Annotated in this window: 105 protein-coding genes, 2 tRNA genes and 1 pseudogene (1 of these 108 cut by a window edge); 63 read left to right on the top strand and 45 right to left on the bottom strand. The window is 60.3% G+C overall.

Annotated elements, in window-relative coordinates; translation table 11 throughout:
- The 5 genes from QC815_RS06375 to leuS all read right to left on the bottom strand — a co-directional run.
- Positions 1-890, bottom strand: the 5' portion of a protein-coding gene (locus QC815_RS06375) for a PA2778 family cysteine peptidase (protein ID WP_309767553.1). It extends 43 nt beyond the left edge of the window; only the first 890 of its 933 coding nucleotides appear in the window; the start codon lies at positions 888-890; its stop codon lies beyond the left edge, outside the window.
- 3 nt (positions 891-893) lie between these two features.
- A complete protein-coding gene (locus QC815_RS06370; RefSeq protein ID WP_230448012.1) occupies positions 894-1292 on the bottom strand; it encodes a PA2779 family protein in 399 nt (132 codons plus the stop codon).
- A 167-nt stretch (positions 1293-1459) separates the two neighbouring features.
- A complete protein-coding gene (gene holA, locus QC815_RS06365; protein WP_309767548.1) occupies positions 1460-2527 on the bottom strand; it encodes a DNA polymerase III subunit delta in 1068 nt (355 codons plus the stop codon).
- Complete coding sequence (locus QC815_RS06360) at positions 2524-3009, bottom strand: LPS-assembly lipoprotein LptE (RefSeq protein ID WP_309767546.1); 486 nt, start codon at positions 3007-3009, stop codon at positions 2524-2526. The genes holA and QC815_RS06360 overlap by 4 nt, the downstream gene beginning before the upstream one ends.
- The gene (gene leuS, locus QC815_RS06355; protein WP_309767543.1) at positions 3006-5591 is read right to left on the bottom strand and encodes a leucine--tRNA ligase; all 2586 of its coding nucleotides are present in this window, start codon (positions 5589-5591) and stop codon (positions 3006-3008) included. The genes QC815_RS06360 and leuS overlap by 4 nt, the downstream gene beginning before the upstream one ends.
- Positions 5592-5752: 161 nt before the next feature.
- Between leuS and QC815_RS06350 the strand changes: the two genes are divergently transcribed.
- Positions 5753-6274 (top strand): zinc ribbon-containing protein, encoded by a 522-nt coding sequence (locus QC815_RS06350; RefSeq protein WP_309767541.1) that lies wholly within the window; start codon positions 5753-5755, stop codon positions 6272-6274.
- Between the two features lie 7 nt (positions 6275-6281).
- On the opposite strand, the gene QC815_RS06345 is transcribed toward QC815_RS06350, so the two are convergent.
- Positions 6282-7595 carry a hypothetical protein gene (locus tag QC815_RS06345; protein ID WP_309767539.1) on the bottom strand — a complete coding sequence of 438 codons (1314 nt, stop codon included), beginning with the start codon at positions 7593-7595 and terminating at the stop codon, positions 6282-6284.
- 1084 nt (positions 7596-8679) lie between these two features.
- Here QC815_RS06345 and QC815_RS06340 point away from each other — a divergent pair.
- The 7 genes and pseudogenes from QC815_RS06340 to QC815_RS17355 form a co-directional block, all read left to right on the top strand.
- Positions 8680-9222, top strand: coding sequence for a macro domain-containing protein (locus QC815_RS06340; protein ID WP_230448018.1), 543 nt, complete (start codon positions 8680-8682; stop codon positions 9220-9222).
- Between the two features lie 76 nt (positions 9223-9298).
- Positions 9299-9718: a GFA family protein gene (locus tag QC815_RS06335; protein WP_309767537.1), complete on the top strand. Its 420-nt coding sequence runs from the start codon at positions 9299-9301 to the stop codon at positions 9716-9718.
- A gap of 67 nt (positions 9719-9785) precedes the next feature.
- Entirely contained in the window at positions 9786-10262 is a 477-nt protein-coding gene (locus QC815_RS06330) for an OsmC family protein (RefSeq protein WP_309767535.1), read from the top strand.
- A 55-nt stretch (positions 10263-10317) separates the two neighbouring features.
- Entirely contained in the window at positions 10318-10944 is a 627-nt protein-coding gene (locus QC815_RS06325) for an HD domain-containing protein (protein ID WP_309767533.1), read from the top strand.
- A gap of 126 nt (positions 10945-11070) precedes the next feature.
- A complete protein-coding gene (cysE, locus tag QC815_RS06320; protein ID WP_309767531.1) occupies positions 11071-11865 on the top strand; it encodes a serine O-acetyltransferase in 795 nt (264 codons plus the stop codon).
- A 77-nt stretch (positions 11866-11942) separates the two neighbouring features.
- On the top strand, positions 11943-12443 hold the full coding sequence (locus tag QC815_RS06315) for a hypothetical protein (RefSeq protein ID WP_230448023.1): 501 nt from the start codon (positions 11943-11945) through the stop codon (positions 12441-12443).
- Between the two features lie 172 nt (positions 12444-12615).
- Positions 12616-13028, top strand: a pseudogene (locus QC815_RS17355) (IS30 family transposase); the annotation flags it as partial.
- 28 nt (positions 13029-13056) lie between these two features.
- On the opposite strand, the gene QC815_RS06305 reads toward QC815_RS17355, so the two are convergent.
- From QC815_RS06305 to QC815_RS06265, 9 genes are all read right to left on the bottom strand, one after another.
- A complete protein-coding gene (locus tag QC815_RS06305; RefSeq protein WP_309767527.1) occupies positions 13057-14070 on the bottom strand; it encodes a GlxA family transcriptional regulator in 1014 nt (337 codons plus the stop codon).
- A 9-nt stretch (positions 14071-14079) separates the two neighbouring features.
- Positions 14080-14814: a class II aldolase/adducin family protein gene (locus tag QC815_RS06300; protein ID WP_309767525.1), complete on the bottom strand. Its 735-nt coding sequence runs from the start codon at positions 14812-14814 to the stop codon at positions 14080-14082.
- A gap of 15 nt (positions 14815-14829) precedes the next feature.
- Positions 14830-16314: an aldehyde dehydrogenase family protein gene (locus QC815_RS06295; protein WP_309767524.1), complete on the bottom strand. Its 1485-nt coding sequence runs from the start codon at positions 16312-16314 to the stop codon at positions 14830-14832.
- Positions 16315-16340: 26 nt separating this feature from the next.
- A complete protein-coding gene (locus QC815_RS06290; protein ID WP_309767522.1) occupies positions 16341-17291 on the bottom strand; it encodes a PDR/VanB family oxidoreductase in 951 nt (316 codons plus the stop codon).
- 10 nt (positions 17292-17301) lie between these two features.
- A complete protein-coding gene (locus QC815_RS06285; RefSeq protein WP_309767520.1) occupies positions 17302-18966 on the bottom strand; it encodes a choline dehydrogenase in 1665 nt (554 codons plus the stop codon).
- Positions 18963-19880 carry an ABC transporter substrate-binding protein gene (locus tag QC815_RS06280; protein WP_309767518.1) on the bottom strand — a complete coding sequence of 306 codons (918 nt, stop codon included), beginning with the start codon at positions 19878-19880 and terminating at the stop codon, positions 18963-18965. The genes QC815_RS06285 and QC815_RS06280 overlap by 4 nt, the downstream gene beginning before the upstream one ends.
- Positions 19881-19913: 33 nt before the next feature.
- Positions 19914-20681: an SDR family NAD(P)-dependent oxidoreductase gene (locus QC815_RS06275; protein ID WP_309767516.1), complete on the bottom strand. Its 768-nt coding sequence runs from the start codon at positions 20679-20681 to the stop codon at positions 19914-19916.
- Positions 20678-21835 (bottom strand): aromatic ring-hydroxylating oxygenase subunit alpha, encoded by a 1158-nt coding sequence (locus QC815_RS06270; RefSeq protein ID WP_309767514.1) that lies wholly within the window; start codon positions 21833-21835, stop codon positions 20678-20680. The genes QC815_RS06275 and QC815_RS06270 overlap by 4 nt, the downstream gene beginning before the upstream one ends.
- 182 nt (positions 21836-22017) lie before the next feature.
- The gene (locus QC815_RS06265; RefSeq protein WP_309767512.1) at positions 22018-22926 is read right to left on the bottom strand and encodes a LysR family transcriptional regulator; all 909 of its coding nucleotides are present in this window, start codon (positions 22924-22926) and stop codon (positions 22018-22020) included.
- Between the two features lie 187 nt (positions 22927-23113).
- On the opposite strand from QC815_RS06265, the gene leuC reads away from it, so the two are divergent.
- The 20 genes from leuC to QC815_RS06165 all read left to right on the top strand — a co-directional run bounded on the left by leuC (position 23114) and on the right by QC815_RS06165 (position 44809).
- Positions 23114-24565: a 3-isopropylmalate dehydratase large subunit gene (leuC, locus tag QC815_RS06260; protein ID WP_092828795.1), complete on the top strand. Its 1452-nt coding sequence runs from the start codon at positions 23114-23116 to the stop codon at positions 24563-24565.
- Between the two features lie 3 nt (positions 24566-24568).
- Positions 24569-25216: a 3-isopropylmalate dehydratase small subunit gene (gene leuD / locus QC815_RS06255; RefSeq protein WP_092828797.1), complete on the top strand. Its 648-nt coding sequence runs from the start codon at positions 24569-24571 to the stop codon at positions 25214-25216.
- A 32-nt stretch (positions 25217-25248) separates the two neighbouring features.
- On the top strand, positions 25249-26328 hold the full coding sequence (gene leuB, locus QC815_RS06250; RefSeq protein ID WP_309767508.1) for a 3-isopropylmalate dehydrogenase: 1080 nt from the start codon (positions 25249-25251) through the stop codon (positions 26326-26328).
- A gap of 213 nt (positions 26329-26541) precedes the next feature.
- Positions 26542-27654: an aspartate-semialdehyde dehydrogenase gene (asd, locus tag QC815_RS06245; protein ID WP_230448027.1), complete on the top strand. Its 1113-nt coding sequence runs from the start codon at positions 26542-26544 to the stop codon at positions 27652-27654.
- Positions 27655-27902: 248 nt separating this feature from the next.
- Positions 27903-29069, top strand: coding sequence for an ATP-binding protein (locus tag QC815_RS06240; RefSeq protein ID WP_230448028.1), 1167 nt, complete (start codon positions 27903-27905; stop codon positions 29067-29069).
- Complete coding sequence (locus QC815_RS06235) at positions 29066-29509, top strand: hypothetical protein (protein WP_309767505.1); 444 nt, start codon at positions 29066-29068, stop codon at positions 29507-29509. The genes QC815_RS06240 and QC815_RS06235 overlap by 4 nt, the downstream gene beginning before the upstream one ends.
- Positions 29510-29775: 266 nt before the next feature.
- Positions 29776-31734, top strand: coding sequence for a FimV/HubP family polar landmark protein (locus QC815_RS06230; RefSeq protein ID WP_309767503.1), 1959 nt, complete (start codon positions 29776-29778; stop codon positions 31732-31734).
- Positions 31731-32687, top strand: a complete 957-nt coding sequence (gene truA, locus QC815_RS06225; RefSeq protein ID WP_230448031.1) for a tRNA pseudouridine(38-40) synthase TruA — start codon at positions 31731-31733, stop codon at positions 32685-32687. The genes QC815_RS06230 and truA overlap by 4 nt, the downstream gene beginning before the upstream one ends.
- Positions 32687-33325 carry a phosphoribosylanthranilate isomerase gene (locus QC815_RS06220; protein WP_230448032.1) on the top strand — a complete coding sequence of 213 codons (639 nt, stop codon included), beginning with the start codon at positions 32687-32689 and terminating at the stop codon, positions 33323-33325. Before truA ends, QC815_RS06220 begins: the two co-directional genes overlap by 1 nt.
- Positions 33326-33411: 86 nt before the next feature.
- Positions 33412-34671 carry a tryptophan synthase subunit beta gene (trpB, locus tag QC815_RS06215; protein WP_422828597.1) on the top strand — a complete coding sequence of 420 codons (1260 nt, stop codon included), beginning with the start codon at positions 33412-33414 and terminating at the stop codon, positions 34669-34671.
- A 26-nt stretch (positions 34672-34697) separates the two neighbouring features.
- Positions 34698-35501, top strand: coding sequence for a tryptophan synthase subunit alpha (gene trpA / locus QC815_RS06210; RefSeq protein WP_230448034.1), 804 nt, complete (start codon positions 34698-34700; stop codon positions 35499-35501).
- Between the two features lie 97 nt (positions 35502-35598).
- Positions 35599-36624: an acetyl-CoA carboxylase, carboxyltransferase subunit beta gene (gene accD / locus QC815_RS06205; RefSeq protein ID WP_230448035.1), complete on the top strand. Its 1026-nt coding sequence runs from the start codon at positions 35599-35601 to the stop codon at positions 36622-36624.
- Positions 36617-37882, top strand: coding sequence for a bifunctional tetrahydrofolate synthase/dihydrofolate synthase (gene folC / locus QC815_RS06200; RefSeq protein ID WP_309767499.1), 1266 nt, complete (start codon positions 36617-36619; stop codon positions 37880-37882). Before accD ends, folC begins: the two co-directional genes overlap by 8 nt.
- Before the next feature lie 21 nt (positions 37883-37903).
- On the top strand, positions 37904-38593 hold the full coding sequence (locus tag QC815_RS06195; protein ID WP_230448037.1) for an SPOR domain-containing protein: 690 nt from the start codon (positions 37904-37906) through the stop codon (positions 38591-38593).
- Between the two features lie 2 nt (positions 38594-38595).
- A complete protein-coding gene (locus tag QC815_RS06190; protein ID WP_309767496.1) occupies positions 38596-39144 on the top strand; it encodes a CvpA family protein in 549 nt (182 codons plus the stop codon).
- Between the two features lie 73 nt (positions 39145-39217).
- A complete protein-coding gene (gene purF, locus QC815_RS06185) occupies positions 39218-40738 on the top strand; it encodes an amidophosphoribosyltransferase (protein ID WP_230448406.1) in 1521 nt (506 codons plus the stop codon).
- 38 nt (positions 40739-40776) lie between these two features.
- On the top strand, positions 40777-41976 hold the full coding sequence (locus QC815_RS06180; protein WP_309767494.1) for an O-succinylhomoserine sulfhydrylase: 1200 nt from the start codon (positions 40777-40779) through the stop codon (positions 41974-41976).
- 191 nt (positions 41977-42167) lie between these two features.
- Positions 42168-42713: a cytochrome b gene (locus QC815_RS06175; protein WP_309767492.1), complete on the top strand. Its 546-nt coding sequence runs from the start codon at positions 42168-42170 to the stop codon at positions 42711-42713.
- A gap of 83 nt (positions 42714-42796) precedes the next feature.
- Positions 42797-43381 carry a YceI family protein gene (locus QC815_RS06170; RefSeq protein ID WP_230448409.1) on the top strand — a complete coding sequence of 195 codons (585 nt, stop codon included), beginning with the start codon at positions 42797-42799 and terminating at the stop codon, positions 43379-43381.
- A gap of 138 nt (positions 43382-43519) precedes the next feature.
- Entirely contained in the window at positions 43520-44809 is a 1290-nt protein-coding gene (locus tag QC815_RS06165) for an MATE family efflux transporter (protein ID WP_230448470.1), read from the top strand.
- Here the strand turns inward: QC815_RS06165 and QC815_RS06160 are convergent.
- The 4 genes from QC815_RS06160 to QC815_RS06145 form a co-directional block, all read right to left on the bottom strand.
- Entirely contained in the window at positions 44796-46283 is a 1488-nt protein-coding gene (locus QC815_RS06160; RefSeq protein ID WP_230448410.1) for an NCS2 family permease, read from the bottom strand. The genes QC815_RS06165 and QC815_RS06160 overlap by 14 nt on opposite strands.
- A gap of 214 nt (positions 46284-46497) precedes the next feature.
- Positions 46498-47688, bottom strand: a complete 1191-nt coding sequence (locus QC815_RS06155; protein ID WP_230448411.1) for an amino acid aminotransferase — start codon at positions 47686-47688, stop codon at positions 46498-46500.
- On the bottom strand, positions 47689-48027 hold the full coding sequence (locus QC815_RS06150) for a 4a-hydroxytetrahydrobiopterin dehydratase (RefSeq protein ID WP_230448412.1): 339 nt from the start codon (positions 48025-48027) through the stop codon (positions 47689-47691).
- A 41-nt stretch (positions 48028-48068) separates the two neighbouring features.
- Positions 48069-48965 (bottom strand): GGDEF domain-containing protein, encoded by an 897-nt coding sequence (locus QC815_RS06145; RefSeq protein WP_309767489.1) that lies wholly within the window; start codon positions 48963-48965, stop codon positions 48069-48071.
- Between the two features lie 258 nt (positions 48966-49223).
- Between QC815_RS06145 and cobA the strand changes: the two genes are divergently transcribed.
- The 4 genes from cobA (at position 49224) to dcd (ending at position 52870) form a co-directional block, all read left to right on the top strand.
- A complete protein-coding gene (cobA, locus tag QC815_RS06140; protein ID WP_230448414.1) occupies positions 49224-50072 on the top strand; it encodes a uroporphyrinogen-III C-methyltransferase in 849 nt (282 codons plus the stop codon).
- 154 nt (positions 50073-50226) lie between these two features.
- The gene (locus QC815_RS06135) at positions 50227-51345 is read left to right on the top strand and encodes a coiled-coil domain-containing protein (protein WP_309767487.1); all 1119 of its coding nucleotides are present in this window, start codon (positions 50227-50229) and stop codon (positions 51343-51345) included.
- A gap of 146 nt (positions 51346-51491) precedes the next feature.
- Positions 51492-52292, top strand: a complete 801-nt coding sequence (gene apbC, locus QC815_RS06130) for an iron-sulfur cluster carrier protein ApbC (protein ID WP_230448416.1) — start codon at positions 51492-51494, stop codon at positions 52290-52292.
- Positions 52293-52303: 11 nt separating this feature from the next.
- Positions 52304-52870: a dCTP deaminase gene (dcd, locus tag QC815_RS06125; protein WP_230448417.1), complete on the top strand. Its 567-nt coding sequence runs from the start codon at positions 52304-52306 to the stop codon at positions 52868-52870.
- A gap of 73 nt (positions 52871-52943) precedes the next feature.
- Here dcd and purN read toward each other — a convergent pair whose 3' ends face one another.
- Both purN and purM read right to left on the bottom strand, forming a co-directional pair.
- The gene (gene purN / locus QC815_RS06120) at positions 52944-53681 is read right to left on the bottom strand and encodes a phosphoribosylglycinamide formyltransferase (RefSeq protein WP_309767483.1); all 738 of its coding nucleotides are present in this window, start codon (positions 53679-53681) and stop codon (positions 52944-52946) included.
- Positions 53678-54751, bottom strand: a complete 1074-nt coding sequence (gene purM, locus QC815_RS06115; protein WP_230448419.1) for a phosphoribosylformylglycinamidine cyclo-ligase — start codon at positions 54749-54751, stop codon at positions 53678-53680. The genes purN and purM overlap by 4 nt, the downstream gene beginning before the upstream one ends.
- A 194-nt stretch (positions 54752-54945) precedes the next feature.
- Between purM and QC815_RS06110 the strand changes: the two genes are divergently transcribed.
- Together QC815_RS06110 and hda are read left to right on the top strand one after the other, a co-directional pair.
- Positions 54946-56052 carry an AI-2E family transporter gene (locus QC815_RS06110; protein WP_309767480.1) on the top strand — a complete coding sequence of 369 codons (1107 nt, stop codon included), beginning with the start codon at positions 54946-54948 and terminating at the stop codon, positions 56050-56052.
- A complete protein-coding gene (gene hda / locus QC815_RS06105) occupies positions 56049-56753 on the top strand; it encodes a DnaA regulatory inactivator Hda (protein WP_230448421.1) in 705 nt (234 codons plus the stop codon). Before QC815_RS06110 ends, hda begins: the two co-directional genes overlap by 4 nt.
- Before the next feature lie 76 nt (positions 56754-56829).
- Here hda and QC815_RS06100 read toward each other — a convergent pair whose 3' ends face one another.
- Entirely contained in the window at positions 56830-57204 is a 375-nt protein-coding gene (locus QC815_RS06100; RefSeq protein WP_230448422.1) for a phasin family protein, read from the bottom strand.
- Positions 57205-57516: 312 nt separating this feature from the next.
- On the opposite strand from QC815_RS06100, the gene QC815_RS06095 reads away from it, so the two are divergent.
- Positions 57517-58899 carry a class II fumarate hydratase gene (locus tag QC815_RS06095; RefSeq protein ID WP_309767477.1) on the top strand — a complete coding sequence of 461 codons (1383 nt, stop codon included), beginning with the start codon at positions 57517-57519 and terminating at the stop codon, positions 58897-58899.
- On the opposite strand, the gene QC815_RS06090 is transcribed toward QC815_RS06095, so the two are convergent.
- A complete protein-coding gene (locus QC815_RS06090; RefSeq protein ID WP_309767476.1) occupies positions 58896-59963 on the bottom strand; it encodes an endonuclease/exonuclease/phosphatase family protein in 1068 nt (355 codons plus the stop codon). The two genes, QC815_RS06095 and QC815_RS06090, sit on opposite strands and share 4 nt — an antisense overlap.
- A gap of 186 nt (positions 59964-60149) precedes the next feature.
- On the opposite strand from QC815_RS06090, the gene QC815_RS06085 reads away from it, so the two are divergent.
- Both QC815_RS06085 and QC815_RS06080 read left to right on the top strand, forming a co-directional pair.
- Positions 60150-60226, top strand: a tRNA-Val gene (locus tag QC815_RS06085).
- A 41-nt stretch (positions 60227-60267) separates the two neighbouring features.
- Positions 60268-60344: transfer RNA gene (locus QC815_RS06080), tRNA-Val, on the top strand.
- A gap of 71 nt (positions 60345-60415) precedes the next feature.
- Here the strand turns inward: QC815_RS06080 and QC815_RS06075 are convergent.
- The 4 genes from QC815_RS06075 to QC815_RS06060 all read right to left on the bottom strand — a co-directional run bounded on the left by QC815_RS06075 (position 60416) and on the right by QC815_RS06060 (position 63541).
- A complete protein-coding gene (locus QC815_RS06075; protein WP_230448425.1) occupies positions 60416-60895 on the bottom strand; it encodes a GAF domain-containing protein in 480 nt (159 codons plus the stop codon).
- Positions 60896-60984: 89 nt separating this feature from the next.
- Entirely contained in the window at positions 60985-61770 is a 786-nt protein-coding gene (locus tag QC815_RS06070; RefSeq protein WP_309767473.1) for a MetQ/NlpA family ABC transporter substrate-binding protein, read from the bottom strand.
- Between the two features lie 93 nt (positions 61771-61863).
- A complete protein-coding gene (locus QC815_RS06065) occupies positions 61864-62517 on the bottom strand; it encodes a methionine ABC transporter permease (protein WP_309767471.1) in 654 nt (217 codons plus the stop codon).
- Positions 62498-63541, bottom strand: a complete 1044-nt coding sequence (locus QC815_RS06060; RefSeq protein ID WP_309767469.1) for a methionine ABC transporter ATP-binding protein — start codon at positions 63539-63541, stop codon at positions 62498-62500. The genes QC815_RS06065 and QC815_RS06060 overlap by 20 nt, the downstream gene beginning before the upstream one ends.
- A 435-nt stretch (positions 63542-63976) precedes the next feature.
- Here QC815_RS06060 and QC815_RS06055 point away from each other — a divergent pair, with 435 nt between their 5' ends.
- From QC815_RS06055 to moaE, 10 genes are all read left to right on the top strand, one after another.
- Positions 63977-64606: a riboflavin synthase subunit alpha gene (locus QC815_RS06055; RefSeq protein ID WP_230448427.1), complete on the top strand. Its 630-nt coding sequence runs from the start codon at positions 63977-63979 to the stop codon at positions 64604-64606.
- Positions 64607-64823: 217 nt separating this feature from the next.
- Positions 64824-66122 carry an NCS2 family permease gene (locus QC815_RS06050; RefSeq protein WP_309767467.1) on the top strand — a complete coding sequence of 433 codons (1299 nt, stop codon included), beginning with the start codon at positions 64824-64826 and terminating at the stop codon, positions 66120-66122.
- Between the two features lie 30 nt (positions 66123-66152).
- A complete protein-coding gene (locus QC815_RS06045) occupies positions 66153-66698 on the top strand; it encodes an adenine phosphoribosyltransferase (protein WP_230448429.1) in 546 nt (181 codons plus the stop codon).
- A gap of 7 nt (positions 66699-66705) precedes the next feature.
- Positions 66706-67185, top strand: coding sequence for a xanthine phosphoribosyltransferase (gpt, locus tag QC815_RS06040; RefSeq protein ID WP_230448430.1), 480 nt, complete (start codon positions 66706-66708; stop codon positions 67183-67185).
- 2 nt (positions 67186-67187) lie between these two features.
- Entirely contained in the window at positions 67188-67871 is a 684-nt protein-coding gene (gene ung, locus QC815_RS06035; RefSeq protein WP_230448431.1) for a uracil-DNA glycosylase, read from the top strand.
- A 91-nt stretch (positions 67872-67962) separates the two neighbouring features.
- A complete protein-coding gene (gene upp, locus QC815_RS06030) occupies positions 67963-68592 on the top strand; it encodes a uracil phosphoribosyltransferase (protein WP_230448432.1) in 630 nt (209 codons plus the stop codon).
- Between the two features lie 91 nt (positions 68593-68683).
- Positions 68684-69931: a uracil-xanthine permease family protein gene (locus QC815_RS06025; protein WP_309767464.1), complete on the top strand. Its 1248-nt coding sequence runs from the start codon at positions 68684-68686 to the stop codon at positions 69929-69931.
- Positions 69932-69958: 27 nt separating this feature from the next.
- Positions 69959-70522: a molybdopterin-guanine dinucleotide biosynthesis protein B gene (gene mobB, locus QC815_RS06020; protein ID WP_230448434.1), complete on the top strand. Its 564-nt coding sequence runs from the start codon at positions 69959-69961 to the stop codon at positions 70520-70522.
- Positions 70523-70526: 4 nt separating this feature from the next.
- Positions 70527-71333: a cyclic pyranopterin monophosphate synthase MoaC gene (moaC, locus tag QC815_RS06015; RefSeq protein WP_309767461.1), complete on the top strand. Its 807-nt coding sequence runs from the start codon at positions 70527-70529 to the stop codon at positions 71331-71333.
- Between the two features lies 1 nt (position 71334).
- Positions 71335-71787: a molybdopterin synthase catalytic subunit MoaE gene (moaE, locus tag QC815_RS06010; RefSeq protein ID WP_230448436.1), complete on the top strand. Its 453-nt coding sequence runs from the start codon at positions 71335-71337 to the stop codon at positions 71785-71787.
- A gap of 31 nt (positions 71788-71818) precedes the next feature.
- Here moaE and QC815_RS06005 read toward each other — a convergent pair whose 3' ends face one another.
- Positions 71819-73414 (bottom strand): ribonuclease J, encoded by a 1596-nt coding sequence (locus QC815_RS06005; protein ID WP_230448437.1) that lies wholly within the window; start codon positions 73412-73414, stop codon positions 71819-71821.
- A 260-nt stretch (positions 73415-73674) separates the two neighbouring features.
- Between QC815_RS06005 and purU the strand changes: the two genes are divergently transcribed.
- Positions 73675-74529 carry a formyltetrahydrofolate deformylase gene (purU, locus tag QC815_RS06000; RefSeq protein ID WP_230448438.1) on the top strand — a complete coding sequence of 285 codons (855 nt, stop codon included), beginning with the start codon at positions 73675-73677 and terminating at the stop codon, positions 74527-74529.
- Here purU and lexA read toward each other — a convergent pair.
- Positions 74526-75188 carry a transcriptional repressor LexA gene (gene lexA, locus QC815_RS05995; protein ID WP_230448439.1) on the bottom strand — a complete coding sequence of 221 codons (663 nt, stop codon included), beginning with the start codon at positions 75186-75188 and terminating at the stop codon, positions 74526-74528. The genes purU and lexA overlap by 4 nt on opposite strands.
- Positions 75189-75431: 243 nt before the next feature.
- Here lexA and QC815_RS05990 point away from each other — a divergent pair, with 243 nt between their 5' ends.
- Genes QC815_RS05990 through QC815_RS05975 form a run of 4 tightly spaced genes read left to right on the top strand, consistent with a single transcriptional unit; the run spans position 75432 to position 78306 of the window.
- Positions 75432-76109 carry a TetR/AcrR family transcriptional regulator gene (locus QC815_RS05990; protein WP_230448440.1) on the top strand — a complete coding sequence of 226 codons (678 nt, stop codon included), beginning with the start codon at positions 75432-75434 and terminating at the stop codon, positions 76107-76109.
- A complete protein-coding gene (locus tag QC815_RS05985) occupies positions 76087-76611 on the top strand; it encodes a L,D-transpeptidase (protein WP_230448441.1) in 525 nt (174 codons plus the stop codon). Before QC815_RS05990 ends, QC815_RS05985 begins: the two co-directional genes overlap by 23 nt.
- Before the next feature lie 58 nt (positions 76612-76669).
- Positions 76670-77695: a beta-N-acetylhexosaminidase gene (gene nagZ, locus QC815_RS05980; protein ID WP_230448442.1), complete on the top strand. Its 1026-nt coding sequence runs from the start codon at positions 76670-76672 to the stop codon at positions 77693-77695.
- 32 nt (positions 77696-77727) lie between these two features.
- Positions 77728-78306, top strand: coding sequence for a hypoxanthine-guanine phosphoribosyltransferase (locus QC815_RS05975; protein ID WP_230448443.1), 579 nt, complete (start codon positions 77728-77730; stop codon positions 78304-78306).
- A 16-nt stretch (positions 78307-78322) separates the two neighbouring features.
- Here QC815_RS05975 and ppsR read toward each other — a convergent pair whose 3' ends face one another.
- Complete coding sequence (gene ppsR / locus QC815_RS05970) at positions 78323-79156, bottom strand: posphoenolpyruvate synthetase regulatory kinase/phosphorylase PpsR (RefSeq protein ID WP_230448444.1); 834 nt, start codon at positions 79154-79156, stop codon at positions 78323-78325.
- 228 nt (positions 79157-79384) lie between these two features.
- Between ppsR and ppsA the strand changes: the two genes are divergently transcribed.
- Both ppsA and ggt read left to right on the top strand, forming a co-directional pair.
- Entirely contained in the window at positions 79385-81757 is a 2373-nt protein-coding gene (gene ppsA / locus QC815_RS05965) for a phosphoenolpyruvate synthase (RefSeq protein ID WP_230448445.1), read from the top strand.
- Positions 81758-81868: 111 nt separating this feature from the next.
- Positions 81869-83659: a gamma-glutamyltransferase gene (gene ggt, locus QC815_RS05960; protein WP_309767456.1), complete on the top strand. Its 1791-nt coding sequence runs from the start codon at positions 81869-81871 to the stop codon at positions 83657-83659.
- Here ggt and QC815_RS05955 read toward each other — a convergent pair.
- The 3 genes from QC815_RS05955 to acnB all read right to left on the bottom strand — a co-directional run bounded on the left by QC815_RS05955 (position 83656) and on the right by acnB (position 88847).
- Entirely contained in the window at positions 83656-85539 is a 1884-nt protein-coding gene (locus QC815_RS05955) for a glycerophosphodiester phosphodiesterase family protein (RefSeq protein WP_309767454.1), read from the bottom strand. The two genes, ggt and QC815_RS05955, sit on opposite strands and share 4 nt — an antisense overlap.
- A 69-nt stretch (positions 85540-85608) precedes the next feature.
- Positions 85609-86100 (bottom strand): ribonuclease E activity regulator RraA, encoded by a 492-nt coding sequence (gene rraA / locus QC815_RS05950; RefSeq protein ID WP_309767451.1) that lies wholly within the window; start codon positions 86098-86100, stop codon positions 85609-85611.
- 143 nt (positions 86101-86243) lie between these two features.
- A complete protein-coding gene (gene acnB, locus QC815_RS05945; RefSeq protein ID WP_230448449.1) occupies positions 86244-88847 on the bottom strand; it encodes a bifunctional aconitate hydratase 2/2-methylisocitrate dehydratase in 2604 nt (867 codons plus the stop codon).
- Between the two features lie 373 nt (positions 88848-89220).
- Between acnB and QC815_RS05940 the strand changes: the two genes are divergently transcribed.
- The gene (locus QC815_RS05940) at positions 89221-89877 is read left to right on the top strand and encodes a MiaE family protein (protein ID WP_230448450.1); all 657 of its coding nucleotides are present in this window, start codon (positions 89221-89223) and stop codon (positions 89875-89877) included.
- A 30-nt stretch (positions 89878-89907) separates the two neighbouring features.
- Entirely contained in the window at positions 89908-93804 is a 3897-nt protein-coding gene (locus QC815_RS05935; protein WP_230448451.1) for an ATP-binding protein, read from the top strand.
- A 9-nt stretch (positions 93805-93813) separates the two neighbouring features.
- Here the strand turns inward: QC815_RS05935 and QC815_RS05930 are convergent, their stop codons facing one another.
- Genes QC815_RS05930 through queC form a run of 4 tightly spaced genes read right to left on the bottom strand, consistent with a single transcriptional unit; the run spans position 93814 to position 96239 of the window.
- Positions 93814-94068: a YkgJ family cysteine cluster protein gene (locus QC815_RS05930; protein ID WP_230448452.1), complete on the bottom strand. Its 255-nt coding sequence runs from the start codon at positions 94066-94068 to the stop codon at positions 93814-93816.
- Positions 94058-94897 (bottom strand): 6-pyruvoyl trahydropterin synthase family protein, encoded by an 840-nt coding sequence (locus QC815_RS05925; RefSeq protein ID WP_230448453.1) that lies wholly within the window; start codon positions 94895-94897, stop codon positions 94058-94060. Before QC815_RS05925 ends, QC815_RS05930 begins: the two co-directional genes overlap by 11 nt.
- Entirely contained in the window at positions 94897-95541 is a 645-nt protein-coding gene (queE, locus tag QC815_RS05920) for a 7-carboxy-7-deazaguanine synthase (RefSeq protein ID WP_230448454.1), read from the bottom strand. Before queE ends, QC815_RS05925 begins: the two co-directional genes overlap by 1 nt.
- On the bottom strand, positions 95529-96239 hold the full coding sequence (queC, locus tag QC815_RS05915) for a 7-cyano-7-deazaguanine synthase QueC (protein WP_230448455.1): 711 nt from the start codon (positions 96237-96239) through the stop codon (positions 95529-95531). The genes queE and queC overlap by 13 nt, the downstream gene beginning before the upstream one ends.
- A 173-nt stretch (positions 96240-96412) precedes the next feature.
- Here queC and QC815_RS05910 point away from each other — a divergent pair, with 173 nt between their 5' ends.
- Positions 96413-96829 carry an SRPBCC family protein gene (locus tag QC815_RS05910; RefSeq protein ID WP_230448456.1) on the top strand — a complete coding sequence of 139 codons (417 nt, stop codon included), beginning with the start codon at positions 96413-96415 and terminating at the stop codon, positions 96827-96829.
- A gap of 71 nt (positions 96830-96900) precedes the next feature.
- Here the strand turns inward: QC815_RS05910 and QC815_RS05905 are convergent, their stop codons facing one another.
- The 8 genes from QC815_RS05905 to QC815_RS05870 all read right to left on the bottom strand — a co-directional run bounded on the left by QC815_RS05905 (position 96901) and on the right by QC815_RS05870 (position 105344).
- Positions 96901-97140, bottom strand: a complete 240-nt coding sequence (locus QC815_RS05905; protein ID WP_230448457.1) for a DUF2789 domain-containing protein — start codon at positions 97138-97140, stop codon at positions 96901-96903.
- A 98-nt stretch (positions 97141-97238) separates the two neighbouring features.
- Positions 97239-98312, bottom strand: a complete 1074-nt coding sequence (locus tag QC815_RS05900; protein WP_309767443.1) for an asparaginase — start codon at positions 98310-98312, stop codon at positions 97239-97241.
- Complete coding sequence (locus QC815_RS05895) at positions 98309-99538, bottom strand: MFS transporter (protein ID WP_230448458.1); 1230 nt, start codon at positions 99536-99538, stop codon at positions 98309-98311. The genes QC815_RS05900 and QC815_RS05895 overlap by 4 nt, the downstream gene beginning before the upstream one ends.
- A gap of 9 nt (positions 99539-99547) precedes the next feature.
- On the bottom strand, positions 99548-100051 hold the full coding sequence (locus tag QC815_RS05890; RefSeq protein ID WP_230448459.1) for a hypothetical protein: 504 nt from the start codon (positions 100049-100051) through the stop codon (positions 99548-99550).
- A gap of 75 nt (positions 100052-100126) precedes the next feature.
- Positions 100127-101380, bottom strand: coding sequence for a DEAD/DEAH box helicase (locus QC815_RS05885; protein ID WP_230448460.1), 1254 nt, complete (start codon positions 101378-101380; stop codon positions 100127-100129).
- Between the two features lie 334 nt (positions 101381-101714).
- Complete coding sequence (locus QC815_RS05880) at positions 101715-102296, bottom strand: PqiC family protein (RefSeq protein ID WP_230448461.1); 582 nt, start codon at positions 102294-102296, stop codon at positions 101715-101717.
- Positions 102297-102305: 9 nt separating this feature from the next.
- A complete protein-coding gene (gene pqiB, locus QC815_RS05875; RefSeq protein ID WP_230448462.1) occupies positions 102306-103991 on the bottom strand; it encodes an intermembrane transport protein PqiB in 1686 nt (561 codons plus the stop codon).
- A 3-nt stretch (positions 103992-103994) separates the two neighbouring features.
- A complete protein-coding gene (locus QC815_RS05870) occupies positions 103995-105344 on the bottom strand; it encodes a paraquat-inducible protein A (protein WP_309767436.1) in 1350 nt (449 codons plus the stop codon).
- Positions 105345-105563: 219 nt separating this feature from the next.
- Between QC815_RS05870 and QC815_RS05865 the strand changes: the two genes are divergently transcribed.
- From QC815_RS05865 to QC815_RS05840, 6 genes are all read left to right on the top strand, one after another.
- Positions 105564-106538: a calcium/sodium antiporter gene (locus QC815_RS05865; protein WP_230448464.1), complete on the top strand. Its 975-nt coding sequence runs from the start codon at positions 105564-105566 to the stop codon at positions 106536-106538.
- A gap of 235 nt (positions 106539-106773) precedes the next feature.
- Positions 106774-108183: a cytochrome ubiquinol oxidase subunit I gene (locus QC815_RS05860; RefSeq protein ID WP_230448465.1), complete on the top strand. Its 1410-nt coding sequence runs from the start codon at positions 106774-106776 to the stop codon at positions 108181-108183.
- On the top strand, positions 108180-109181 hold the full coding sequence (cydB, locus tag QC815_RS05855; protein WP_230448466.1) for a cytochrome d ubiquinol oxidase subunit II: 1002 nt from the start codon (positions 108180-108182) through the stop codon (positions 109179-109181). The genes QC815_RS05860 and cydB overlap by 4 nt, the downstream gene beginning before the upstream one ends.
- 4 nt (positions 109182-109185) lie before the next feature.
- The gene (cydD, locus tag QC815_RS05850) at positions 109186-110862 is read left to right on the top strand and encodes a thiol reductant ABC exporter subunit CydD (protein WP_230448467.1); all 1677 of its coding nucleotides are present in this window, start codon (positions 109186-109188) and stop codon (positions 110860-110862) included.
- Positions 110859-112571, top strand: coding sequence for a thiol reductant ABC exporter subunit CydC (cydC, locus tag QC815_RS05845; RefSeq protein ID WP_309767433.1), 1713 nt, complete (start codon positions 110859-110861; stop codon positions 112569-112571). Before cydD ends, cydC begins: the two co-directional genes overlap by 4 nt.
- Before the next feature lie 45 nt (positions 112572-112616).
- Positions 112617-113606, top strand: coding sequence for an adenosine deaminase (locus QC815_RS05840; protein WP_230448469.1), 990 nt, complete (start codon positions 112617-112619; stop codon positions 113604-113606).
- Positions 113607-113872: the final 266 nt, after the last annotated feature.

Raw genomic sequence — 113872 nt, 5'->3', positions numbered from 1 at the left:
CCTTCAATGGCGGCGGCTTTGCTCAGCGCCTCGCGGGCTGCGGCGGTGTGTCCCTGCTGACGTTGTATAAGCCCCAAGTTCATCCAGGCTGCTCCCATGTTCGGATCAATCCGGGTAGCCGCCTTGAAGGCATCCAGCGCCTTGTCGGGCTGACCGTCGGCGTAGTAGCCATTGCCCAGGGCAAAGCGGGCAAACGCATGCTCGGGGTAACGCGCGACCAACGCCTGCCAACTGCTCAGCGCCGCCTCGGGGCCGTGTGACTCTTCATAAGCGCTGATGGCATTGACGGCGTGGCGTGCGGTAATGCCTTCTGGCAGGGTGCCCGGTTTGGCGACCACAACCCCCCACCGATCGGTTCGTGCCCAGGTAGCATCAAAGCGACTGAAGGACATGCTGTGCCGCTTGATTTCACCGCTGCGCAGGGTCAGGATGTCTTCGTCCAGGTCGTAGCCAATTGCCACCGCGTAATGCCACATGGGAAACGCTGGAAGCGATAGGTTTTGCATAACGAGCACCGGGTCGCCTGCCGCCAGATGCTGGAGGAGCGCGTCGAAGGTGGCGCGAATGGGGAACGCCAGCCGTTCGTGGCGACGCACGGTTGCCAGCATTTCCGGCTGGACGCTGCCTTCGCGGTCGGGGATGAATACCTGGGGGATCAGCGTCTCGACGTCGGTCTCCACGCCCTGGTGGGTGAGCACCATGGCAAGCGCCGCCGGGCCGCACTGATATTTGGTCTGGGCGTAGAAAGGCACCTCGCTGAGCTCGCTTTGGCGGGGGAGCCGTTGTTCGGTGCTATCGCGCAGTTGCGGCGCGCTGGCGCAGGCGGAAAGCAGACTGAGTAACAGTAAAACGCCCGCGAGGCGGGCGTTTTGAAGCCGATAACGTTTCATGGCTTAGCGCGTGAACGGATAGACGTCGGTAAGGCCGAGGATGTCGGTGACCAGCAGAATCACGAACACCGCAAACAGGGCGCCAACAACGCCGGCACCGGCCGGCAGTTCTTCCAACTGGTTGGCCATCTGCTGCGCTTCGGCATCGCTCAGTGCGGCGACGCGTGCGTCTACATCGTCCAGGTCAACGCCCTGATCGACGAGGGCTTCCTGGATATCGGCGCGGTTGAGCAGCTGGTGGATGCGTTCGCGGTCGGCCTGGCCGCTATCGTTGGCCAACACGGATTGGGTGCTGACCAGGTCCGTCGAGGGTGAAGCCGCCGGTGCGGCCGCCACGGGAAGGCTGGTAATGACCAGGGCGGCAATCAGCAGCGTCGAGAGGTAGGCACGTATCGTTTTCATCGTCTTGATCCTTAGACTTTTATAGGGATATAGGCAAGCACTGTAGGCTTGTCAAAAGAGTATAGGAATAATTCAGTACTTTATTAAGCGAGGTGTACGCTTTGGCACTGATAATTCACGGTTCGTGCTTATTTCGAGTGAATGATGATGGCGTCCGGCGTCAGGGCTTAGACGTTGGGGGCAACGCGATACGTCCAGGCGGATTCCGCGAGCAGGCCGCGTCCGCCCGCCATGGTCATCGCCAGGTCGTGCAAACCAGGCCACAACGGCACCGGGGATGCACCTTTAACCGCCAGGTCGAGGCGCTGGGCCATCAATAACAGCTTATGCAAACGCTTCATGGGCAGTCGCTGCACGGCCTTCTGGTAGCCGGGGCGGCGCTTGTCGAAGATCATTGGCTTCTGCGCCTTGCAGGCATGCTCAAAGCTTTGCCCCTGATCCAGATGCTGGTGAAGCGACAGCAAGGTACGCAACTCGCGGGTCAGGGCCCAAAGCACGATGGGCGCTTCCACGCCTTCACCGCGCAGCCCGGTGATTATCCGCGAGACACGGCTAGGCTCGCCTTTCAGGCAGGCATCGGCCAGGGTGAAGACATCAAAGCGCGTGCTGTCCTCCACGCCCTGAGCGATGCTATGCGCATCCAGCCGTGTGCCCTGGGGGTGAATCAGCGCCAGTTTCTGCATGGCTTGATCGGCGGCCAGCAGGTTGCCCTCGGTACGCTCACCGAGCAGGCGGGCGGCGTCCAGATCGATCTGCAGGCCATGGAGTGAAGCGCGATCGCGCAGCCAGTACCCCAGCCGCGATACATCTACCGGCCAAACCGGGACGAAAAGTCCATGCTTGTCCAGCGCCTTGAACCAAGCGCTTTTTTGCTGCTTCGCATCCAGTTTGCCCATGCTGATCAACAGCAGGTCATCGTTGTTGCCCAGGTGCTGGGCATATTCCGCAAGCGCTTTGCTGCCTTCCTGACCAAGCTTGTGGTTGCCGAGGCGAAGTTCTAGCAGCTTATTGGTAGCAAATAGCGACAGGTTGCTGGCCACTTCCAGCAGCCGGCCCCAGGCAAAATTGGGCTCGACATCCAGCACTTCGCGCTCTTCGATACCGGCCTTGCGGGCGGCGGCTCTCACCGCGTCGCAGGCGTCGCGGTGCTGCAAGGGTTCGTCGCCGGCCACGATCACCACCTTGGGCAGTGATTTGGCAAGCGCGGCGGGTAATTGATCGGCGAAGACTTTCACGAAGCGTTATTCAACGAGCTGAGGCGTTCGATAATGCGCTCTGCCAACTCACGGTTCAGCGTCTGTTCGGCTTCGCTGAACAGGCTTTCCCGGTTGAGCAGGTCATCGTCGCTGACGCGGATGCGCGTACTGACCGACACTGTCTCGCTATTGAGCAGATAGGCGTTATCATCCCGGCGCTGTACCGAGATAGTGCTGCTCAACGTCAGGTCATGGTCACGGCTGCCATAGCCGATGCCGCCCAGACGCCGCTCGTCCAGGGTCGGCGAGCCAAGCGTGACACGCCAATCGACGCTGTCGCCCGAGGAACTACGTTGCTCGAGACGGGCGGCCAGTTGGCGGGCCATGTCGTTGTTGGTATCGCCCTCGAGGGTCAGCGGCGGCAGGCTGGGCATAGGGCCGCGTAGTCGAAAACCGCACGCGCTGAGGAGCACGGCCGCTGAGGCGGCCATGCTGGTGGCTAAAAAAGACCGACGGTTCATCCGCTCACCACTATGTTGACCAGCTTGCCCGGCACCACGATGACCTTGCGCACCGTTTTGTCTTCCAGGTGACGCTGGACGTTTTCGTTTTCCATTGCCAACTGCTCGATGGCGGATTTGTCGGCGCTCGCCGGCGCTTCCAGGCGGGCGCGCAGCTTGCCGTTGACCTGCACCACCAGTTCGATGGAGTCGCGGGTCAGTGCCGCTTCATCGACGGATGGCCATGGGGTCTCGATCGCCGGGGTCGCGTGGCCGAGCTGCTGCCACAGGCGATGGCAAAGGTGCGGCGTGATCGGTGCCAGCAGCAATACGCAGGCTTCCAGTGCCTCACGGCTCACCGCAAGCCCCTGGGCCGAGTCGTCCTCGAAGCGGGCCAGGGCGTTGGACAGCTCCATCACCGCTGCAATGGCGGTATTGAAGGTCGTCCGGCGGCCAATGTCGTCGCTGGCTTTCTTGATGGTTTCATGGGTTTTGCGGCGCAGTGCCTTCTGGTCGTCATCGAGCGCGGCCACGTCCAGCTTGCCCGGCGAACCGGCTTCAAGGTGCTCGTGAACCTGACGCCACATGCGCTTCAGGAAGCGGTGGGCACCTTCCACGCCGGAATCCGACCACTCCAGCGACTGCTCGGGGGGCGCGGCGAACATCATGAACAAGCGAACGGTGTCGGCGCCGAACTTGTCGATCATCGACTGCGGGTCAACGCCGTTGTTCTTCGACTTGGACATCTTCTCGATGCCGCCCATTTCCACCGGCTGGCCGTCGCTCATCAGGATCGCACTCAGCGGGCGGCCCTTCTCGTCGCGCTTGACTTCCACGTCGGCGGGGTTGAACCACTCCTTGCCGCCGTTATCGGTGGGGCGGTAGTAGGTTTCGGCGATCACCATGCCCTGGGTCAGCAGCTGCTGGAACGGCTCGTCGGAATCGACCAAGCCGAAATCGCGCATCAGCTTGTGGAAGAAGCGGGCGTAGAGCAGGTGCAGGATGGCGTGCTCGATCCCGCCGATATACAGATCCACCGGCAGCCAGTAGTTGGCGCGCTCATCAAGCATCGCCTCGTGGTTGTCCGCGCAGCAGAAGCGCGCGAAGTACCACGAAGACTCCATGAAGGTGTCGAAGGTGTCGGTCTCCCGGGTCCAGCCGTCGCCCAGGTCGGAAAACTCGGGCATCTTCTTGAGCGGCGACCCGGAGGCATCGACGGTGACTTCCATCGGCAGCTCAACGGGCAGTTCGTCGTCGGTGAGCGGCACGGTCTGGCCTTCGGGGCCGTATTTGACCGGAATTGGCGCGCCCCAGTAGCGCTGGCGGGCCACGCCCCAGTCGCGCAGGCGGTAGTTGGTTTTCACCTCGCCGCAGTTCATCTCGACCAGTCGGGCGGCGATGGCGTCGAACGCGGCCTCAAAGCCCAGGCCGTCAAATTCGCCGGAGTTGATCAGCGTGCCGTGCTCGACGTAGGCGCCCAGGGAAAGATCCGGGGTATTGCCGTGTTCATCGGCGATGACCGGCTTGATCTCGATGCCGTACTTGGTGGCAAACTCCCAGTCGCGCTGGTCGTGAGCGGGCACGGCCATCACCGCCCCGGTGCCGAACTCCATCAGCACGAAGTTGGCCACAAAGACGGGCACTTCGTTGCCGGTGAGCGGATGAATGGCCTTGAAGCCCGTGGGCAGACCCTTTTTCTCCTTGGTGGCCATTTCGGCTTCCGAGGTGCCGCCCCGGGCGCACTCCTCGCGGAAGGCCTGCAGCTCGGCATTGCCTTCAGCGGCCTGTTTGGCCAGCGGATGATCGGCGGCCACGGCCATGTAGGTAACGCCGAACAGCGTATCCGGGCGCGTGGTGTAGACCGAAAGTGGCTCGCCGCTCGAGCCGTCGGGGGCCTTGATGTCGAAAGACAACTCGACGCCCTGGGACTTGCCGATCCAGTTGCGCTGCATGGTCTTGACCTGCTCGGGCCACTCGACGTTGTCGAGATCCGCCAGCAGCTCATCGGCGTAGTCGGTGATCTTCAAAAACCACAGCGGGATTTCCTTGCGCTCGACCAAGGCGCCGGAACGCCAGCCGCGGCCCTCGATGACCTGCTCGTTGGCCAATACGGTCTGGTCGACCGGGTCCCAGTTGACCGTCGACATCTTCTTGTACACCAGGCCCTTTTCCACCAGCTTGGTGAAGAACCACTGCTCCCAGCGGTAATAACTGGTATCGCAGGTGGCGAACTCACGGTTCCAGTCGTAGGCAAAGCCAAGGGCTTTCAACTGGTTGCGCATGTAATCGATGTTCTGGTACGTCCACTTGGCGGGCGGCACCTGGTTTTGAATCGCGGCGTTTTCCGCCGGCATGCCGAACGCATCCCAACCCATGGGCTGCATGACATTCTTGCCCTGCATGCGCTGGAAGCGGGACACCACGTCGCCGATAGTGTAGTTACGCACGTGGCCCATGTGCAGCTTGCCGCTGGGGTAGGGGAACATCGAAAGGCAGTAAAACTTTTCGCGGTTCGCGTCCTCTACTGCTTTAAAGCATTGATGTTTATCCCAATATTGTTGGGCGTCGCGTTCAATTTCACGAGGGCTGTAGTGTGCGTCCATCGGTTTATTTAATGCCTTGGCGTATCGCCCAAGTTGGGCGCAAAGTGAATGTTAGATGACGACTGTCAGATTAGTGGCGTCGATTGTATCCTATGCAGGTGTATCCTTGAACGGCTAGGCCATGATAGGTCACACCGCGCGTCGACAAAAGGAGAGGGACCATGAGTGAACAACACAACGACCATCGCCTACGCGAAGGCTACGAGCGTTTGCTGGAGCGGATGCAGGACGGCGCTGACGAGCTGACCTGGGAAAATCTGCAAAAGGACCTGGACGACGCCGTTGAATTTGAAGCGGAGCTGGAAGAGTACACCAAGGACGAGCTGGCCCTGCTGCGGGCCTGGGTGGAGCGTGACTTGAAAGACATGCGCCACTACATGTCGGATACCGGCAAGCAGGTAGCCCACTGGCTGGGCATCGATATAGACCACCTTACCCGCCGTGTGGCGGAATCGCTGCTTTCGATTGCCGACCGCAGCATCGTCGACCGCGAGCGCTTTGACGACGACCTGGAAGCCGCCCGCGCCGATTATTGCGAAGGCGAGATGGCCGCTCCCGGCCTGATGGCCTGCGTGCACTGCGATGCCCAGGTGATGCTGGAAAATGTTGCGCGTCTGGAACCCTGCCACCAGTGCGGCCATCGCTACTTCTACCGTTTCCCCGGTAAAATCGTCGAAACCTGATACGCCGCTAGCCGACGACCAAACTGACGCCTGCGATCGCCCCCAGCGAGAGCAGGCTCAGGACAGCCGCGTACAGCAGGTTGTTGGTCATCATCCGGTAGCCGCTCACCCCGTAGCGGCCCTGAAGGGACAGGTTGATGCCCGACAGCGGCCCCACGCTGGTACCCACCGCCCACGAGCTCAACGCCACAAAGGCAAACAGCGTTTGCTCGCCGCCCTCCAGGTTGAGTATCGAGGCCAATACCGACACGCCGATAATCGGGTGCAACCCGGCCAGTGCGCTCAGTGAGATGGCGGCGAAGCTGATCATCGCCTGGGGCGTGCCAAAGTCCGTAAACAGGGTCCAGTCGCTACCCGCCGCGGCCGATACCAGGGTAGAAAGCCCCAGGGTCAATAACCCCGCCGCCAGGAACAGCGACACCTCGCCGCGCATGGCAGGCAAGCGGGTGAGGGAATGCTGGCGGATGCGCCGCAGGGTAAAACGCGGCCCCTCGCGCAGGTTGCTCAGCACGGCAACGGCTGGCAGCAGGAAAGTAATGATGCTGACAATGGTCAGCGACGGCGTCAGCCAGAAGTGAAACAGCATCACCAGCGCCGCCATGCCCACGGGCATCAGCAGGCTGCGCGGTGCCAGCGAATAACCATCCACCTCGCGCAGGTCAAACCGCCGCCGCAACTCCAGCGTGGTGAACAACCCCGCCATCATCGCCAGGGGAAAGCCCGCCAGGGCAATGTGCGCGTACTCGACGTCCGGCACCAGCGAGATCACCAGGCCCATCGAGGCGAAAAACGGCGACCACAGCGCGGCGCTGGAAAGCCCACGGTTAAGCGCCAACAACTGCGGCATCTTAAGCGGCCCGCGCCGCGCCAGCTTGTCGCCAACCATCAGCACGGTGGAAAGATTCAGGATCGTGCCCAGAAAATGCACGCCCAGCCAGGTGCGTAGCACGCCACCCGCGCCGGTCACGCGACTTCCCGAGGCACCTTTGCTGCCTTGCTTGCCAATCAGCGTAATAAAACTCACGCCCACCAGCATGGCCACCACGAACACGTTGCCCTGCAACATGGCAGGCCAATCAACCTCAGCGCCGTAAACAAACCGCGCCACCAACAGCATGCCCGCGCCCAGGGCAATCAACACCCCCGCCTGGATGCGCGAACGCCTGGGAATATCCCGCCACAGCAACAGTACCGCCGCCCACAGCACATAGCTCACCGCCTGAGTGGTCGCCGCCCAGCCGCTAAACCCCACTATTTGCACTACCAAACCAAGCAAAATCAGCACGCCCGCCAAGCGCTGCCGAGAAGTCGTCTCTTGCATCTCAATCCCTTACTGGTTGAGTTAGCAGGCTAATCGGGTTTGCGAGAGAAGGCTAGTGCTGACCCGCCCTTCAAGGCCGGACGAGGGTGTTGGATATCCTCTATCGGCACCACACCAATGTAGAAGATCGACTTGTCGGGCGATGAACAGGCCACAGCCACCAGCCGTGTTCCTAGACGAGCAGAAGCCTCGTCCCTACATCCAAAAAAATGCACATTACCAAGCACCATCTTCTATAGGTACGCCGTCGCATGTAGCGCCCAGTAAATTTTTACGCGCGGTACGTGACCTAAGCAAAATTTATGAATAGAGTATGATGAAACAGAGCAAAACGAGCGGGCACGCGAATTTTGGATATGCTGCCACGCATTCTATAAATAAGATATAAAACAGTGGCTTATAAAAATTAGCTGGCTACATAACATCAATAACCGCGCAGGCTCGTTTATTGATGTTATGTGGCGGGCTTTAGACAGGGGCTGTTAAAGGCCTGGCTGTCGTGTTCTTGGGTATGGTGTTTGGCTCCGGTTTCAATGGTTGCCCGCAGGCAGAAAACAGCCCTCAGTCGGACAACGGTTTTGGCCGGTAATCTGGTGTACAGGTCGCGGGGCAATCCGTCGAATCCGCCGGGCAAATTCGGTCATTCGGTGCTCTGGCTCCTAGCGCAATGGGTCAAGTTGGTACAAGGTATCGGGAGTAGGCATTCGGAATTGGGTGCCAAAACAAAACAACGGGTAAACGGCCCTTAACCAGGCGGTCAACCGGACACCATATCCCTTGCGGGCTATGGTTCCCTGCGCTTCGCTCCGGTGCCGGTTACCGCTAGCGTTAGCGCTGGAAAATATGATCCACGAACCGATTGCTCTCATCATCATCGACATGCAGCGCGGCATGAAAGCACCCGATACCGGGGAGAGATAATGCTGGTGCCGCGATTAATGAGATTCGCGAAGCCAGTGCGATCACTCAGGGCAATGCATGAACCAAAGCGCTTTTTCAGTCTACACTTTCAGTATTTGCCGCAGTCACTAAGGCGCTGCATCAGTAGGGGCTTTGTGATACGTGGCAACAGACGGAGGAGCCTATGAGCGACAATCGCATCAGCGTGCAGTGCGTGGTGGGCGATATTGCCCAACAGCCCGATGTCGATGCCGTGGTCAATGCTGCCAATGCGCAATTGAGAACCGGCGGTGGCGTCGCCGGGGCGCTTCATCGCGCTGCCGGGCCAGGCTTGGCGGAAGAAGGGCGGCCGATGGCGCCTATCGTACCTGGGCAAGCGGTACTCACTGGTGGCCATGACCTGCCTAACCGGTGGGTGATTCATTGTCTGGGCCCGGTGTATGGCGTGGACAAGCCCGAGGGTCAACTGCTGGCAGACTGCTACCGTAATGCGCTGGAACTGGCCGAGGAGCACGGCATTGAGCGGCTGGCCTGTCCGGCGCTCTCCACTGGCGCCTTTGGCTATCCGGCGGAGCAGGCCGCACAAGTGTGCGCGACGACCCTTGAAGCCGTACTGCCCACCTTGCACAAAGTGCGCCTGATCCGCTTTGTTTTATTCGATGAAGCGGCCCGGCAAACACTCCACGACGCATTGGCTCACCGCTTGACCATCGATCCGGCGGGCTAGCAACTGCGTTTATTCCCTCATCGAGACAATAGTGGGGGAATCAGAGTTGATTGGAGCACAACTGAAGGAGACCAAGATGGCATCTAACACACAGCTTCAGGGGGCTTGCTTGTGCGGTCTAGTCAGCGTCGCTGTTACCACCAAGAGCAACCATGTCGGCGTTTGTCACTGCTCAATGTGTAGAAAGTGGGGCGGTGGCCCGATGTTTGCGGTTGAGTTTGCCGGTGATGTGGACTTCAAAGGCGCAGAGCATATCTCCACCTTTAGTTCCTCAGAATGGGCCGAGCGTGGTTTCTGCCAGCAGTGTGGCACGCATCTCTTCTATCGCTTAAAGCAGGATGGTCATTACGCGCTTCCCGTTGGTCTTCTTGATGGATCGGATGATTGGCAAATAACCGAGCAAATATTCATCGACCAGAAGCCGCGCTACTATTCGCTGGCAGAAAAAACCAAGCAGCTGACCGGCGAAGAAGTGTTCGCCCAGTATGGTGGATAAAGGCCAACCGACGGGTGCGTCTCCGTTTAAGCGATGAGGCGGGTCATTTCTGAAGAGGAAAGCATCAATGTCAGAAAAAGGTAGGCACGATTATGCCGCTACCGTTGTCTGGACGGGTAATGCAGGCGAGGGTACCAAACATTACCGCGCCTTCTCGCGTGACCACGAGATAACGTGCGCCAGCAAACCGACAATCTTCGGATCGGCAGATCCCGCCTTCCTGGGCGACGCGTCCCGATATAACCCCGAAGAGCTATTGCTAAGCTCGCTCTCGTCATGCCATATGCTTTGGTATCTGCATCTGTGCGCCAACGCTGGCATTACGGTAACGGAGTACATAGACAACGCCACGGGTCGAATGATCGAGACGACCAATGGCAGTGGCTATTTCGAAAGCGTAACGCTGAAGCCACGCATCCGAATAGGGGCGGCTGACGACAGCGAGCTTGCGACATCCCTGCACGATAAAGCGCATTCGTTCTGCTTTATTGCCAATTCCGTCAATTTTGACGTCGGATGTGAGCCTGAGATTCTCACCGGGTAATAGACCTGCCTGATAAGTGCAGGCATTAGCGGTAAATGACGAATAAGGATGTAGCGTGCTAGAGCACTATGAACACCAGTTCATCAGCTTCATTAACGCTGAAATGGAGCAAGACCCGGCGCATGATTTGAATCATGTGTTTAGAGTCGTTAAAACCGCTAAATCGTTATGTGAAATGGAGGGGGCAAAACTTGAAGTGGTTTTGCCGGCCGCGTATTTACATGATTGCTTTTCATTCCCCAAGAATCACCCCGACAGGGCTCGGAGTTCTTTTGTCGCCTCCGAGAAGGCGCTGGATTTCCTGGCGGCCATCGATTATCCATCTGAATATCACAGCGAGATAGGGCATGCGATCGTCGCGCATAGTTACAGCGCGAAGGTACACCCTCAAACGATAGAAGCACAGATTGTACAAGACGCCGATAGGCTGGATTCGCTTGGGGCTATCGGGATTGCAAGGTGCCTTCAGGTGAGCACAGGTTTAGGGGTGGGGCTGTATGACCCAGAAGACCCGTTCTGCGATGTTCGTGCGCCAAATGACCGTGTTAATACGGTTGATCACCTCTATACCAAGCTACTTAACATTGCTGAAACCATGAACACGAAATCTGCCAAGGAAGAGGCGGACAAGAGAACCGCCTTTATGAAGCAGTTTTTGGCTCAGTTAGGCGCTGAAATATAAAGGGAAGCACGTATTCGAAAACCGCGATAAATGGGAATGGCTTGAAGGCAGGTCGGCTCTACTGCCATTGCCAAGCCATCGAGGATCCGGAATACGTCAGTTTTAGACATCAGGAGGTTAAATCACGTGCAGATCGAAGACGCTACCTGGCAGACGTTACGTGAAGAGGTGCGCGCTCTGGCAGGGTCAGAGCCGATCCTGGCGAGCTACCTGCATGCGACGGTGATCAACCATTGCGAGCTGGAAGATTCGCTGTCTTACCTGCTTGCAGGCAAGCTTTCCTCTCCGGATCTCCCCGCCATGAGCCTTCGGGAGGTGATTTCTCAAGCCTTCGCTGACTCCCCCGACATCAGGAAGGCGATCCGCAATGATCTGGCGGCGGCCGCGGATCGTGACCCGGCGGCGCATGGCCTGGCGAATCCTTTTCTGAATCACAAGGGGTTTCACTCGTTGCAGGCGTATCGGGTATCCCACTGGTTCTGGACGAAAGGGCGGCGGTCTCTGGCGCTCTATCTGCAAAGCAGGGTCTCCGAAGTGTTTGCGGTGGATATCAACCCTGCTGCCGTCTTGGGTGATGGGGTATTCATCGACCATGGCAATGGCGTTGTGATCGGTGAGACGGCGGTGGTTGGCGACAATGTATCCATGCTTCAGGGCGTAACGCTAGGTGGCACGGGGAAGGAAGAAGGGGATCGGCACCCCAAGGTTGAGAGTGGCGTCCTGCTGTCGGCAGGTGTCAAAGTGCTTGGCAATATCCGCATTGGCGCTGGATCGAAGGTTGGCGCAGGCAGCGTGGTGCTTCAGGATGTGCCGCCGCATACAACGGTCGTCGGCGTCCCGGCACGAGTCGTCGGTAAGCCAGGCAACGAGCACCCGGCTATTTGCATGGATCAGCGCTGTGAACAGGCAGGCAATAGCTGACCACTGCTGTCGAGAAGCGGCCACCTGCCAAGGCAGTTAGTCAGAATACCAACAACAAGACTCAAGGAGGATCAGCAATGCGTTCGTTAATCACGGGCATCATGCTGTTGCTACTGCTACCCAACCTTGCCCTTGCTGAGCAGCTCTGGGGACCGACCGACGCCGGGATGACGGTAAAGGAAGTGCTGCACGCGGTGGATGGGGCCTACCGGATAGAGGACGGTGGTCGCCTGGCCACCACGGCGGTAGAGGAAGCGCGCAAGGATGATGTGGCGCTCGCTGGTGAAATATTTACCCAGCAGTTTTACTTCATGGACGGCCAACTTACCCAGGTCACCTTCAAGCTGGACGACGCGCGAGATTTCGAGACCAATCTGGGGCTGGTAGAGGCGCTGACGAAAGACCTGCGCGAGCAATATGGCGAGGAAGCGGATGCAGAAACCACCCAGGCCGGCATTATGCGAAAAGCCAACGTGTCCTGGATCGAGGGTAACCGCAAGATTGGTATCTTTCTGATGACCATGGGGCAGAATAATTCGTTGATGAAGGTGAACTACCAGGCTCATTTTGCCGAGTAGCGCCAGAAGGCCCACACTCTGACGAGACCGTCGTGGTTGGGCGGGCACTGTTATACCGTTATCTTTATTATATTTGCTTCTAAAATAACCTGCATTCATAAAACCAGTGCAGCACTTTGAATCACAAAGTAGAGGCATGAGAACCAGTGTCGGTAACCTCTCTATCTTAAGTAGTGACTACCTCTTGGCAGCGCGGTTGCCGAAGGTCACGGTCAATGGAACTACCAAGGCGATGACCCAGTTGTTAGAGCCACGCCGAGTCGCAGCGCAGGCCATCGCCTGGGATAACGGGTCGGAATTCGCCGAGCGTCGACAGGTTGCCAAAGCCGTTCAGGCCAAGATCTATTTTATGACCCGTACCGCTCATGCAAGCGTCACACCAATGAAAATACTGATAGTCTGATTCGCCAATATTTCTCGAAAGGGACTGACTTCCGAAGCGTGTCTGACACAGAGCTGCGGAGGTTGGTCAATAGGCTTAATGATAGACCAAGAAAACGGTTGGGATACCGAATCCCAGCCCAGGTGTTCTTAGGGAATACTCGGGAGCAGTCGAAACTCGCAGGTGGCGCACTTATTAATTGAATTAGAGCCGCTGATGGTAGGACAGTGGCTAGTTGCGGTGTGGTAGATAGCGTAGCGGCAGCACCGGTGCGCTACGGGACTGCATGCGATCTTCGCTGGGTGCGCAGCTGAAGAAGTGACGATAGGTTCGGGAGAAGTGCTCCAAGGAGCCAAAGCCGGAGCTTGAGGCAACCTGAGCAACACCCAGATCCGTCTGCTGTAGCAAGCGATGGGCGCGGTTGATGCGTAGCCAAAGGTAGTAGCGTTTGGGTGTGACACCGAGCTCGGCCTTGAAGCGACGTTCAAGCTGGCGCACAGAGAGCCCAACTCCTTTGGCTAACTCGATACTGGATAGTGGTGACTCAATGGCCTGTCGCATCATACGGATCACCCGACGTATCTGGGCCGACGTTTCCGGCTTTCGCTCCGGAGCGGCAGCGAGTTGGATGGTGTCACCCGGGCGACGGCGGCGCTCTAGCAAATGGTTGCGCAGCTCCTCCATCAGTGGCGCTTCCACCCGTAGGGCCAGCCACGCCAACATCATATCGAGCACCGCAGTTCCGCCAGCGCAGGTCATACGGCCGCCATCTAAACTGTAGAGCTCGCCTACGGCCTCTACACGAGGGTACAGCTCCTGAAAACCCTCTAGGTTATCCCAGTGAACTACCGCACGCTTTTTGTCAAGCAATCCTGCTGCGGCCAGCACCTCGCTGCCCATTTCGATGCCACCCAACTCCACCCCGGTAGCGGCGCAATGGCGCAGCCACATGGCCAGAGAACGGTCACCAGTGAGCGCCTTGGTCTCAAAGCTGGCCAGTACCAGTACGCTGTCCAGCTCAGTGGGGGCTGGCCATTCGACTTCTACCCCGAGGGGTACCCTGTTAGAGGCAGCCACTGTCGCCTCGCTGCCTAGGAGCCGCCACTCGAAGCGCTGCTCCTGGGCCAGCCAGTTGACGATAAACAGTGGATCCAGCACAGCCCCAAGGCCAGCGAACGAAAATTGTGGCAGCAATAGGATGCCGAGCCGATGCGCTGGCGGGGTGGGGGTTAGAGTGTTGGTCATGGTGCGATCTCAGCTTCGGTAGTCGTCGCCCTCCTTATCGAGCAGGCGCATAAGCGCCGCGAAGTGGGCCTGGGGTGCACCCTCCTGCGTATATTTGTCCCATTGGGCGGCAGTCTTGCGCGCTATTTCTGGGCTTACTGGGGCCAGCGGCAGGCCACTGGCTCGGGCCACCAAATAGGAGCGGCAGGCACGTTCGAAATAATAAAGGTTATCGAAGGCAGTTGCGACATCAGCGCCGGTAGCGATCACTCCGTGGTTGCCCAGCAGCAAGATCGGTACCTCGCCGGCTAGCCGCCCTAGGCGTTCTGCCTCGTCGCCAAGGCCCATGCCGTCGAAACCACAATCGACGCGCACCCGCTCGTAGAAGCGCATGGCGTTTTGCTCTACCGGGGGTAGCTCGGGCTCGGTCAAGCAGGCCAGGGCAGTGGCGTAGAGCGAGTGGGTGTGCAGAATGCAGCCTACTTCACGGCCTTGGCGGTGCATAGCGCCGTGGATCGCCCAGGCTGTAGGGTCGATTTCGGGCGGGCGCTCGCTGCCTCGTGCCTCGACCTCCAGCAGGTCGCTGGCGCGAATTTCGGCGAAGTGCCAGCCCGCAGGGTTGATCAGGAAACTCTCACCGCCCTGGCGGGTAGCCAAGCTGCAGTGGTTGGCAGTCGCCTCATGCATGTCCAGGCGGGCCAGCCAGCGGAAGGCGCTGGCCAGCTGTTCGCGGCTATTGCCTGGTACTTCGGGGATATTGCTCACGGTTTGCTCCTATGCTCAGTAGTGGATCCAGCGGGTCTTCAGCGCCATGTACTTACGCATACCAGCCAGCTCGTAGTCACGGCCGATGCCAGATTGTTTCATGCCACCAAAGGGGGTCTGGGGGCTCACCGCATCGACCCCGTTGACCGTCACTGTCCCTGCCTGGAGGCAGTCGCATAAGCGGTGGGCTCGGCCAAGATCGGCGGTCCAAAGTGAGGCGGCCAGGCCATAATGGCTTTTGTTAGCCAGCGCCACGCCCCCGGCCTCGTCGGTAAAGCGACTTACTGCCAGCACTGGGCCAAAGACTTCCTCCCAAAACAGTCGGTGCTCAGGAGTGACGCCGGTGAACACCGTAGGGGCTATGAAGAGCCCGCCACCTGCCGCTTCGAGAGACCTGCCGCCGTGGCGCAAGATGGCCTCTTGTCGGCCTATGTCAAGGTACTCGCGAACCCTATTGAACTGGGCGCGACTGACCAGTGGGCCGAGTCGGGTGGCTGGATCCAGCGGATCGCCGGGAACTAGGGCTTCCAGGCGCGCGTCCAGAGCCGCGAGGAAGGCATCGTGGATGCCGTCCTGGAGCAGCAGTCGTGAGTGGGCTGAGCACACTTGGCCGGCGTGGGTGAAAATGCCCGCCACTGCTGCGTCCACTGCCGCTTCCAGGTCGGTACAGTCGTTGAAGATCAGTAGCGGGCTCTTGCCGCCGCACTCCAGCCATACCGGTTTCATGTTGGACTCGCCAGCATAGACCATGAAGCGTTTGCCAATCTCGGTGGAGCCGGTGAAGCCAAGGGCGTCCACATCGTTGTGGCGACCCAATGCCTCGCCAGCCAGATGGCCGTGGCCCGGCACCACGTTCAGCACGCCGTCGGGTAGACCTGCCGCCTGGCAAAGTTCGGCCAGGCGCAGGGCAGATAGCGAGGATTCCTCGGCGGGCTTGAGCACCAGGCTGTTGCCCGCCGCCAGGGCAGGGGCGAGCTTGACCGCGCTGTTGTGCAGCGGGTAGTTCCAGGGGACCACGGCGCCCACCACGCCCAGCGGCTCGTGGGTGATGGTGGCCTGAACGCCGGCCGGGGAGGGCGCGACCCGGTCGTAGACCTTGTCCTGGACTTCGCCGTACCAGTCGAAGAGCACCGCAGCCTCCTGGGCGTCCTCCAGAGCCTCGACGATGCACTTGCCGCTCTCCAGGCTGTCGAGCAAGGCCAGCTCCTCGGCATGGGCGCGGATCTCGCCGGCGATGGCCTGCATCGCCCGGCGCCGCTCGCCGGGCTCGGCTCGTGCCCAGTTGCCGGCCACGAAGGCCGCCCGGGCGGCGGCTACGGCGCGATCCACGTCGGGCGCCTCGCAGGCGGCGATGGCGGCGACCGGAGCACCGGTCATGGGGTTGATCGAGTCCAGGGTGGCACCGTCCACGGCGGGGCAGCGCCGGCCGGCGATCCAGGCGCGGCCGTCGGTTTCCAGGTAAGCGGCGCGGCTTTTCCAGTCGTCATAGGTCAGGGGCATAAAAGCCTCCATCGAGGTTTTAGGGATTATAGATCGAGTATCAAACGTGCTCCCGCCGGGCGGGAAACACAGGCATAGAGGGTGTCGTTGGCGGCCTTTTCCGCGTCGTCCTGGAGAACGTCGCGGTGGTCTACAGCGCCCTCGATCACACCGCAGGCACAGGTGCCGCACGCGCCCTCGCCACACAGAGTGGGCGGTGCAACGCCGGCACGGGCGAGGCCGTCGATCAGCGATTCATCGGGCGCCAGGATGAAGGTTCGCTCGCTGCGTGCCAGCACAATTTCGCACTGCCCCCCCCGGGAAGTGGTGTCTGCAGCCATGCCACGGAAGCGCTCCAGGCGCAAGCAGCCAGTCGGCCAGTCGTTGGCCTCGGCCTCTAGAGCGGCGAGAAGCCCCTCAGGACCGCATGCGTAGATCCGGGTGTCGGCGTCTACCTCGCCGACTAGCTCGGCCACCTGGGCGCGGCCATCCCGCTCGGAGACGTGCAGGCGCAGCGCGCCCTCGGGCAGCAGGGTGACTAGCTCTTTGACAAAGGCGGCGTCTGCTTCCCTGCGCACCAGATAGTTCACCTCTGGGGTGACGCCCTGAGCGCACAGCCGCCGGGCCATGGCCACCAGTGGTGTGATGCCGATGCCGCCACCGATTAGTACCTGGCGGTTGCCGCTCTCATCCAGTGGGAAGCGGTCTCGGGGCGCGGAGGCGGAGAGCGTAAGCCCCTTTTGGGCTTCGTCGGCCAGGAAAATCGAGCCACCCCGGGAGTTGGGCTCGCGCAGTACGCCTAGTCGGTAGCGGCCGTTGCCACCGTCGTCGAGCAGTGAATAGTGGCGCGTGAGACCGCTGGGCAGTTCAAGCTCTAGGTGGGCCCCGGCCGGGGCTGTGGGCAGCGATCCGCCATCGGTGGCCTCGAAGGTAAGCTCAACGATAGACGGAGCCAAGCGGCGGTGGCGGGTCAGCGTCATCGATAGGCGATCGGGCATGGGTGCCTCCTTAGCGTTGCTGGTGCTGCCAGTCAGGGTGGATCCATACCGGCACCTCGCTAGGTTTCGGTGCGTGGCGGCCGAGGATCAGATCGCTGGCTTTCTCGGCGATCATCACGGTCGGAGCGTTGGTGTTGCCGCTAACGATGGTCGGCATGATGGAGGCGTCCACCACGCGCAACCCGTTCAGGCCATGGACACGCAGCTCGGGGTCGACCACCGCTTCCGGGTCGCTTGCCGGGCCCATCTTGCAGGTGCCGACGGCGTGATAGCCGGTTTCAGTGGTAGTCCGAGCCCAGGCGTCCAGGGCCTCGTCGCCTTGGCAGCCCGCCCCCGGGGTGATCTCCTCGCCGCGCAGGCCGTCGAAGGCCGGCTGCTCAACCAGCTCGCGGACCAGCCGCACCGCTGCGCGCATGTCGGCGCGGTCGCGTTCGGTTGCCAGGTAGTTAAAGATAATCTCCGGGGCCTTCGCTGGGTCAGTATCTGCCAAGCGGACACGACCCAGGCTGGTGGGGCGCATCAGGTCAATGTGTATCTGGAAGGAGTGCTCCTTGAGAGCCTCCACGGTGCCGGGTTCGATGGCCAGCGACATGAAGGTTAGCTGCAGGTCAGGATGCTGGACTCCGGCCCGGGAGCGGATGAAGGCCCCGGCGTCGAACAGGTTAGTGCTGGCCAGGCCACCTCGGTCGGCAAACCAGCGCATACCTAGCCACCACTTGCGCGGCGCCCGAGTCCAGGGGGCGTGAGAGACCGGCTGGGGGCAGCGGTAGGCGACTACGGTATCCGGATGATCGCTGAGCCGCCGGCCGACCCCTTCCAGGCGGTGAATGGTGTTGATGCGCCAGCGCTTGAGCTCGTCCTTCGGGCCGATTCCAGAGAGCATCAGCAGTTGGGGGCTGTTGATGGCGCCACCGGCCAGCAGCACCTCCCGGCGGGCATGGGCCTCAATGCAGCTTGAGCCGCGACGGTAGGTCACTCCCCGAGCGCGGCCATTCTCGACTAGTATCCGCTCGACCAAGGCGCCGGTGATTACCGTGAGGTTGGACCGTGTGCGGGCACGGGCCAGGTAGCCACGGGCGGTGCTCCAGCGTCGGCCCTTCCAGGTGGTGCGATCGATGCGGCCGAAGCCTTCTTGGCGGTAGCCGTTGACGTCGGCGCTGGCCCCGTAGCCGGCCTGCTCGCCGGCCTCCAGAAAGGCTTTGGACAGCGGGTCGGCGGGTCGCCCTGGGCTGACCCGCAGCGGGCCGTCGGCGCCGTGGTAGTCGTCGCCGCCCAGGGCGTGCCCTTCGGCGCGCTTGAAGTAGGGTAGTACCTGGGCGTAGTTCCACCCCTGGCAGCCGACCTCGGCCCAGGCGTCGTAGTCCCGGGCATGGCCGCGAATATAGACCATGCCGTTGATTGAGGACGAGCCGCCCAGAGTCTTGCCTCGGGGAGTGGCGACATAGCGCTCGTTCAGGTGGGGTTCGGGGCCAGCCCAGTAGTGCCAGTTGAAGCGTGGGCCGTCGATGGCGGCGCCCATAGCTGCTGGCATGTGAATAGTCCAGGAGTGATCCTTGGGGCCAGCTTCGAGCAAAAGCACTTGGTAGCGGCCGTCAGCGGTCAGGCGGTCGGCGAGCACGCAGCCTGCCGAGCCAGCGCCGACGATAATGTAGTCGTAGTCACTGGGAAGATTCATGGTGACTCCAGGTTCTGGGGGGTACCGTTAGCGGTACTCACGCCTTCTAGCCACTTGCCGACCAGCTCAGGGTTGGTGTCGAGCCAGTCGCTAGCCACTTCCCTTAAGGGGCGATCTTCGCGGCTGAACTCGTGAACCCAGGCGTTCTGCACCTCGATGGGCACTATCATCTGCTCAAGGAAGGTGGTGACATTGGGCGCGCGCTCGACGAACTCGGTGCTGGCCACGGTGGAGACAGTGCTGGCATCGCCCCATAGGCCCTCAGGATCCTCTAGGTAATGCACATCGTACGCAACGTTCATCCAGTGTGGCTCCCAGCCCAAGAAAGCGGTCCAACGATCGCTGTCGTTGTTGGCTTCGAGCTGGGAGAGCATACCGGTTACGCTGGACGCTACGACCTGCCAGTCGCCGAGGCCGTAGGTATCATCCTCAATGGCTCTCTGCATGATCTCGTTGCCGACGTTGCCGGGCTCGATGCCATATAGTCTGTGGTCAAAGCGCTCAGCGTGCTTGGCCAGGTCAGCCATAGAACGCACGCCGGCCTCTCTAGCGTGGCCAGGGACGGCGAGCCTGAAGCGCGCGCCTTGGATATTGTGGACGAGCTCGACCAGCTCGCCGCTCTCCAGGCGCGGGTCGAGCATGCCACCTTGGGAGGGTCGCCATAGAGCCATATCGACGTCGATGTCACCACCAACCAGGCCCTCCAGGATGATTGCGGTACTGGCCTCCTTGACGCTGGTCTGGTAACCGAGGCGCTCCAGAAGTTGGCTGGCGACCTCGGTTTTGACGGTGGCACCAGGCCAAGGTGGGGTGGCGAAGCGTAACTCCTCGGCATGGGCGAGACCGGGCAGAGCGACGATGCAAAAGGCGGCGGTCACCAGGCCGGTTCGCAGGGTGTCGTGATGATTCGTCATGGGGAGTCTCCTTGTATTTTTATCGATGGCGTTTTAGAACCCGCAAACCCCGCCGCCGTCGACCGATAGGATGGCGCCGTGGGTGAAGCTGGCCCGGGGCGAGGCTAAGTATAGGATGGCATCGGCGACCTCCTCGGGCAGAGCCATTCGACCCATCGGGGCGCGATCCCTGGCGGCAGCTAGGTAGGCCTCACGGTTGCTACTGGCCTCGGCGGCAGCGTTGATCATGTCGGTGGCGACGTTGCCCGGGCAGACGCAGTTGATACGGATGCGACCGGCGAGCTCCAGGGCCAGCGCACGGGTGAGGTTTACCACCGCCGCCTTGGCGCCGGAGTAAACGCTGCTCGGCGGAAAACCGATAAGCCCAGCGTCCGAGCCCAAGTTCACGGCGTTGCCGACGGCGGCCTCCAAGTGGGGCAGGGCGGCTTGGAGGGTAAAGAAGGTGCCAGCTGCGTTTACTTTGAAGGTGGTCTCCCAGTGGGCCTGGTTGATGGCCTCGAAAGGCATCTCCTCGAAGACACCGGCGGCGTTGACCAGGATATCCAACCAGCCTAGGCCTGCCACCGCCGTCTCTACTACGGCGGCGCAGGAGCTGCGATCCTCAAGTGCTCCCGGGGCAGAGATCACTCGGGCCTCGTCGCCCAGCTCGTGGCACAGGGCATCGACGGAGGCCGAGCGACGAGCACCGACGGCTACCGTTGCGCCCTCCTCAAGGAAACGGCGCACGGTGGCGGCGCCGATCCCGCGGGCACCGCCGGTGACCAGCACCCGCTTACCAACGAAAGGTTGCTCGCCCGTCATGCCCCGCCTCGATTTTCGCCGTGCAGGGCCTTATGCACTAAGCGATGGAAGTTAAGCACTAGGTGCTCGCTCTCGTTGCTACGCTCGGCGTCGATCATGTAACGGCCCTGGTCGTAGCCCATGGAGTGCAGTCCCTTCTGAGTAGTGACGTTGAGCTCAATATCCTCCGGTCCTAGGTCCTCGTTCATCCAGCGGATACTTGCCCGGGTTACCTCAGGCAGGCTGTCAGCACCCTGGACACTGTAGTAGCCGAAGCGCAGGATGCTTCGCTCGGCGTCCAGCGGAATGATCATGAAGGTGCCCATGCATTGCGAAAACGGGAACTGGTAAAAGGTGTTGTGGGGCCATAGGCCGATGTTAAAGAAGCCATCGCCGTCCTCAACCGGGCGGCCGATGGGCTCGCCGTAGGCCTCGGTGGCCTCGTGGTTAGGTGGGGCGCCGTAGGTCCACCAGTTGTTGTGGTGGCGAAGCTTGTACCCGGAGAAATCGATCAACGACGCCAGGTCCACGTGACAAGGGCCCGAGAGTTGGAAGTGATAGCCCTCGATGGAATTGTCCATGATCACCTTCCAGTTGGCGGGGACGATGACGTCGTCCTCCTGGATCAGGTGCATCTTGTCGAGGTTAGGAATGGCATCGCGGATCGCCGCCTCAGCATCAGGGAAAAGGTCATGCATGTCCGCAGCGTCAGGGTCGAAGTTAAAGTAGACACTGCCGGCGAAGACCTGCAAGCGGACTGGTGGAATCCGGTAGTCGTCGACGTTGAAAGCCTCGATGCGATCGCTGCGCGGGGCGGCCTTGAGACGGCCGTCGGCACCGTAGCACCAGGAATGGTAGGCACAGCGGATCACTCCCTTTTGTACGCCCCGTGTCTCGGTCAGCAGCCGGTTGCCGCGATGCTGGCAAACATTGTGAAAAGCATGTAGCTCGCCCTCGCGATCGCGCATCAAAATGACGCTCTGGTCGAAGATATCGCGTACGACGAAGGCCCCGGCGCAGTCGAGCTCATTGACGTGGCAGCCGAAATGCCAGGCGCCCATGAAGATACGCTCACGCTCGGTTTCGAATAGCGCCGGGTCGTAGAAATAGCGAGACGGCAGAGTCAAGGCGTTTTCGGGCTGCTGGGCGGCCCAGGCTTGGGGGAGCTGGCTCATTGCGTCACCTCGTTGTGTCACGGTTTCGTTATGTGGTGCGCAGCAGAATAGTGGGTGCGGTGCAACGCCACATGATGTTTTACGACACACTGATGAGGTTTTGTTTGATATAAGACGACATAATATTGCCGTTTTTATTCATTATGGCGCATCACACTTGAGTTTTTGGCTGATGAATAACGTCATTGACCAATTTGGTTTAGGGCCATGGTTTCCTGAGTGCCGTCGAGCAAATTGAGCATAGCGAGGGCAGCGTTAGAGAGCGTGCGGTTGGTGTGTACCAGGTAGCCCAGTGGGCGGTGGAGCGGGGCGGTCGCTACGTCTAGCTCGACAAGGTCGTGGTCGAGCATCTTTTCCGGCAACAGGCTCCAGCCCAACCCCACGCTACACATCATCTTGAGCGTTTCCAGGTAGTTGGTGGCCATGCTGATCGGGAGTTTCAGGCCGGCTTCTTCAAAGCGCTGGGCAATCAGCGTGCCGGTAAAGGTCTTCGCGCCCGGCATTACGCAGCTGTAGTCGCAAAGGGTTGCCAGCGACAACGACTCTTGTTGGTCTGCGTTGACCAGCGGGTGATCGGTGGAGCAGACAAAGCATAGCCGGTCGCACCATAGCTCCACCACGTGCAGATGCTCGATGGGGTGGGGCGCAAGCGTCACCACGGCCATTTCCAACGAGCCATCGCGTACGCCCTGGTAGGCAAGTTCCGAGTCCAGAAAATGCAGGTCCAGCTCTACTTCTGGGTGGCGCTGTGTGTAGTCCTTCAAAATGGGTGGGAGGCGGTGTAGCCCGATGTGGTGGCTGGTGGCCAGGGTCAAACGCCCGCCCACGTGGCCGGAGAGGTTGGCCAGCGCCCGGCGGCTGTCTTCTACCGCGAACAGGATCTGGCGCGCCTGGGGCAGCAGGACGCTGCCCGCTTCGGTCAACGCGATGCGTCTGCCAATGCGGTCGAACAAAGGCCTGCCTACCTGGAACTCCAGCGTGGCAATACGCTTGCTGACCGCTGGCTGGGTCAGGTGTAGCTGCTCCGCCGCCCGGGAGAAACTTTGCGTGTCGGCGACGGCCAAAAAGGCCTGAAGACTTTGAGTATCCATCGTGGAGGCCTCCTTTGAGGCAAAGCCATGGTGGCGGCAGGATGATGTATTCCAGTTTGGAATCTATTCTATGAATAACATGAATTGCTTTTATCTTCGAGCCGCGTGACACTCCTACCACACGTTAAAAAAGCAGCGCCAAAAAGCTGCCGCTATGAACTAGCAGGGCCTAGCCCGGGAGAAACACATGTCAGGTCAAACGCTTTACGACAAATTGTGGAATCAGCACCTGGTCAAGCAGCGCGATGACGGCACCGCGTTGATCTATATCGACCGCCATATGCTTCACGAAGTGACCTCGCCCCAGGCCTTTGAAGGGCTGCGCCTGGCGAACCGCAAGCCATGGCGCCTGGATACCAACCTCGCGACCACTGACCATAACGTGCCGACGACCCTGATAGAGCGTTCTCAGGGTAATAGCGGTATCAAAGACCCGGTGTCGTTGATCCAGGTGCAGACCCTTGACGACAACTGCGTCGAATACGGCATCACCGAGTTCGGTATCAATGACCCGCGCCAGGGCATCGTCCATGTGGTCGGGCCAGAGCAGGGCGCAACCCTGCCGGGCATGACCGTCGTCTGCGGCGATTCCCACACCGCCACCCACGGTGCTTTTGGTGCGCTGGCCCACGGTATCGGCACCTCGGAAGTCGAGCACGTACTGGCGACCCAGTGCTTGCTGACCCAGAAGATGAAGAACATGCAGGTGCGGGTTGAAGGCGAGCTGGGCCTGGGCGTGACCGCCAAAGACGTGGTGCTGGCGATTATCGGCAAGATTGGCACGGCGGGTGGCACCGGCTATGCCATCGAGTTTGCCGGTAGCGCCATCGAGTCGCTGTCCATGGAAGGCCGCATGACCGTGTGCAACATGGCCATTGAGGCGGGTGCGCGGGTCGGAATGATTGCCGTGGATGACACCACGATTGACTACATCGGCAACCGCCCCTATTCGCCGACCGGTGAGCAGTGGGAAGCTGCCGTGGCAGACTGGCGCAACCTGGTTTCCGACCCGGATGCCGTCTTTGACAATGTGGTTACCCTGAAAGCCGAAGACATCGAACCCCAGGTGAGCTGGGGCACCAGCCCTGAAATGGTCACCGGCATTTCCGGCCAGGTGCCCGATCCCAACGCCGCGCCGGATGAAACCGTGCAGCGCAGCCACACCCGCGCGCTTGAGTACATGGGTCTGCAGGCCAACCAGAAAATTACCGATATCAAGCTGGACAAGATTTTCATCGGCTCCTGCACCAATGCGCGCATTGAAGATCTGCGCGAAGCCGCCAAGGTAGCGAAGGGCAATAAAATCGCCGACTCCATCAAGCTTGCCATGGTGGTGCCCGGTTCCGGCTTGGTGAAGCGCCAGGCGGAAGAGGAAGGCCTGGACAAGATCTTCATCGATGCGGGCTTTGAATGGCGCGAGCCGGGCTGCTCCATGTGCCTGGCGATGAACGCCGACAAACTGGGTGCGGGCGAGCACTGTGCCTCGACCTCCAACCGCAACTTTGAAGGGCGCCAGGGCTACGGCGGTCGCACTCACCTGGTAAGCCCCGCCATGGCGGCAGCGGCGGCCATTGCCGGTCACTTTGTCGATGTGCGCAGCCTGCCCGCTAACGATGCAACCCACGCTCAGGAGGCCTAAGCCATGAAAAAGTTTGAACGTTTTGAAGGCGTCGTCGCGCCTCTTGATCGCGCCAACGTGGACACCGATCTGATCATCCCGAAGCAGTTTTTGAAGTCGATCAAGCGGACCGGTTTCGGGGTCAATCTGTTTGACGAGTTACGCTATCTGGATGAAGGCGAGCCAGGGCAGGATTGCTCGCAGCGGCCGCTGAATCCGGATTTCGTGTTGAACAAGCCGCGTTACCAGGGGGCCGAAATACTGCTGACACGGCGTAATTTCGGTTGCGGCAGCTCCCGCGAGCATGCTCCCTGGGCGCTGGAAGACTTTGGCTTCAAGGTGGTGGTGGCACCCAGCTTTGCCGATATTTTCTACAATAATGCCTTCAAAAACGGCATCCTGCTTATCACCTTCGACGAAGACACGATCGATCGCCTGTTCGATGAAGTGGAAGCGAAAGAAGGCTACCGCATGGACGTGGACCTGGAGAATCAGCGCGTGATTACCCATCGCGGCGAAATTCTTGAGTTCGAGGTCGATGAGTTCCGCAAGCACTGCCTGCTGGAAGGCCTGGATGATATTGGCCTGACCTTGAAAGACGAAGACGCCATTCGACGCTTTGAGGAAAGCCACCGCCAGGCACGGCCTTGGTTGTTCCGCCAGCCTGCGTAAGCCACCGCTTGAATAAATGCTAAGGACGTTGCATGACACATAAGGTTCTATTATTGCCGGGTGACGGTATCGGCCCCGAAATTGCTGCCCAGGCAGCGCGCCTGCTGAAAGCCTGCCAGGACGCCGGGCTGGATATCGACGTCGAAGAGGCGCTGGTCGGTGGCGCGGCCTACGATGCCCACGGTGACCCGCTGCCCGAGGAAACGCTGGATAAAGCCAAAGCCGCAAGCGCCATTCTGCTTGGGGCAGTGGGTGGCCCCAAGTGGGACAAGATTGAAGATCTATCCAAGCGGCCCGAAAAAGGCCTGCTGGGCCTGCGTAAAAACCTGGGGCTGTTCGGCAATCTTCGCCCGGCCATGCTCTACCCACAGCTTGCCAGCGCCTCCAGCCTCAAGCCCGAACTGGTGGCCGGGCTGGATATCATGATTGTCCGCGAGCTGACCGGCGGCATCTACTTCGGCCAGCCCCGCGGCATCGAAGAGCGCAACGGCGAGCGCGTGGGCTTCAATACCTACGTATATTCCGAAAGCGAGATCGAGCGTATCGGTCGCGTGGCCTTTGAAATGGCCCAGAAGCGTGGCAAGAAGCTTTGTTCGGTGGATAAAGCCAACGTGCTGGAAGTGACGATCCTGTGGCGTGAGGTCATGGAGCGACTGGCACCGGAATACCCGGACGTTGAGCTGTCGCACATGTACGTGGATAACGCTGCCATGCAGCTTGTGCGTGCGCCGAAGCAGTTTGACGTGGTAGTGACCGGCAACATGTTCGGCGACATTCTCTCCGACGCCGCCGCTATGCTCACGGGGTCCATCGGTATGTTGCCTTCTGCTTCGCTCAATGAAAGCGGGCAGGGCATGTACGAGCCCTGCCACGGCAGCGCACCGGATATCGCCGGTAAAAACATTGCCAACCCGCTGGCGATGATGCTCTCTGTGGCCATGATGCTGCGCTACTCGCTGGGCGAAAACGCCATGGCCGAGCGTATCGAAGCCGCCGTGGGCAGCGTGCTGGATGACGGCCTGCGCACCGCGGACATTGCCTCTGAAGGCATGCAGACCATCGGTACCGACGCCATGGGTGATGCAGTGCTGGTAGCGTTTGCCAAGCAGTAGTTTATTGGCAATGCGGCTGCGTTAAGGGAGCCTGGGGCAGGCCGTAGAGGGGGTCTTTTTCCAGGGATGGAAAAAGTAGCGCCCAGGGATGGGTTTACAGCGCTCCCTCGAAGGCCTGTCGCAGGGATAGCCCTTAACCTATCTTCGCGCTTCAAAATCACCATCAAGAATCGTGTATAATGCAAGTACTCATTCTTTGCAGGAGGACTTCAGATGTTGAAAGTCGGTTTCGTGGGATGGCGCGGCATGGTCGGCTCGGTGCTGATGCAGCGCATGCAGGAAGATGGTGATTTCAACGGCATTGAGCCGGTGTTCTTCACCACTTCCCAGGTTGGCCAGCCCGGCCCCGACATCGGTGTGGACGTCCCTCCGCTGAAAGACGCCTTTGATATCGAGGCGCTCAAGGCGCTGGATGTGGTGGTCACCTGTCAGGGCGGCGACTACACCAAGCCGGTCTACAAGGACCTGCGCAGTGCAGGCTGGCAAGGCTACTGGATCGATGCGGCCAGCACGCTGCGCATGGAAGATGAAGCGACGATCGTGCTGGACCCGGTCAACCGTGGCGTGATCGACGCACAGCTGGCCAAGGGCGCCAAGACCTTCGTCGGCGGCAACTGCACCGTGAGCCTGATGCTGATGGGGCTGGGCGGTCTGTTTGAAGCCGATATGATCGAGTGGATGACGTCCATGACCTATCAGGCGGCGTCCGGCTCAGGTGCCAAGCACATGCGCGAGCTGCTCAACCAGATGGGCACGCTGCACGATAGCGTTGGCGAAGAACTGAAAGACACCTCCAGCGCTATTCTGGATATCGATCGCAAAGTGACGGCGGCCATGCGTAGCGGCAACTTCCCCACCGAGAACTTCGGTGCGCCCTTGGCCGGTAGTCTGTTGCCGTGGATCGACAGCAAGCTGGATAACGGCCAAAGCCGCGAAGAGTGGAAGGGCAGCGTTGAGACCAACAAGATTCTGGGTCTCGACAACAACCCGATTCCCATCGATGGCCTTTGCGTACGTATCGGTGCCATGCGCTCGCACAGCCAGGCGTTCACCATCAAGCTGAAGCAGGACGTGCCGCTGGACGAGATCGAAGACCGCATTGCCAAGCACAACGAGTGGGTCAAGCTGATTCCCAACGAGAAAGATGCCACCAACGAAGGCTTAACGCCTGCGGCGGCGACAGGCACGCTGCAAGTGCCGGTTGGCCGTCTGCGCAAGCTGCAAATGGGCGGTGAGTATCTCTCGGCGTTCAGCGTTGGTGACCAGCTGTTGTGGGGCGCGGCTGAACCGCTCAAGCGCATGTTGATGATCCTGCGCGAGCAGTAAGTTTCCGCCGAGGCCAAAGACGCATCCTAAGCGGATGAAAAAGCCGCATCCCAAGCGGACGAAAACGGGGGGCGAATCAAACGCTTCCCGTTTTTTATGTGCGGCTGCTTTAAGATGCCGGTGAAATGGGAGCTGAACAGATCCCAGTCTTGTGTGAGGTAGCGAGTGTTGTCTGGCCTTGGCCTTACTGATGCCAGCGTGCGCCTGGTAAGTTACAGTACGACCAATGAATCTTTGGAAAAGTGACCATGAAACAATTGTACGTTGAACAGCTCGCTCAGGTTAGGAAGGCTGAAGTCGAATTTGGCGACCTCACCTTGCTCGTTGGCCCCCAGGCCAGCGGTAAGAGTGTGTTTCTTCAGTTGTTTAAACTGGTACAGGATCATGGTTCGATCACCAAGACTCTCAAGCGGTATGGCTACAGTTACGAGCCCGGCGCTGCGGATAGTTCCAGTGATCCGTTGCTGACATTGATGTTCGGGGAAGGTATGGGGGCTATTTGGCGTCAGGAATCGTTGGTCAAACCGGATGGTAAATCGATTGATCTTACCGGGCTGCGCAAGGGTAACGGCAAAGATCAGGAGTCGGTGTTTTTCGTGCCGGCTCAGCGAGTGCTGACGCTGGATCAGGGCCGTCCGCGCAGTTATGAGAGCTTTGCCGCGCTCGATCCTTTTGTGGTGAAAAGCTTTAGCGAGAATTTGCGCAGGCTCATGGAGAAAGGGCTGGGTGGTCAAGACAACCAGTTGTTTCCGATCAAAAGCCGCCTGAAAGAAGTACTCCGTGACCGCATCGACGACAGTATTTTTCATGGCGCAACCGTTACCCAGGAAGTGCACGATCTGAAAAAGCGGATTGTGATCAATGCAGGCGGTGCCACCTTGCCCTATATGGCTTGGTCGGCTGGTCAGCGTGAATTTATGCCGCTTCTATTCAGCCTTTACTGGCTGATGCCCTCGGCGGGTTCGGCCAGGCGCAAGGGCGTAGACTGGGTGGTGATTGAAGAGCCCGAGATGGGTCTTCACCCGCAAGCAATTCAGTCCGTGTTGCTCATTTGCCTGGAATTGATGTACCGAGGCTATAAGGTGGTGATTTCTACACATTCGCCGCTGCTGCTGGAAGCTGCTTGGGCCATTCGCACGCTGCAGGGCAACAAGGGCACGCCGGAAGCCTTGTTCGAGCTTTTTGACCTGCCTAACTCGCCCGGAATGCGTGACGTCTTCAGCGTGGTTTTGTCTGATAAAGCAGTCAACAGTTTCTATTTTGAACCGGGTGACCAGGGCGTATCCACCAAGGATATCTCATCGCTTGATCCGTTCTCTGCCAATGATTCTATTGCGGATTGGGGGGGTATTACCCAGTTCAGCAGCCGCGCTTCCGATGTCATCAGCCGTTTGATGCAGGAGGCTGGTGAATGACATTGGGAAAGAGTTTTCTGAAGGCAATAGAAAAGGATCTCGGAAAGGGCGTTTATAGAAAAGGATTGCAGGCACTTAAGGCTGCCGACCGATCGCTTATAAACCTAGGTAACCCACGTCACTGCCTTGGCAGTGGCGATATTGACGCCAGTCTCGCCGTGCAGCAGCCTCAGGCTTCGCGTTGGGACTACGTGATTGCCCATGAGCAGACACTGCATTTCGTAGAAGTACATCCCGCTTATACATCGGAAGTCAGTCAGGTAATCAAGAAAAAAGAATGGTTGTTGGCGTGGATGAAAAATGCCGAGGTGGGCAATTTGGATGCCCCGCGTCGTTTTCACTGGCTAGCCAGTGGCAAAGTTGCCATTACCCGCAACAGTAAACAAGCGCGTGCGGCAGCCCAGATGGGGCTGATGCCAGTTCGGCAGCTTGATTTATAAGCCAATAAATATCGATTCAGGAAGTACAGTTATGTTACCCACCACTTTGGCATTGGAAGTCAAAAAACAGGCTCTTCACTATTATTTGGGGCAATTTTCCCAATTTACCTTCCTGAGGCAGAGCAAGCTCTGGAAGCTTTTTTTACTTACCTGGATGAAGGGCTGTTTAAAGGGTCTCGGGTAAATTTGTGGTAAAAAAGTATGAAAGCGCTGCACAATGAAGCGGCGGGTTATATAAAAAAGTTCAATTGGCAACAGGGGCATCCATGAAACAGCTAGGCGCGCTGGCCGTAGGGCTTTGGCTAAGCATGGTGGGGTCAATTGGCTGGGCGCTTGAGTTGGGGCCTGCCCAGGTGCAGTCCCGGCTAGAGGCCCCGTTGCAGGCCATGGTTCCGCTTGTGGATGGCGACGCGTATTCACCGTCAGCGATTGAGGTCAGCGTCGCCGGTGAGGATGCCTTTGCCGACGCGGGGGTTGAATGGACACCGATGGCGGGGCGCGTCCAGGCCGTTATTCAAGAGCGCCAGGGGCAGCCCGTGGTGGTGTTGACCAGCAACCAGCCGATTACCTCGCCTTGGCTGGACCTGCTGCTGACCGTGGATTCCCCCGGTGGTCGGCAGTCCCAGGCCATCACGCTGTTGTTTGATCCTGCTGACTACGGTGCTGCCGATCGACCGGCAGCGTCAGTAGCGCCTCAACCTGCCGCCGAGAATCCTGCCGCCGGGAATGATGCCCCTGCCGTGCCGCAAAACCGTAAGGCCGCCCAGGGCGACGCGTACGTGCGCAGCGGCGATACGCTATGGAGCGTTGCGGCGCGTACCAAGCCCGAACAGGCCAGCGTCCAGCAGATGATGCTGGCACTGCTTGAAGCCAACCCCAGCGCCTTTCCCTCGGGTAATATCCACGAAATGCGCGCCGCCCAGCGGTTGACGTTGCCCGATGAGTCGCGGGTGATGGCGCGTTCGGCAGAGCAGGCGGCCGAGACCATCCGGGCAATGAACGCAGCTTGGCAGCGCCGCGATGAAAATGGCCCGGCGCCAGTGGCGTTACCCGAGATAGAGGCGGTCGCCGACGACGCGACGTCCGATGCGCCCAGCCCGCAGGTGGAGCAAAGCGCGCCGGGTGTCGATGCCGCCGCGCTTAGTGCGGCGCAGGCGCTTGGCCGTGCTCCGCGTGCGACCCCTGACGCCGCAGCGTCCACCTTGGAAACGGCGACTGCTGCACCTGTTGACGCGTCCTCTCCAGCGCCTGCTATGGGAGCTGCGCTCAGTCTGCAGCGTCAGCAGGAGCTCGATGAGATGCGCGGTGAGCTGGCTGCCCTGCGCGAAGAGGTGACGCGGCTCAGCGATGCGCTGGCCGCTCAGTCCGTTCCATCCAGAGCGCCGGTAGAGAATCAAGGTCGTTCTCTCATCGAGCGCCTCAGTGACTATCAGTGGTGGCTGCTGGTCATCGCGCTGGTGCTGCTGCTGGGATTGTTGCTCGTGATGCGCCGCCGCCGTCAGCAGTGGGAAGCACCGCCCGCAATGGCAGCAGCGGGTGGCGATAACGCCTACGCGTCCTCGCCGTCGGCGGCTGGCCCGAGTCGCGTGACGCCGTCGATGCCACCGGAACCGCCTTCTCAGGTGCCTCACTCTCAGCCACCGCCTGTCATGGCCGAAGCGGTGGAGGAGCCGGTGACCAGCGAGACGTTCCAAGAGCCGCCATCCCGCGATGAGAACTTGTCTTCAACGGCTTATGAGGCACCGTTGGATCGTGCCGCGATGGCTCATACCCAGGCGGCCGGGCTGATCGAGATCGGTCAGGAGCGGCGACTGGCGTTGCAGGCCTACACCGCCGAGCATGACCCGTCGCTGTGGCTGGCACCTCCGGCCAAACCCCAGGCGGTGGCAGCGATGCTTTCGGCAATGGGCGCCCGTGGTCAGGAGGATGCAACGGTACAGGGCCCTGAGCAACCGAGCCCCGCTAAGGCAGCCCCTGGCCCAGAAGAAGAACAAGCCTGGATGATCGACTATCAGCCGCCGATGCTGGCCTCGGGCAGCACAGCGCGAGAGGAAACTCCCATGCAGCCCACGGTGGAATTCGATGCCCAGGCGCCGGCGTCACCGGCTCCGCCGCCGGTGGCCGACCCCGAAGAGGAATGGGAGATCGAAGAGGTGGCATTTGCTCCCGCGCCTCGCGATAATGGCGCGCCTTCCACCCCTGGCAATGTTGATAAGAAGCGATGACGCTGTTTTACCATTTCGACGAGACACAACCGCTGAGCGGTCGCCTGGCGATGAGCATCGAGTACGATGGCACGCGCTTTTGCGGGTTTCAGCGGCTGAAGCACGCCGCCTCGGTGCAGGCATCGGTGGAGGACGCGCTGAGCAAGGTGGCCGGTGCGCCGGTGCAGATTCATGCCAGCGGACGCACCGATTCCGGCGTGCATGCCACCCGGCAGATCGTGCATCTGGACCCGCCGGCGCAGCGCTCCGAGAAAGCCTGGGTGTTCGGGGCGAATACCAATCTGCCTCGCGACGTGTCGATACGCTGGGTAAAGCCGGTGTCGGACGACTTTCATTCACGCCTTGGCGCCTTGGGGCGGCGTTACCGCTACCTGCTGCTCAATCAGCTCAGTCGCCCGGTGCTGGAGCGGCATAATGTCACCTGGTGTCGCGACCCGCTCGATGCCGATGCCATGCACCGCGCCGCCCAGGCGCTGGTCGGCGAGCACGATTTCTCGAGCTTTCGTGCGGCGGGCTGTCAGTCGAAGACGCCCTGGCGGCAGATGCACTTTGTCGACGTCAAGCGCTTTGGCCCGCTGGTGATGATCGATATCCAGGGCAATGCGTTTCTGCACCACATGATTCGTAATATCGCCGGGGCCCTGGTAAGCGTCGGTCGCGGCGCCCAGGATGAAGGCTACATCGAACGCCTGCTGGCGCTCAGGAATCGCAAACTTGGGGATGTCACCGCGCCTGCCTGCGGCCTGCATTTCGTCGATTCGATCTACGACGAGCGCTTTGACCTGCCCAAGGAACCGCTGGGGCCAAACCTGCTGGCCTTTTCCGGCGAATGGACAGGGGAGCGCGAACTCCCCGAAACCGAGCGCGTGGCAGCCAGGCGTCGGCTGACCTTTACCAAGCCCAAGCCGGGCATCACCCGCGAAGCACCGGAAAAGCCCCAGGAGACATCGTGATGAGTGCTGAGACCTTGACTCGTACGCGGGTGAAATTCTGCGGGCTTACCCGCCATGAAGACATCGCCCATGCCGTGGCGCTGGGCGTGGATGCGCTTGGCTTCGTGATGTGGTCACCCAGTTCGCGCAGCGTCGACCTTGATCAGTTGGCATCGCTTACGGCCAGAGTGCCAGCCTTTGTCACGCGGGTCGGGCTGTTTGTCGACCCCTCTGCCGACGCGGTCGAGCAGAGTCTGCCGCATCTGGATCTATTGCAGTTCCATGGCGACGAAACGCCCGCTTTCTGCGCCGGATTCGGGCGGCCCTGGATCAAGGCGTTGCGCATGCGCGATGGCATCGACCTGCCCCTTGAGGCCGAGCGTTATACCCAGGCTCAGGCGTTGCTGCTGGATGCCTATCGGCCGGGAACCCCGGGCGGCACCGGGGAGTCATTTGATTGGTCGAGAATCCCCGCAACGCTGGCAAAACCTGTTATTCTCGCAGGAGGATTATCGGCGGAAAATGTCGCCCAGGCCGTGCGCCGGGTAATGCCCTATGCGGTTGATGTTTCCGGCGGAATTGAAGCCTCGCGGGGCTCTAAGGACGCTCGAGAAATGACGGCTTTTGTGCGTCAGGTGGCGCTGGCCGACGCCGATTAGGTGCGCTACGCGGTTCGTCCTGTCTGCGAGCGGCGTCTGGATGTGAATTCATTTATTGTTTGCCTGTTCTGGCGATCTTGTGAGGTATCCCTGTGACTGTCTCAGCAACTGGTGCGTCTGAAACCGTTTCGACAACACGTTTCAGTGACCTGACTAAAATGCCGGATGCCCGGGGGCATTTTGGCCCGTACGGTGGCCGGTTCGTGTCGGAAACCTTGAGCTTTGCCCTGGAAGAGCTGGAGCAGACCTATTTAAGTCTGCGCGATGACCCAGACTTTCAGGCCGAGTTCGACCGTGACCTTGCCCACTTTGTCGGACGGCCGTCGCCGCTATACCACGCCGAGCGATGGTCGCAGGCGCTCGGTGGCGCACAGATCTGGCTCAAGCGCGAAGACTTGAACCACACCGGCGCTCACAAGGTGAACAACACCATTGGTCAGGCGCTGCTGGCCAAAAAGACCGGCAAGCCAAGGGTGATTGCCGAAACCGGAGCGGGCCAGCACGGCGTGGCAACCGCTACCGTGGCGGCGCGTCTGGGGCTTGAGTGCGATGTCTACATGGGGGCGGCGGACGTTGAACGTCAGAAGCTGAACGTGTACCGAATGCGCCTGCTGGGCGCACGGGTGATTCCGGTCGAGTCGGGGACGCGTACCCTCAAGGACGCCATGAACGAAGCGCTGCGCGACTGGGTCACCAACGTCGACAATACCTTCTATATCATTGGCACCGTGGCGGGCCCGCATCCTTATCCGCAGTTGGTGCGGGACTTCAACGCCGTCGTCGGACGCGAAGCGCGTCGACAGTCGCTCGACCTGATCGGCCGTCTGCCGGACGCGCTGGTGGCCTGCGTAGGCGGTGGTTCGAACGCCATCGGCCTGTTCTATCCGTTTGTCGAAGACGACGATGTCGCCATGTACGGCGTTGAAGCCGGGGGCGACGGGGTGGAAACCGGTCGCCATGCGGCACCGCTGTCGTCCAACGCGCCGCGCGGTGTCCTGCACGGTAACCGCACCTACCTGATGTCCGACGAAGCCGGGCAGGTGTCCGACACTCACTCGATTTCTGCCGGGCTGGACTACCCAGGCGTAGGCCCCGAACATGCCCTGTGGAAAGACGTCGGGCGGGTGAACTACGTGGCCGCCAACGACCACGACGTGCTGGTGGCCTTCCGCGAGCTGACTCACATGGAAGGCATCATGCCGGCTCTCGAGACCGCGCACGCCTTGGCCTACGCCAAGGTCTTGGCGCCGACCATGCGTCCTGATCAGCATATTGTCATCAACCTGTCAGGCCGCGGTGACAAGGATATTATGACGGTGGCCAAGATAGACGGCATCGAATTTTAAGGGCGAGTGATTTTCTAAGGGCCAGCATGAACCGTATTGATCAGCGTTTCAGTGAATTAAAACAGCAGGGCCGCAAGGCCCTGATACCCTTTATTACCGCTGGGGATCCCGCACCCCGGTACACCGTCGGCTTTATGCACGCCCTGGTGGAAGCCGGCGCGGATATCATCGAGCTGGGCGTGCCGTTCTCCGACCCGATGGCGGACGGCCCGGTCATCCAGAAAGCCTGCGAACGGGCACTCAAGCAGGGCACCCGGCTGGTCGACCTGCTCGACATGGTCGCCGAGTTTCGCCAGACCGATACCACCACCCCGGTGGTGTTGATGGGTTATCTCAATCCCATCGAGCGTATCGGCTACGATGCCTTTGCCGACAAGGCGGCCAGCGTTGGCGTTGACGGCGTGCTGACCGTCGACATGCCGCCGGAAGAGGCGGATATCTTTGGCCCGCTGTTGAAAGCACGTGATCTGGCGGCGATTTTTCTTGTTGCACCTACCACTTCCCATGCCCGGGCCGCTACAATATGCGCCCACGGTGAGGGCTACCTCTATTACGTGTCGCTCAAAGGGGTGACCGGCGCGGCGACGCTTAACGCCGACGACGTGGCAGAGCACCTGGCACCGCTGCGCGGCATGACCGACCTGCCGCTGTGTGTCGGCTTTGGTATCCGTGACGGCGCGACCGCCGCCGAAGTCGCCAAGGTGGCTGATGGTGTCATCGTGGGCAGTGCACTGGTCAATCGGATCGCCGAGAGTGTCGACGCCCCGGAGACCATTGCCGCCCAGTTGAAAGACGTGCTCGGCGACATGCGGGCGGCGATGGATGCTTAACAGGTGCTTTCATCGTCTACACTAACGACATTAGCTTGACCCCATTCATCAAGCTTGGTTCGGCCAAGCGTTGACGTACAACGGAAGTCTTTTTGATATGAGCTGGTTAGACAAGATTGTGCCCTCCATGGGGCGTATCCAGCGTAAGGATCGTCGCGCAAGCGTTCCCGACGGTCTGTGGCGTAAATGCCCCAAGTGCGAAGCCGTACTCTATCTTCCCGAGCTGGAGAAACATCAGAGCGTTTGCCCCAAGTGCAATCATCACCTGCGTTTAACGGCACGCAAGCGACTGGACTGGTTCCTCGACAAGACGGGGCGCGAAGAGATCGCCGCTGAAATAGAGCCGGTCGACCGTCTAAAGTTCCGCGATTCCAAGAAGTACAAGGATCGCCTGGCCGCAGCGCAGAAGGAAACCGGCGAAAAAGACGCGCTGGTCGCGATGCGTGGCGAACTCAATGGGCTGCCGGTGGTGGCCGTGGCGTTTGAGTTTACTTTCATGGGGGGCTCCATGGGCGCGGTAGTGGGCGAAAAATTCGTCCGTGCGGCTACGCTGGCGCTCGAATCGCGTGTGCCGTTGATTTGCTTTGCCGCCTCCGGCGGGGCGCGCATGCAGGAAGCGCTGTTCTCGCTGATGCAGATGGCCAAGACGTCGGCGGCCCTGGAAAAGCTCAAGCAGGAAGGCATTCCGTATATTTCGGTGCTCACCGATCCGGTGTTTGGTGGCGTATCGGCATCGCTTGCAATGCTGGGCGACCTGAATATTGCCGAACCCAACGCGCTGATCGGCTTTGCCGGACCGCGCGTGATCGAGCAGACCGTTCGCGAGACCCTACCCGAAGGCTTCCAGCGCAGCGAGTTCTTGCTCGAGCATGGCACCGTGGACATGATTGTTCATCGTCACGACATGCGCGAACGCGTTGGCGGTGTGCTGCGCAAGCTGACCCATCAGCCACTGGCCGGCAGCGAACCCGAGCCCGAAGAAGACGAGGCGATGGTGTTTGAACCCGTGGTTGACGAGCCACAGGTGGCCGAGCACGCCGAGGATCCCGAGTGGATCGAGGCGATCAACGGCAGCGATGAAACGGATCCGGCCAAGCGCGGCGACACCCCACGCAATGTCTAAAACGCTGGCGCAGTGGCTTGAGTACCTGGAGACGCTCCATCCGGTCGGTATCGACATGGGGCTGGATCGGGTCAGTCAGGTGGCCGACCGGATGGGCCTGCGGCAGTGTCCGATCGCCAAGCGGGTGATCAGCGTGGCAGGCACCAATGGCAAGGGGTCTACCCTGGCGATGATTGACTGTGTGGCACGTGCCCATGGCCTGCAAGTGGGCACCTACACGTCGCCACACCTGTTGCAGTACAACGAACGCGTTCAGGTGAACGGTCGCATGGTCAGCGACGAACGTCTGGTGGCGGGGTTTGAAGCCGTCGAGCACGCTAGACTGGCTGCTCCCGCGATCAGCTTGACCTACTTCGAAGCCGGTACGCTGTGTGCGCTGTGGTGCCTGGTTCAGCAGCCGCTGGATATGGTGGTGCTTGAAGTGGGGCTAGGCGGACGCCTGGATGCGGTCAATATCGTCGATGCCGATGTGGCGATCGTGACCACCATTGCCCTGGATCACGCCGGTTACCTGGGTACTGATATCGCCCAGATCGGTCGTGAAAAAGCCGGTATCTTCCGCGCCAGGCGGCCTGCCGTTCTGGGCAGCCGCGAACTTCCCGACAGCGTGGCCGTCGCCGCCGAGGCGCTGCAGGCGCCGGTCTATCAGCTTGGCCGCCACTTTGAGCAATCCCCTGAACCCGCGGCTGGCTGGCACTGGCAGGGGCGGACAGTCAACGGCGAGCCGCTGTCGCTCGATGCCTTGCCCGACCTTGGCCTGCCCATCGATAACGCGGCGACAGCCCTCCAGGCCCTGACGTTAGCCGACTTGTCGCTGACCGCTACAGCCACTCGAACGGCGCTGGCCACCCTGGTAGTGCCGGGCCGCATGCAGTGGCAAGGTCAGTGGTGCCTCGATGTGGGGCACAACCCTCACGCGGCGCACTATCTGGCGCGTCATCTCCCGCCTGTGGCAGCCGGTGCGACGCAGTGGGGGCTGATTGGTATGCTGGACGATAAAGATGCCGATGGCGTGATCGCCGCGCTATCATCCCGTATAAGCGACTGGGTGTGCGTTAGCCTGGACGGCGAGCGAGGCCGCGACGCCCATGAGCTTGCCGAGCGGATTGCAGCCCAGGGCGGACGCGTGCATCATTGCGCGGCAACGCCCTGCGCGGGTCGGGACTGGCTGACCGGACGGCTCGGCCCGGAGGATCGTGTTCTGGCGACAGGCTCTTTTTTCACGGTGGCGGCCCTGCTGGCGCAGCCACAGGCGTAGCGTCGCTTGATGGAGAGGGATATGAAATACGGTAGAACGGAACGCATCAGCGGTATCGTCATCCTGCTTGCGCTGTTGGCCATCATCGTACCGTGGTTGATGAGTGACCCCGCACCGCGTGAAGAGCGACCACAACCGAATTTTGTCATTGAGCAGCCCGTTGAGGTCGAACGCCGCGAGGTTCAGGCCCCGGCGCGTCCCGAGTCGATTGGCGACCCCGCCGAGCAGATAGATCCAAGCGTCGCCGAGCAGGCAACCGGCGAGCCGCTTGATGTCGAGCCTGCCAGCCCCGATACCGACCAGCTGGCCGATCGCCAGGCAGAGGGTGAAGGTGACGACGCGTCATCCAGCGATAGCGGCCCTGCGGCGGGTAACGATCCCATCGCCGATCTGATCGCCTCCAACAGCCAGGCCGTCAATGATGCTCCCGAAGAAGCCCCCGCCGCTGAGCAGACTAGGACGACCGCGTCGTCAGCCCCCAATGGCGAATGGGCCGTTCAGGTGGGCAGCTTCGGTAACCCCGACAATGCCCAGCGGTTGAGCGAACAGCTCAGCGGCGAGGGCTTTGCGGTCTATCAGCGCGAGCGCGATAATCAGATGACGACTGTCTACGTCGGCCCCTTTGCGACCTCGGAAGAGGGCGAAAACGCGATGGGTGACGTTAAGCAGCGGGCCAATGTGCAGGGGCTGCTGGTTCGAGTCCGGGATTGACGATGGCACTTACCTGGATAGACGCCGCCTTTCTTGCCGTGTTGGCCCTGTCGATGCTGGCGGGCTTTGTGCGTGGCTTCGTGCGCGAAGCATTGGGGCTGGCGGCCTGGGTAGTGGCGTTGATGGTGGCGCGCGTGCTGGCCGAGCCGGTTGCCGAGCTGCTCAGCGGTTTCATCGACAGCTTCGACGCACGGCTGGTGTTGGCCTTCGTGCTGGTGATCTTTGCGGTGATCATGCTGTGCGGGATCGTCATTCGCCTGGTGCACGCGGCGGTTGAGTGGGTGGGGATGGGGCTGCTCAACCGCATGGCGGGGGCGGGTTTCGGTATCGCCCGGGGGGCGGTGATTCTGTTGGTGGTCACGGTGCTGATCACCCTGACGCCGCTGGCGGACCTGGAGGCATGGCAGCAGTCGACGCTGCGGCCTACCTTCATCGAGCTGCGCAACTATGCCATCAATCAGCTGGACCAGTGGGGCGGTGAGCTTCCCGAAGCGCCGTCGTCGCTAAACGACATCACGCTGCCGGATTTACGTCAGGCGCGCGATCGCTGAACGTTTCAAGAATTTTCAAGTCATGTAACGGCTTATTGACGCCAGTAAGTCGGCACTTAGCGAGGTAACGGGAATGTGCGGTATAGTCGGTCTTCTGGCCAGGCAAGCGGTAAACCAGGGTATTTACGATGCCCTGACCGTTCTTCAGCATCGCGGCCAGGACGCTGCCGGGATGATGACTTGGAGCGAGGGACGTTTTCTGCTGCGCAAGAGTAACGGCCTGGTGCGTGATGTGTTTCACACCCGGCACATGGCGCGTCTGAAAGGTAACCTGGGCATCGGCCACGTGCGTTACCCCACCGCCGGTTCCTCGAGCGAAGCCGAATCGCAGCCTTTTTACGTCAACTCTCCCTACGGTATCGCGCTGGCGCACAACGGCAACCTGACCAATTCCGAACAGCTCAAGCAGGAGCTGTTTTCGACCGACCTCCGCCATATCAACACCAGCTCGGACTCTGAAGTACTGCTCAATGTCTTTGCTCACGAGTTGGGCAAGCAGGGGCTACACCTTGAAGCCGAGGATATTTTCGACGCCGTGCGGAGAGTTCACCGGCGCTGTAACGGTGGCTACGCCGCCGTGGCAATTATCAACGGTTTTGGCATGGTGGCGTTCCGTGACCCCCATGGCATTCGTCCGGTGGTGTTCGGTACCCGGCAGGAAGACGACGGTCAGGCGGTCATGATCGCCTCTGAGTCGGTTGCGCTGGACGTGGGTGGCTTCGAGCTCGAGCGTGATCTGTCGCCCGGCGAAGCGATCTTCGTCGATATGCAGGGCCAGATTCACACCCAGGTATGCGCCGACCGTCCCCAACTGCGCTCGTGCATTTTCGAACACGTCTACCTGGCGCGGCCCGACTCGATTCTCGACGGTGCCTACGTTTACGGCACCCGCATGCAAATGGGCCGCAAGCTTGGCGACCGAGTGCTGAATGAATGGCCCGATCACGATATCGACGTGGTGATTCCGATCCCCGATACCTCGCGTACCTCGGCGCTGGAAATGGCCCAGCATCTGGGCGTTACCTATCGCGAAGGGTTCATGAAGAACCGCTATATCGGCCGCACCTTCATCATGCCGGGGCAGACCCAGCGCAAGAAGTCGGTGCGCCAGAAGCTCAACGCCATCGATATCGAATTCAAGGACAAGAACGTCCTGCTTGTCGATGACTCGATCGTGCGCGGCACCACCTGCAAGCAGATTATTCAGATGGCCCGCGATGCCGGGGCTCGCAACGTCTACTTTGCGTCGGCGGCGCCGCCGGTACGCTACCCGAATGTGTACGGCATCGATATGCCCGCCGCGTCGGAACTCATTGCCCACGGGCGAACCGAAGAGGAAGTGGGTCAGCTGATCGGCGCGGATCGCATCTTCTATCAGGATCTGGATGACCTGAAAGATGCCTGTCGCGAGGTCAATCCTGACCTGGAAGCCTTCGACTGTTCGGTCTTTGACGGCAACTACGTCACCGGCGATATCGATGACGCCTACCTGGCGGTTCTCGAAGCCAGCCGCAACGACCTGGCTAAAGACCAGAGCGCGGGTGACCATGCGCTCGTCGACATGCATAATCAGGACGATGACCTGGACGATTAGGCCAAGCCCCTTTGATGTAGCTGAACAAGAGACTCGCCATGCATGATGACAGCCAGCAAGACGCGTGGTCGCTAGAAACCCTGGCGATCCGCGCCGGCCACGAGCGCACCTTCGAGCAGGAGCACGCCGAGCCCATTTTTCCTACCTCCAGCTTCGTGTATGGCAGCGCCGCCGAAGCGGCGCGCAAGTTCGGTGGGCATGAGGCCGGCAACGTCTATTCCCGCTTTACCAACCCGACCGTGCATACCTTTGAACGCCGTCTGGCGGCGCTGGAAGGCGGCGAGCGTTGCGTGGCCACCAGTTCGGGCATGTCGGCCATCCTGTCGACTGTGCTTGCGCTGCTGTCGTCCGGCGATGAGATTGTCGCCTCGCGGTCACTGTTTGGCTCGACGGTCAGCCTGTTTGACAAGTACTTCGGCAAGTTTGGCATTACCACGCGCTACGTTGAGCTTTCCGACCTGGCGGCCTGGGAAGCGGCCATTACCCCTAAAACGCGCCTGCTGTTTGCCGAAACGCCGTCCAACCCGCTCTCGGAAGTGGCCGATATTGCCGCACTTTCAGCGCTGGCCAAGCGGCATGAGGCGTGGCTGGCCATCGATAACTGCTTTCTGACCCCTGCGCTTCAGCAGCCCATCGCCTTGGGCGCTGATCTGGTGATCCACTCCGCTACCAAGTACCTCGATGGCCAGGGGCGGGCGGTAGGCGGCGCTGTGGTCGGCAAGCACGATGTGCTGGAAGAGGTGTTTGGCGTCGTGCGTACCTGCGGTCCCTGCATGAGCCCGTTCAACGCCTGGATATTCACCAAGGGACTGGAAACGCTCTCGCTGCGCATGAAGGCGCACTGCGAGCAGGCGCTGACCCTCGCCCGGTGGCTTGATGCCCACCCAGCGGTCACCAAGGTGTTTTACAGCGGCCTTGAGGATCACCCCCAGCATGACCTGGCCAAGAAGCAGCAGGAGGGCTTTGGTGCCGTGTTAGGCTTCGAGGTGATCTTCGGCCAGGAGGGTGCCTGGAAGGTAATCGATGCCACCCGCATGCTGTCGATTACCGGCAACCTCGGCGATGTCAAAACCACGATCACCCATCCGGCCACCACCACTCATGGCCGTCTGAGCGATGAACAACGCGCGGCGGCGGGGATTACGCCAGGGCTGGTGCGTGTGGCGGTGGGGCTGGAAAGTCAGCGGGACATTCAGCACGACCTCGCCCGTGGTCTGGACGCCTTGCTGCAGGGCTAAGCGCGTCTTGCCTGTTGAAAAAAACCGGTCAAAAGGCCGGTTTTTTTATGCGCCCAAGGCCAGCCCATAAGCCGTCCAACGTTTTTTACGAATGATAGGTTCTGGTTTTTTCAGCGGTTTACAAACCACTTTAGCGCTATCATCGTTTCATCATCACGCTCATGGAGAGCGTCTTTTAAAGGAAATAAACGATGTGGCGTAACACGCAGGTGGGGTGGGGCGTTATCAGCATTGCGCTGCACTGGCTCAGTGCTAGCACCATTGTAGGGTTATTCGCGCTGGGCTGGTGGATGACCGGACTGGGGTACTATGATACTTGGTACAACCTTGGGCCCTGGGTTCATCGCTCGGTGGGCATTGTACTTTTCATGGCAACGCTCGCGCGCCTCGTCTGGCGCTTGACGCAGCCGACACCGCAGGGGCATGGCAGTCGACTTGAGGTCTTGATGGCCCACTTGGGCCATATCACGCTGTATGTTCTGTTGCTGTTCGTGATGACCACCGGGTACCTGATCTCGACGGCGGACGGCGGCGGTATCAGCGTTTTTGGCTGGTTCGAGGTGCCAGCGCTGGTACACGGATTGCCCCAGCAGGCGCTGATTGCCGGGGATCTGCACTGGTACAGCGCCTGGGCGCTGATGTTATTGGCGGTGGGGCATTCGCTGGCCGCCTTAAAGCACCATTTGATCGATCGCCATGACACCCTGCTGCGCATGTTGAAACCGACGTCACGTTAACGTATCGGGCTTTCCCCACCGGGAGGGCTTCAAGGGGCACCCTTACAAGACGGTGCTTTATCATCGAGAAAGGAGTTGCACGCATGTTGAAGAAAACCGTACTGACCACGGCCGTGGCCGCCGCTGGACTCTTCACGCTTGGCCAGGCCCAGGCCGCTGACTACACCATCGATACCGAAGGACAGCATGCCTTCGTACAGTTCAAGATCAGCCACCTTGGCTATTCCTACATCCTGGGCAGCTTTGAAGAGTTTTCCGGTGATTTCAGCTACGACCCGGAAGATCTTGAGGCGTCGTCTGTCGAGATGGAAGTCCAGGTTGATAGCTTGAACAGCAACCACGCCGAGCGCGACCGCCATATTCTGAGCAGCGACTTCCTTAACGTCGATGAATACCCAACCGCTACCTTTAGCTCAACCGGGTTTGAGTCGACCGGTGACAACGAAGGGGTCGTGACCGGTGATCTCACCCTGCATGGTCAAACCCAGGAAGTTGAAATGCCTGTGACCATGATGGGCGAAGGTGAGGATCCCTGGGGCGGCTATCGTGCCGGCTTTGAAGGCAGCACCATGATCACGCTGAGCGATTTTGACATCGACATGAGCGAATTCCCTGAAGCCATGCACGAGCTTGAGCTGTATGTGACCTTCGAAGGTATTCGCCAGTAACACGACGTTTAAAAACGCCACCGCTCCCTGGGGAGCGGTGGCGTTTTTTGCGTTTATTCAACAGGAGTAGAGGCGTTGGTGGCTAGCACTGAGCAAACGGCAGGACTGGGTAAAACCCTGTGGCGTCAAACCTGGCCCATGGCCATCGGGGTGCTATCGCTACTCGGCTTCCAACTGGTCGATAGCGCCTTTATTGCCCGCCTGGGCACGGTTCCCCTGGCGGCCCAGTCTTTTACCTTTCCGCTGTCGTTTCTGATTATCGGCATTCAGGTAGGGATGGGGATCGCTATCGCGGCGCTGATTTCCCGAGCGCTGGGAGCCGGTGAGCAGGCCCGAGCCAAGCGCTTGAGCAGCCTGGTGTTGATGGCCGGTGGGGTGGTCATCGCCTGTCTGTGTATTGCCCTCGGGATATTCCAGATCCCGATTTTCAGTTTGCTGGGTGCCGAGAGCAATACCTTTGGTTATCTGCGCAGCTATTGGCCGCCGCAACTGCTGGCGGCCTGGATCGGCGCCGTGCTTTATTTCATGTACAGCGTCTTTCGCGCCTACGGCGATACGCGCTTGCCCGGCAAGATGATGGTGATTACCAGCCTGATCAATCTGGCCCTGGACCCGCTGCTGATCTTTGGCGTGGGGCCCTGGGCAGGGTGGGGGTTGCCGGGCGCCGCTTGGGCGACGGCCATCGCGTTCAGCATTGGGCTGGTGGTGACCGGTGGACGACTATGGCAGAGAGCCTGGGCGTCGCGGCAAGGCTTATGGCAGGAAGGACGGCAGTCCTGGCGGCCGTTTTTGGGGATTGCCGCGCCGGCCATGGTAAGCCAGTTGATGCCGCCGCTGGCGGCCATGCTGGCAATCGCCGTAGTGGCGGGGCTAGGTGAAAGTCAGGTGGCTGCCTGGGGGCTTGCCAGCCGACTGGAAACCCTGTCGCTGATGGTCATCCTGGCCATGACCATGTCGCTGCCGCCCTGGTTAGGGCGCTGCTACGGTGCCGGTGACTGGGGGCAGATCCATCGCCTGTTGCGCCTGGCGCTAGGCGTTGCGGTGGTATGGCAACTGTCGCTGGGTATCGTGCTGGCGCTCGGCGCGCCATGGCTGGGTATGGTGCTGGCGGGTAATCCCGAGGTGCAGGATGAACTGGTACTGCTGATTCGCTTTCTGCTGCCGAGCTACGCGGCGCTGGGGGTTTGCATGTTGATCGTGTCTGCCGGTAACGCGCTGGGGTGGCCGCTGCGCGCGATGCTGCTGTCAGCAGCACGCCTGTTCGTGTGCTATTTACCCTGCCTGTGGCTCGGTGAACAGCTGGCCGGTTGGTGGGGGCTGGCCGCCGGAGCGGCCGTTGGCAATCTGCTGGCCGGGTTGGCCGCCTGGCTGATGCTGCGGCGTATTCTGTCGCGTGCGCATCGCCAGGCAGGCGTTAGGGCGCGCTGACGTTGGCGCGCTCCTGGAAGGCGAAGTAACCAAACAATAGCGCCATGGCCAGGTAGCCCATCACAAAGTTGGGGGCTGCGTTGATGGAAAGTTCAGGGGCGTGCATCAAGCCAAAGAACGCAAAGGCCGCCGCGATCAGGGCAAAGGTCGCCGCACGCCGGAATTGATGATCGATCACTGAAACGGTCATTGCGCCCAGGAAGATCGCCATGAACATGGCACCCTGTCCGGCGGCGACAATCGAGGTCGAAATATCGCTGACGATGTCCTCGGCACCACGGTTGAAGCGCGTCATTACGTAGTTGGCAAAGTAGGGCAGCATGGCCAGGGCTACTGCAGGATAGTAACGGGTATCGTTGGCCTGAAACGCCGTGGCGATCATGGAAATCCCCACGAATACCAGAATAGGGGCGACCACGGACACGGGAATGATGGCCGAAATCATGGCAATCAGGCCGAACATGGTGGCAATGGCGTAGACAGCCCCGTTCAGCAGGCTGTAGCCGCGCCCGGCCCCCATCCACTTCGCCCCGACGGTGGCAATGTACACCGTCGTGGGAAAGACCCCGCCAAACAGTGCGCCAATCATGGTGCCCACGCCGTCTACCGCCTGGCATTCACGCACGTCATACTTGTCGCCAGCGGCTTCCATGGCTTCGACGTTGTTCATGGTTTCAATGGCGTTATATAGCGTGATCGGCAGCACTACGGTAAGAATGGCGAGCATGCCGGTGGCCAGCAGCCCCAGGCCCTCCCACCAGGCCAGGTTGGGTAGCAGCGGGTAAAAGCCAAGGTGGGTAAACGCATCGCTGAAGCGCTCACCACCTGCGTCGCCGATCAGGTAGGCCATGGCGCTGCCCACGATGATGGCAAACAGTGACGTGGGGATCTTGAAGGGCATGCTGACGCGAGCAATCAGGCCAACGATGATGATGGCCAGAACCAGCAAGCCGATCACTGGCATCTCCAGCGTCTTGAATAGCATTTCACCGGCAATGAAGGTCAGTGCGACCCCGGCAACGGCGCCGAGCATGGCCGCCCTTGGAAGATGATACTGAACCCAGCGACCGATGAGGCTGATAGCCGCTTCGATTGCGCCGCTGATGAAACAAGCGGCGACCGCCACTTTCCAGGCGAGCGTCACGTCCCCGGTCAACTCCTTGGCGGGCAACAGAACGCCAAACAGGAAGACAAACATCACCGGCGTTGAAATGCCGTAGGACAAGGCGGTGACGTCGCTGCGCTGCTCTTTGCGTGCCAGCCGTGCGGCGCTCCAGGCGTAATAGAAATTGCCGACCATCACCGCTACTGCCGCTCCGGGAAGCACCTGGCCGTAAACGATCGAGGCGGGAAAGCCCATGCCCAGCATGGTGATGGCAATGATCACAAAATTCGCAATGTTATTCTGGAACAGGGCGAAAAATGCGTCGGTGTCTTCTTTCTTGTACCAAGGATAGTGGTGTGGCGTCGCCATGGGGGCCTCTGAGTTATGGGTGTTGTTGACGGCAAGGCTAAGGAGAGTGTGGCGTCGATTTGACTGATCGGTCAACTCCCGCCTTGCGGGGGACGCCGCAAGGCGTCCCAGCGCTGGCGACGAAGGCGCAATTCTACACAACCCCAACGGCATGCCCAAGATACAAAAATGCCCAGGCAAGCCTGGGCATGATGGGGCGTGTTGCCATGCTTTGCTAGTCGTTAACCGCAGCAATCGCTTTGGCGAGGTAGGGCAGGTTTTCCTGGGAGAAGCCCGCCACGTTGGCCCGCCCTGAGCGCACCATGTAGATGCCGAACTCGTCGCGCAGCCGGTCGACCTGGTCGGGCGTCAGGCCGGTATAGGAGAACATGCCGCGCTGCTCGGCAACGCAGGCATACTTCTCAGCCAGCCCGTAGGGCTTGAGGGCTTCAACGAAGTCGCGGCGCAGGGTGTTGATGCGGTCACGCATTTCGGTGAGCTCTTCGCGCCACATGGCGGAAAGCTCAGCGTCATGCAGAATTTCACTGACGATGGCACCGCCGTGTGCCGGCGGGTTGGAGTAATTCTCCCGGGCCACGATCGCCACCTGCGAGCGAATGTTTTCCATTTGCTCGCTGTCCTTGGCCACCATGATCAAGCAGCCGGTTCGCTCGCAGTAGATGCCGAAGTTCTTCGAGCAGGAGCTGGTGATAATGACCTCGTCGAGCTGCTCGGCAAATAGCCGAACGCCGTAGGCGTCTTCGTCAAGCCCGGCGCCAAAGCCCTGGTAAGCAAAGTCGATCAGCGGCAACAGCTGGCGCTCCTTGACCACCTCGAGCACCTGCTGCCACTGCGATGGAGAAAGGTCGAAGCCGGTCGGGTTATGGCAGCAGGCGTGGAGCACGACCACATCGCCTTCGGGGATCTTTTTCAACGCGCCCAGCATGCCGTTGAAGTCGAGACGGTTGTCGGGGTCGACGTAGGGGTATTTATGCAGCTCGATACCCGCAGCAGTAAAAATGCCGTGGTGGTTTGGCCAGGTAGGGTCGCTGACCCAGATGCCTCTACCCGGCAGCTGGGTGGCAATGAAGTCTGCGGCCAGGCGCAGAGCGCCGGTGCCCCCCGGCGACTGGGTAGCGCTGGCGCGGTTGGCCTCGAGCACCGGCGAACCGGCGCCCAGCACCATCGGCAGTACCACGCCGCCGTACGCGGGCGCGCCGTGCGAACCAATGTAGGTCTTGGTGGTTTCGTTGCTGAGCAAGCGAGCTTCGGCTTCTTTGACCGCGCGCATCACTGGCGTATTGCCGTGCGCATCGCGGTAAACGCCAACGCCTAGGTCGACTTTCTGCGGATTGGTGTCTTTTTTGAAAGCTTCGATTAGCCCAAGAATGGCGTCTCCGGGGACTCGCTCAATGTGCTCAAACATTTATTCGGCTACCTCGTCGGTTCTAGCGGCAAGAATGAAATCATTTTGATGCAGGCCATCAATGGCATGGCTCCACCAGGTGACCGTGGTTTTACCGTATTCGGTCGTGATCGCAGGGTGGTGCCCGGCCTGTTCGGCCAGCTCGCCGACGCGGTTGGTAAACGCAAGCGCGCCAACGAAGTCACTAAACGTATAACTGCGTGACAGCTTCATGATGCCATCGTGATCGACAATCTGCCACTGGGAGAGCTCGTTTAGCTGGCTTTCGCACTCGCTACGGGTCATTGGCCGTGCGTTGCCGCTGCAGGGTTCACACTGTTGCTTTGCTAGTGACGTCATTAGGCTATCTCCTTGATAAGGGTTATGAATGACTGACTCTTTCAGGGTAGAAGGCACACGCAGTCACGGCCAACGTCTTTGGCACTGTAAAGTGCTTGATCCGCACGCTCGATAAGGGTCGTCAGGGGTTCGCCGCAGCGGTACTCGGCAACGCCGATGCTTAACGTGACCTGACCCTCGCCGACACCGAAATCATGGGAGGCGATACGCTGGCGCAGCCGGTCTGCCAGCTGGTGGCATTGCTTGAGAGGGGTGAGCGGGAGAATCGCCATGAACTCCTCGCCACCCAATCGAGCAATCATATCTTCCGTGCGCAGCAGCGACTGGGTGAGCGTGGCCAACTGCTTGAGAACGTCATCCCCCTGGAGGTGCCCCCAGCGGTCATTGAGGCGCTTAAAATGATCGATATCGAGCATCATGATGGATAGTGGGGTGCCGTGGCGGGTGCTCAGTGATGCCAGGTTGGTCAGTTGAACCATGAGCCTGCGCCGGTTGGGTAAGCCGGTAAGCGAGTCGGTGTTGCACAGCTTGCGTAGCCGCTGCTCTTCCAGCACCTGGTCGCTGACGTCCATCATCAGACCGTGCCAGCGCACCCCCGTTGGCGTGGGTTCCGGGGTGGCGCTGACGGCTATCCACAGAATTTTGCGTCCCGGCAAGGCAAGGCGAAACCGTGTGGTCAACGGCAGCATCCAGCGGGCAGAGCGCTCAATGGCAGACATCAGCTTCGGATAGTCCGTTCCGGTCAACTGCTCAAGGGCGTTATTGGCATCGTGGGCGAGCTGGTGTTTATCAATATGGGCCAGGGTGCCGCCCCCACCTTCCATGTACGGGAACGCCATATGACCCTCATGGGATCGATAGAACTGAAAAACGACGCCTGGTACCTGAGTGATAAGTTGCTCGGCGCTGAGCGATAAAGGGATCTCATTCACGGACATGCGTGAATCTCCGAAGCTGTGCCGTTGAAAAACGAGGTCATCAAAAGTAGCCGATAAGGGTAGCGTTAATAGCGTCATTAAAATGTAAGCCATTGACTACAAAATGATACGTTTTTATATTTTTTCGATATATTCAATGAATTTAAAAGACTTAAATTGAATAGTTGCGGGTGACGCGTGATTTTTGCTGGTAGATGCGCCTGAAAAATATTACGTTTACGTATATAAAATGCTCCTGTTATTCCATTGAGGTTTGTCTTGTCACTCAGTTCGTCAACATCAGGTGCCTCTGACACCACGGGACGGGTGAGTCTGGTCGGTGCGGGACCAGGCGACCCCGAGTTACTCACCCTCAAGGCTTTTTATCGCCTGCAGCAGGCCGACGTGGTGCTGCATGATCGGTTGGTCAGCGACGAGATCCTGGCGTTACTGCCGCCGGGCGTCAGGCAGTTTTACGTCGGCAAGGCGCGCTCGGCGCATAGCGTTCCCCAGGATGGCATCAATCAGGCCCTGGTTCAGTGGGCCCAGGCGGGTAACCGCGTGGTGCGCCTCAAGGGAGGGGATCCGTTCATCTTTGGCCGCGGAGGGGAGGAGCTTGAAACCTTGATCGAGGCTGGCGTGGCGGTCGAGGTGATCCCGGGTATTACCGCGGCGTCAGGGTGTGCCGCGTATGCCGGCATTCCACTGACCCACCGCGATCATGCCCAATCGGTGCGCTTCGTTACCGGCCACCTCAAGAACGGTGAGTGCGACCTGGACTGGCAGACGCTGGCGCGACCCGGCCAGACGCTGGTGTTCTACATGGGGTTGGGCAGCGTGGATGTGATCAGCCAGGCGCTGATGGCCCAAGGCATGGCGCCGGATACCCCGCTGGCCTTGATTGAGCAGGGCACCACCCAGCAGCAAAAGACCCATATCGGTACTCTACAGTCGCTGCCTGACACTTTTATTGCCGGTGTTATCAAGCCGCCCACCTTGTTGATCGTGGGGCATGTCGTGTCGCTGAACACGCAGCTAGCCTGGTTTGACACCGACCAGACCCATGCCAAGGGATTCAGCGAAGGCAAGCATCCCACCCCGCCTGACGAATTAGATACCAAACGTTAAACAATCAACGCTTGGGTCATCCCGTGAAACTGGCTAGATGCACTAAGCTGTGTATGCTGGTAGCCAGCAACGTGATTTTTCACAGTCCGTTGACTTAATGCGCAGCCAACACCGGCACGCGCAACCCGCAGCGACCATCAAAGGGAGAGGCGATATGTCAGACGAGCAGCATTCCGATCAACAGCCCACCAACAGTAAGCCGGACATGAAGACACTTTTCCGCGATAACCGCGTGAAGGGCATGGCCGGGATTACCGCGATCGCGGTGATCTGGGCGCTGATGGCGCAGTCGAACGTAGGCACCAGCCGCGATCGGGTGGCGGCCCTTGAAGAGCAGGTGGCAAGCGTTGAGGAAGAAAATAATGCCCTCAATCAGCAGCTCAGCGAAGTCGACGATGCCGAAGCGAATCTTTCAGCGTTGCAGGAAGACATGAGCGCGCTCGAAGCGCAACAGGCCGACGAACAGCAGGCGCTGGAAGATACCCGGCAGGAGCTGAGCGATACCCGCTCGGAGCTTGATTCACTGCAAGAAGAGCGCGACTCGCTGCAAACCAACGTTGACGAACTGAACCAACAGGTCAGCGACGCGGAAAGCGAGCTAGCAACGCTGCGCGAAGAGCGTGATCGGGTACAGCAGGCCAGCGAGGAAGCTGTACAGGCACGTCAACAAGCCGAGGAGGCTCATCAGAGCGCTGAAGATGCGCGCCTGGAGGCAGAAGAAGCCCGTCAGGAAGCGGCCAACGAACGTCAGCAGGCGGTTGAAGAGCGTGACGCCGCAAGACAAACGCTGGATGAAGTCAATACCCAGATCGAGCAGGCGAATGAGCGCTTGTCCAGCCTTCAAGACGACATCGCCAACGCCGAAGCAGAGCGCGATGAGGTTCTGCAGGCGCGTGACAGCGCTGCCAGCGAGCGCGATGCACTGCAAGAAGAGGTCGATTCGCTGAAAGCGCTGCGCGATGAGGAAGAGAGTAGCCTGAACGATGTGCGCAGCGAAATGGAAGATATCATGGTCGCCATCGAAATGGGCCGCGAGGAACTGGCCAAGATTGAAGACCAGGTATCCACCCGTGAAGAGCAGCTGGAACGCTTGGAAACACAGTTGAACGAGTGGCGTGATGAACTCTCCACGCTGGATTCGCGTACCGGTAATGCGGCCAACGATGCCGGTGAAAGCACCAATCAGGGAGGTGGCGAAGAAGGTGCCAGCCAGAGCAGCGAAGAGGCATCGTCTGGCAGCGAAGGTGGCAATCAGGAAGATGAAGCCAGCTAAGCACTCTTGCGAAGCGTAATAGTCTGGATGAGCGGGTGCTGATACGGTCAGCACCCGCTTTTTTTGGGCGTTGGTTTATGATTGGGTCGGCGAGGAGTATGATTTGCCCATTCATCAATTCAGCGCCAGACGAGGAGTCTCTCTAAATGGAAGGCGTCAAACATATTATTGCAGTGGCATCGGGCAAGGGTGGCGTTGGCAAGTCAACCGTTACCGTCAACCTGGCCCTGGCATTGTCCGCCCAGGGCTACCGTGTCGGCGTGCTGGATGCGGATGTCTATGGCCCCAGCCAGGCGCAAATGCTGGGTGTCGCCGAGGGCGTGCGTCCTCAAGCGTCCGGGGATGACAAGTTCCTGCCGCTCGAAGCGCACGGCCTGCAAGCCATGTCCATGGCGTTCATGGTCAATACCCGCGAAGCCATGGTCTGGCGGGGGCCGATGGTAGTCGGCGCGTTTCAGCAGATGCTGAATCAGACCCAGTGGGATAACCTGGACTTTCTGCTTATCGACATGCCTCCTGGCACCGGCGATATCCAGTTGACGCTGGCCCAGAAAGTCTCGGTGGCGGGGGCGGTGATTGTCACCACACCTCAGGATATTGCCCTGCTCGACGCGCGCAAGGGCATCGAGATGTTCCGCAAGGTCAACGTGCCCGTACTTGGTGTGGTTGAGAACATGAGCCTTTACCACTGCGAAAATTGTGGCCACGAAGCGCCCATCTTCGGCGCTGGCGGGGGTGACCGTATTGCCGAGGAGTACGACACCGAGGTGCTCGGCCGCTTGCCACTGACGCTATCGATTCGCGAGCTTGCCGACTCAGGGCGGCCAAGCGTGGTGTCGGAGCCCGATAGCACCGTCAGCCAGACCTTTGCCGCGATTGCCAAGCGCGTGGCGCAAAGCGTGGATGGACACGGTCAGGAAACACCCACTATTTCCTTCAGCGAGTGACGACGTAACCAATGAGTATCAAGTCTGATAAGTGGATCCGGCGCGTGGCCGAAAGCGATGCCATGATCGAGCCCTTCGAGCCCGGTCAAGTTCGTTACCTGAACGGGCAGCGCGTGATTTCCTTCGGCACCTCCAGCTATGGCTACGACGTCCGCTGCTCGGATGAATTCAAGGTGTTTACCAATATTCACTCGGCGATCGTCGACCCCAAGTCCTTCGACGAGAACAGCTTTGTCGATGTAAAGGGCGATGTGTGCGTCATCCCGCCCAACTCGTTTGCGCTGGCGCGTACCGTGGAATATTTCCGTATTCCGCGCAACGTGCTGACCATTTGCCTGGGCAAATCCACCTATGCGCGCTGCGGTATCATCGTCAACGTGACGCCGCTCGAGCCGGAGTGGGAAGGGCACGTTACACTCGAGTTCTCGAACACCACCAATCTGCCGGCGAAAATCTATGCCAACGAAGGCGTCGCGCAAATGCTGTTTCTGGAATCGGACGAAGTGTGCGAGACGTCCTACAAGGATCGGGGCGGCAAGTACATGGGCCAGCGGGGCGTTACCCTGCCGCGTACCTGACGCCTGTCCCATGCCCACAAAAAAACCGAGCGGCTTACACCGCTCGGTTTTTTTATGCCGGCACCATTAGCGCTTAATTTGCAGATTCGTCGAGCTCTTCGGCCGCGTCGTCGTGGGAGAGGCGCATGCCGTCGGGCGGCAGTCGGTGACCATCCATGGTGGCGCCTTCGCCTGTATACTGAAGACGACCCTGCAAGAACCACTGCACCGCGATGGGGAAGATAAGATGTTCCCGATCCTGGACTTTCTGCTTCAGGGTCTCGACGTTGTCGTCGGCGCTGACCTTGAGCTCGGCCTGTAACACGACCGGCCCGCCATCCAGCTCTTCGGTCACGAAGTGAACGCTGCAGCCGTGTCGCGTTGCCTGGTCGGCAAGCGCGCGGGCGTGGGTATTGAGACCTTGATAGGCGGGCAGCAGCGACGGGTGGATGTTCAGCATTCGCCCCAGAAAGCGCTGCACGAAGCGTGGCGTCAGGATGCGCATGAAGCCGGCGAGCACGATCACATCGGGTTCATGGCGCTCAATGACCTTGATGAGCGCGCCGTCATACGCCTCCCGGCTTTCGTACTCGCGGTGCGGCAGGGCAACCGCATCGATCCCGGCGTCCCGGGCGCGCTTGAGTCCATAGGCGTCGGGCTCGTTGGCGATGACCGCGACAATCTCACCGCCCAGGCGGTCGTGAGACTGGGCGTCGATAAGCGCCTGTAGATTGCTGCCGCTACCGGAAATCAGCACCACGACGCGGGGCGGCGCCGTGGGCTCCGGGGTCATGTCGGTGATGGTGTCGCTGTTGTAGTCGGTGCTGCTCATGCCGGCAAATTCTCCAGTACCACGGCATCCTGCTGGCGCGGTTCGATCTGCCCCAGGCGATAAACGGTTTCTCCCTGGGCTTCCAGGTGAGCCATGGCTTGGCTTGCCTCGTCTTCAGGCACCACCACGACCATGCCGATACCGCAGTTGAGCACGCGGTACATTTCGGTATCGGCGACGTTGCCCTGGGTTTGCAGCCAGTCAAATACCGCCGGGCGCGACCACGCCTGGGTGTCGATACGCGCCGCCAGCGAGTCGGGCAGTACGCGGGGTATGTTCTCGAGCAGCCCGCCGCCGGTAATGTGCGACAGGGCGTGTATCGAGAGGCCGCTGTCGCGCAGCAGGGAAAGCAGCGCCTTGACGTAAATGCGCGTGGGGGCCATGAGCGCATCGCCCAGCACCGTGCCGTCGATCGGGGTGTCCAGCGGCGCCTCGCTGCGCTCGATGATTTTACGAATCAGTGAATAGCCGTTGGAGTGCGGGCCGGAGGAGGCGAGGCCAAGCAGCACGTCACCTTCCCCCACGCGGCTGCCGTCAAGAATCTCGCTCTTTTCCACCACCCCCACGCAGAAGCCGGCCAGGTCGTAGTCATCGCCCTCGTACATACCGGGCATTTCGGCGGTTTCGCCGCCGACCAGCGCGCAGCCTGCCTGTTCGCAACCGGCGCCGATGCCGGTGACTACATCGGCGGCAATGTCGACATTTAATTTACCCGTGGCATAGTAGTCGAGGAACAGTAGCGGCTCGGCCCCGGCCACGATCAGGTCGTTGACGCACATGGCCACCAGGTCGATTCCAATGGTGTCATGCTTGCCAAGCATCATCGCCAGGCGCAGCTTGGTACCGACGCCGTCGGTGCCGGAGACCAGAACCGGCTGGCGGTAGCCCTGGGGCAGCTCGCACAGGGCGCCAAACCCCCCGAGCCCGCCCATGACTTCGGGGCGAGTCGTGCGCTTGGCGACGTGCTTGATGCGATCGACCAGCGCATTGCCGGCATCAATATCAACGCCGGCGTCTTTATAGCTGAGCGATGTGGCCGAAGAGGCGCGCGAAGAGGAGGTCTCGGTCATGACAGGTCCTATGGAGCAAAGTGCAGTGCAAGAGAGACTGGCGAACGCCGCCAGCGCCAGGCAATAACTGGAGCGGATTGTATCACTCGGCGGCGTGGCTCGCATCGCCAGCGCTTGACGGGAACAAAAGCAGGCGGTTTTTATTTATATCCGGCATAGTAGATGGTTAAAAACGAGGCCGTTCAAGGAGCGATATGCGCAATTCATGGTGGGGTATCCTGCTGTTGGCCGCAGTGGTCGGGCTGGTTTACGTGCTCAACGCGGTATTGATGCCGTTTATTGCCGGCGTGATCCTGGCCTACCTGGCTGACCCGCTGGCCAATCAGTTCCAGCGCTGGGGGATGAACCGTCCCGTCGCCGTCAGCAGCGTTTTCTGCGTGCTGCTGGTGGTGCTCGTGGTCAGCCTGCTGATCTTGATTCCACTGGTCATCCAGCAGACAAAACAGCTGGGTGAAGCCGTGCCGGGCATTTTTGCCTGGGGGGAAAACACCCTGGCCCCGAAGGTGTTCGAGTGGACCGGCTATGATCTACGCGCTGAACTGGTCAACGTGCGTGAGACGCTGGTCGAAAACTGGCGAGATGCCGGTGGTTATGTGGCCCAGGCGTTGGGTCAGATCGGCCGCTCGGGGATGGCCTTTGTGTCGTGGATTACCTATGTCGCGCTGATTCCCGTGGTCACGTTCTACCTGCTGCTGGACTGGAATCGCCTTATCACCAATATCGGCAACCTGATTCCTCGCCAGTGGGCGGACGATGTGGGTCGCCTGGTACGGCGCTGCGATGAAGTGCTGGCCTCATTTCTGCGCGGGCAACTGCTGGTCATGCTGTGCCTAGGTATTATCTATGCGGGCGGGTTGACCCTGCTGGGACTCGATTTTGGCCTGTTGATCGGCGTGGTATCGGGTCTGGTCAGTATCGTGCCGTTTCTTGGTTTCATCCTGGGGTTGTGCATTGCGCTGATTGTCGCGCTTTTTCAGTTTGGCACCTGGTGGGGGCTGCTGGGCGTTGTGGCCGTTTTCGCGATTGGGCAGGTGGCGGAAAGCGTGGTGCTCCAGCCGAAACTGTTAGGCGACAAGATAGGGCTCCACCCGGTGGCCGTGATTTTCGCGGTGCTCGCCGGGGGGAATCTGTTCGGCCTGACGGGGGTGTTGCTTGCCTTGCCCGCAGCGGCCATCATCATGGTGCTGCTGCGCGAAGCCAAGGATCGTTACAAGAGCAGCGATCTGTACAATGCCGAGCATGAACACGATCACCCGAACGAAGAGGTACCCGCGATCGGTGATAATAGGGAGTCTTCATGAGCCAGGTGCCGGCGCAGCTACCCCTTGGGGTAGGCCTGCGCGACGACGCGACGTTTCATAACTATTACCCTGGAGAAGCGAACGCGGCCATGCTGAATCGCCTTCAGCAGCAGTGGACGCAAACCGGTGAGGACTTCATCTATCTGTGGGGGCCGCCCGGCTCCGGGCGTAGTCATTTGCTCCAGGCTGCCTGTCACGCCGCGACTGATCGCGATAAGCGGGCGCTCTACCTGCCGCTGGCCGAGCTGGGACACTTTCCACCGCTGATGCTGGAAGATATCGAGCGGCTCGACGTCGTCTGCATTGATGACCTCGAACAGGTGATCGGCCGCAAGCGTTGGGAGGAGGCGCTGTTCCACGCCTTTAATCGACTGCGGGATGCGGGCAAGCACTTGGTGATTGCGGCAAATGCACCACCCCGTCAGCTGGATGTGGCGCTGCCCGACCTGGCGTCTCGGCTGAGCTGGGGCACCACCTTTCACCTGCATCCGCTGGACGATGATGATCGGCTGGCGGCACTCAAGCTGCGCGCCAACGCGCGAGGCCTGCAGCTGCCCGACGATGTGGGTCGCTATATTCTTCACCGCGGCCCGCGCGAGCTCGGCGCGCTTTGCCGGGCGCTGGAAACCCTGGATCAGGCATCGCTGTCCGCCAAGCGCAAACTGACCATCCCGTTCGTGAAATCTGCCCTGAACTGGTAATAAAAAAGCCACCAGCGTTGGACTGGTGGCCTTTAGGTCATGCCTGCGCGCTGAGCGTGACGCTCAGCCGTTACATTTAAGCTGTTTTACCCATCTTGCTGGCAACGGTTTGTGCCTGCTTGATGTTGTCTTCGGTAATCTTCTGGCTTTTCTGAACGAAGTCCTGCTGCAGCGAAACAACGTTGTCAGCATCGCTCTTCAGGCGCTCGGCCACTTCTTTGGCGACTTTCTGCTGGCCTTCCATGTAGCTGCGCAGCTCTTCGGCGTCTTTGACGCTCATCAGCTTGCGTGCCTGTTCGATGCTGGTATCAACGTAGGCTTTTTGCGCGTCAAGCTGGGCGTTGAACATTTTTTCCGTCATGTCGACGCTCAGCGCAGCGTAAGCGCGTGCAGGGGCCATGAAGAAATTATCGAACTGCTGTGTCCACTCGTTGGTGTTGAAAGTACTCATGATGAATGCTCCTGATTAGCGTTGCTAATATGTCGTGATACAAAAAGTGAGGGCCAAGCGTCCCGGTGATTTGCATCGACATCGACGCTTTTCCTCATCTACTGCGATGCAGCATAGCAGGCGGATTTGTGCAGTGCAACAAGCGAGTGAAAGCAATCCGTTAGCTGGCTTGAGTTTTACTCTGGGCGCACTAGCCTGATAAGGGGCTGCCGACCGCTTAGCAGTGCGCGCGCGGTTAGTCGCGCCGATTGGCTATCAATGGCCAACCATCCCCATTCGTGAATTACCTACGCTGTCTATAAGGAGATCACCATGAATACGCGCCGTGAACGCGACAGTATGGGGGAGCTGGACGTCCCCGCCGAGGCGTTATATGGCGCCCAGACGCAGCGCGCGGTGAATAACTTTCCCGTGTCGCATAGCGCGATGCCGGTAGCGTTTATCCATGCGATTGCGCGGATAAAGCATGCAGCGGCACAGGCCAATCTGGCCCTGGGTGAGCTGGATGAAGCGCGAGCCAAAGCCATTCAGCAGGCCGCCGAAGAAGTCATGAACGGCCAGCACGACGCGCATTTTCCGGTTGATGTGTTTCAGACCGGCTCCGGCACGTCGAGCAACATGAACGTCAACGAAGTGATTGCGACGCTTGCGAGCCGAAGCGGCTTTGAGGTATTACCCAACGACCACGTCAATATGGGGCAGTCGAGCAACGATGTGATCCCCACCGCGATCCACGTGTCCGCCGCCTTCGCCGTGCATGAATCGCTCCGCCCCGCATTGGTGCATCTACGTGCGACGATCGATTCGCGGGCCGACGAGTTGTCCCATGTGGTCAAGACCGGCAGGACGCACCTGATGGACGCTATGCCGCTTCGCATGGATCAGGAGTTGGGCGCCTGGTCGAGTCAGCTTGGGCAGGTAATCGAGCGCCTGGACAGCTGCATGACACGGCTGTGTCGCCTGGCGCAGGGCGGCACGGCGGTAGGCACTGGCATCAATGCCCCTGAGGGGTTTGCCGACAGGGTGGCCGCGCAGCTAAGCGAGCAAACGGGATTGTCGTTTACTCCCAACGACAGCTTCTTCGCCAGTATTGCCTCGCAGGATGCCGCCGTTGAGCTGTCGGGTCACCTGAAAGGCCTGGCCTGCACCGTAATGAAAATGGCCAACGACCTGCGTTGGATGAACTCGGGCCCGTTAGCCGGGCTGGGCGAAATCGAGCTTGAGGCGCTGCAGCCGGGCAGTTCGATCATGCCGGGCAAGGTCAACCCGGTAATTCCCGAGTCGGCCGCCCAGGCCGCCGCACAAGTCATCGGACTGGATACGGCCATTACGGTGGCGGGGCAAAGCGGCAATTTTCAGCTCAACGTGATGCTGCCGCTGGTCGCCTACAACCTGTTGACCAGCATCACCCTGATGAGCAATACCACACGGCTGCTGGCAGACCGCGCCATTGCGACGTTCAAGGTGCGCGAGGACAACATCGACGCGCCGCTGGCGCGCAATCCAATCCTGGTCACGGCCCTGAACAGCGTCATTGGCTACAACGCGGCGGCGGCGATCGCCAAAGAGGCCTATCAGACCGGGCGGCCGATTATCGACGTGGCCGAGGAGCACACCGATATGGATCGCAGCACGCTTGAGCGGCTACTTGACCCACGTGCGCTCACCCTTGGGGGTGTGCCCGATAATGACTAGTCCTGCTCTTCGCGCTGCCCCTTGCGGATGGTCTGACGCGCCTCGCTTTGTTCTTCGGCGCTGGCTGTGGGTATCTCATGCTCGTCGCTGCGCGTGGGCCGGTAACACAGGGTTGCCAGTATCGGAAAGTGATCCGAGCCAAAGCCTTGCAGCCGGCTCATGTTGCCGAGCATGAAGTGCTCGCTGACAAAGATATGATCAAGGGGCCAGCGCAGGATAGGGTAGTGGGCGTGGAAGGTGCTGAACATGCCGCGCCCTCGGCGCGGATCGAGCATGCCGCCGATGCGGCAAAAGCGCCGCGTTGTGCGCGACCAGGCAACGTCGTTGAGGTCGCCGGCAACCAGGGTGGGTTCCGGGGTTTTCTGGATTCTTTCGCCGATCCATAGCAGTTCGGCGTCGCGCCACAGTGACTTCTCGCTTTCACCCGGGGCCGGGGGCCGAGGATGCACGGCAAACAGCCGGATCGCCTCGCCCCCGGGCAGCCTGACATGGGTGTGAATGGAGGGAATATCGTCCTGGATCAGCCACTCCACGGAGGTGTCTTCCAGCGGCAGGCGCGAGTAAAGATGCATGCCATAAAGGTTGTCGAGGGGGATTTTGACGCTGTAGGGCCATGTTGCATCCAGCGCAGGGTCGAGCTGATCCTGCCACCACTGGTCGGACTCGAGCGTCAGCAGGATATCGGGCTGATGGGCGCGAACCTGCCTGATCAGATCCGAGGCACGACGGTTGGTCGTCAGCACATTGGCAATGAGCAGCGTGATGTCACGTTGCTCGTCGCGCACCTTGGCCGAGCGCACCTGCTTGGGCCAAAGGCGCGTCCAGGGCAGGATATAGCATGCCTGAATGACGACAGCGGTGACACAGAGTACCAGCGCGATGGTTCGCCACATTGGCGACACGGGCAGTAACAGCGCTGCCAGCAGGCAGGGCGCTGCGGCGCTTGCGATCTGCAGGCGGGGAAACTCAAAGCTGCGTATCCACCACCAGCGCAGTCTGATTCGGGCAATGAACGTTGCAAGCAGCAGGACGGTCGCGATGCTTCCCAGCAATAGGCCGAGCATGGCCGATCTCCTTTCCATTAGGTGCGGCTTCGGTCAGGCGTCATACCAGTGTAGCAGCGGGTTTTACAGGCGGGGGATAGCGCCCAGGCGATCAAAAGGCCGATAGTGATGGAAAATGTTCGGGTAAGTCGATAAATGGCTTGCAATTCAGTGACGGAAACGTAAAATACGCATCCGTTGCTCGGCAGGACCATAGCTCAGTTGGTTAGAGCGCCACGTTGACATCGTGGAGGTCGGCGGTTCAAATCCGCCTGGTCCTACCATCCCCAATGCCGCATGTCGGCGCCGTAGCAACCTTTTTTACAGGACCATAGCTCAGTTGGTTAGAGCGCCACGTTGACATCGTGGAGGTCGGCGGTTCAAATCCGCCTGGTCCTACCAGATCACGCCCCGTTATCACTATGACGGGGCGTTTTTTGTCGTGAGTGTGTGCCAGCTAGCCTACTTGCGAGCTAGTGCTTCCAGTGGGGCAGGTCGGTGTGGCGTTCAAATATGCGCAGTAAACCTTCAATGCCGGTTTGGTCTTCGTGGCTAAAGCGTGCTTCAAGCGGGCTATCGATATCCAGCACGCCCCATAGTTGATCCCCCGTCAAGATGGGGACGACCAGCTCCGAGCGTGAGGCGACATCGCAGGCGATGTGGTCGTCAATGCGATGCACGTCGTCGACTCGCTGGGTGGCGCGCTGCCGTGCGGCTGCGCCGCAGACGCCTTTGCTGAACGGAATGGGATGGCAGGCGGGCTTGCCCTGAAAGGGCCCCAGCGCAAGCGTCTCGGGCGTGCGCTGCAGGTAAAAGCCTACCCAGTTCAAGTGGGGGATCGCCTGCATGATAAACGCACAGGTTTGTGCGCTGTTGGTCAGCCAGTCGCGGTCATCCAGCAGTGCCTCCAACTGACGCTCCAGCCGCGCGTAGTTCACGGTATCCAGTGACATATCGTCTCCGCACCTATTTTCTTAGGTCATAAATGCCCTGGGCCGACAATTGTCGGCCCAGGGCGTGATGGCGATTTGGTGTCGGCGGATTATTTCCAGCCGGGTATCGCCGCGCCATCGAAGAGTTCTTCGGCTTTTTCGATTACTTCTTCGCTCTGGTAGGCGTCTACCAGCTGCTGGATCTCTTCGCGGTCTTCATCGCCGCCTCTGACCGCGATCAGGTTGACGTAGGGCGATTCAGGGCCCTCCTTGATCAAGGCATCGTCGAGGCTTAGTCCGGCAGGCTGTGCGAAGGTGTTGTTGATGAAGGCCATGTCCACATCCGGCAATACGCGCGGCAGCTGGGCGGCTTCGATCTCGCGGAAGCGATAGTCGTTGGGGTTTTCCGCGATGTCGATGGGCGTGGCTTCAAGGTTTTCGGGGTCGTTGAGCGTGATGAGCCCTTCGTTGTGCATCAGGATCAGCGCGCGCCCTTCATTGGATGGGTCGTTGGGCAGCGCAATCTGGGCGCCTTCGGGCAGCTCGTCAATGCTGTCGTACTTCTCGGAGTAGGCGCCGATGGGGTAAACGAAAGTGTAGCCTGCAATGGCGAAGTCGTAGCCACGATCGTTGACCATCGACTGCATGTAGGGCTCGTGCTGGTAGGCGTTGGCATCGAGGCTGCCGTCAGCCAGCGCCGCATTGGGCGTTACGTAGTCAGTGAATTCGATAATTTCGACGTCAAGGTTGTACTCTTCCTTGGCAATTCGGGCAGCGACTTCCATGACTTCGGTTTCAGGGCCGGCAACGGTACCCATCTTGATGCTGGCGGCTTGAGCGCTGGCGCTAACGGCCAGTGCGAGTGCGGTAATGGTGCCGAGGGCTAATGTCTTCATGGCAACTCCTGTCGAGTGTCAGTTTTGATGAATGGTGATAATAAGGATAATTTTAATGCTTTTTCGTTATATGTCCACTGGAAAGCAATGCGGTTATTTGCGGTCGGTTTTGCGCACCAGGTAATCCCCCAGGCTCTGGAAGCCCTGTACCATGACAACGAGTACCACTACGGTGATCAGCATGATGGTTGGGTTGAATCGGTTGTAGCCATAGCGGATACCCAGATCACCGAGTCCGCCGCCGCCAACAGCGCCTGCCATGGCGGAGTAGCTGACCAGCGTTACCAGCGTAATGGTAAGGCTGGTAATAATGCCGCCCCGCGCTTCGGGGATAAGCACCTTGGTGATGATCTGCCAGGGGGTTGCGCCCATGGCCTGGGCAGCCTCGATCAAGCCCGGTGAGAGCTCATTGAGGGCGCCTTCGATCAGCCGGGCGACGAAGGGAATCGCGGCAATGGTCAGCGGCACTGAAGCCGCATTGATGCCGATGGATGTGCCCACCAGCATCCGCGTAAACGGAATAATCGCCACCATCAAGATAATAAACGGAATGGAGCGACCAACGTTGGTTACAATGCCCAGGGCGTGGTTCAGTAATGGCTTGGCCAGAATCTGTCTGGGGCGTGTGACATAGAGCATCACGCCCAGCGGTAGCCCGAGTAATGTCGAGATCAATCCTGATATGCCGACCATGTAGAGGGTATCGAGCGTTGCCTGAATAATAAGCTCAATCATTGCGCTTGACATAGCCTAATACCTCTACCTGTAATTGATGGTCTGCCAAGTAGTCCATGGCGGCTTGCGTCTGCTCAGACGTGCCCAGCAGTTCGGCAATCATCAAGCCAAGCGTTCTTTCCTGAATCGATTCCACCTTGGCCTGCAGAATGCTCACATCGACGCCGCAATCCCGTGCCAGGCGGGAAATAAGCGGCGTGGATACCGCATCTCCTGAGAAAGTAAGCCGCACGACCGGGTGCGCGTTGGTGTCGGGGTTGTCGCTGAGGCGTTCGAGCAGCTCCTTGGGAGGGGACAGTTGCAGAAAATCGTTGAGAAAATTGCGCCCCAATTGGGTTCGAGGTGCGGTAAAGAAATCGCCTACTACGGCGTCCTCAACCAGCTCGCCATTGGATATCAGGCCGACACGATGGCAGATCGATTTAACCACTTCCATTTCATGGGTAATCAATAAAATGGTGATGCCGAGCTTATGGTTGATATCGCGCAGCAGTTCCAGGATTGAGCTGGTCGTCTGCGGGTCCAGTGCGGAAGTGGCCTCATCGCAGAGCAGGACGCGAGGGTTGCTGGCCAGGGCGCGGGCAATCGCCACGCGCTGCTTCTGGCCGCCGGACAGCTGGGCCGGAAATTGATCCGCCTTGTCGGACAGGCCGACCATTTCAAGCAGTGGGCTCACGCGATCACGAATATCTCGCCTGGGTTGGCCCATCAATTCCAGCGGCAGCGCAACGTTATCGAACACGCTGCGGGTGGTAAGCAGGTTGAAGTGCTGGAAGATCATGCCGATCCGGTGGCGTGCCTGGTTCAGCGCCGTGTTGCTCAATCGTGTGATCTCTTGTCCATCGACGGTCACCGTGCCCTGTGTGGGTCGCTCAAGCAGGTTGACGCAGCGAATGAGCGTCGACTTGCCCGCGCCGGACAGGCCGATAACACCGTGAATGGCCCCTTTGGGGATCGCCAGATTCACGCCCTTGAGGGCGTGAACGGCGTCGCGGCCGGTGCCGTAAGTTTTGCTGACATTATTCAGTTCGATCATGGCGTCTGCCTTTTCTATAGGCCGAAGACGAAGGTGAGCGCGCAAGCGTAGGGGAGGGAACAAAAAAAGGCCACCCTTTCGGGCGGCCATCAACGCTGGACACACCCTTTTAGCTGCACTTCACCAAGCATTCACTCGGCGGACGCCCGCAATCTGGGTACAAATCGGCGCCTTTACATTTGCGGCGGAAGTCTAGAGAGCTAGCCAAGCGATGTCAAACCAAAAGAATAACATCTTATGTTGTTGTTCAATTTAATAATTTTTTTAACTGATTTTTGTTTCTTTAAAAGTGTTAATTTCTCTTTTCTGTAGGCCTGGGTTTTCTGCAGGCATGAATACTGAGTTACGTTGATTGATCGCGCATGCCTTTGGGGTGCACAAATAGGTTTGTGCAGTAGTAAGCTTGCGCACGGATCAAATTAGAGCGAGGGCGCTATGTTTACTGGCATCGTGCAAGGCAAGGTTGAAGTCGTAGAAGTGCATGAGCTTGATAAGTTTCGTACGCATGTTGTGCAAATGCCCGATGCATTGCGCGAGGGATTGGCGACCGGCGCTTCGGTGGCGCACAACGGCGTGTGTTTGACGGTCACGGATATTTCAGGTGATCGGGTGAGCTTCGATTTGATGCGTGAAACGCTCCGGCTGACCAATCTTGGTGCAGTCGAGGTCGGGCAGTGCGTCAATATCGAGCGAGCGGCACGCTTTGGCGATGAAATTGGCGGGCATTCGATGTCGGGCCATGTGATTTGTATGGCGGAGGTGGTGGCGATTGACGAAGCCCCCAACAACCGTCGGTTATGGTTTGCGTTACCGGCCGCCATGGGGCGCTTTGTTTTCGAGAAGGGCTACATCGGCGTTGACGGGATAAGCCTGACGATTGGCGACGTGCGGCCTGCGGGGCAGGGCGAGGGCATCGAGTTCAGCGTCAACCTCATCCCCGAAACGCTGAATCGCACCACGCTTGGCGAGCGGTTGCCTGGTGATCAGGTCAATATTGAAATCGACCCGCAAACTCAAGTGATCGTCGAGACGGTGGAGCGCGTGCTGGCCAGTCAAGGGCGCTGATACCTGCTGCGTGTCTTTGCGGGCACGTCGGTCTGACCGATTGGTTAAAAAGTGGCCTGAAGTTTGCTTATGCTAAGCGACGAAAGTAACAGGCGGGCATCAGCCCGCGATCGACGGCTGCACAAGGTATCGCATCGGGCGTTACCTTTCGGTAGTATGTGCGGCTTTTCGCGCTGCGAGGGCGCATCGGGCGTTTACGCGAAGGATAAAAATACCTATGAATTTTCTGGATAAGCACTTCGGGCTCACCGAGCACAAGACCAGCGTCAAGACAGAGGTCATCGCCGGGATTACCACCTTTCTGACGATGGCCTACATCATTTTCGTCAATCCCAGTATCCTTTCTGAGGCCGGGATGGACTATGGTGCGGTCTTTGTCGCCACCTGCGTGGCCGCCGCTATCGGCTGTCTCATCATGGGGCTGTGGGCGAATTATCCCATCGCCCAGGCACCCGGTATGGGGCTCAATGCGTTCTTCACCTACGGCGTTGTCCTGGGAATGGGCTACACCTGGGAGGCGGCGCTGGGGGCTGTGTTCTTCTCGGGGCTGTGTTTCTTCCTGCTGAGTGTTTTCAAGATCCGTGAGTGGATCATTAATTCCATCCCGCTGTCGTTGCGGTTGGGTATTGCCGCCGGTATCGGCCTGTTTCTGGCCATGATTGCCATGAAAAACGCCGGCATCGTCGTCGCCAATGACGCGACCTTCGTCGCCCTCGGGAATCTTTCCGAGCCGGCGGCGCTGTACGCGCTGTTGGGCTTTTTCGTGATTACCGCGCTGTCGTATTTGAACGTCACCGGCGCGGTGATGATCGGCATTCTTGGCATTACCATCGCGTCCACGCTGCTGGGTCATAACGAATACGGCGGCTTGATGTCCATGCCGCCCTCGATCGCGCCGACCTTCATGGCGATGGATCTCATGGGTGCGCTCGATGTTGCCATGCTGAGCGTGATTTTCGCCTTCTTGTTTGTTGACCTGTTCGACACCTCAGGCACCCTGGTGGGGGTGGCGCATCGGGGCAAGCTGCTCGATAAGGACGGTAAGCTGCCGCGTCTGGGCCGGGCCATGATGGCCGACAGCACGGCGTCAATGGCCGGTGCCGCCCTGGGTACCTCCACCACGACCAGCTATATCGAGTCGACGGCGGGCATTGCCTCGGGGGGGCGTACGGGGCTGACTGCGGTCGTTGTTGCGGTGCTCTTCCTGATCAGCCTGTTCTTTGCGCCGTTGGCGGGTTCCATTCCCGCCTTTGCCACCGCCGGTGCCTTGCTCTACGTGGCCGTTTTGATGGCCGGTAGCCTGGCCCATGCCAACTGGGAAGACCCGACCGACGCCGCGCCGGTATTGATTGCCGCCCTGGCGATGCCGCTGACCTTCTCGATTGCCGAGGGCATTGCCCTGGGGTTCATCAGCTATGCCGCTATCAAGACCCTGTCGGGTCGTTTCAAGGACCTTAACCCGGCAGTGATTATCCTGGCGCTGCTGTTTGCAGTGAAATTCCTATTCCTAGACTAACGTGGTTTTATTAACCCAATGAGAGACGCGATGAGCATCTACGGCGATTACATCAAGTCCGTGATACGCACAGTGCCTGACTGGCCGGAAGAGGGGGTCAATTTTCGCGACATTACCCCGCTGCTGCAGAATAGCGCGGCATTTCGCAAGCTGATCGACAGCTTTGTGCACCGCTACCAGGAAATGAACCTGGATGCCATCGCGTCCATCGACGCGCGTGGGTTTATTATTGGCGCGCCCTTGGCCTACGAGCTTGGCTGCAGCTTTGTACCGGTGCGTAAAAAGGGTAAGTTGCCGTTCAAGACCATCAGTGAAACCTATACGCTTGAGTATGGCCATTCTGAGGTCGAGCTTCACTCGGACGCTTTTCAGAAAGACGACCGTATACTGCTGATGGATGACCTGATTGCGACCGGCGGCACCATGCTGGCCGCAGCCAATCTTATCCAGCGTAGCGGTGGGCATGTCGTCGAGACGGCCACTATTATTGACCTGCCCGAACTGGGCGGTTCGCAGAAGATTCGCGATGCGGGTTACAGCGTCTTCGCGGTGTGTTCATTTAACGAAGACGAATAGGCAGCCTATGAGTACCGAGCGCTATCACCAGCATTTTACTGTCTCATGGGATCAGCTCCATCGTGATGTCCGCCAGCTTTGCCACCAGCTGGTCGAGCGTGACTTCAAGGGCATCGTGGCGATTACCCGAGGGGGATTGATTCCGGCTGCCTTGATTGCCCGTGAGCTCAACGTGCGGCTGATCGATACCGTGTGCATCAAGAGCTATGACCACATGGATCAGGGCGGGCTGGACGTTTTGAAAGGTGTGGATCACGACGGCGACGGCTGGCTGCTGGTCGATGATCTGGTTGATACCGGCAAAACGGCGCGTGCAGTGCGCGAAATGCTGCCCAAGGCGCATTTCGTGACCATTTATGCCAAGCCCGAAGGGCGCCCGCTGGTCGATCAGTACTTAACCGAAGTGGCCCAGCACTGCTGGATTCAGTTTCCCTGGGACATGGGCGTTGCCTATGTCGAACCGCTGGTTAATCAAGTGAAGAAATAACCATGCCGACCCCGCTTCCCGATGACTGGAACCGCTGGCTGGGGGGTGAGTTTCAGGCCGACTACATGCTGGCGCTGAAACGCTTTTTGGCGGATGAAAAAGCCGCCAAGAAAACCATCTATCCCCATTCATCGCAGTGGTTTCGCGCCTTCGAGCTGACGCCGCTCAGTGACGTCAAGGTCGTGATCCTTGGGCAGGACCCTTATCACGGCCCCCGCCAGGCACACGGGCTCTGCTTTTCAGTACAGGCGGGAGTGGCGGTGCCGCCTTCGCTGGTCAATATCTACAAGGAATTGGCCAGTGATGTGGGGGCGGAGCCGGTCAAGCACGGGCATCTGGAAGCCTGGGCGAAGCAAGGCGTCCTGTTGCTCAACACCTCGTTGACAGTGGAGAAAGGCAACGCGGCCTCCCACCGCGGCAAAGGCTGGGAGCCGTTTACCGACCGCGCCATCCAGACGGTCAGCGAGCATGCGCTACCCAGCGTATTCTTGCTGTGGGGCAGTCATGCACGGCAGAAAAAGTCGTTGATTGATACGCGCCGCCACCTGGTGCTTGAGGCGCCACACCCCTCGCCACTATCGGCCCATCGAGGCTTTTTTGGCACGCGCCATTTTTCAAAGGCCAATCGTTTTCTGGTCGAGCAGGGCCGCACGCCCATTGAGTGGCAATTGCCCGCCACCCCTTAACCTGGTGGCGGCTTACGGGTAGAATACGCTCCAATTTTGTATGTCTGCGATCACCCGCATTGCCCACAATCCCCTGTAGTGAGGACGTCCCATGAGTGTCTATGCCATTAACCATCCGCTTGTTCAGCATAAACTGGGACTGATGCGTGAAGTCGATCTGAGCACCAAGAGCTTTCGTGAGCTGGCCGGCGAAGTGGCCAAGCTGTTGACCTACGAAGCCACCAAAGGGCTCGAACTCGAAGATCACACTATTGAAGGATGGAATGGCGAGCCGATTGCCACGCAGCGACTGAAAGGCAAGAAAGTCACCGTCGTGCCGATCCTTCGCGCCGGCCTGGGTATGCTCGAGGGCGTTACCGACCTGATTCCCAGCGCGCGGGTCAGCGTGGTGGGGCTGTACCGTGATGAAGAAACGCTTCAGCCGGTGCCGTATTTCGCCAAGTTTGCCAATGACATCGAAGAGCGCATGGCGATTGTCATCGATCCCATGCTGGCGACCGGCGGCTCCATGGTCGCGACGCTTGACATGCTGCGCGAGCGTGGCTGCGAACATATGAAGGTGATCGTACTGGTGGCCGCCCCTGAAGGTATCAAGCGGGTTCAGGAAGCGTATCCGGATATCGAGATCTACACGGCGTCAGTGGATGAGCGACTCGACGAGAACGGCTATATCGTCCCGGGCTTGGGCGATGCCGGCGACAAGATCTTCGGCACACGATAAGCCTTGCAGACCCATCAGCCCCTGGCGTTTCGCGTTAGGGGCATTTTTTTGCCCAGCCATTAACCTCCAATGATTTGATAGGAGTCGCATGATGCACGATGCGTCCAGCCAGGCTGAATCCTGGCCGAGAGTCTTGCTCACCGGTGCCCAGATGCTGTTTGTCGCCTTTGGCGCCCTGGTGCTGGTGCCCCTGTTGACGGGTCTTGACCCAAGCGTTGCATTATTTACTGCCGGGGTGGGCACGCTGGTGTTCCACACGGTGACCCGATTGACGGTTCCCGTCTTTCTGGCGTCGTCGTTTGCCTTCATTGCGCCGATTCAGGGATCGATCGCCAACTTTGGCGTATCGGCTACGCTCGGCGGGCTGATGGTGGCGGGGCTGGTATACGTGGCGATTTCCATGGCGGTGCGCCTCAAAGGCACCGGCTGGCTGCATCGTCTGCTGCCGCCGGTGGTGGTGGGGCCGGTGATCATGGTGATCGGGCTGGCCCTGGCCCCGGTAGCGGTCGAGATGGCGACCGGTGAAACCAGCGATCACATTGGCTACGGTTCCGCGCTGTTCCTGTCCATGGCGAGCCTGTTGGTAACCCTGATACTGGCCGTCTTCGGGCGCGGACTGCTGCGCCTGATCCCCATCATGGGCGGGATCATCGTGGGCTATTGCCTGGCCTTGCTGATGGGGCTTGTCGACTTCACGCCCGTTCAGGACGCCGACTGGCTGGCGCTGCCGGCGTTTACCGCGCCCACTTTCCACTGGGCGGCGGTTCTGTTTATGATTCCTGTCGCCATTGCGCCGGCGGTGGAGCATATTGGGGACATGGTGGCGATCGGCTCGGTCACCCGCCGCAATTACCTTGAAAAGCCCGGGCTGCACCGCACCTTGCTGGGCGATGGTCTGGCGACCACGGTGGCCGCGCTGTTCGGTGGCCCGCCGAATACGACCTACTCGGAAGTGACCGGGGCGGTGACGCTGACTCGGGCTTTCAATCCCCGCTATATGGTAGTGGCGGCGGTGCTTGCGATTTCACTGGCCTTTATTGCCAAGCTGGGTGCGCTGCTGCAAACCATTCCGGGTCCCGTCATGGGCGGCATCATGACGCTGCTGTTTGGTTCCATCGCGGTGGTGGGGATGAACACGCTGGTGCGGGCAGGGCATTCGTTAACCGCACCGCGTAACCTGGTCGTGGTGTCGTTGATTCTCGTGTTTGGTATCGGCGGTATGCAGGTTGGCGGTGGTCAATTTACCTTGCAGGGCGTTAGTCTGGCAGCGTTGGTCGGCATTGTTTTGAATTGGCTGCTGCCCGCCGAGCAGGAAGACGACGTCGCGGATGCTCACTAAACCGCATTTATACGGAGCCGAGCGCTTATGCAGTTAGCCACATCGCTACCCTTTCCGGTGTTGGGCATTGCGGCCTGGAGCGGGACGGGGAAAACGACCCTTCTTGAGCAGCTGTTGCCACGCCTGGGCGATGAGGGCGTCAAGGTGGCGGTGATCAAGCATGCCCACCACCGTTTTGACGTCGACCAGCCGGGCAAAGACAGCTACAAGCTCCGCCACGCCGGCGCGGCGCCGGTACTGGTGGCCTCGCGTCACCGTCTCGCGCTGATGCAGGAAACCCCGGGAGAGGACGAGCCTGATCTCAACCAGCTGCTATCGATGATGGCGGTGCATGCGCCTGACCTGGTGCTGGTGGAAGGGTTTAAAGCATGGCCTTTACCCAAGCTGGTGCTTTATCGTCAGGGTATCGGGGAGGTGGATATTCTTAGCGGTTCGCACGTTGAGGCTGTCGCGCTTGATGGCGATTGCCCCGTGATACTACCCGCCTCGACGACGCAACTGGCACTTAACGATACGGACGCCATTGCACGCTGGGTGATCGAGTGGATGGCGAGCCAAAGGCTCAACGATGTTTCACGCAATGACAGGTGACACCATGCAGTTAACGCATCTCAATAGCCGCGGCGAAGCCCGTATGGTCGACGTTGCGGACAAACAGGAAACTCGCCGTGAAGCCGTGGCCTCCGGGCGCATTGTGATGCAGCCCGCTACCCTTTCGCAGTTAAGCGAGGGCTCCCTGCCCAAGGGCGATGTGCTGGCCACGGCCCGCATCGCCGGCATTCAGGCGGCAAAACGCACCCACGAGCTGATCCCGCTTTGCCACTCGCTGGCGCTGTCGAAAGTGTCCATCGAGTTTGATGTAGATCCGGTGGAAAGCTGTGTGCATGTGACGGCAAGCTGCCGCTTGAATGGACGTACCGGCGTGGAGATGGAAGCGCTGACCGCTGTCTCTGTTGCCTGCCTGACGCTTTACGACATGTGCAAGGCCGTCGACAAGTCCATGCGCATAGACGCCGTACAGCTCGACAGCAAGCGTGGCGGGCAGCGTGGGGAGTACCAGCGTGAGGCCGCGCCGGAAGCGGCCGCCCCGATTGTGACCGGCCAGGGCGCCGCAGGCGAGGTCAGCCTGGGTGAGCGCTGTCATTCTCCCTGTGTGCTGGTCAAGTTCCTGGCGGAGCTACGCGAGCAACTGGGTGAAAACGAGCGCGTCGTGACCTTTGACCAGCTGCCCAGCCGGGATATTGCCGGACTGAAGGCGGCACTGGTAGCCCAGGACGAGCGCTTTCAGCAACTCCAGGACAAGCGTACGCTGTGCGCCATCAACCAGGTAATGGCCAACGATGCCGCCTTCATTACCGATGACGATGAAGTGGCTTTTTTCCCGCCGGTCACAGGGGGCTAGGATGCAGATTACCATCCGCGTGCAGGCAGAACCTTTCGATATGGCCTTCGGCTACGCAGACAGCATCGCCGGGCGAACCGATATCGGCGGGATCGTCAGCTTTACCGGGCTGGTGCGTGACTTCAACGAAACGCCCGATGTGACCGGCTTGACCCTCGAACACTACCCGGGAATGACCGAGGCGACCCTGCAGCGGATTGCCGAGCAGGCCGGCGAGCGCTGGTCGCTCAATGCCGTGACGATCATTCATCGCGTGGGGCATATGCGCCCGGGGGATGCCATTGTCAGAGTGCTGGTGGCAAGCGCCCATCGGCGCGAAGCCTTCGAGGCCTGCGATTTCATCATGGACTGGTTGAAAACCCAGGCGCCCTTCTGGAAGAAAGAGCACGGCCGGCAAGGCGACTACTGGGTCAAGGAGCGGCGCTCGGACATCGACGATGCGGCCCGCTGGTAGGCAACGCCCCGTCGTGGCGCCAACGGTGAGATTACTCGTCAGCGATCGGTGCGGGGAGGTCGCTGGCCATGATCTGCAGATGCACCTCGGGCAGGTGCTGAAGGCGTTCGGCGAGCCAGGCGATCAAGCGCGGCTGAAGGCCAAGTCTTAAGTCGGCCAGCGTATCGGCGTGCAGGTCGGCCAGTTGCTCATCCAGCCATTCGCTGAAGCTGTCTTCATCAAGCGCATTGGCGCCTGTGTTGTCGAGCATCAGGCGGCCGATGCGTGCCCAGCCGGTCTCTGTCGCGCAGACCGGCAGCGCCAGATACAGGCTTCCCCGGCGTGGATGGGTGCTGGTATCGCCTTCAAGCCCCGGGTGAGGGACGACACTGTTCTGGCTGACGATGCACGGCGGCTGAGGGTAATGCTGTTCGTGCTGCAGCCCCTGCTGATCAAAGCGGATCATGTCGCCGTTGACCGGTGCCAGCGGGGCGTCGATGCCGAGCGATGTTGCCAGCCGCTGATGCGCCTGCTGATGAAGGCTCTCGCCATGGACGGGCAGTAGATGCTGCGGCGATAGCCACTGATAGAAGCGCGTCATCTCCTCCTGCGCGGGATGCCCGGTGGCATGCAGTTCTGGATGGTTGAATTCATCGAAGAGCTGGACGCCAAGCTGTTGCAGGCGCTTTTTCAGCTGCTCGATCGGCCGCTCGTTGCCGGGTATGGCTTTAGCAGAAAAGATCACGTTGTCGCCCGGCTGTAGATCAACGTGGGGATGACGCCCCTGGGCGAGTCGCTGCAGCGCGGCGCGCGGCTCGCCCTGGCTGCCGGTGGCAATCACGACGACTTCATCGGGGGGAAGGTATCCCAGGTCGTGGGCGGGCACCACCGCCGGAAAGTCATCCATATAGCCGAGGCCCCGCGCCACACTCACCATGCGTTCCATCGAGCGTCCCATCAAGCTGACGCGCCGTCCACACTGTTCGGCCGCGCGGCCGATTGCCAGCACGCGGGCCAGGTTACTGGCAAAGCAGGAAACGATCACCCGCCCTTCGCATTGGGTAAGCGTCCTGGCCAGCGCGCGGGCCACGTCGCCTTCACTGCCGGAGTGGCCGGGTACGGGGGCGTTGGTGGAATCGCCGACCACCAGGTCGACGGGGGCGAGCGCCTTGAACTGTGAGGAATCGATCGGCGCACCAATGATCGGTTCGGGATCCAGTTTCCAGTCCCCGCTATGCAGGACGCGATAGGGGCCGGCCATGACCAGCAGCGCGCAGCTTTCCGGAATCGAATGGGGCACGCCCAGATAGCGCAGACTGAAGGGCCCGCTTTCCAGCGCCTCGCCGGGTTCGATAACCTGAATGGCGGCGCTGCTCAACTGGTGTTCGGCAAACTTGAGACGCAGCAGGCCAGCGGCCAGGGGGGTGGCATACACAGGGCACTGCCAATGCGGCCATAACCAGGCAACCGCGCCAATGTGGTCTTCATGGCCGTGGGTGATATACAGGGCCTTGGGGGCTATGCCCAGCGCCTTGGGCGTATCCAGGTTGGGCACCTGGAGGGGGGCGTTGGGCAAGTCCTGACGGATCATCATGCCACAGTCCACGGCGATCCAGTGATCCTCGTATCCGTATAGCGTCAGGTTCATGCCGATTTCCCCGCAGCCACCCAGCGGCAAGAGGCGGAGAGGAGGGCGACGACGGGGACGAATATGAACGCGCGGTGGATGCATCAGAATCTTAAAGCCTAAAAAGTAATGCCTTAACTATACGGGATGGGGTGGGCGGCTAACAATGACTGCGGTAACGGGCGGTGATTGCGCGCCTGGCATTGGGTACAATAGACGTTTGTTGAATGCCCGGGGCGGTGAAAAGCGACCCCGGGTGCACACCGTCAAGAGTATTTATCATGTCGCATTTTTATCGGTTGGTGGTTTCCTGCCCGGATCAGGTGGGGATTGTTGCACAGGTGTCGAGTTTTATCGCTCAGCAGGGGGGGTCGATTACCGAGGCGAGCCAGCACTCCGACCTGGAAACCGGACGTTTCTTCATGCGCTACGAAATTCTGGCGGATTCGTTGGACATGTCGGCAGAGGCATTACGGTCGGCGTTTGAGCCGGTCGCCGTGCGTTTCGATATGCAGTGGTCGTTGGTGGATACCCAGCAGCGTCGCCGCGTGGTGCTGATGGTCTCGCGGGAATCCCACTGTCTGGTCGATCTGCTTTACCGTTGGCAGGTGGGCGAGCTGGACTGCGATATCGTCGGGGTGATTTCCAACCATGACGATATGCGCTCGTTGACCGAGTGGTACGCGATTCCCTATTACCACGTGCCTGTCAATCCGGCGGATAAAGCCGTTGCCTTTGAGCAGGTTCAGGCACATATCGACGAGGCGCGAGCCGACTGCATCGTACTCGCACGTTACATGCAAATTTTGCCGCCGGCATTGTGCCAGCGCTACGCCGGGCAGGTGATCAATATCCACCACAGCTTTTTGCCTTCCTTTGCCGGCGCCAAGCCCTATCACCAAGCCTATGAGCGCGGCGTCAAGCTGATCGGTGCGACCTGTCATTATGTGACCCAGGAACTGGATGCGGGGCCGATCATCGAGCAGGACATCCACCGGGTGAGCCATTGCCACACACCGACGGATCTGGTGCGTTTTGGCCGCGATGTGGAAAAAGCCGTGCTGGCACGGGGTCTTCGCTGGCACCTGGAAGACCGCGTGCTGGTTCATGGCAACAAAACCGTCGTGTTCAGCTAGCCAAGCGCCTGACCATTGCCACCGCGGATAACCCCGACGCCCACGCCCTCGATGTCGAGCGGTTGGGTGCGTAAATCAATAGTGATCGGCGCAAAGTCGGGGTTTTCCGCGATCAGGGAGACGTGGTGTCCGTCGCGTTTGAAACGCTTGACGGTAACTTCATCGTCCAGTCGGGCGACGACAATCTGGCCGTCGCGTACTCGCTGGGTGCGATGTACGGCGAGCAGGTCGCCTTCAAGAATGCCGACGTTCTGCATGGAAAGCCCGCGCACGCGCAAGAGGTAATCCGCCCTGGGCGTAAAGTAGTCGGCGGGCAGCGGGCAGTAACGGTCAATGTGCTCGGCGGCCAGAATAGGGCTGCCCGCAGCGACTTCGCCGATGATCGGCAGGCCGGTGCCGGGATCCGCCGCTGCGGGCTGGCTATCCGGGGTGTCCTGGGGCTCCTGATTGGGCAGGCGAATACCCCGTGAGGTATTGCGGATGATGCGAATGACCCCTTTGCGCTCGAGCGCCCGCAAGTGCTCTTCTGCCGCATTGGGCGAGCGAAAGCCCAGTGCCTTGGCGATTTCTGCCCGGGTGGGTGGATAGCCAAGCTCCGCCATGGTCTTGACAATAAAGTCGAACACATTCTGTTGACGAACGGTTAACGGCCGTGACATATCAGTCTCCAGCGTGGGTAAGTGGACAGGCAGCGTTTCTATAGACCTATCAGTATGTGGTTAAGTATACAGTATGTTCCCCTGTCCAGTACATATCTGCTTCCAGCCGGCTAACAACATGATGTGCAAAGGGATGCGCCGCCGTTCTAGGCGTGATTTAACGCCCATCAACCGTTGAGAGGGGCAACGTGATAACGTAGTATCCTGAGATTGTTTAAAACATCCGTTTTCATGGAGAGCAGCATGGCTCAATCGGATACCGTGACGCGCATTCTGGACACGGCGGAAGTGCTGTTTGCCGAGCGCGGCTTTGCCGAAACATCCTTACGCAATATCACCAGCAAGGCGCGGGTGAACCTGGCGGCGGTAAATTATCATTTCGGCTCAAAGAAGGCGCTCATTCAGGCCGTGTTTGCGCGTTACCTCGATCCGTTCTCCGAACGTTTCCACAGCGCCCTGGACGCGCTGGAAGCACGTTACGAAGGCCGAGATATCCCGCTTGAAGTGCTGCTCGAGACCATGGCCACCACGGTGTTGGAGGTGCCCGCGGAGCGTAATAGCCTGAAGGTGTTCATGCGCCTGCTAGGCCTCGCCTACAGTCAGGCCCAGGGGCATTTGCGTCGCTACATCCAGCATGAATACGGCGATGTATTCAGCCGTTTCACCGAGCTGGTTCGCCGCGCCACCCCCGATCTGCCCGACGCCGAACGCTTCTGGCGGCTACACTTCATGTTAGGTACCGTCATCTTTACCCTGTCGGGGTTGGACGCGCTGCGCGACATTGCCGAAAAGGATTATCACCAGCAGGTATCGGTTCGCGACCTGGTGCGTCGACTGCGTCCTGTCGTGGTGGCCGCCATGAATGCGCCCTTGCCCGACGAGAAAGACATGGAGCCTCATGCAGACACCGTCGCTCACTGAGCTGCCGCCCCGTGATGGGCTGTGGATCGAAATTGCTACGCAGACGCAGCAGCTGCGCGCCTGGGAAGGCGACACCTGCCGTTATCAGTGTGATGTATCGACGGGACGCGCCGGGGTGGGCAACCAGGAAAACAGCGGCAAGACGCCCCTGGGATGGCACTATATTCGCGCCGCGATTGGCCGGGAGGCGCCTGAAAATGCGGTGTTCAAGGGCCGTCGCTGGACAGGCGAAGTGTTCACCCCTGAACTGGGCAAGGCGTTTCCCGAACGCGACTGGATCCTGACACGTATTTTGTGGCTCTGCGGGCTGGAGCCAGGGGTCAATCGTGCGGGGCAGGTGGACTCGCAGCGCCGCTATATTTACCTACACGGTACGCCGCCAGATCAGCCCATGGGCCAGCCAGCGTCGCATGGCTGCGTGCGGCTGCGTAATGTGGATCTGCTGTGGCTTTTCGAGCATGCCTTGCCGGGAACGCCTGTCTGGCTACACGACGGACGTTGATCGTTGGACTCTCGCTAATGTTCGTCTAGAATTAGCGCCTTTTTTTGGATACCCCGCTATGACACAACCCTTGGGCTCGGTCATGTTGGACCTTGAAGGGACTTCCTTGACCGCTGCAGAGCGCCAGATGCTGGCATCGCCTGCGGTCGGCGGCGTTATTCTTTTTGCGCGCAATGTGGAGGATGCCTACCAGATACGTCGCTTATGCAACGAGGTGCGTCAGCAGCGCCCCGACTTACTGCTGGCGGTGGATCAGGAGGGCGGGCGGGTTCAGCGTATCAAGCAGGGCTTGACGCGACTGCCCGCCATGGCGCGGCTGGGGGAGTACTATCAGCGGGATCGCGCAGCCGGTCTGGCGCTTGCCCAGGATGCGGGCTGGCTGCTGGGCATGGAAATGGCCGCCTGCGGGCTGGATATCAGCTTTGCTCCCGTGCTCGATATCGATAGCGGGTTATCCAGCGTGATTGGCGACCGCAGTTTCGGTGCCGACCCCACTCAGGTAACCGAGCTGGGTGGTGCCCTGATCACCGGGCTCCACGAGGCCGGCATGGCGGCGATCGGCAAGCACTTTCCCGGCCATGGCGGTGTCGCGGCGGACTCCCACCTGGCCCTCCCAGTGGACGAGCGCGCCTTCGAGGCCCTGAAACGCCACGATCTAGTGCCCTTCAGCACCCTGGCCAAGCAACTGGATGGCATCATGCCGGCGCATATCGTGTACTCGGCCTTTGATGCCCGCCCGGCTGGCTTTTCGCCCAGCTGGCTTGGCATGCTGCGTCAGTCGCTGGGCTTCAAGGGCTGCATTTTCTCGGATGACTTGAGCATGGCCGGCGCCCATGCGGCAGGCGGGCCGCGTGAACGAGCGGCGGCCGCGCTGGGGGCAGGCTGTGACATGTTGCTGGTGTGCAACGACCGCGACGCCGCGCTCGAGGTGGTGGCCGCTACGCCGGCGTCGGTGTCTTCACGGCCGGGCAAGCTGCGCTACAAGCGCGCCCGGCCCGACCTGGATGCGCTGCCCGCGCTTAGCCGCTGGCGGCGCACCCATGCACAGCTTGAAGCAATGGCCTGTCAGTCATCCGCTACGTAACGACCGTCTTTACTCAGCAGGTTGGAAATTTAATGGCAACGTTAGATAAGGAAGCGCTCGCGTCACTGGATTCAATGCGCGAAGTAATGGATAACGCCGACTGCTTGATTACTCAGCAGGAAGTAGAGCAGGCGCTGGATCGGATGGCCGAGCAGATCAGTGACGATCTGGGCGATAAGCTGCCGGTCTTCTATTGCGTCATGAATGGCGGTCTGATCACCACGGGGCACCTGCTGACCCGGCTGGGGTTCCCCCTGGAAGTCGATTACCTGCATGCCACACGTTATCGTAACGAGACCCGCGGCGGCGAGCTCTTCTGGCGGGTATCGCCGGAAATTCCCATGGCGGGGCGGCACGTTGTCATCGTCGACGACATTCTGGACGAAGGCACCACCCTGGCGGCGATTCTCAACTACTGTCGTGAAGCGCAAGCCGCCAGTATTACCACTGCCGTACTGGTCGACAAGCGCCACGACCGCAAGGCGGTACCGGGCTTGAAAGCGGACTACTGCAGCCTGGAAGTGGCCGACCGCTATGTGTTCGGCTTCGGGATGGATTACAAGGGCTACTGGCGCAATGCCCCGGGAATTTTTGCGCCCCAGGGCATGTAGTTCGCGGCGTGCGGTGTCAGCGCGGCGAAAAGCGCCGCGCGAGGCCGGTTTCGGCAATCATGCGGGTTGATATCTCTTCCACCGAAAAGCGGGTGGCATCTATGTAGGGCACGTGCAGTCGCCGATACATGGCTTCTGCCTGTTCTATTTCCCGCATGCACTGATCCATCGAGCTGTAGCGACTGTTGGGGCGGCGTTCGTTGCGAATCGCCGCCAGCCGCCGTGCGTCTATCGTCAGCCCGAACAGCTTGTGCCGATGGGGCGCGAGCGCTTTTGGCAGTTTCAGCATGCCGTCCTCATCCAGGTCATCTTCCGTCAGCGGGTAGTTGGCGGCGCGGATACCGAACTGGAGGGCCAGGTAGAGCGACGTGGGGGTTTTGCCGCAGCGCGACACGCCGACCAGAATGATATCGGCTTTATCATACTGGTGGGTGCGCGCGCCGTCGTCGTTATCCAGCGCGAAGTGCACCGAATGAATCCGGTCCATGTAGACATCGTCGCTACCGATTGAGTGTGTCCGCCCCACGCTGTAGGAGGAGTGGGTGGCAAGCTCATGCTCGAGGGGTTCAAGAAACGTCGAGAAGATGTCTACCTTGAAGCCGGCGGCCTCGCGAATCACGTCGCGGATCTGCTGGTCGACGATGGTGTCGATAATGATCGGTTGCTGGCCGTCTCGCACTGCCGTGGCGTCGATGATCTCGGCCAGGGCCCGGGCTTTTTCCACGGTGTCGATATACGGCTTGGTCTGCATGTTGATCTCGACGTCGCTGAACTGGGCCAAGAGGCTTCTACCCAGGCTTTCCGCGGTAATCCCTGTGCCATCCGATATGAAAAAGGCCGTGCGCTGCATGCTGATGTGCTCCTCGAAATGATGTGCTTATTGTGTGCCGGGACGCCGCTGGGCACAACGATGCCGATCGTCTGACTACAGCAAACGTTCAAAACCCCCACCTGTTGTAAAAATCCTCCACTCCCTTCGCTGTTAGACCAATGGCGAATACCCCGGGGTGGTGCTAGGGTGAGCGCATTCATCTTCAGCGGCCGCAATAGCCGCTGGCCTATTGAGCTAGGGGGTTGCGTGAACGATTACATTCTATGGTTCGATCAACTGGGCATGGCCGACGTCGAACGTGTGGGTGGCAAAAACGCCTCACTGGGCGAAATGATCTCCAATTTAGCCGGGGCAGGGGTGACCGTTCCCGGCGGGTTTGCCACCACGGCCCATGCCTACCGCGAATTTCTTGCCCACAAAGGGCTCAACGAACGTATCAACGAGACCCTGGTACGGTTGGACGTGGATGATGTCAAGGCGCTGGCCGAAGCCGGCAAAATGATTCGCCAATGGGTCATCGACACGCCGTTGCCGCCCACCTTTGAAAGCGAACTGCGCACCGCCTACGAAACGCTGCAGCAACGCCACCCGGCCCTCAAGGTGGCGGTGCGTAGCTCGGCGACCGCCGAAGACCTGCCCGACGCCTCTTTTGCCGGCCAGCAGGAAACCTTCCTGAATATCGACGGGTTCGATAACATCAAGCGCGCGGTTCACGAGGTCTTCGCTTCATTGTTCAACGACCGGGCGATCTCTTACCGCGTCCACCGGGGTTACGCCCATGAAAATGTCGCGCTCTCCGCAGGCGTGCAGAAAATGGTGCGGTCGGAAACCGGTGCCTCGGGTGTCATGTTCACCCTGGATACCGAATCAGGCTTCCGCGATGCAGTGTTTGTGACCGCGTCCTGGGGGCTGGGCGAAACCGTCGTTCAGGGGGCGGTCAACCCGGACGAGTTCTACGTGCACAAGCCCACGCTGGCCGCGGGACGCCCGGCGGTGCTGCGCCGCAACCTCGGCTCCAAGCTGATCAAGATGGTTTATGGCGAGGACGCCAGCGCCGGTAAATCCGTTGAAACCATCGACGTGCCGCTTCAGGATCGTGGTCGTTTCTGCCTCAACGATGCGCAGGTCATGTCGCTGGCCCGCCAGGCGGTGACGATCGAACAACATTACCAGCGCCCCATGGATATCGAATGGGCGCTGGACGGCGACGATGGCGAGCTGTATATCGTTCAGGCGCGGCCCGAAACGGTCGTTTCCCAGCAGGAAGGCGGCAAGCTGGAGCGCTTCCAACTGAGGGAGAAAGGTCGCACGCTGGTGACCGGCCGTGCGATAGGCCAGCGTATCGGCAGCGGCACCGCCAAGATTGTCATGAGCCCCGACGACATGGACAAGATCCATGATGGCGATGTGCTGGTGACCGACATGACCGACCCCGACTGGGAGCCGATCATGAAGCGCGCCTCGGCGATCGTCACCAACCGCGGCGGCAGGACCTGCCATGCGGCGATCATTGCCCGCGAGCTGGGTATCCCGGCGGTGGTCGGCTGTGGCGATGCTACCACGCGCTTGGTCGAAGGCAGCGACGTGACGGTTTCCTGCGCCGAAGGCGACACGGGAAATGTGTATGAAGGGCTGCTGGACTTCGACTGCAAGGTCTCCAACGTCGATACCATGCCCGAGATCCCCTTCAAGATCATGATGAACGTGGGTAACCCCGATCGTGCCTTCGGCTTTGCCAGCCTTCCGCATGCCGGGGTGGGGCTTGCGCGGCTGGAATTCATCATCAACCGCATGATCGGGGTGCATCCCAAGGCCCTGATCGAGTACGACACCCTGCCGTCCGATCTTCAACAGGTGATCGACATGCGCACTGCCGGCTATGCCGATCCGGTCAGTTTCTATGTCGATAAGCTGGTCGAAGGGATCTCGACCTTGGCTGCCGCCTATTACCCCGAGCGGGTCATCGTGCGGCTGTCCGACTTCAAGTCCAACGAATACGAAAACCTGATTGGCGGCAAACTGTACGAGCCCGGCGAAGAAAACCCCATGCTCGGTTTCCGTGGCGCGTCGCGCTACGTGTCGGAGGCGTTCCGCCCCTGCTTTGAGCTCGAGTGTCGAGCGCTCAAGCGCGTGCGCGATGAAATGGGCCTCGATAACGTCGAGATCATGGTGCCCTTCGTGCGCACCACCGAGGAAGCCCGCGAGGTGGTCGAGCTGCTGGCCACCAACGGGCTCAAGCGTGGCGACAAGGGGCTCAAGGTCATCATGATGTGCGAGCTGCCCGCCAATGCGCTGCTCGCCGACGAATTCCTCGAGCACTTCGACGGCTTCTCGATCGGCTCCAATGACTTGACCCAGCTGACCCTGGGGCTCGACCGCGACTCGGGTATCGTGGCGCACCTGTTTGACGAACGCAACGAGGCGGTCAAGAAGCTGCTGTCGATGGCCATCAAGGCCTGCAAGGCCCAGGGTAAATACGTGGGCATATGCGGGCAGGGACCCTCGGATCACCCTGACCTGGCGAAATGGCTGATGGAGCAGGGCATCGACTCGGTGTCGCTCAACCCGGATGCCGTCCTGGAAACCTGGTTCATGCTGGCAGGCGAAACAATCGCCTAATAATAGCCAGCCGTCTTGTCATTAAGCGCCCGGCCATTGTGCCGGGTGCGCTGGTTTTATAGGCTACCGGTCTGATGCGGTTGGATTGAACACAATGTCGGAGTCGGCGTGATGCCCTCAAGAAAAATTGCCTGGTTGCTGCCTGGCCTGTTGGTAGTGCCTTTTTATGCATGGGGCTTCGATTACGAAACGCCCGCCATCTCACCGGAGGACGGCTCGGGTTATGAGGAAAAGCCCGGCTGGGCAGCTGACGAATTTGCCGTAGCGGCGGCCAATCCGCTGGCAACCGATGCGGGCTACCAGGTGTTAAAAGCGGGTGGCAATGCCATCGACGCCGCCATTGCCGTCCAGATGGTGCTGGGGCTGGTGGAGCCACAGTCCAGCGGGTTGGGCGGCGGGGCCTTTCTGCTCTATTACGATGGACATGATGTACTTGCCTACGATGGGCGTGAAACCGCCCCTGCCGCCGTCGACGGTGATTTATTCATGGAGGATGGAGAGCCGCTGGCGTTTATGGAGGCGGTGACGAGCGGTCGGTCTGTCGGAGTGCCGGGCACCGTTCGGCTGATGGAAAAAGCCCACGCCGCTCACGGCAGTTTACCTTGGGCAGCGCTGTTGACGCCGGCGATAACCCTGGCGGAAGAAGGGTTTGCGGTCAGCCCACGCCTGCATACCAGTCTGGCCAATGACGAGGCGCTGCGCAATAACGACCTGGCGCGCGCCTTTTATTACGACGAGGAAGGTGACCCTATCGAGGTGGGAGAGACGCTCAACAACCCGGCCCTGGCGGCGGTATTGAAACGTATCGCCCGTAATGGAAGCGCTGCCTTCTATCAAGGCGGCATCGCCCAGGATATGGTCGAGCGGATAACCCAGCATCCCGAGCGCCCGGGTGAGATGGCGCTTGACGACCTCGAAACCTACGAGGCCATTCTGCGCGATCCCCTCTGCACTCCCTGGCAGCAGTGGGAGGTATGTGGTTTTCCTCCCCCTTCCTCCGGCCATCTTACGGTCATGCAGATCCTGGGCATGCTCGATCAGCAGCCCCTGCTTGAAGCGCCGCTGGATGACGGCGTCACCAGCAGTGGCTGGCTGCATCAATTTCTGGAAGCATCGCGGCTGGCCTTCGCCGATCGAAACTACTACATCGCCGACCCGGATTTCGTCGACGCCCCCGGGGGAGATTGGTCGAGCATGCTGGCGCCGGACTACCTTGCCGAACGCAGCGCGCTGATTGGCCAGGAAAGCATGGGCAACGGTGCGGAACACGGCCGCCCCGGTGAAATGCAGACAAGCTTTGCCGCCCAGCCGACCCAACCCGAGTATGGCACCAGCCATATCAGCATTGTGGATGCAGAAGGCCGCTCGGTGTCGATGACCACGACTATCGAACAGGCATTCGGCTCGCGCATCATGAGCGACGGCGGCACCGACCTGCCCGGCGGCTTTATGCTCAATAATGAACTCACCGATTTTGCCTTCCAGCCAGAGGAAGAAGGCGAGCCCGTGGCCAATCGCGTTGAGCCTGGAAAACGGCCGCGTTCAAGCATGAGCCCGACGCTGATTTTCGACAGGGAGAGTGGCGAGCTGTTGGGGAGCCTGGGCTCGCCTGGCGGGGCGGCGATCATCCATTACACGGCGCGCACGCTGGTGGCGCTTCGCGACTGGGGAATGAATGCGCAAACCGCCTTGAACCTGCCGCACGCGGTGACCCTGGGCGATCAGGTGTGGGTTGAGAAAGATCGTTTTCCGGAGGCCACTCGCGACGCCTTGCGCGAGCGCGGACATGAGATCAGCGAGCGAGCGCTGACCAGCGGGCTGCAGGCAATCATGCGCGACGAAGACGGTTCCTTGTTTGGCGGCGCTGATCCACGCCGTGAAGGCGTGGTAATGGGGGACTAGCGCCGTAGCCAGTTTCGCAGTTTGACCAGCATCAAGGCGCCGTCGCTCAGCGCTCGGCGGTCGTTACGCAGTTCGACCAAGTGCTCCGGGTAATCGGTGATGATCGCATCCACTCCCAAGTCGATCAGCGTGGACATGCGTTCTCGACGGTTGACCGTCCAGGCATGCACCTCGTAGCCGTAGAGGCTGGCCAGACGTATTTCCTGGGCGGTGATGCGGTTATGGCGCAACCCAAGCGCATCGAATGCGCTGCGATCCAGGGTGCCGGGCAGGATGAGTTGTGCAATGAGGGTTACCTTCAGATCCGGCGCCTGTTCCTTGATGAACGGCACCAGGCCAGGCGACATGGTGGCAATGCGCATGGTGTGCATGGCATTTGGGTAGCCACACCGTATGTAGGCGTCGACCGGGTTGTCGATTTCCGTCCAGCACCGGTAACGCGTGTCGGTCTCCTGGCGCAGCGCATCAATGACGGCCTCGCCGAGGGCCTGCCTCTGACCGGGCAAGGGTTTGATCTCGATCATCAGGTCGGCGCGCCCGCGCACCAGGTCGAGTGCGTCATCGAGGCCGGGAATGGATGCTCCCCGGTAGGCGTCGCCGAACCAGCTGCCCACGTCATAACGTTCCAGTTCTTCTCGTGTCAGGTCGCCGAATTCCTCTCGATCGCCAGTAAGACGTGCCATATTACGGTCATGGTAGAGCATGACCTGCTGGTCGGCCGTCAGGCGGACGTCGATTTCAATGGCGTCGGCGCCCTCCACGATGGCGAGATCCAACGCGGCCAGGGTGTTTTCCGGCGCCGCCATGGAGCTGCCCCGATGCGCAATGATGGCAACATCGTCGCGAATCTCGAAGCTGGTCAGGATCCACCAGGCCTGAAGGGCCGCAAACGCCAGCACGCCGAGCTCGACGGCCCAGGCAAAGCGCCCAGGATGGGCGTCCTCAGGCGGTGCGGGGCGCGCTTCGCGATGCGCCAGCTGCAGATACAGACAGGCGGACAGCAGCGCGTTGGCGGCGATACCCACGAAGGTGATCGCCAGGGTGATCAGGGCATACCCGGTCAAGTAGCCAAGCATGGCGGGTACCAGCACGGCCGTGTGCTCGGGTAGCCACCACAATAGCGGTGTGAACAGGCGGTCGAAGAGCAGGGTGGTCGCCAGTGGCAGCACGATGATGAGCGTCAGCACCAGTATCACGGCAATGCCAATCGAGCGGTGCCAGCCCCGAGTCAGCACGACGCTGCGGCGAAGCGCCTGTATTGGCGAGCATTGCTCCAGCGCCACTAGCGGAAGGGCCAGCAGCCAGCGCAGATACAGCCTGGCGGACAGGGTCATCCACAGCAATAACAGCGGTATGGCGCAGGCGAGGAAATACCACAGTGACGCGGGCTTGACGCGCTGCAGGTAATACGGATCGATGCCGCTCAGCCAGACGTCATAAAGCCATGTCAGCGCCACCATAAAAGGGGCCATGAGTATCAGGTGGCTGCCGACCTGTAACACCACCAAGCCGACGAGGGCAGGCAGGCGGCGACTGCTCAGCCAGAGGGCGTCGAAGGCGAGGCGATAGTGGTTGTCCCGGGGGCGAATCGCGACCTGGAGCATGCCGGCTTGCTGCCAGTAGATCACGGTAAAGAACAGACCGATCCCCACCAGCATGCCCACCAGTCCCAGAGGACTGAATATCAGGCTTGCGAGCTCGTTGTTGGTAACGACACTGCGCTGCAGCTGTGCCAGCAACGTGCGCATTACCCAGGCAATGGCGGGCAATAACAGCGCAGAAGCCAACAGGGTAAAGAAGAGATGAAAGGCAATAAGCGGACGCAGATGATCGCGTAGCGTGCGAGCAAGTGCATAGCCTAACTGGGTCAGCGGCTGCATGGTCACAATAACGTCAGAGCATGAAGAATCAGAGTGGCAGCAACCGCCACCCCTGGCAAGCGGGCCGTATCAGCGCTGATCAAGCGCTAGTTCATGGTCGGCAATCAGGATGCCGTTATTGTCGGCGTACAGCCAGTCGTCGGGGGAGATGGTCACGCCCGCAAAGCTGAGGGTGATATCGCGTTGTCCCTCACCGCGTTTTTCGCTTTTCCGCGGATGACTGCCCAGTGCCTGAACCCCAAGGGGAAGCGTGGCAAGGACATCGACATCGCGCACGCATCCGTACATGACAATACCGGCCCAGCCATTCTCGACCGCCTGCTCGGCCAGCATGTCGCCGAGCATGGCGCAGCGCGGCGAGCCGCCCGCATCGACCACCAGGACGGCGCCATTACCCGCTTCGGCAACGGCCTGCTTGACAAGCGAATTGTCTTCAAAGCACTTGATCGTGCGAACGGCGCCGTGGAAGGCATCCATACCGCCAAAGTTGGCGAATAGAGGCTCGACGACCTGAACGCCCGGAAAGGCATCGCAGATATCGGGGGTGATAATTGTCGGCATAGCATACTCCTTAACGTGGTCATCCATGGCTAAAAAAACGCCCCGCCCCTGTAGGACAGAGGCGGGGCGTTCGTTCATCGACTCAAAAGAGCAGCGCTCCTTTGCGATGGTGCGAGCATCGGCGATGGAGCGGTAGCAGAAGCCTAGGCTTCCTGGGCTACCGGAATCACGTTTGAGGCGATCTTTTGATACTCCTCAATTTCGTGGAAATTCATGTAACGATATATCTCGCTGGCCATGGCGTCAAATTCGCTCATGTAACGGCGATATTCGTCGACCGTTGGCAGACGGCCTTCAACGGCGGCGACGGCCGCAAGCTCTGCGGACGCGAGGTACACGTTCGCACCGTCACCCAGGCGGTTGGGGAAGTTCCGCGTCGAGGTCGAAACGACGGTGCTCTTGGCCGCGACGCGTGCCTGGTTGCCCATGCACAGTGAGCAGCCGGGCATTTCCATGCGTGCGCCGGCACGGCCGTAGATGCCGTAGTAGCCCTCTTCGGTCAGCTGGTGCTGATCCATCTTGGTTGGCGGTGCCAGCCATAGACGGGTCTTGAGGCTGCCGGCGGGCTGTTTTTCAAGCAGTTTGCCGGCCGCACGGAAGTGGCCGATGTTGGTCATGCACGAGCCGATGAAGACTTCATCGATCTTTTCGCCGGCCACGTCGGAAAGCAGGCGTGCGTCATCGGGATCGTTGGGCGCGCAGAGTACCGGTTCCTTGATTTCATCAAGGTCGATCTCGATCACTTCGGCGTACTCGGCATCGCTGTCGGCGCGCATCAGTTTCGGATCGGCCAGCCATGCTTCCATGCCTTCGATGCGGCGGCTGATGGTGCGCTCGTCGCCGTAGCCGTTGGCCATCATCCACTTGAGCAGGGTGATGTTGGACTTGAGGTATTCGGTGACGCTTTCGTCGGAAAGCGTGATGGTGCAGCCTGCCGCCGAGCGCTCGGCGGAGGCGTCGGAAAGCTCGAAAGCCTGTTCCACGGTCAGGTCTTCAAGGCCTTCGATTTCCAGCACGCGGCCCGAGAAGGCATTCTTCTTGCCGGATTTCTCAACGGTAAGCAGGCCCTGCTTGATGGCATATAGCGGAATAGCGTGCACCAGGTCGCGCAGCGTGACGCCCGGCTGGCGTTTGCCCTTGAAGCGCACCAGGACGGATTCCGGCATGTCGAGGGGCATGACACCCGTTGCGGCGGCGAAAGCCACCAGGCCTGAGCCGGCCGGGAAGGAAATGCCCAGCGGGAAGCGGGTATGCGAATCACCGCCGGTGCCGACCGTGTCAGGCAGCAACATGCGGTTGAGCCAGCTATGAATGATGCCGTCGCCCGGGCGCAGCGAAACGCCGCCACGGTTCATGATGAAGTCAGGCAGGGTGTGGTGCGTGTCCACATCCACCGGCTTCGGGTAAGCGGCGGTGTGGCAGAATGACTGCATCACCAGATCGGCCTGGAAGCCCAGGCACGCAAGGTCTTTCAGCTCGTCGCGGGTCATCGGCCCGGTGGTATCCTGGGAGCCCACGGTGGTCATCTTGGGCTCGCAGTACATGCCGGGGCGAACGCCGTCCATGCCGCAGGCCTTGCCGACCATCTTCTGCGCCAGGGTGAAGCCTTTGCCGGTGTCGTTGGGCTGCTCGGGCAGACGGAAGACGTCCGACGGCGCGAGGCCCAGTGATTCACGTGCCTTGCCCGTCAGGCCGCGGCCGATGATCAGCGGAATACGTCCGCCGGCACGCACTTCATCAAGAATGAGCTGGGTTTTCAGCTCGAACGTGGTGAGCACTTCGTCGGTGCCGTGCTTGCAGACCTTGCCGGCATAAGGGTAAACGTCGATGACGTCGCCCATGGCCAGCTTTTCAACATCCATCTCGACCGGCAGGGCGCCGGAGTCTTCCATGGTGTTGAAGAAGATCGGGGCAATCTTGCTGCCGAAGCAGAAGCCACCGGCGCGCTTGTTGGGGACATAAGGCATATCATCGCCGAAGAACCACAGCACGGAGTTGGTGGCGGATTTGCGCGAAGAGCCAGTGCCCACAACGTCGCCCACGTAAGCCACTGGGAAGCCCTTGGCCTTGACCGCTTCGATTTGCTGGAGCGGGCCGGTCTTGCCCGGCTCTACTGGCTCGATGCCTTCGCGCTCGTTCTTGAGCATGGCGTTGGCGTGTAGCGGAATGTCAGGACGCGACCAGGCGTCCGGCGCAGGCGACAGGTCGTCGGTATTGGTTTCGCCCGGTACCTTGAAGACCGTCAGCGTGATCTTTTCGTCAAGCGCTGGCTTGGAAAGGAACCACTCGGCGTCGGCCCAAGACTGGATCACGTCCTTGGCGACGCTGTTGCCGGCTTTGGCGCGCTGTTCGACATCGTGGAAGGCATCGAACATCAGCAAAGTGTGCTTAAGTTGTTCGCCGACTTCCCGGGCCAGCTCGTCGTTGTCGAGCAGCTCAACCAGAGACACGATGTTATAACCACCCTGCATGGTGCCAAGCAGCTTGACGGCGTGCACTTTATCGATGAGGGGTGATGTGGCTTCGCCTTTGGCGATGGCGGTCAAGAAACCGGCTTTCACGTAAGCCGCTTCGTCAACACCGGGGGGAACACGATTGGTAATCAGGTCAAGAATGAATTCCTCTTCACCGGCCGGCGGGGTTTTCAGCAGCTCGATCAAGGCTGCGGTTTGCTCGGCGGTCAGGGGCTTGGCGGGTACGCCCTCTGCGGCGCGTTCCTCGACATGTTGGCGGTAAGCTTCAAGCACGTTGGGGGCCCTCTCATCTGCTTTATAGGGTGGAGGCGGCGCACAGGCAATACACCGAAGTAGGCCGCCGGACACCGACATACGCTTGACAAACAGCGCTGGTTGGATGACGGAGATTCTACGTGAAACTGTCGACAATGTTAAGGCGAGTCGGAATTCAAGGCGTTGTACTTTGTGATGATAGGCGTCTATAAGGCCCAGGCTATCGACAGCGGAGGTGGAAAGTGTGATTCTCGTAACGCCGCGTTACGTCCAGGCGTGCTCGCCACCTTCGCACTACCTTGATGCCCCCTATAGCGCATAGCGCAATGTCGCATTACCCAAGGTGTCATAATGTTGTACAATAATGTCATAGATATTGAGTAATGGTGTTATGTCAATACAAGTAATCTCAGACGCAAAAGCCAATCATGGGCTCGGAGCAGACGATTTGCTGCCCGAAAGCCTGCACGACTTTCTGGCGTGTCCTACCCCGGATGCCTGGCGCGCCTGGGCACTGGAAAACCCCGAAACCCTGCTCATTGACCATGCCCAGTGTGAGAAGAAGGCGGCGTCCACGGCGATGAGCCTGTTATATCGCTACGTCGATCAGCCGCTCCTGCTGAGCAAGATGTCGCAGCTGGCCCGTGAAGAGCTGCTGCATTTTGAACAGGTGGTGACGCTGATGGAACGGCGCGGGGTGGTATATCGGCACTTGACCGCCTCACGTTACGCAGAAGGGCTGCGTCGTCACGTCAGGCCCCAGGATCCAGAACGATTGATTGACGTTTTGATTATCGGGGCGCTTATCGAGGCGCGAAGCTGCGAACGCTTTGCGTGTCTTATCCCGTACCTTGATGAGGAGTTGGCGAAGTTCTATCGCACTCTGGTCAAGTCAGAAGGGCGTCATTTCGAAGATTATCTCCTGCTTGCCCGACAGCAGACCGATGACTCGATCGACGAGCGAATCGCGTTTTTTGTCGATTGCGAAGCGGCATTAATCACTTCGCCGGATTCGGCTTTCCGTTTTCATAGCGGCGTGCCAGCGTAATTCGCCGTTCGTCCAGACAGGATGTGTATCATGCGCGATGCGAACCAGTACGACCAACTCACCCTGTTCGGCCACTTTGCCTTGTCTCAGGGCGATGATGTGCTGACGCACTTCAGTTATGACAAGGTGAAAGCGCTGCTTGTCTACTTGTTGCTGCATCGGCAGCCGGTCAATCGGGCCGCGCTGGCGGAGTTGCTGTGGCCGGATCAGGGACTGTCGTCGGGGCGCACCAACCTGCGCCACGCACTGCACTGCCTGCGCCAGTCGCTAGGTGACGATGCCGACCAGGTGCTTAACGTGTCGCGTCAGACCATTGCCTTTCAGCTCCCGGCCGACTGGCAGGTCGACCTCCACGAGCTGCAGGCCCTGCTTGAAGGGCCCCGCGATCTGGAGACGCTGAATGCGGTGCTGACCTGTTATCAGGGCGATCTGATCGAAGAATTGCAGCTTGCCAACTGCAGCGAGTTTCAGCGTTGGCTGGTTCAGGTGCGTAACGAATGGCGCCAGCGGGTCATCCGCTTTGCCGAGCATGTGCTGGATAATCATCAGGACGTGCCTGATACCCTCCTAGAAACCCTGGTTAGCCGCTTTTCGGGCTACGGGCCTTTCCATGAGCGCCTGGTCAAACAGCTTGCCGAACAAAAGCAGATGGCCGCGGCCCACGAGCAATACAACAGCTATCTACAGCTGCTGGCCTTGTCGGGTCAGCAGCCGGAGCCGAGCTTTCTGCAGCTGGCAAGCTACTGGTCTGATGGTCACCACGACGCGCGCGCCATGTCGCCACAGGGCGCTTTTTCGCGGGCGCTGGCCACGGACAGCAAGCCGCTGCGGGAAGACGAAATCGAGCTGCGTCAGCTGTCGGTCATGGCCATTCGTCTGCGGCTTCAGGGCGACTGGCAGGATCGCGCCGCGGCGCGCGACTGCCTCGCCCTCCAGCTCGAGCTGCTGCGCTGGCTTGAACAACAATGCCATCACCTGGGTGGCTTTTGGCTGCCCGGCGCCACCGGCGGGCTGGGGCTGGCCTGCTTTGGTACCCACGGTCCCGCGCATCAGTTGGCTGAGCTGGTTGCCCTCTACGAACACTGTCGTCAAACCTTGCCCCAGGAGTCAGCCAGGCACTGGAGCGGCGATGGCGACCCTCCCCAGTTCGAGCTGGCCGCCGGGCTGCACAGCGGGCGGGTGGTTTATCTGCCTGAACGTCAGCTGGCGGATCCGCTGGGTCAGGTCACCCAAACCTCGGTGGAGTTGATGAGTGCCGCCGAAGGCAGTGAGCTGGTCATTTCCCATGAGTCCAGCCAACACATGCCGCCGGCGCTGGATCTCCAGCCGCGCCTGGCCTCCCGCGTGGTGGCCAGCGACGGTCGCGTACGTCAGCGCGCGCTGGTGCTGGGGCAGAACGAAGGCGGTCGCGATGCCTTGCCGCCGAGCCTGGTGGGACGCGAGACCTCGCTGCGAACGCTGCGTGATGCACTCGCCCGTGCCGGTATCGGGTTGCGTCAGAGCGTGCTGGTGCGCGGCGCTTCGGGGATGGGCAAGTCAGCCTTGATGGTGGGCTTCCGCCAGCTTGAACTGACACGCGACGCCGCCATTTGCTGGCAGCCTACCACGCGGCTCTCGGTGCTGGAGCCCTATGGCGTCGCGCGTACCTTGCTGGCCTGGCACCTAGCGTGCACGCCCGATGTCGATGCGCTTCTTGGCCTGCAGGAAGAGCTGGCGTTCAATTCGCTGCGCGACGATCAGCAGTGCCTGCTGGAAGAGGCGCTTGGCGTGCGCAGTGTGCAGGAGGTTTCGCAGCTTACCCAAAACGGGGAAGCGGTCGAGCTCGTCGTGATGCTGCTGCACCGCTTGATCGAGCGCAAGGCGACAACGCATACCCTGGTGCTGATGATCGATGACTTGCAGTGGCTCGACGAACCTTCGTTTAAAGTGCTCTCTGGCCTTCAGGCGCGGTTGCCGATCAACACTGCCTTCATGCTGGTGGCGAGCCACCATGGCCGCGAGCCGCTGCCACTGAAACTTCATTGGGATCAGCAGATCACCCTTGGGCGGCTGGATGCGCTGCAGTCATCGCGATTGCTGTCCCAACTGTCGCGGCGCTACCGCATTCACCTGAGCCCGCGACTGCGTAACCAGATCATCGAGCGCTGCGATGGCGTGCCACTGTATATGCAGGAAATCTGCCGTCGTCTGGACATGGATCGTCGTGAAGGGCGCAGTGTCCAATTCGACGAACTGCCCAAGGGGCTGCTTGGGTTGCTGGCCAGTCGCATCGACCAGCTGGAAAGCGACCGGGACATTGCCCATATCGCAGCGGTGCTGGGAAAGCGCTTCCGGCTTGATTTTCTCAGGGAGTGCAGCGGCTACGACAATGCGCGCCTCCAGCAGGCGCTGGATCACATGCGCCAGCTGGAAATTATCGAGCCGGTGGATACCGGTTCCGGCGAGATCGAGTTTCAGTTCAGCCATCAGCTGCTACAGGAGGCAGCCTACCTGTCCTGTCCGAGAGACGTGCGTGTCACCCGCCACCAGCAGGTGGTCAGCCTGATCGAAGAGCGATTCCCGATGTGGATCAGCCGCCATCCAGGGGATTTTGCGACCCACCTTCGGCGCAGCGGGCATTATGCGCGCGGCGCCCGCTATTTCGAGCTGGCTGCCAGGGAGGCGTTGAAGGTCAGCGCTAATCGTACCGCGCTGCGTATGGCCGACTTCGGGCTCGCCAGCCTGCGTCACGTCGAGCATCAGGCGGAGCGTGAAGTGAGTCTGCTGACCGTGCGCGGTCAGGCGGCGTTTGCCCTGGAAGGTCATGGTTCGCCGACAGCCCACGAGAGCTTTGTGCGCGCCCGAGAGCTGCTGCGCCAATCGGAAGTCAACCGGGACGACCCCGAAGACCTCGAGCAGATCTTCCTGGTCAAGTGGGGCCTGTGGGTAGGACGCAGTCAGCGTTATGCCCATGCTGACGCCTTTGCGCTTGCCTCGACCCTGGCGGATATCGCCGCGCGTCTCGAGGATCCACGCTATCAGCGACTTGCGGACTACGCGCGGGCGCACTGTGAATACTGGGCGGGGCGTATCCAGCAGGCCAACGATCACCTGAACGAAATCGACCCGCTCAACGCCCCCATGATGATCGAGTGGCTGCCTTTCTCTGATCACCCGCAGGTGACGGCGGCCTGCTTCCAGGGCTGGGCCCTGTGTCTGCGCGGTGACTACCAGCGTGCCGAACGCCAGGTGTCCGCGGCGATTCGTCTGGCTGAAAAGCTTGGTCACCCAGGGACGCTGGCCATGGCGCTATTGTTTGCCGCCTCGCTTTACCGTCAGTTGGGCCATGTTCATCTGGCGGCGCGTCACGCGGAAAAGGCGGCCGCCATGACCGCCACGCCAGACCTGCAGCTTTGGCAGATTTCCGCCCAGGGTATTCTGGGGTGGCAGCGGGCGCTGGCGGGAGACCACGGTGGGCTCACCCAGCTGCGCGAGAGTCTTGATCAGATGGCTGAGCTCAATGGCCGGGATCGTTTTCAGCGCCCCGTGCTGTGGTACTCCGACGCCTGCATTGCGCTGGGTGAGTTGAGCGAGGCAGAGGATTATCTGGATCAGTGCCTGCTGATTGCCAAGGAGCGAACGACGCTGTTTCTGCCGGAACTGGCCACCCAGCTGGCACGGGTACGCATCATGCTGGATCACCCGGCTCATGAAGTGCGCGCACTGGCCGAGATGGCGATTGCCCAGGCCCGTGAACACGGCAACCGTCACCAGGAACTGGCCGCGCTGGAGCTATGGCTGACGCGTATTGCGCCGGACGACGCGCACGCCCGCGAAGCCTTCCATCACTTGCTTGGCGATGTCAGCCACAGCGACGCGCCGGTGCTGGTCCGCTGGGTAAGCCTGCTGGATCATCGCCTGGCTCATCCGGAGCGTCTCGAGAGCTAGGCCAGGATGTCAGGTATGCGCTTCCAGCCAGGTTAGCGTCACCAGGGCTTCTTCGCGCTGCCGTCCGCAAACGGCAGCGTCGAACTGGAAGCGCTCGCAGACCGCAGGGCGGGCAGGATCCCCGAACAGGCGACACAGGTTCTGTTCGTCCAGCTGTGCGCAGCGCACGCCCGCAGGTTTGCCATTCGGCATGCCCGGGATCGCTGAGCTGATGGAGGGCGCAATGCAGCAGGCCCCGCAGCCGGCGCGGCATTTATCGCTCATGGCCCGCCTCGGCAATGGCGCCTTTATTGAATCCCTCGAAAGCGTGCACCCGGGTCACGCTGCGCGTCTGCACGGCGATGCTTTCGGCCAGCCAGCGGGCAATATTCTCCACCGTGGTGGGTGTTGCCAGCACGGCGCAGCGATCGCTCGGCAGCGTGATCGAGAACATGCCCTGGGCCGCCTGATAGCGGCAGGTGAGCCGCTTTGCATCCTGCTCGACGATATCGCCAGCCTCCACCAGATAGCGGTTGTCCAGCCATTCGGCCCAGTCATGCTCAAGCGTGAGCTGGCGCGTCTCGTGCTGCCAGATATGCAGCCGCGAGCGATGGCCGTGGGCAATCCGCTGGCAGTTGCCCGCATGGCGCTTCAGACCATGGCTATACCCGTAGACGGCCCCATCAATAGGCTCGTCGCTCAAGGTTAGCTGCACCCGCGAGACATTTTCCGGCCGCCTGGCAGTGAGGTCGTCACTCAGCGCGCGCGCTACCGCGTCGCGATCAATGATCGCCTCGGGCACCAGGGTGAAGGCTTCTCTCGGGCCCGTGACATGCATGGGGTAGGGCGAGGTGGTCTGCACGGACAGGCCTTCGGCGCATTCCGTCACGCTGACCCCCTCGGCCTTCATGGGCACCAGCAGCGTGTGATCCAGGCCGGCATCCAGGTGGTGCTTGATCCACGGCTTGACGTCGCCAAAATCAAACAGCATGCCGTCTTCGCCGAGCTCGCCTTCGAGCAGTGCATCCACCTGCCAGCTCACGCCCTTCAAGCCCGCTTCGGGGCACCATAGTGACGCATCGATATGCGTCAGTTGATTGACAAATAACGCCATCAGTCAAAACCTGCGATTTTGTGCGTTTGCAGCGACAAGCGCCACTGCGGGTGGGCTAAACAGTAGGCGGTAGTGCGTGACACCGTGTCGGTATCTTGATCTACCGGGGACAGGTCCATCGGCTGCAGGAAAAAGTGACCAAAGTCCAGATGGGCAAACGCCTCGGGGGGCGCTTCGACTTGAGGATAGACCAGCTTCAGCTCATCTCCCCGCTGAACCACCAGGGGATTGTTACCCTTGGGGCTGACGCACAGCCAGTCGATGCCTGCGGGTGGGCGGAGCGTGCCGTTGGTCTCGACCGCGACTTCAAACCCCAGGCTGTGCAGGTTGACGATCAACGCCGCGTCGAGCTGCAGCAGCGGCTCGCCTCCGGTGAACACCACGTAAGGGGTTGCGTTCCCGGCCTCGTTTGGCCACATCGCCAGAATATGCTGGGCCAGGGCCTCTGGGGTGGCGAAACGGCCGCCGCCGTGACCGTCGGTGCCGATGAAATCGGTATCGCAGAACGTGCACCGGGCCGTGGCGCGATCCTGTTCGCGCCCGCTCCACAGATTGCACCCGCTGAAACGGCAGAACACACTGGCCCGCCCGGCCTGCGCGCCTTCACCCTGAAGGGTATAGAAGGCCTCTTTTACCTGATACATGCGTCTGCCTCCGTGTCGTCGGCATAGGCAAGCGGGTCGCTGACGCCATTCGCGGCAAAGGCGGCCAGACGCTCTCGACAGCTTCCGCAGCGACCGCAGGCGAGCTCGCCGCCCTCATAGCAGGTCCAAGTGTCGCGATAGTCGAGCCCCAGTGCCAGGCCTTCTGCGAGGATCTCGGCCTTGCTGGCATGCAGGTAAGGGGCGTGGACGTCGATGGGCGAGAAATTGGCGATCCGGGCGACATGGCTCATGGCCTCGACGAAGGCGGGACGGCAGTCGGGATAGAGGACGTGGTCGCCGCCATGAGCGCCGTAATCCACGCGGCTGGCACCAATGTTGACGGCATTCGCAATGGCCAGCGATAGCAGGATCATATTGCGGTTGGGGACAACGGTGGCCGACAGGTTATCGCTGTCGTAGTCGCCGTGGGGCATGTCGTGGGCGGTGTTGGTCAACGCCGAGTTATCGATCAACGAATGGATCGAACGAATATCCACGACCTGGTGGGGAACGCCCAACTGCTGACAGACGTGGCGGGCGGTATCGAGCTCGCGGGCGTGGCGCTGACCATAATGAAAGGACAGCGCATGGACGCGATAGCCTTCATTGATGGCGCGATGAAGCAGGGTAAACGAGTCCATGCCGCCGGAATAGATCACCACGGCGGTCGCCCCGGGCGGGGGTTGGGAAATTGACATGATAGACACTCTTATGCCGGAGAATTTATTGATCGTAGCGTGATGCCAAGCGGCTACTGCGTTCCGGGGTCCGGTCCGGAAGGGACGCAAGTGTACGCAATCGACGCCTTTATGGCTACACACAATCGACGTCGAAAGTGCTAGGCTAGGGGCCTAATTGAAGGGATGAATCTATGGCCACTATTGAACACAGCGCCATCGTCAGGGCAACGCCCGAGCAGGTGTTCGAGCTGCTCAGGCGCGTCGAGGATTTCGCCGACTATTCGGATCTGATTCGTGCCATCGACCCGTTGGGTGACGACCGTTACCGGTGGCACGTGCGCGCACTGAGCATGGACTGGACGTTTGATGTCGTGATTACCGAGATCCAGCCGCCCAAGGTGCTCGCCTGGGAATCGGTAGACGGGGTGAAAAACCAGGGTCGCTATTATCTGCGCGAGGTGCCGGAAGGCACCGAAGTGGCGCTGACGCTTAGCTACGAAATCGGCAGCCGGTTCATGGAAAAGGCGGTCAACAAGGCGGCGACGCCGCTGGTGGGTAAGGTCAGCCGTCAGATTCTCGAGCGGGTGGAGGCACGGCTGCAGGTCTAGGCTTATGATGCCGCGCCGATACCAGGCTGACGCTTCAGGCCGGCGTCATGCCTGGCAGCAGCTTAACGCGATCAGGTTGGTTTATGCATGGAGGCATCGAGGTGGTCGACCACCTCGGCCCAGTCGGCGTCCTCCTCGACCGCTTCCTTCAGAAACTCCGCCTGTCCTTCATTCCAGCAGGGCGCATCGGCGAGCGGCATGGTGTCGGGAAGCGGCGCATGGCGCTGAATGAAGCGCTCGATCGAAGCAGTATCGGATGCCAGCCCCAATTGTTCGAACAGCTCGCTGAAGTAATGCACCGGCTTTTCCATAAAGCGTACCCCTTTCAGTTCATTGGATGTGCTTTCACCTTAGCGTTATACGCCGAGATTGCCAGGTGTGTATTTAACGCTCAGCGTCCATTGATCCCCTAGCGTTCACCTACCAGAGGGGTCACGAAGCGTTGCCGCCGGTCTTCGTCGCTGAGCGGCTGGGCCAGTAGATGTACGAGCTTGCAGAAGGCCGCTTCCGGCGTCATGCCATCTCCGGACAAGACGCCCGCGTCGTGAAGGTCTTTGCCCGCCGCATAAGCCCCCAGATGCACGCTGCCTTGAGGGCACTGACTGATCGCGGCGAGCAGCTTGCCTTCGCCGCTGGCCTTTGCAAGCACGGCCAGCAGCGCAGCGTCGTCGGGCAGATTGCCGGCCCCCCACAGCTGCAACACCGCCCCCTTGACCCGCTCGTCATCCAGCCAGGCCGCCAGCTGCCAGGCGCTGATGCCTGGCCAGAGCACCAGTCGGACAATGGCGCCATCGCCCATGGGCGTGTAGTCGGGTAGCTCGAACCGGGGGGCCCCGCGTTGCTTATCCGCCAGGCAGCGACTGGGGTAGTGGACGATATCGTCGCCCACCCGCTCGCCCAGCAGCGGGTAGTTGGGGCTGGCAAACGCGTCGGCCGCCTCGCTGTGCTGCTTGATGGCACGAACGCCGCGCAGCAGCTTGCCGTGAAAGTAAATGGCGACCTCTTTTACCTTGGGCTCGGTGGCGCAGCGCAGCGCGCCGTAGAGGTTGCCCAGCGCATCGCTGCCCGGGGCCTCGAGGGGCTGCATGGCGCCGGTAAGAATCACCGGGCGATCGACTCCCTGAAGCTGGTAGGCAAGGCTGGCGGCCGTCCAGCTCAGCGTGTCGGTGCCATGAATGACCACAACGCCGTGATAGTCGGCCAGGCGCGTGGCGATATCATTGGCCAGCTGCGCCCAGTGGCCAGGCGTGGCAGTGCTTGAATCAATCAGCGGCGCATAGCTGAGCACGTCGTAAGCGGGCATAACCTGTTGCAGCGCGAGTGGCAACTGGCCAAACGCCCGCGCCAGCCGCGCGTCGATATCGCCGGCGGGGCTTAGCCCGTGATCGCCTGGTCGCATACCCAGCGTGCCGCCGGTATAGATGATCAACAGGCGAGGACCGACCGTTGAGGTGATAGGCTTGGAGGAAGAAGGGGCGCTCACGGCGTCTCCTTATGTAGGCTGTCAACGTCTTCATTGTGAACCAATAGCTGTCCGGCGCTATCGTCGAGGCGGCGATTGCGCCCGGCCAGCAGGGCAAAGCCGGCACATATGCCCAGTAGCGTAATCAATAGCCAGGCGATCTGGCCACCGCTGGCTTCATGCTGCAGCAGCAGGCCTACCCCGAACGGGCCCAGGGCCGCAATGGTGTAGCCACCGCCTTGAACTAGCCCCGATAGCTGCCCCGACAGGCGCGCATTGGCCGTGCGCAGGACCAGCAAGCTAAGCGCCAGGCTGAAACTCCCGCCCTGACCCAGCCCGAGTAATATCGCGCCCGGCCATTGCCAGTTCAAGGGCGCTATCAGCAGCATCCATAAGCCACAGCCAGTACACAGCAGTACGCACAGCAGTGCCGGGCGCTGATCGCGTCCCAGGCGGGCAAACCATGGCGCGGTTAGCGCAGAAGCCAACTGACAGAGTATTGAAATGGCCATGGTAAGGCCGGCGGCGGTTTCGCTGTAGCCGCGGTAGACCAGCAGCGTCGGCAGCCATCCAAACACGATATACGCCATCGATGATTGAATGCCCATGAACAGCATGACGTACCAGGTCAGCGGTTGGCGGAGCAGCCTGAGCGCGCCGGTGTGCGGGGTCGATGCCGGGGCGGAAGCGGTTTGGGTGATGGGCATGTAAATCACCCATAACACCAGCGCTGCCAAGGCCAGCAAAGACCAGCTCATCAAGCTGGCTTGCCAGCTACCCAGATAGTGGGTCAGCGGCACGCTCAGCCCGGCACCGAGCGCGCCCCCCAGACACAGGGCCATGGTGTAAAGGCCGGTCAGGAGATCGGCGCTTTGGGGGAGTTGGCGTTTGACCAGTGCCGGCAGCAGCGTGCCGGCAAGACCAATGGCGGCGCCAGCCAGGGCCGAGCCAAGGAACAAAACCCCAGGCCAAGGCAGACCACGCAGCACCAGTCCCGCGAGGAGGAGGCAAAGCGCCGCGCTTAACGCACGTTCGCTGCCAATCCGCTGTGCCAGTAACGGCGCCAGCGGCGCCGCGAGGCCCAGAAACAACACCGGCAAGGTGGTGAGCACGCCGGCGGCCGTCGCGGATAGGCCAGCAACGTCCTGGAGGCGGTTGAGTAAGGGGGCGACAGACGACATCGCGGGGCGAAGGTTGAGCCCCACGATCACCATCAGTGCAATAAAAACGCTATGCCGTGCCCGCATGAGTCCGTCTTATTTCAGGTGGGGGCGCAGGTCTCCCCGCACGGCATCGAGCAGCGTAATGAAGTGATAGTCGTCGGGGGCATCGAGGCAATCGACGCGCACGCTGGTGCGCATGCCTTTATCCACCTGAACCTGATCGAAAATTTCCAGGGTCAGCTTGCGCGCCGGCTTATCACCGGGGGCAAGCGTACCCTCTTCCAGCGTGAAGGTTTCGATGAGCGTCACCCTGACCCGGGTGCTGTTGCCTTCGCTGAGCACCCGACGCACGAACAGCCAGCCTTCGCAGGGCAGGGCGTGCTGGTCGTCCCGCGTGCGCAGGAAAAGCGTGCGGTAACAGGCGCCTTCCGCTGACGCCTTTTCCGCCATGCTGCGATATGCCTGCACGACCTGCGTCGATGAGGCATTGGCATCTTCCAGGCGTTGTACAACGCCAAGGTGCTCTCTGGTTAACTGGTCTTGGCGCTGGAACGTCTGCCACTGACGGTACTGCGCAATAAGTTGGGAAGACGCCATGATCACTCCATGAAAACAGGTGCTTGATGAGTAGCCCGATAAAAGGGCTACCTTCGCATATTCTTTAACACCGAGCTAGCGGCGGGCACGACGCTTGGGAGCTGCATCACGGTCCGCGTGCTGGCTGGGCTTGCGTTGGCTGCGCGCGTTACGTGGCTGGCGCCGGCCATTTTCGATCGGCTGGGGCGTGGCGTTGGGATCGGGTTCAAAGCCGGGCTCGATGTGCTTGGGTAAGGTCTGCTTGATGAGACGTTCAATGCCGCTCAGCAGGGAGTGCTCATCGACACACACCAGCGACACCGCTTCGCCATTGCTGCCGGCGCGGCCCGTGCGGCCGATGCGGTGGACGTAATCTTCCGCGACGTTGGGCAGCTCGAAGTTCACCACGTGGGGCAGTTCGTTGATATCCAAGCCGCGCGCGGCGATATCGGTGGCCACCAGTACCTGCAGGTCGCCGCTCTTGAACGCGCCCAGCGCGCGTGTCCGGGCGCCCTGGCTTTTATTGCCATGAATCGCCATGGCGGGAATATCCTGCTTGGAAAGCTGTTCTGCCAGACGGTTGGCGCCATGTTTGGTGCGCGTGAAGACCAGCACCTGATACCACTGATGTTCCTTGATCAGGTGGGCCAGCAGCTCGCGCTTTTGCTCGCGGTCGACCCGGTAGACCGACTGGGCAATCTTGTCGGCCGTGGTATTGCGCGGCGCGACGTCGATGAAGGCCGGGTCGTTGAGGAACTGCTGCGCCAGCGTCTGGATCTCATTTGAAAACGTGGCAGAAAACAGCAGGTTCTGACGCTTGCTGGGCACCAGTTTCAGCAGGCGTTTGATGTCGTGGATGAACCCCATGTCGAGCATGCGGTCGGCTTCATCGAGGACCAGGATTTCGACACTTGAGAGATCCACGTGACCCTGTTGTTGCAGGTCCAGCAGCCGGCCCGGGGTCGCTATCAAGATGTCGAGGCCGCGCTTCAGGGCATCAACCTGGGGCTGCTGGCCAACGCCGCCGAAAATGATGTGCGAGCGCAAGGGAAGGTGTTGGCCGTAGGTGGTAACGCTTTCCCCTACCTGGGCGGCCAGCTCACGGGTTGGGGTCAGCACCAGGGCACGTACCTGCCGCTTCGCTGCGGGTTTGCCTGCGGACAAGCGCTGCAGCATGGGAAGGGTAAAGCCTGCGGTTTTACCGGTGCCCGTCTGCGCGCTGGCCAGCAGGTCGCGACCTTGAAGTACCACGGGAATTGCTTGGCGCTGAATAGGGGTCGGCTCGGTATAGCCTTGATCGGTCACCGCGCGAAGTAGATCGGCGTCGAGGCCGAGATCAGAAAAGTTCATGCGTTCTCCCAGCGGCCATATACGCATGCCGAGGGCATCGTTATACAGCGCACTGTTAAATGATTGAGGGTGAAGGGCGCTACGCAAGCGCTAATAACCGTAATGAATTGAAGATAACAGTGGCCAGCCACGACAGAATCGATAATGGGCCTCTCATCGGCATGCCGGAAAGGGCGCAAGAGGCTGGTGACGAGTTTCACTCATAACGAACGATTGATTAAGCAACCACTATACCATGCAATTGACGTTCAGTCTGGTGCCGTATCGCGATGGGCCTGATGCCGTGTCGCGGTTCTGCTGGCAGGCAGGGGGCTTGGTTGATGGTCTGTTCATGCTATTGAACATCCTTCAGCGCCCGCGCAATCTGTTCGCCTACGCGATCCCAGCTTTTACCCAGGGCGCGAACCAATGCTGGGTAGCCGTCTTCGGCAAGGGGGGTGTCGGTCTGGAAGGTGTTCATCGACAGCACGTTGTTCTGATGATCAAGCAGCTGCCACTGGCCGCTGGCAATGGCGAGGCCGTCATGGCGACCCTGGAACTGGTCTACTTCCAAGCGTAGCGTGATTGCCTGGTCGTCGCCAGCGGCGTTCCGAACCACGCGCCATGCAGGCAGTGCCGCCGACAAGCGGGCGCGCAGGCCGCGTTCCAGCTGTCGGCCAAGCGCTTCTGCCCACTGATGGCCATTGGCTTCATGCAGGGTGATGTCATCGGTTTGCATGACGATGCCCTCGACATCCAGGTAGTGCGGTAAGCGAGGCGTGGTCACTTCGACCACGCCTTCGGGCTCACTCGGCGCACTGGATAGCGCCCCGCCCGGCAGCACATAGCGGCTGGCCGATGGGGAGCTGCTGGCGCAGGCGCCAAGCATCAGCGGCAGCAGGAGTATCAGCATTGTTTTTTGGGCGATGTGACGCATTATCGGTCCTTACTCGCGCGGCGCGCGGGGAGTGGGGTCGTCGGTGTCGACATTGTCGAACAGCAGCGCACGGGGGTTGTCGCTGAGCGTACGGGTCAATGGCTGTACATCGCGCATGAGTCGGTCAAGGCGTTCGACCGCTGACGTCAGGTCCTGGTAGGCAGCTGACTCGGGGGACAGTCCTTCCAGGGTTTTCTGAAGCTCCTCAAGGGTGCGGTTGACGTTGCCGCCCAGCGACTGGGTCTCGGGGTCGTTGAGTAGCTGATTGAGCGAGACGCTGATGCCACGAACTTCTTCAAGCACGGACTCGGAGGCCTGCAGATTGCGATCCAGGCCGGTTAGTAGCGGTTCGATTTCCAGGGAGTTGAGCTTGTCGAGCAGATCCGTTACCTGAGCCTGAATTTGCGCAAAGCCGCCAGACGTGGTGGGAAAGACGGTGCGCTCGGAGAAGGATTCCGGGACGTATTGTGCTTCCAGTTCGCGGCGGAAGTTCAAGTCCACGAACATGGCGCCGGTCAACAGGTTGCCATTTTTAAGCGAGGCGCGCAGTCCCAAGGTAAACATCCGCTTGAAGCGGGCATCCCACTCGTTCAGATCCACGTCGGTATTCTCGATGCCCAGGCGCTGGGGTTCGATGCGGATCAACACCGGAATGGCGAACTGTTCGCGTGAATCGGGCTGGGGCGCGGTGAAATTCCACGGCACCGATGCGACCGTGCCCAGCCGCACGCCGCGAAACTCCACGGGCGCGCCCTTGGAAAGCCCGCGGACGGTATCATCGACGAGCAATACGTATTCCAGGTAACGGTTGAAGGTTCCCTGGCGGGCGCTTTCTTCGTCTGCGTAGAGCTCGAAGCGCGTATCGTTGTCAACGGGTTGTCCCATGGGCAGGTCTTCCGGTACGCCAAAGGTGACTCCGCCGCCCACCAGTGCCTCGATCGAGTCCACGTTGACACGTACGCCGTCGGCATCCAGGTGAAAGTCAATGCCGCTGGCGCTCCAGAAACGCGTGCTTTCGGTGACTAACTGCGCATAGGGTTTCTCGATAAAGACCTGGTGGTGCATGGTGCGCGATTCGGCATCAAAGCGCGTTTCCTCGATACGCCCGACGGTGAAGCCCTGGTAGGATACCGGATCCCCTACACGCAATGAGTTGCCCAGTTGGCTGATCAGGCTGATCTGCAGTCCCGCCACGCCTGTCGGGGCAACCGGCGGCGTATCCCTCACCTCGAACTCGCGGCTCGGCTCCGAGGACGCGCCGGGCTCGAGTTGAATATAAGCCCCTGACAGCACGGTGCCGAGGCCGCTGATGCCTTCGCGACCGATCCTGGGCTTTACCACCCAGAAGCGACTGTCTTCACGCAGCATGGCTTCCGCTTCGGGTTGAATCCGGGCGCGCAGAACGGCCTGGGAAAGATCCTCGGATAGCTGAACGCTCTGGACGCGACCGATTTCCACGTTGCGGCTGCGGATAAGGGTATTGCCCGCCTCGATGCCTTCGGCGTTCTCCATGGTCAGGGTAATGACCGTACCCCGGCTGGAATAGTTGTCGTATACCAGCCACAGGCCAATGACCAGCGCCACAATCGGCACAATCCAGATGGGCGATAGCCGCGACTGGGGGGCGGACTTGGCGCGATGCAAGCTGGGGTCGCTCTGGGGTTCGTTGGGCTGCACGTTGTGTTCATTAGCCATTAATTACGTCCTTATCGGCGGCGCTTCGTCGTCCTGAGTCTTTGGGGCGTCCCACAGCAAGCGGGGATCGAATGTCATGGCGGCCAGCATGGTCAGTACCACTACCGATCCGAACGCCAGGGCGGCGGGCCCGGGGTTGATCGTCATCAGCGAATCGGCGCGGATGAGGGCAACGAGAATGGCTACCACGAAAACATCGACCATCGACCATCGGCCAATAAATTCGGTGATCCGGTAAAGCCTTGTGCGCGTTTGGGCATTGAGAGCATGACTGCGGTTGACCACGCTGCATAGCCAGGCCATTGCGAATAGCTTGCCGACGGGGACAATGATGCTGGCTACAAAGATAATCGCGGCAATGGGCCAGGACCCGCCCTGAATGAGTTCGACGATACCGCCCACGATCGTCGATGGCGAGCTATTGCCCAAGCTTGTGGTGGTCATGATGGGGTAAATATTGGCAGGGATGTACATCACCGTCGCAGCGGTGAGGAGCGCCCAGGTACGCTGGACGCTATGGGGCAGCCGAGGGTGCAGCCGCTCATGGCAGCGCACGCAATGCTGTTTCCCGCTCGGGGACAGCCGGTTGATCAGTCCGCAGGTGGGGCAACTGGTGAGTTGTTGGGCCGCGGCCGACATGCCGGTCTGGGTGCCCTCCGGAGCAAGCGGCTCGCCTTCGAGGGCAAACCACATCCAGTCGGCATCGATGGACTGGATGGTCATCAATAACAGGATGGCAAAAGCGCAATAGGCCCAGAATGAAAGTCCCAGCTCGATATCGGCCAGCCCGGCGACCTTGATCAGGCTGACCAGGGCGCCAATGATGAACACGTCGGCCATCATCCAGGGCGTCAGGTGGCTAAGTGATCGCGCCGTCGAGCGGCTGAAGGGCAGGGGATCGTTGCGTAACAGACCGAACTGCAACCATAAAGTGCCGAGCAGGTAGACGGCAGGCAGTACGACGATGGTCATGATGACGCCAATGGCGACCACGGGCTGATGAAAGGCAATCAGCGTACTGGCCGTCTCGGAAAGCTCGATACGATTGCTCACGCCGCTGTAGCTGAAGCTCACAAACGGATAGGACACGGCCAGCAGTAGGGCGACCAGGGAGGCGATAGCCAGCGCCATGCTTCGCTGAGCAGGGTAGCGGTTACGCTTTACAAGCACATGCGAACAGCGCGGGCAGCTTGCTTTCTCGCCGGACTTGAGCGGCGGTAGTGCCGATACCCAGTCGCACTCATGGCAGGCACGCAGACGCCGCCGCTGGGTGCGGGTCTCGGGGGGCTGCTGGTCAACCAGGGGAGCGTTGACAGTCAGCGTGGGGCGTTTAGGAAGCCAGTGCTGTGACAAGTGGTGTTCTCGCTGACGTGGGTAAGTAAAGCACTACCTGTCGGTGATAAGTCTGTCAAACGGCGGGTAAAATCGGTGCGTCCACGATGACATTGAGGTTGACCCGTCACGATGAATGGACAATGATCGCCGCGGCCTGTATCGGGCCGTTCCAACCGATGGCATGCAATCGCTGCGCTTGCATGACCATCTTTGCACTATGCCAATATAGGGAACCTTATGTTACTTCCTCTCATCGCTGTTGTCGTTGGTTTGGTTTTGCTGATCTGGAGCGCCGAGAAGTTTATTGACGGCGCGGCGGCAACCTCCCGCTGGCTGGGGCTGTCGCCACTGCTGATCGGCATGCTGGTCATCGGCTTCGGTACTTCGGCGCCGGAAATGATGGTGTCGGTGCTTGCTGCCATGCAGGGCAATCCGGGCTTGGCGGTGGGTAACGCCTACGGGTCGAACATCGCCAATATTGGCCTGGTGCTGGGCTTCGTTGCCTTGCTGGCGCCCCTGGCGGTTCACTCAGGGGTCATTCGCAAGGAGATTCCCCTGCTGCTGGTGGTGATGCTGGTGACTGGGTTGATGCTTTACGACGGCTGGGTTGCCCGCTGGGAAGCCGTGTGTCTACTGCTTGCGCTGGTGATATTCATCGTTGTCAGCATAGTGCGCTCGCGAGGCCAGCAGGACGATGCGCTTATCTCTGAAGTGGCCGAAACCCTGGATAGCAAGCCCATGTCCCGTGGCACCGCTATCATGTGGACGCTGGTTGGCCTGGTATTGCTGATCGCCAGCTCGCGGCTGCTGGTCTGGGGCGCCGTGGAGATCGCCGTGCGCTTTGGCGTCAGCGATCTGATCATTGGCCTGACCGTCGTGGCCATCGGCACCTCCCTGCCCGAGTTGGCCTCGTCGATTACCGCGCTGCGCCGCAATGAGCATGACATGGTGCTGGGCAATGTGGTGGGGTCGAACCTGTTCAACAGCCTCGCCGTGGTCGGTTTGGCGGGCGTTATCGCCCCGATTGAAACCGGTCAGGAAGTGCTTCAGCGTGACTGGAGCGTCATGCTTGTCATGACCGTGCTGATGATGCTGTTTGCGTTTTCCTGGCGAGGTCGCCCGCGGCGCATCAATCGCTTTGAAGGCGCTGGCCTGCTGACGATGTTCATTGCCTACACGGGGTACATGGTAAGCGTGGTGGTGTTGGCGTAAGTTACTCAGTTGTTTAGGAAACACCCGTCATTCGTCAAAAATTGATCTGCGTCAACGGGACACAGGTAAATACGCAAACGTATGCCGCATACGAGGCGTCTAAGCTGTAAACTGAAGGGGTTGGTAACCAATAAGCTTAGTATCCACAAGAATAAAGCGTGACCGATAGCGGCTCAACTAAGCTTGTTACACGCCCTCGCAAGAGGGGAGTTCAATCAGGCCTCAGGAGCGTATTATGGAGCTCGATCCGCTGTTACTTTCGCGAATACAGTTCGCGTTTGTTGTTTGCTTTCACGCTATCTTCCCCGTGTTCACGATCGGTCTGGCGTCTTATATCGCCGTGCTGCACGGCCTGTTCTACAAAACGGACAATCAGGCCTGGGATCGTCTGGCACAGTTCTGGACCAAGGTGTTTGCCGTCGTGTTCGGCATGGGCGTGGTAACCGGCATCGTGATGTCGTTCCAGTTTGGCACCAACTGGAGCAACTTCTCGTTTGCCACGTCCAACTTCCTCGGGCCCGTGCTGAGCTACGAAGTGGTCACGGCTTTCTTTCTGGAAGCGGCCTTCCTCGGTGTCTTGCTTTTTGGCCGTGGCAAGGTCCCTGAAGGGGTTCACCTGTTTGCCGCGATCATGGTGGCAGTGGGCACCTTCATCTCGTCGTTCTGGATACTGTCTGCCAATAGCTGGATGCAGACGCCTGCCGGCTATGAAATGATCGACGGTCGTTTCCATATCACTTCCTGGATGGCGGCCATCTTCAACCCATCCTTCTGGTATCGCTTTGCCCATATGGGGATGGCGTCCTTCCTGACCGGCGGTTTCGTGGTAGCGGGTGTCAGTGCCTGGTTCCTGCTGCGTCATCGCGACGTAGAGGCGAATAAAAAAGCGCTCTCGATGTGCCTGTGGCTGCTTTTGTTCCTGGCGCCTGCGCAGGCCGTCATCGGTGACTTCCACGGGCTGAATACCCTCGAGCATCAGCCGACGAAAGTGGCGGCTATGGAAGGCAACTGGGAAACCAGTTCCAACGTACCGCTTCTGCTGTTCGCGCTCCCCGACCAAGAAGCCCAGAGCAATCGCTTTGAAATCGGCATTCCCAGCCTGGCAAGTATCGTGCTCACGCACAGCGCCGACGGTGAAGTTCCCGGCGTCACCGAGATGGCCCCGGATGAACAGCCCCCGGTGGCGCTGGTGTTCTGGTCATTCCGCGTGATGGTGGCGATCGGCATGCTGATGATCGGCGTTGCGATCGCAGGGCTGTTGTTGCGCCGGAAGGGGCGCGTCTTCCAGTCGCCGCTCTATCTCAAGACGCTGGTGGGCATGATCGTGTCGCCTTTCCTCGCCGTGCTTGCCGGCTGGGTAGTGACCGAATCCGGGCGTGCGCCCTGGCTGGTGTACGGCGTCATGACCCATGCCCAGGGGCTGACGCCTTCGCTCACCGGGGGGATGGCGCTCTTTACCCTGATTGGATACGTCGCGGTATATACCGTCGTGTTCTGGGTAGGTGTCTACTACCTTACTCGCGTGGTGCGTAACGGCATGATTCCAGATACTGCGGAAGTAAGCGGTGAAGTTGAGCGGGCAAAACGGCCTTTCTCAGCGGCCCATACGCCGTTCGACGGAGATTTTGAAGGAGCGAGCAAATGATCAGCCTTGACCTTGCAATCATCTGGGCCGGCATTATCGGGTTCGGCGTTATCATGTACGTGATCATGGACGGCTTCGATTTGGGGCTGGGGATCCTGTTTCCCTTTGCGCCCGACGACGAGTCCCGTGATGTGATGATGAACTCGGTCGCGCCGGTGTGGGACGGTAATGAAACCTGGCTGGTCCTTGGCGGTGCCGGACTGCTGGGCGCCTTCCCTCTGGTTTACTCGGTATTCCTGCCGGCGCTTTATATCGGGGTATTTTTGATGCTGGCGGGATTGATTTTCCGCGGTATCTCGTTTGAATTCCGTTTCAAGTCCAAGAGAAACCGCCATTGGTGGAACCGGGCATTTTGCGGTGGGTCGGCGGTTGCGGCCTTCGCTCAGGGGGCCGTGGTCGGTGCCTACATCCAGGGCTTTGCCGTTGAAGACTTTGTCTATGTGGGCGGCGCCCTCGACTGGCTCACGCCGTTCACCGTGCTGACCGGTTTGGGCTTGATGGCAGGCTATGCCCTCTTGGGGGCCACCTGGTTGATCCTCAAGTCGGAAGGCTATATCCAGCAGTGGGCCTATCGGATCACACCCAAGCTGTTGGTGGCGGTACTGGTCGTATTTGGCATCGTCAGCCTGTGGACGCCGCTGGTAAGCCCGGAAGTGCGCGATCGGTGGCTCAGTCAGATCCATCTGATCTGGGTGTTCCCGATCCTTGGCATGGTGTGTGCTTATGTCCTCTATCGGGCCGTCAAGCGCCAAGAAGAAGGTCTGCCGTTTGTCGCCTCGTTAGGGTTGTTCATCTTTACCTACCTGGGGCTGATCGCGAGCAAGTGGCCGGTCATCGTGCCGCCCAACTACACGATCTGGGATGCCTCCTCGGCACCCGAGTCGCAGCTCTTCCTGCTCATCGGCGTGCTGTTTGTGATACCCATCGTGCTGGCCTACACGGCATGGACGTACTGGGTATTCCGCGGCAAGGTACGTGTTGGAGAGGGCTATCATTGAGCCCATGACCTCGACATCTGAGCAAAACGGGTTAACGCCGCGCCGCTGGTTGCAGTCGCTTGCATCGTTGGAACGCAAGCGACTGAGGGGCGCGGCGTTCCTCGGTAGTCTGGCGGGGTTTCAGACCGTTTTCATTGTCACGGGCCTTGCGTGGTTGATCGATCAGTTGGTGGTGCATGACCGCGCTCCTCGTGATTTATCGGTAGTCTTCATTCTGTTGGCCGTCGCCGTTGTAGCAAGAGCGCTTTGCCAATGGGGCTCCGAGCGCTTGAGCCTGGATGCCAGTCTGCGCATCCGGCGTCACGCACGTTCACAGCTGCTGGACAAGGTCGCGGCGTTAGGGCCTGTCTGGTTGACCTCTCAGCAAAGTGGCGCCATCGCCGCCCAGGCCGTCGAGCATGTTGACGCCCTGGATGGCTATTTTGCGCGCTTCCATCCGCAAATGCGGATTACCGTATGGGTGCCGTTGGTCATCCTGGCGGTGGTGGTCTCGCTGGATTACCTGGCGGCCATTTTTCTACTGCTGGCGGCGCCGCTGATACCCCTGTTCATGGCCCTGGTCGGTATGGGGGCTGAGCGCATGAACCGTGATCAGTTCGCAGCGGTAGCCAGGCTGTCGGCGCATTTCATCGACCGCGTACGCGGCATCACCACGCTCCAGCTTTTCGGTCATACGGTCGCAGCCCAGGAAGCTGTGTGGCAGGCGGCCGATCACTATCGTCGCTTGAGTATGCGCACGCTGAAGCTGGCTTTTCTGTCATCGGCAGTCCTTGAGTTTTTCTCGTCGGTGGCTATCGCCGTGGTGGCCATGTATGTGGGCTTTGGCCTGCTGGGCTACATCGAGTACGGCCCCGCGCCTTCGCTGACGCTTTTTTCCGGGCTGGCCGTGCTGCTGCTGGCGCCGGAGTTTTTCCAGCCGTTGCGCACGCTTTCCATGCACTACCACGACCGTGCAGCGGCATTAGGTGCGGCGGAGAGTATCGTCAATACGCTCAATCAGCCGCCGGTAATGAGGGCCGCTTCTCCGCCTGCCACTCGAGACCCACAGGCGCTGGTAGAGCTTGAAGGCGTTGAGGTCAGCTATGCCGCTCGTGGTGTCGTGCTGGGCCCGTTGGGTGTGACCTTGCGGCATGGCGATGTGGTGGCGGTTAGCGGTGAGTCGGGTAGCGGAAAGTCAACGCTGTTGGCGCTGCTGGCAGGCTTTGTTGGCGCGAGCCAGGGCGAGTGTCGTCATGCAGCGACGACCCAGGTCGCCTGGCTGGATCAGCAGCCATGCCTTCTGCAGGGCAGTCTGGCCGACAACCTGCGCTTGGCTGACCCTGAAGCGACGCATGAAGCCATGCAGTCGGCGTTAATCCGCGCGGGATTGAATGAGGTGCTTAACGCGCTACCGCAAGGGCTTGATACCGTGCTTGGTGAACGCGGGGTGGGCCTGTCCGGTGGACAGGCGCAGCGGCTTGCCCTGGCCCGCGTTTACCTGAGCCGTGCGCCCCTGGTGCTGCTTGATGAACCTACCGCCAGGCTCGATAGTGCCACGGAAAAAGCCGTCGTCGAGGCCTTGTTAGAATGGGCACGAGAAGGGCGCACGCTTGTTGTCGCTACTCACCACCCTGCGGTTATCGCGGCGGCGAGTCGCCATCTTCGCGTGGTTAACGGCCAGCTCCAGGAGGTCCTCGCTTGAGTGTTATCTATCGCCAGTTTTTACCCTGGCTGCGTTTGCTGACCCGGCGTCGACGCGCATTGATGCTGGGGGCTTTGCTCGCGGGTGCAACCTTCCTGTCCGGTGTGGCACTGCTGGGGTTGTCCGGGTGGTTCATTACCGCCAGTGCGTTAACCGGCCTTGCCCTGGCGGTGGGGCTTTCGGTATCGCTGGATGTCTACGTGCCCGGTGGTGGCATACGCTTCTTTGCCCTGTCGCGCACCGTCTCGCGCTATGTGGAGCGGGTCTATAACCATAATAGCGTGCTGGCGCTGCTGGCTGAATTGCGCTTCCACGTCTTTGGCCAGCTGACCCGACTCGATGATTTGACCCTGGGGCGACAGCGGGCAAGTGATTGGCTGACGCGGCTCACGACGGACATTGATACCCTGGATAATTTCTATCTGCGGGTGCTTATTCCGCCGCTGGTTGCCTTGCTGGGCAGCGTGATCGTGGTCGGCTTCATCGCCTTTTGGCTTCCCGGTGTTGCCCTTTTCATGGCGACCGTGCTGGGTCTTCTCTGGGTAATTACTACCCTTGGGTTGGCCGCCTGGGGATGGGGCCAAAGCTATCGCCACGTCGAGAACCAGGAGATGCTGCGTCACCTGGTGGTTGACCAGGTTCAGGGTAGCGCCGAATTGACCAGCTATCGTAGCCACCGTTGGCATCGGCGCATCGTGGATGCCCATGAGCATCGAGCGTTGCACAATCAGCGTCTGGTGGGTTCCAGGCTGGCGCTGGGTAATGCCCTGGTGGCGGCGGTGAACAGTCTGATCGCGTTAGCCGTGCTTTGGGTGGCTGGCGAAGTGTTCGTGCAAGGCCAGGTATCAGGCCCCATTGTGGTAATGGCCGTACTGATGGCGTTGGGCGTGAATGAAGCGTTCAGCGTGTTACCGAATGCGTTTGTGCGCCTGGGAGCCAGTTATGCCGCTGCCGAGCGATTGAATAAGCTCGCCCAGGCGGATACTGCCCCCATGGCAGCGACTGCCGGCAGCACGGCCTCTGATCGTGGCGTGTCGTTCGAGCATGTATCGCTTTGCTACCCCGACGCCCTTGACCTGGCGCTGGACGATGTCAGTTTCCACCTTCCTGCCGGTCAACGAGCCGTCATTACGGGGATGTCTGGGGCAGGCAAGTCTACGCTGGCGTCGCTACTCATGGGGCGTCTAGTTGCGACGCGTGGGACTGTTCATGTGCTGGGCAAGGCGCCGGCTGAATTGCCGACGGCGTATCGTGCTGAGCATCTGGCAATGCTGACGCAGCAGGTGGATTTATTTGATGATTCACTGGCCGAAAATTTACGCATTGCGGATCCGTCCGCCACGGATGAGCGTCTGTGGCAGGTGCTTGGCGACGTGGCGTTGGCAGACTGGGTACAGCAACTGCCTAAAGCGCTTGACACTCCAGTGGGTGAAAAGGGGCAACAACTCTCAGGAGGGCAGGCGAGGCGGGTTGCCTTGGCGCGGCTGATGCTGCGCGATCCTGATGTGGTGATCCTCGACGAGCCCTTTGCCAGCGTTGACGCGGCGACAGCTCGCCATGTCGCGACGTCACTTGACCGTTGGCTGGCCACCAGAACGGTCATCTATTTTGTCCATCAGCTCGACCAGCCTGACTTATTGCCACGTATCGATTACCACTGGCACCTTGATGCAGGTAAGCTTAATGCGACGTCCACTGACGGAAGCTAATCAGCGGTTTGCTCATTTCGTCGCATGTTTATCAAGGAGCCCAGTATGCACGACTTTTTGCGTCAACTTCCCAAAGTAGAGCTCCATCTACATATTGAAGGATCGCTTGAGCCCGAGTTGATGTTTGCCCTGGCCCAGCGCAACGGTATCGAGTTGCCCTATGCCAGCGTTCAGGAAGCAAAAGATGCCTACGACTTCAATAATCTGCAGGAGTTTCTGAACCTTTATTACCAGGGCATGAATGTGCTTCGCACGGAAGCGGATTTTTATGACCTGGCCATGGATTATTTCCATCGCGCCCGCCGGGAAGGCGTTGTGCATATTGACATGCATTTTGATCCTCAGGCGCACCTGCAGCGGGGCGTGCCGTTGGAAGTGGTCATGGGCGGCCTGTTGAAAGCCAAGCAGGACGCTGAGCAGTCCATGGATTTCTCGGTTGGAATGATCATGGCCTTTTTGCGTGACCGTCCCGCCGATGAGGCGCTGCATGTGCTTGAGCAGGCCGCTCCCTACTGGAAGCTGATTGATGCGATCGGCCTGGACAGTGCCGAGCGTGACCATCCGCCGGAAAAATTCACCGCGCTCTTTGAGCGAGCCAAGGGCATCGGACTGGCGCGTGTCGCTCATGCCGGTGAAGAAGGCCCGTCGGCCTACATTACCCAGGCGCTTGACCTCCTGGACGTAGAGCGTATTGATCACGGCGTACGTTGCCTGGAAAGCAGTGACGTGGTCGAGCGTCTTCGTCGTGACAATGTCGTGTTGACGGTGTGTCCGCTATCCAATGTGTGTCTGAAGGTAGTGGATGGCTTGCGCGACCATCCTTTGCCCGCGCTGTTGAACGAAGGGCTTAACGTGACCATCAGCTCCGATGACCCGGCGTATTTCGGTGGTGGCATGCTAGCCAACCATGTTGCATGTTCTGACGCTTTTGGTTGGTCCGAAGAGGTGTTTACCCAGCTAACTCGCAATGCCATCAACGCGGCTTTTGTGTCCGAAGGTCGTCGAGCGGACCTACTCGCACGGCTAGTGGCCTGATAAGCTCTCTTGATTACTGAAGGTTGTCGACGGTAAGCGTCAGGCTGTTTCAATGCATCTGTCGCTTGCTCGCCTTAACCAGGTGACCCCCGGCACGCAAAATCTGATAATTCAGGTTGACGCTTCGAGAAAAATCCGTATCATACGCACCACGTTGAACGGCAACGCCATTCAGCAGCTCTTTAATAATTTGATCAGGTAATTCATGTGGGCGCTTGCCGATGAGGGTGATAAATCACCGAATATCAAGGCAAGCGGTCATGTAA

It is taken from the genome of Vreelandella gomseomensis (assembly GCF_031451645.1).
GTDB classification, from domain to species: Bacteria; Pseudomonadota; Gammaproteobacteria; order Pseudomonadales; family Halomonadaceae; genus Vreelandella; species Vreelandella gomseomensis.
This window is presented reverse-complemented; position numbering and strand designations above follow the sequence as displayed.

Excerpts from the sequence above, each read along its gene's own strand:
- hda (WP_230448421.1), top strand. The coding sequence starts at position 56,049 with ATGAGCCAGGTGCCGGCGCAGCTACCCCTTGGGGTAGGCCTGCGCGAC.
- QC815_RS05985 (WP_230448441.1), top strand. The coding sequence starts at position 76,087 with ATGCAGACACCGTCGCTCACTGAGCTGCCGCCCCGTGATGGGCTGTGG.
- QC815_RS06070 (WP_309767473.1), bottom strand. The coding sequence starts at position 61,770 with ATGAAGACATTAGCCCTCGGCACCATTACCGCACTCGCACTGGCCGTT.
- QC815_RS06110 (WP_309767480.1), top strand. The coding sequence starts at position 54,946 with ATGCGCAATTCATGGTGGGGTATCCTGCTGTTGGCCGCAGTGGTCGGG.
- QC815_RS06350 (WP_309767541.1), top strand. The coding sequence starts at position 5,753 with ATGAGTGAACAACACAACGACCATCGCCTACGCGAAGGCTACGAGCGT.
- QC815_RS05865 (WP_230448464.1), top strand. The coding sequence starts at position 105,564 with ATGTTACTTCCTCTCATCGCTGTTGTCGTTGGTTTGGTTTTGCTGATC.
- QC815_RS05910 (WP_230448456.1), top strand. The coding sequence starts at position 96,413 with ATGGCCACTATTGAACACAGCGCCATCGTCAGGGCAACGCCCGAGCAG.
- QC815_RS06270 (WP_309767514.1), bottom strand. The coding sequence starts at position 21,835 with ATGAGCCAGCTCCCCCAAGCCTGGGCCGCCCAGCAGCCCGAAAACGCC.
- QC815_RS06100 (WP_230448422.1), bottom strand. The coding sequence starts at position 57,204 with ATGAGTACTTTCAACACCAACGAGTGGACACAGCAGTTCGATAATTTC.
- QC815_RS05905 (WP_230448457.1), bottom strand. The coding sequence starts at position 97,140 with ATGGAAAAGCCGGTGCATTACTTCAGCGAGCTGTTCGAACAATTGGGG.
- QC815_RS06050 (WP_309767467.1), top strand. The coding sequence starts at position 64,824 with ATGAATTTTCTGGATAAGCACTTCGGGCTCACCGAGCACAAGACCAGC.
- QC815_RS06060 (WP_309767469.1), bottom strand. The coding sequence starts at position 63,541 with ATGATCGAACTGAATAATGTCAGCAAAACTTACGGCACCGGCCGCGAC.
- accD (WP_230448035.1), top strand. The coding sequence starts at position 35,599 with ATGAGCTGGTTAGACAAGATTGTGCCCTCCATGGGGCGTATCCAGCGT.
- QC815_RS06230 (WP_309767503.1), top strand. The coding sequence starts at position 29,776 with ATGAAACAGCTAGGCGCGCTGGCCGTAGGGCTTTGGCTAAGCATGGTG.
- QC815_RS05885 (WP_230448460.1), bottom strand. The coding sequence starts at position 101,380 with ATGAACTTTTCTGATCTCGGCCTCGACGCCGATCTACTTCGCGCGGTG.
- ppsR (WP_230448444.1), bottom strand. The coding sequence starts at position 79,156 with ATGCAGCGCACGGCCTTTTTCATATCGGATGGCACAGGGATTACCGCG.
- QC815_RS06265 (WP_309767512.1), bottom strand. The coding sequence starts at position 22,926 with ATGGATACTCAAAGTCTTCAGGCCTTTTTGGCCGTCGCCGACACGCAA.
- QC815_RS06075 (WP_230448425.1), bottom strand. The coding sequence starts at position 60,895 with ATGTCACTGGATACCGTGAACTACGCGCGGCTGGAGCGTCAGTTGGAG.
- QC815_RS06370 (WP_230448012.1), bottom strand. The coding sequence starts at position 1,292 with ATGAAAACGATACGTGCCTACCTCTCGACGCTGCTGATTGCCGCCCTG.
- QC815_RS06180 (WP_309767494.1), top strand. The coding sequence starts at position 40,777 with ATGCATGATGACAGCCAGCAAGACGCGTGGTCGCTAGAAACCCTGGCG.
- queE (WP_230448454.1), bottom strand. The coding sequence starts at position 95,541 with ATGTATCAGGTAAAAGAGGCCTTCTATACCCTTCAGGGTGAAGGCGCG.
- rraA (WP_309767451.1), bottom strand. The coding sequence starts at position 86,100 with ATGCCGACAATTATCACCCCCGATATCTGCGATGCCTTTCCGGGCGTT.
- lexA (WP_230448439.1), bottom strand. The coding sequence starts at position 75,188 with ATGTCACGGCCGTTAACCGTTCGTCAACAGAATGTGTTCGACTTTATT.
- moaC (WP_309767461.1), top strand. The coding sequence starts at position 70,527 with ATGCAGTTAACGCATCTCAATAGCCGCGGCGAAGCCCGTATGGTCGAC.
- gpt (WP_230448430.1), top strand. The coding sequence starts at position 66,706 with ATGAGTACCGAGCGCTATCACCAGCATTTTACTGTCTCATGGGATCAG.
- apbC (WP_230448416.1), top strand. The coding sequence starts at position 51,492 with ATGGAAGGCGTCAAACATATTATTGCAGTGGCATCGGGCAAGGGTGGC.
- QC815_RS06150 (WP_230448412.1), bottom strand. The coding sequence starts at position 48,027 with ATGACGTCACTAGCAAAGCAACAGTGTGAACCCTGCAGCGGCAACGCA.
- QC815_RS06045 (WP_230448429.1), top strand. The coding sequence starts at position 66,153 with ATGAGCATCTACGGCGATTACATCAAGTCCGTGATACGCACAGTGCCT.
- purN (WP_309767483.1), bottom strand. The coding sequence starts at position 53,681 with ATGAGCAGCACCGACTACAACAGCGACACCATCACCGACATGACCCCG.
- QC815_RS06065 (WP_309767471.1), bottom strand. The coding sequence starts at position 62,517 with ATGTCAAGCGCAATGATTGAGCTTATTATTCAGGCAACGCTCGATACC.
- QC815_RS06360 (WP_309767546.1), bottom strand. The coding sequence starts at position 3,009 with ATGAACCGTCGGTCTTTTTTAGCCACCAGCATGGCCGCCTCAGCGGCC.
- QC815_RS05895 (WP_230448458.1), bottom strand. The coding sequence starts at position 99,538 with ATGCGGGCACGGCATAGCGTTTTTATTGCACTGATGGTGATCGTGGGG.
- QC815_RS05860 (WP_230448465.1), top strand. The coding sequence starts at position 106,774 with ATGGAGCTCGATCCGCTGTTACTTTCGCGAATACAGTTCGCGTTTGTT.
- QC815_RS06145 (WP_309767489.1), bottom strand. The coding sequence starts at position 48,965 with ATGTCCGTGAATGAGATCCCTTTATCGCTCAGCGCCGAGCAACTTATC.
- QC815_RS06160 (WP_230448410.1), bottom strand. The coding sequence starts at position 46,283 with ATGGCGACGCCACACCACTATCCTTGGTACAAGAAAGAAGACACCGAC.
- QC815_RS05955 (WP_309767454.1), bottom strand. The coding sequence starts at position 85,539 with ATGCAGCCGCTGACCCAGTTAGGCTATGCACTTGCTCGCACGCTACGC.
- QC815_RS06220 (WP_230448032.1), top strand. The coding sequence starts at position 32,687 with ATGAGTGCTGAGACCTTGACTCGTACGCGGGTGAAATTCTGCGGGCTT.
- QC815_RS06340 (WP_230448018.1), top strand. The coding sequence starts at position 8,680 with ATGAGCGACAATCGCATCAGCGTGCAGTGCGTGGTGGGCGATATTGCC.
- QC815_RS05935 (WP_230448451.1), top strand. The coding sequence starts at position 89,908 with ATGCGCGATGCGAACCAGTACGACCAACTCACCCTGTTCGGCCACTTT.
- leuD (WP_092828797.1), top strand. The coding sequence starts at position 24,569 with ATGAAAAAGTTTGAACGTTTTGAAGGCGTCGTCGCGCCTCTTGATCGC.
- leuB (WP_309767508.1), top strand. The coding sequence starts at position 25,249 with ATGACACATAAGGTTCTATTATTGCCGGGTGACGGTATCGGCCCCGAA.
- QC815_RS06005 (WP_230448437.1), bottom strand. The coding sequence starts at position 73,414 with ATGAACCTGACGCTATACGGATACGAGGATCACTGGATCGCCGTGGAC.
- QC815_RS06290 (WP_309767522.1), bottom strand. The coding sequence starts at position 17,291 with ATGCCCGATCGCCTATCGATGACGCTGACCCGCCACCGCCGCTTGGCT.
- purU (WP_230448438.1), top strand. The coding sequence starts at position 73,675 with ATGTCGCATTTTTATCGGTTGGTGGTTTCCTGCCCGGATCAGGTGGGG.
- QC815_RS06195 (WP_230448037.1), top strand. The coding sequence starts at position 37,904 with ATGAAATACGGTAGAACGGAACGCATCAGCGGTATCGTCATCCTGCTT.
- asd (WP_230448027.1), top strand. The coding sequence starts at position 26,542 with ATGTTGAAAGTCGGTTTCGTGGGATGGCGCGGCATGGTCGGCTCGGTG.
- cydD (WP_230448467.1), top strand. The coding sequence starts at position 109,186 with ATGACCTCGACATCTGAGCAAAACGGGTTAACGCCGCGCCGCTGGTTG.
- QC815_RS05975 (WP_230448443.1), top strand. The coding sequence starts at position 77,728 with ATGGCAACGTTAGATAAGGAAGCGCTCGCGTCACTGGATTCAATGCGC.
- QC815_RS06170 (WP_230448409.1), top strand. The coding sequence starts at position 42,797 with ATGTTGAAGAAAACCGTACTGACCACGGCCGTGGCCGCCGCTGGACTC.
- QC815_RS06235 (WP_309767505.1), top strand. The coding sequence starts at position 29,066 with ATGACATTGGGAAAGAGTTTTCTGAAGGCAATAGAAAAGGATCTCGGA.
- QC815_RS06335 (WP_309767537.1), top strand. The coding sequence starts at position 9,299 with ATGGCATCTAACACACAGCTTCAGGGGGCTTGCTTGTGCGGTCTAGTC.
- mobB (WP_230448434.1), top strand. The coding sequence starts at position 69,959 with ATGCAGTTAGCCACATCGCTACCCTTTCCGGTGTTGGGCATTGCGGCC.
- QC815_RS06025 (WP_309767464.1), top strand. The coding sequence starts at position 68,684 with ATGCACGATGCGTCCAGCCAGGCTGAATCCTGGCCGAGAGTCTTGCTC.
- purM (WP_230448419.1), bottom strand. The coding sequence starts at position 54,751 with ATGACCGAGACCTCCTCTTCGCGCGCCTCTTCGGCCACATCGCTCAGC.
- QC815_RS06190 (WP_309767496.1), top strand. The coding sequence starts at position 38,596 with ATGGCACTTACCTGGATAGACGCCGCCTTTCTTGCCGTGTTGGCCCTG.
- ung (WP_230448431.1), top strand. The coding sequence starts at position 67,188 with ATGCCGACCCCGCTTCCCGATGACTGGAACCGCTGGCTGGGGGGTGAG.
- cydB (WP_230448466.1), top strand. The coding sequence starts at position 108,180 with ATGATCAGCCTTGACCTTGCAATCATCTGGGCCGGCATTATCGGGTTC.
- folC (WP_309767499.1), top strand. The coding sequence starts at position 36,617 with ATGTCTAAAACGCTGGCGCAGTGGCTTGAGTACCTGGAGACGCTCCAT.
- QC815_RS05840 (WP_230448469.1), top strand. The coding sequence starts at position 112,617 with ATGCACGACTTTTTGCGTCAACTTCCCAAAGTAGAGCTCCATCTACAT.
- leuS (WP_309767543.1), bottom strand. The coding sequence starts at position 5,591 with ATGGACGCACACTACAGCCCTCGTGAAATTGAACGCGACGCCCAACAA.
- QC815_RS05990 (WP_230448440.1), top strand. The coding sequence starts at position 75,432 with ATGGCTCAATCGGATACCGTGACGCGCATTCTGGACACGGCGGAAGTG.
- QC815_RS06280 (WP_309767518.1), bottom strand. The coding sequence starts at position 19,880 with ATGACGAATCATCACGACACCCTGCGAACCGGCCTGGTGACCGCCGCC.
- QC815_RS06345 (WP_309767539.1), bottom strand. The coding sequence starts at position 7,595 with ATGCAAGAGACGACTTCTCGGCAGCGCTTGGCGGGCGTGCTGATTTTG.
- QC815_RS06165 (WP_230448470.1), top strand. The coding sequence starts at position 43,520 with ATGGCCATCGGGGTGCTATCGCTACTCGGCTTCCAACTGGTCGATAGC.
- QC815_RS06095 (WP_309767477.1), top strand. The coding sequence starts at position 57,517 with ATGAATACGCGCCGTGAACGCGACAGTATGGGGGAGCTGGACGTCCCC.
- QC815_RS06330 (WP_309767535.1), top strand. The coding sequence starts at position 9,786 with ATGTCAGAAAAAGGTAGGCACGATTATGCCGCTACCGTTGTCTGGACG.
- QC815_RS06090 (WP_309767476.1), bottom strand. The coding sequence starts at position 59,963 with ATGCTCGGCCTATTGCTGGGAAGCATCGCGACCGTCCTGCTGCTTGCA.
- trpA (WP_230448034.1), top strand. The coding sequence starts at position 34,698 with ATGAACCGTATTGATCAGCGTTTCAGTGAATTAAAACAGCAGGGCCGC.
- QC815_RS06155 (WP_230448411.1), bottom strand. The coding sequence starts at position 47,688 with ATGTTTGAGCACATTGAGCGAGTCCCCGGAGACGCCATTCTTGGGCTA.
- QC815_RS05940 (WP_230448450.1), top strand. The coding sequence starts at position 89,221 with ATGTCAATACAAGTAATCTCAGACGCAAAAGCCAATCATGGGCTCGGA.
- QC815_RS05930 (WP_230448452.1), bottom strand. The coding sequence starts at position 94,068 with ATGAGCGATAAATGCCGCGCCGGCTGCGGGGCCTGCTGCATTGCGCCC.
- upp (WP_230448432.1), top strand. The coding sequence starts at position 67,963 with ATGAGTGTCTATGCCATTAACCATCCGCTTGTTCAGCATAAACTGGGA.
- QC815_RS06305 (WP_309767527.1), bottom strand. The coding sequence starts at position 14,070 with ATGACCAACACTCTAACCCCCACCCCGCCAGCGCATCGGCTCGGCATC.
- QC815_RS06315 (WP_230448023.1), top strand. The coding sequence starts at position 11,943 with ATGCGTTCGTTAATCACGGGCATCATGCTGTTGCTACTGCTACCCAAC.
- QC815_RS06240 (WP_230448028.1), top strand. The coding sequence starts at position 27,903 with ATGAAACAATTGTACGTTGAACAGCTCGCTCAGGTTAGGAAGGCTGAA.
- queC (WP_230448455.1), bottom strand. The coding sequence starts at position 96,239 with ATGTCAATTTCCCAACCCCCGCCCGGGGCGACCGCCGTGGTGATCTAT.
- purF (WP_230448406.1), top strand. The coding sequence starts at position 39,218 with ATGTGCGGTATAGTCGGTCTTCTGGCCAGGCAAGCGGTAAACCAGGGT.
- QC815_RS06295 (WP_309767524.1), bottom strand. The coding sequence starts at position 16,314 with ATGCCCCTGACCTATGACGACTGGAAAAGCCGCGCCGCTTACCTGGAA.
- moaE (WP_230448436.1), top strand. The coding sequence starts at position 71,335 with ATGCAGATTACCATCCGCGTGCAGGCAGAACCTTTCGATATGGCCTTC.
- QC815_RS06285 (WP_309767520.1), bottom strand. The coding sequence starts at position 18,966 with ATGAATCTTCCCAGTGACTACGACTACATTATCGTCGGCGCTGGCTCG.
- ggt (WP_309767456.1), top strand. The coding sequence starts at position 81,869 with ATGCCCTCAAGAAAAATTGCCTGGTTGCTGCCTGGCCTGTTGGTAGTG.
- dcd (WP_230448417.1), top strand. The coding sequence starts at position 52,304 with ATGAGTATCAAGTCTGATAAGTGGATCCGGCGCGTGGCCGAAAGCGAT.
- QC815_RS06055 (WP_230448427.1), top strand. The coding sequence starts at position 63,977 with ATGTTTACTGGCATCGTGCAAGGCAAGGTTGAAGTCGTAGAAGTGCAT.
- QC815_RS06275 (WP_309767516.1), bottom strand. The coding sequence starts at position 20,681 with ATGACGGGCGAGCAACCTTTCGTTGGTAAGCGGGTGCTGGTCACCGGC.
- QC815_RS05925 (WP_230448453.1), bottom strand. The coding sequence starts at position 94,897 with ATGGCGTTATTTGTCAATCAACTGACGCATATCGATGCGTCACTATGG.
- nagZ (WP_230448442.1), top strand. The coding sequence starts at position 76,670 with ATGACACAACCCTTGGGCTCGGTCATGTTGGACCTTGAAGGGACTTCC.
- QC815_RS05890 (WP_230448459.1), bottom strand. The coding sequence starts at position 100,051 with ATGGCGTCTTCCCAACTTATTGCGCAGTACCGTCAGTGGCAGACGTTC.
- QC815_RS06175 (WP_309767492.1), top strand. The coding sequence starts at position 42,168 with ATGTGGCGTAACACGCAGGTGGGGTGGGGCGTTATCAGCATTGCGCTG.
- pqiB (WP_230448462.1), bottom strand. The coding sequence starts at position 103,991 with ATGGCTAATGAACACAACGTGCAGCCCAACGAACCCCAGAGCGACCCC.
- QC815_RS05880 (WP_230448461.1), bottom strand. The coding sequence starts at position 102,296 with ATGCGTCACATCGCCCAAAAAACAATGCTGATACTCCTGCTGCCGCTG.
- leuC (WP_092828795.1), top strand. The coding sequence starts at position 23,114 with ATGTCAGGTCAAACGCTTTACGACAAATTGTGGAATCAGCACCTGGTC.
- truA (WP_230448031.1), top strand. The coding sequence starts at position 31,731 with ATGACGCTGTTTTACCATTTCGACGAGACACAACCGCTGAGCGGTCGC.
- QC815_RS06135 (WP_309767487.1), top strand. The coding sequence starts at position 50,227 with ATGTCAGACGAGCAGCATTCCGATCAACAGCCCACCAACAGTAAGCCG.